Source organism: Noviherbaspirillum saxi (genome assembly GCF_003591035.1).
GTDB classification, from domain to species: Bacteria; Pseudomonadota; Gammaproteobacteria; order Burkholderiales; family Burkholderiaceae_D; genus Noviherbaspirillum; species Noviherbaspirillum saxi.
In genome coordinates, this window is the sequence record NZ_QYUO01000001.1 from 2,572,479 (window position 1) to 2,687,821 (window position 115,343).

Here is a 115,343-nt window from a genome sequence, read left to right on the forward strand (position 1 = left end):
CGATCTTGCCATTGTGATAAACCCGAATGACATCGTCCAGCAGGTTGATGGGCAGAATGCGGCTGCGGCGCAGGTACAATACGCGCTCGATGATCAATGCCAGTCCGATAACGGAAGCGATCAGCAGCGGCCAGATCGGCCAGCCGGCAGCTTGAATAATGGCGAGCAAAACAGGCTCCTTGGGTTCATTTCAGTCGGATGCAGAATGTATCGTGTTGAGCCGATGTGAGCAAGACCGGGACGCCTGTGCATCCTGGCGACTTGTTAAGCGTGCTTGTGGATAACTTTGTGGGCAACACGCCGAGAATGAAGAAAAGTGGTTGATTTTTAAGGCTTTTTGATTTCTGCCCGGAAAGTAAGCATCTTTTGGCATTTCATATAAATCAAGGGCTTACGCCACTTCAAAGTTGATTGTAACCAACTGTGACAGCCAAATGACTCTGTGGTGCGCCTGTGGACAGGTGCCCTTTAGGAACCTGCATGAACATTGATGCCTTGAATGAAGATACCCCTGCAGCGCCTCCAGTGCTGACCGTCTCGGCCCTGAACCAGGCAGTGGCGCGCATGCTCGAACGAAGCTTTCCGCTGGCCTGGATATCGGGTGAAATTTCGAACTTCACGCGCGCCGCGTCCGGTCATTGGTACTTCACCCTCAAGGATGAATCGGCCCAGGTACGCGCGGTCATGTTCCGTGGACGCGCCCAGTACGCGGGCTTTATGCCGCGCGAGGGCGACAAGGTCGAAGTGCGCGCATTGGTCACTTTGTATGCCCCGCGCGGCGATTACCAGCTGAACGTGGAAGCAATCCGTCGTGCCGGCGTGGGCAATCTCTATGAAGCCTTTTTACGTCTCAAGGAAAAGCTGAATGCAGAAGGCTTGTTCGATCCCGCCCGCAAGCGCCCGCTCGCCCTGTTTGCGCGCACGATAGGCATCGTGACCAGCCCGCAGGCTGCCGCCTTGCGCGACATTCTGACCACCTTCCGACGCCGGGCACCCCATGTCAGCGTTATTCTTTACCCAACCCCGGTCCAGGGTGAAGGAGCCGCGCAAAAGATTGCGCAGGCAATTGACACCGCTTCCGCGCGCGCCGAAGTCGATACCCTGCTGGTCTGCCGCGGCGGCGGCAGTATCGAGGATCTGTGGTCATTCAACGAGGAAGTCGTCGCCCGGGCGATCGCGAACTGCGCGATGCCGGTCATTGCGGGCGTCGGTCACGAAACCGATTTTACGATCGCCGATTTTGTCGCCGACCTGCGCGCGCCGACTCCGACCGCTGCGGCTGAAATGGCAGCCGCGCCGCGCGCCGACTGGCTGGCCGTGCTCGAAACACATGCCGACGACCTGACTCGCACGCTGCGGCGCCATCTCGCCGACACTTCGCAGACACTGGACTGGCTATCGCACCGGCTGATCAGTCCAGCCGCACATATTTCGCACGAACGGCTCAGATTGCAGGCTTTGCAAACCCGTCTTGCCCACGCGACCGACACGCCGCTGCGCCAGGCACGTTTCGCGGTTAGCCAGTTGCAAACTCGGTTGCATGCGCAATTGCCCAAGACCGCAAACCTGCGCGCGAAAATCGATGGCAATGCGCGGCGCCTGGCCACGCGCATGACCACCCTGTCCGCAAACAAGCGACAAACGCTTGCGGCGCAGCATGCACAGCTCGAGTTGCTTAATCCACAACGTACGCTGGAACGGGGTTATGCGATGGTGGTCGACCCGAAAGGCCGGATCATCCGGTCGCCCGACGACCTGCACCCACGCGAAACCGTCACCATCCGCCTGGCAAAAGGCGCGGCCGAAGTGGGAATCGCCAGCGTACAACCCACGCTCGATTGATACATTTGCCCAAGGCCGGCTGCAATACTTGGAATAGCATGGCGGGCATGCAGGCTCGCCACTTCCGACATACAATTGAGCTCTTTCAAAAACAACATCAACCGCCCGAAGAAAGAAAGGAAGCCAAATGGAACATACACTGCCACCTTTGCCCTATGCGATGGATGCACTGCAGCCGCACATCTCCAAGGAAACCCTGGAATATCACTATGGCAAGCATCATCAGACCTATGTGACCAACCTGAACAACCTGATCAAGGGCACTGAGTTTGAAAACGCTTCCCTCGAAGACATCGTCAAGAAGTCCTCGGGGGGCGTATTCAACAATTCCGCCCAGGTCTGGAACCACACCTTCTTCTGGAACTGCATGAAGCCAAACGGCGGCGGCGCTCCGAGCGGCGCGGTCGCGGACGCGATCAATGCCAAATGGGGTTCCTTCGACAAGTTCAAGGAAGAATTCACCAAGTCCTGCGTGACCAACTTCGGTTCCGGCTGGACATGGCTGGTCAAGAAAGCCGACGGCTCGGTCGACATCGTCAACACCTCGAATGCCGGCACACCGCTGACTACTTCCGACAAGCCGCTGCTGACCTGCGACGTGTGGGAACACGCGTATTACATCGATTACCGCAATGCCCGTCCGAAGTTCGTCGAGGCATTCTGGAATCTGGTGAACTGGGATTTTGTTGGAAAGAACTTTGCCTGATCCGGCATCGTTTTCCACACAGATCCGATAAAGCCCGCAATGCGGGCTTTATTTTTTTCATGATGCCCGTCAGATCGAGCCTTTCAACGATAGGCCGTAGCTCCCCCTTCACCCCATCCTGCAACCGGCTCCGCGGCATTCCTGTACCCGTATGGCAACGAATACCTCTGGAACGGATGTTGCAACATGCTTCAGCAAATTCCGCACTATGGGAACGGACGCTCTACCGTCGCGGCGTTGCGCCGCCCATCTCCAGGTTGACCGACTGCGGACGGTAAAAAATACAAGCGGCACAAGCCTGCAGGATCGTTTTTAAGGAGCATTACATATGACCATCGACAATCAAGAACCGAATCCCCCGCACTCTCCGCCCGAGATTCCAGTCACGCCAAATCCGGTTCCCGAAATTCCGCCCGTCACCCAGCCGGAACCGGAAGTCGCGCCTCCACTGGATCCGATCGCACCTCCCGGTCCGCAAGGTCCCGAGATCGTGCCCGATCCTTCGCCTCCGGAATTTCCATCAACCGTAGGGCAGGTTACCGCATTGTGGGAATAGCACGTTTACCAGAAACGCTTGCACGCAAATAGCTTGGCATGGGCTGTCGCTTCGTTGCCATAGGCACAAAGCCCCAACTTACTTGCTTTTACGCGCCCGGTTCAGTCTCGCCGCATCACGGTGAAATGCCTCCAGTTGCTGACGCACCACCTGCTGGCCGTTTTCGATCACAAAATCCTGGAATGCGGCGGCCACCGTGGGAATGGCCTTGTCGGTCAGGTGCATGACATACCAGTCCGCTTCCACCGGGTTCTCCGGCATCGGCAGCATGCGCGCGAGGCCTGCTTCGAATTCCAACGTACAGGCATGCACCGACAGGAAGGCGACGCCAAGCCCTGCCACCACCATACGCTTGATCGCTTCATTGCTCGACAATTCGGATCCGATGCGTAACGGATAAGCGGCCTCCTTGAACAGGCGCTCGACCGCGGTACGCGTGCCCGATCCGCGCTCGCGCACCAGCAGATTGGCGTCCATGATATCGGCCAGGGAGACACGCTTCTTTTTCATCAGCGGATGATCGGGACTGGCGATGAAGGCCATCGGATGACGCGCAAAGCGTGCAGCGTTCGTGCGCAACTCGCGCGGCGGCGTGCCCATGATTGCGAGATCGATTTCATGCTTGGTAAGCATGCTGACAATTTCATTGCGATTACCCACTTGCAGCTTGATACGCACGCCCGGCCGCGCCGTGGTGAACTGCACCAGCATCGGCGGCAACAGATATTCCGCGGTAGTGATCGCACCGATACGCAAGGTGCCGCTGATCACGCCTTTCAATGCGGCGACTTCATCGGCGGCTTCCTGCCACAGCCGCAATATCCTGTCGGCAAAATCCACCATGACTTCGCCAGCCGCCGTGAGCTGAATACCGCGTCCTACCTTGCGGGTCAGCGGCGTGCCGGCGGCTTCTTCCAGCATGCGCAACTGCAACGACACCGCCGGCTGTGTCACATGCAATGCCTCGGCCGCACGTGAAACGCTTTCGTGTCGCGAAACAAGTAGCAGTGCTTCGAGCTGTTTGAAGCTCGCTGGATTCATATCGTTTTCCTTATCAATTATCTATAAAAATTAATTTTTCTTTTCAATGGCTTACGCTTATATTAACAGCGTACACGATATATCCAACTAACCGATGCCCTTGCGGCAACTCATTCAGGCGATAACTCATGGGAATCGATTTACTCATTCTGACGCTCGACGGCGTCATGTTCGACACCGAAGATGCACATCTGCGCGCATGCAATGCCGCGTTCGTACAGTGCGGCCTCGACCTTCAATGGAACAATATCCAATATCGCGAAGCAGCCCGCGCACGCGGCGTCGCCAATGCGATTTCCGCAGTCAGCGAGCGCATTTCATCCATGCTGACCAGCCATCAGATGCAGGAACTCGCGGATGAAAAAAATCGATTCTTCCACGTCTATGCAGCCGAAGGGGTGGCCAAGCCGCATCAGGGCTGTGCGCGTCTGATCCAGGATGCGCAGTCGAATGGCTGCAAGCTTGCGGTAGTTACCGACATGCCGGCTCGCACCGCTGCCGCGTTGCTGGAACAGGCTTACGGAGATGCCGTGACCGACATTTTCGATGTCGTGATTACCGGAGCAAGATACAACGACGCATCGGGCAATGGCCCTTACCAGCTGGCGATGCGCACCGTCGGCATCGAGGCTGCGCGGAGCGCGGCGATCGAAGCAGCAGCACCTTCCTTGCATGCAGCGCAGGCGGCAGGCATCTGGACCATCGCGGCGTCTCCTTACGAAAAAGATGTGGCACGCATCGCCGGTGCGGACCTGTGGTGCCCTCATCTCCAGGAATTGCGCGACCTGATCGGCAAGAAGGAAACAGCGCGCGAACGCGGCAGGCGTTTCGTGACTTTCGATGCGCTGCGCGTCCTGAAGAAAACCCAGCTTGCAGGCACGCCGGTGTTACGACCAGTGATGCAGGTACGCCCGAGCGTTTGACTGCACGCAGCAGAATGCACAAGTTATCCCTAATCGAATCGTCAATCTGTCTGGAGGCACGTAATGCAAACCATCGTCATTGCAGGAGGAGGCGCCGGCGGGCTTGAGCTCGCCACACGCTTGGGCGACAGTCTTGGCAAAAGCGGACGCGCCCGCATCGTTTTGATCGACCGTTCACCCACGCATTTCTGGAAGCCCTTACTGCATACCGTAGCATCGGGCAAGCGCGATCCGCAGATGCACGAGGTCGAATATTCAGCGCAGGCCGCAGAGCACGGCTTCCAGTTCGTTTGCGGCGAAGTGCTCGGCGTCGATCGCGCCAGTCGCAAGATCGCCGTCGGTCCCTACCGCAGCGATGACGGCGCGGAGGTGCTTCCGGCACGCAGCCTGCCGTATGACAAGCTGGTGCTGGCATTTGGCGCGGTCACGAATTTCTTCAACATCGCCGGCGCCGCAGAACATTCACTGACGCTCGACAGCGTGTGGCAGGCCGAGCAGTTCCGCAAGCGCTTCCTTGCAAGCTGCATGCAGGCAAGCAGCCGCAGGACGGCGGGTGCGACCGAAGGCGCGGTAGTCAACATTGTCATCGTCGGCGGCGGCGCGACAGGCGTCGAGCTCGCCGCGGAGTTAAGCCACACGGTGCGCACGCTGGCACAGTACAACGTGCATACGCTGGACCCGGGACGCGATGTACGCGTCAGTATCATCGAACGCAGCGAGTTATTGCTGCCGCACCTGAATCCCAGACTTGCCAAGCGTGCGGCGCGTTATCTCGGATCGCTGGGCGTCGCAGTCTGTACCGGAACCACGGTGGCTCGCGTGGATGCCGATGCGGTACTGGACACCGATGGAATCCGCCATGCATCCGACATCACCCTATGGGCGGCGGGCGTCGAAGGACCGGCAGTGTGTACGACACTCGGCTTGCCGGTGAACCGGTTGAAGCAGATCGTCGTCAACGCCGGCCTCCAGTCGCCGGAAGATGCGGATGTGTTCGCGATCGGCGACTGTTCAAGCTACGTATGCCCGGAAAAAGGCGCGGCGGTACCGCCGCGCGCGCAGGTGGCCCATCAGCAGGCGATGTATCTTGCCGATGTACTGGCGCGCAAGCCGGATGAAGAGGTACCGGACTTCCAGTATCGCGACTATGGTTCGCTGGTGTCGCTCGGTCCGTTTGCCGCCGTAGGCAGTCTGCTCGGCAGCAGTTCCGGGCGCGAGATGCTGGTCGGCGGCGTGACAGCGCGTCTGCTGTACAGCCTGATGTACCAGAAGCATGTGATGGCGCTGCACGGCTTTATCCGCATGGCGGCGCAGACCGTCGTGCACTGGCTGCGCGGGAAGGTATCGCCGCCGGTAAAGCTGCATTAGCAATCGGGCCTGCGGAAGCAGGCCCGGTGACCATCAATCCCTTTCGCGGGCCAGCGAAAGAAACTCGGTACGCAGACCGAGGTTGGTCCGCATTTCGCCCAGCAGTGCCGAGGTTACGGTTTCCTCGCCCGGGGTCTGGATGCCGCGGCTTTCCATGCACATGTGGCGGCAGCGCACCACCACGCCGACCGACAGTGGTTGCACATGTTCCATCACCGCATCGGCGATCTGTATCGTCATGCGCTCCTGCACCTGCAGGCGCTTGGAAAAGCATTCGACCAGACGCGTAAATTTGGACAAGCCGACAATCTTGCCGTTGGGCGTATAGCCAACCGTGGCCGTGCCGAAAAACGGAGCCAGGTGGTGCTCGCAATGGCTGTAGACCGGAATCCCGCGCACCACGATCAATTCATTGTATTTCTCGGCGCCGTCTTCAAATACCTTCAGGATTTCTGCCGGGTCTTGCTGGTAGCCGGAGGTCCAGTGCCGCCATGCCTTGTCCACCCGCATCGGCGTTTCGTGCAAGCCCTGCCTGTCAGGATCCTCACCGATGTGTCGCAGCAGCCGGCGCCAGTCTTTGGCGGAAAAGTCGTTCTCATCCATCATTGGACTCCTTGTTCGTGAAGGTCGCATTGTATCGAACGTGCGGCACAACTGCTTGCCTGCGAGTATGGCATTTATGTCATGTCAGGTGCCTGCCTGACGGCGAAAATCCTTGGGCGACTGACCGACGCTGCGTTTAAAGAAGCGGGTGAAATAAGCAGGGTCCGAAAAGCCGATTGCATATGACACTTCGCTAATGGTCATTGACGTGTAAACCAGATTGCGCTTGGCTTCCAGCAGAACGCGTTCATGGATGAGGTCCAATGCTGATTTGTCAGCGTTCTGGCGGCATAGCAGATTGAGATGGGCGGCGGTAATGCCGAGCTGACTGGCGTAATACGCCACCGGATAATGCTGGCTGTAATGTTCTTCAAGCAACTCGCAGAACCGGGCGACATGCCGGCTACCGCGCGGCGCTTCCTTGTGCTGCATGAGCGGCGCTTGCATCGCATGCCGGGTCAACCAGACCAGAATTGCTCCCAGTAATGCTTCGATCAGAATATCGCGATGAGGTGCAGTAGCGCGGTATTCGGCATCTAAAGCCGCGAATGCCATGCGGATATGCGCGCTTTCCTCGTCTTCACCCAGGGTATGCAGACTGGGATGAGTCAACGCAACCAAACCGTCGCCCATCTGGCGCGTCAGCTTGCTGATCAACGGATAAGCCAGCGTGACGACATGGCCCACCGTATTCCGGTCGAATTCGAATCCATGGATGCAGATCTGCGGCACCATCAACACCTGCCCACCCTGCATCAGGCTTTGCTTGTCGTCGAGCTGGATGCGCGCACTGCCGCTGTGCAGGTAAAGGATCTGGAACAGGCCGTTGTGTTGATGCGGCTTGATATGCCAATTGTGCAACCGGCTGCGTGAAGCGATCGATTCGCAATGCACCATTTCCGGCGTCGGCCATGGGTCTTGCTCGCCGTATAGCTTGTAGACAGGGATGCTTCCTACGTTTGCCATGATTCGATTTTTTATGCGTCCGAAACCTCATGGTAGCAAAGCCGACGCACGATACGCCAAAAGTACAATTTTTTTCTAGAAAAATCCATTCCATCCGATCGCCTCGTGGACCAAGATACGACCATATAACGTACAGCGAGGAGATAATCATGAAAACCCAGGTCGCCATCATCGGAGCCGGTCCGTCGGGGTTGCTGTTGGGCCAGTTGCTGCACCGCCAGGGCATCGATACGGTCATTCTCGAAGCCAAGTCGCCGGAATATGTGCTGGGTCGCATACGGGCCGGCGTGCTGGAACAGGGGACGGTGGAACTGATCCGCGAGGCAGGAGCAGGCGCGCGTATGGATCGTGAGGGCCATGTGCACGAAGGCGTCACGCTGGCATTTCGCGGCAGGCGGGAACGTATCGATCTGAAAAACCTTACCGGTGGCAAGACCGTGATGGTATATGGCCAGACCGAGGTCACGCACGATCTGATGGACGCGCGGGCGGCGGCAGGCGGTATCAGCATTTACGAAGCGAAGGATGTGGCGGTGCACGACTTCGACAGCGAGCAGCCGCGCGTCACCTTCGTCAAGAACGGTGAGCAAGTCACGCTGGAATGCGATTACATTGCGGGTTGCGACGGTTTTCACGGTGTCTCGCGCCAATCCGCGCCCAGGGACAAGCTCAAGACGTTCGAACGCGTTTACCCGTTCGGCTGGCTCGGCGTGCTGTCGCGCACGCCGCCGGTCGCTCCGGAACTGATTTATGCCAATCACGAACGCGGCTTTGCGCTTTGCAGCCAGCGTTCCGATGTGCTCAGCCGCTACTATGTGCAATGCTCGCTGGACGACAAGGTGGAAGATTGGTCGGATCAGCGTTTCTGGGACGAACTAAAGGCCAGGCTGCCGGCCGATGTCGCTGCCTCGCTGGTGACCGGACCTTCGATTGAAAAGAGCATCGCTCCGCTGCGCAGCTTCGTGGCGGAACCAATGAAGTTCGGCCGCATGTTCCTGGTCGGTGACGCCGCGCATATCGTCCCGCCAACCGGCGCCAAGGGATTGAATCTGGCCGCGAGCGATGTCTATACCCTCTACCATGTGCTGCGCAAAACCTATCAGGAAGGTCGCACGGATCTGCTCGACAAGTATTCCGATATCTGCCTGCGGCGCATCTGGAAGGCTGAGCGTTTTTCGTGGTGGATGACCTCGGTGCTGCACAAGCTGTCGGATGACGAGTTCGGTCAGCGTATCCAGCTTGCCGACCTGGATTACTACACCGGCTCATTGGCCGGGCGCACGACCATCGCGGAAAATTATGTCGGCCTGCCTTACGAAAAGATCGAATGAAGAACGTTATCTGGACGGTCCGCCGGGCTCGGCAAAACCGTTCGGCAACCGAACCGTTTGCTGTTTAACGCACCACTAATCAGTTATGATCATCCGTGACAGTCGCTCCGCCCGGGGCGGCTGATACCAAGAGCTCACCCGGCCATACACAGGAGACACGCATGAAGTTCACCAGGATACTGGCATCCATTGCCGCCATCGGCACGATCGGCCTTACCTCTTTCAATGCATACGCGCAGGAAACCATCAAGGTCGGTCTGGTCGCCCCCTTCTCCGGTCCATTCGCCGACTACGGCAAGCAAATGGAAGGCGGTATCAAGGCTTACATGAAGCAGCACGGCGACAAAGTCGCCGGCAAGAAAATTGAAATCATCATCAAGGACACTACCGGCCCGGTGCCGGAAGTCGCCAAGCGCCTCGCGCAGGAGTTGGTCGTGCGCGACAAGGTGGATTTCCTGGCCGGCTTCGGCCTGACGCCGGAAGCGCTGGCAGTGGCTCCCATCGCCGAGCAGGCGAAGAAGCCGATGATCATCATGAACGCCGCGACTTCGATCATCACTACCAAGTCCAATTACATTGCGCGCGTATCGATGACCCTGCCCCAGGTCTCCGCGCCGATGGCAACCTGGGCCGTCAAGAACAATGTGAAGAAGGTAGTGACGCTGGTGGCCGACTACGGCCCGGGCATCGATGCGGAAACCGCATTCAAGACCAACTTCATCGGCGGCGGCGGACAAGTGCTTGAATCGATCCGCGTGCCCTTGCGCAATCCTGAATTCGCGCCTTACATCCAGCGCATCAAGGATGCGAAGCCGGAAGCGGTGTTCATCTTCGTGCCGGCCGGCGAGCAAGGCATTGCCTTCATGAAGGGTTATCGCGAGCGTGGTTTGGCCGAAGCCGGCATCAAGGTGATCGCCACCGGCGACTTGACCGACGATCATGTGTTGCCGGCGATGGGCGACGCGGTACTCGGCGTGATCACGAGCTTCCATTATTCCGCCGCGCATGACTCGGCCGAGAACAAGACTTTCCTGAAGAATTTCGCCGACTCCAATCCAGGCGGCGGACGCCCCAACTTCATGGCAGTGGCTGCCTATGACGGCATGCATGCGATTTATGAAGTGTCGAAAAAACTGAACGGCAAGATTGACGGCGACCAGGCGATGGCGGCGCTCAAGGGCATGAAGATTAACAGCCCGCGCGGGCCGATCATGATCGATCCGGCGACGCGCGATGTGGTGCAGACCGTCTATATCCGCAAGGTCGAGAAGCGCAACGGCGAGGTGTACAACATTGAATTCGACAAGTTTGTCGACATGAAGGATCCCGGTAAATAAACCGTTCACGCTGCAAGAAAATAATCTCTGCGCAGGTTTGATTTGATCGCTGCAGACGAAGGGCCAACCGTTTGGTTGGCCCTTTTTTCATTGCGCGTCTTAGCAGCTGTTAGAAGTTATAGCGCGCAGTGAGCTGAACAGAGCGCGGCGCGCCCGGCAGATTCAAGTTGGGTGCGGTACCGTGCCCCGACACGATATAAGCGCGATCAAACAGGTTGTTAATATTCAATTGCAAGTCAAGCTTGGCGATGCGATAACCGATCATTGCATCCACAGTGGTATAAGCTGGAAGAGTCACCGTGTTTCCCGGATTGGCAGCACGATCGTCAACATAGTTCACGCCCGCACCTGCCCGGTAACCGTTTCCAAGAGCCTTCGTCAACCACAGATTGGCACTATGCCGGGGTGTCAATGTGGCTCGCTTTCCTTGTACCCTCTGTCCGGCATCGATGGCGGTCGATGACCTTACCCGTGCATCGAGATAGGCATAGCCTGACCAGATTTGCCAGCCATGCGAGAGATCGCCGGTAAAGGTCAATTCCATACCGTCGGTTCGCTGCTCTCCAATGGGAACCAGACGGTTCAAAATCGGATCGGTGGTCTTGATATTGGTACGCTCAAGCCGGAACAGGGATGCCGTGACAGATGCCTGACCGCCGAGGAAGTCATATTTCGCCCCGATTTCCTGGTTTGTCGTTTCTTCCGGCGCAATCTGTGCATTGTTTGCAGCGAGTGGGAAACTCTCCGCCGACGGTTGGAACGATTTGCTGAAAGCCACGTAGTAAGACTGGTTCGATGTGGGCTGATACACCAGGCCGGCCCGAGGGCTCCATTCGGTATCTGTGCGTGCCAGGTTGGGTTGCCCTGGCCGCCTTTCATTCGTCTCTTGTTCAAACCGGTCGTAACGCACGCCGGCGAGCAATTTCCATTGCTTTGACAAGGTCACCAGGTCCTGCACATAGGCACTGGCGGTCGTCATGATTCCGAGATTGTCGCTTGAGGGCGACGCGACAGCCACCAGAGGCAGAACCGGGTTGACCGGATTGAACAGGGATACGGTGGCGACGTTGTTCTGGGTACGGAACAACTGATCCTTATTCTGCTTGCCGAGCTCGATACCGTACAGGATCTGATGGTCCATTCCGCCAAACTTCGCCTTCTGTACCAATTCTGTCTGGTTGAAATAACCATCCTCCAGGCGACGCACATTGCCGTGGTTGAACGAGGCAGTAAGCGCCGCCTCGTTGACCGACCCGACAAGCGTGTTGCTGCGATGAAGTTCGTAGTCATAACGGCGAAATGCATTGCGTAGAGAAAGCTGGTCGCTGAAGCGATGATTCAGCGTAAAACCGAATGCAGTCATGTCGGCCTTCGACGTGTCGACATCACGCGCATTGGCCGCGCCATAGTAGGTGCTTGCAGGTACATTAACAGGACGGCCGCGGTATGCAGGAATGCCAAAATCGGTCACGCGCTCGTCCGATAGATATTCGGCCTGAAGCAACAGGCTTGTATTGGCGCCGAGCTTGATCGAGAGTGACGGAGCGATCGCTTCGCGATCCAGGAATTGTTTATCACGATAGCTGTCCGCTCGCTCGACGGCGCCGGTGATGCGAAATGCCACGCCGCTGTCGTCGAAGTTTCGTGCAAGGTCGAATTCCCCCCGGCGCTGCCCCCAACTTCCAACCTGTGCCGTGAGTTCGCTTTTTTCAATGCCGGGCTTCTTTGTAATCCGGTTGATCAAGCCACCGGACGATCCACGACCGTACAGTACCGATGCCGGCCCTTTGATGACTTCGACCTGTTCAATATTGGACAGATCGCGAAAATACAATGCGTCGTCGCGCAAGCCGTCGATGAACTGATCGGCAATCGCGGTAAAACCGCGAATAGTCACCTGATCACGCTGTCCGTCGCCATGCGACAAACCAATCCCGGGAACGGATTTCAACACGCTTTCCATGGAGCGCACACCCTGGTCTTGCATGAGTTGCTGCGGCACGACGTTGACCGTTTGAGGAATGTCTCGAAGCGGCGCTTCTATCTTTGTTGCGCTAACGGCTGTAGGCGGATTGTAGGTGGGAGGCAAGTCACGCGAGACCTGCACGGTGACATTCGGCAGGACCTTATCTTGCTCGACTGGCGCATTGGTCTGTGCATAGACGCTGCATGTTACAGATTGGGTGGCCATCGCCACGAAGACGGCCAGTTTTTTCTTATGAATTGCCATGAAGCTCTCTCTAACTCTTTTAAAAAATAAAGCTGGCTAGGGTCCGAGAGACATTGGCTGGCAAATGAAATAAATGGCGAAAGCAAAACAATTTACCTGCGACGCTTCGCGTACCGACATCCAGAACACCTCAAGCGCTGGAGTGCGTACTAACGTTGTAAGAACGATTGATGCGTTTAGTCAAATCTTTATTGATAATGCGAATAATTCGCATTAAGATTATGTTCAAATGTAGACTTTTGTAAAGCTTTTTAAACATCGCGTGTTGGGCGGACCCGTGAAGTGATACATCGGTTCATGCAACAGCACGGCTCAACAATCCCCGAATCGGGACAAGGAAGAAGTAATGCAATTTCGTTTAACGCTCATGGCAAGCGCGGTCATGTTTGCCTTCGCCACGCCTCAGGCGGCCGCTCAAGATCCAAGCCAGGAAAAAACGGACAAAGAGCTTGGAACAATCACTGTCACCGCAGAACGTGCAGGAAGTTTTAAGTCCAACGCCGTACAGGTTGGCACCTTTCGGGACCTTGCCCCGTTAGACGTTCCCCAAACCAGCAATGTGATCACGCGCGAAGTGCTGGATGCACAAGCTGCCACCACCCTGTATGGCGCATTGCGGAATACCGCGGGGGTGACGCGATCCCAGCTGAGCGGATCAACGTACGACAACATTGCGATTCGCGGCATTCTGGTCGAAAACCGCGGCAACTACCGGCTCAATGGCTCACTGCCGATCATTAACCTGATCGACGTGCCTCTGGAGAACAAGGAGCGTGTCGAAGTCTTGAAGGGCGCATCGTCCCTCTACTACGGGTTTGTTCCTCCGTCAGGTATTGTGAACTTCGTCACCAAGCGCGCCGGAAAAGACCCGGTGACCAACTTTGCATTGTCGGCCAACGAACATGGCGCCGCCAGCATTCATGCAGACATCGGACGCCGCTTCGGCGAACAGCAGCAGATGGGTGCCCGCATCAACCTGGTGGGCGGCCGGGAAGACATCGGTATCGATAATTACTCCGGGGACCGCATGCTTGCTTCGGCGGCATTCGACCTGCGCGCGACGCGAGAGTTGTCCTTTAAACTGGATCTGGAACACTATCGCAAGAACGTATCCGAACAGGCGGCAATTGCCCTGCCCGCTGCGGTCAATGGACGTATCACTCTCCCGCCGGTACCCGATGCGACACGCAACCTCGCCGGCGAATGGCAAAAATACGATGCCAACGCGACGAACATCCTGTTTCGCACCGACTACCTGTTGAACGACCGATGGGCAGTTCTGTTCGAAGCCGGCAAGGCGCGTACCGGCCGCGATCGCAATTTCTCCCAGTTCCAGAACTACAACCTGGCTACCGGCCAAGGTACGCTGCGCATCTTCTTCAACCGGGACCAGGAGTGGGAAAACGAGAACTACCGCACGGAAGTGACAGGACATGTGCCGGGTACCTGGCTAACGCATGATCTTACCTTCGGCTATACCGGCAATAATCGCGATCAGGTATCCCGTGCGTCGGGAACGGTCGATGTCGCACAAAATTTATACAACCCGATTGCCATTGCTCCGCAATCGCCGACAGCACCCTCCGTGGCAAGCCCGTCCGCGATCAAGGACCGCGGGTGGTATTTGTCCGACCGGGTTTCTATAGGCGACAAGTGGCAGGCAATGGTCGGCGTGCGGGGTAGTCGATATGAAAGCGTGACGCCCACCGCACGTTATGAAGCAGACGATGTCAGCCCGAGCGTGTCATTGATGTACAAGCCCTTGTCGAACGTTTCCGTGTACGCAAGCTACATCGAAGGCGTCGAGGAAAGCGGCCAGGCCCCCGCCAATCGCGCGAATGGCGGTGAATTGCTTCCTCCGGCAGTATCGGAGCAAAAGGAAATCGGCGTCAAAGCTGAGGTTGCCCAAGGCGTATTGCTGCAGGCGGCCTACTTCGACATCAAGCGGCCGTCGACCACGGTCGATGCTGCGAACCGCTTCGTCTTGAACGGCTTGGCGCAATATAGGGGAATAGAACTGGCAGCATCCGGCGAAATCACCAAGCAATTGTCGGTGATCGGATCGGCGCTGTTTCTTGATGCCGAACAGTTAAACGCTGCCAACGCGACGACCTTTGGACGCACACCGGAAAATACGCCGAAGCGCACGGCCAGTTTGTTTGCGGAGTACCGGCTGGCCAGCGTGCCGGGGTTGGCACTCAGCGGCGGCGTGTTCTATGTTGGCGACCGTCCCGTCAATAACGAAAACCTGGCGACGCTGGGTGGCTATTCCACAGTATCCCTGGGCGCGCGCTACCTGACCAAAGTGGCCGGCAAACGTACGACCTTGCAGGCGGTAATGGATAACGTCACCGATAAAAGCTATTGGAGCACTGCCGGCAACGGCTTCGTCGGCGTTGGTGCACCGAGAACATTGAAGGTAACCGCAAAGATGGAGTTCTAAGCAGACGAAGCAAGTGTCAGTAATGTCAGTAATATTACCGGCGCTTGCTTCGGCTTATCCGGCTAGTGAAACGATCGAAACAATCGCAACAGTCGCGAAGAAAGGAAACGCTTCTATCTTGCCGCTGACTTTCATAGGTCTGATACAAGGTGCGAATGCATCTGGACTAACCATGTGGTTAGTCCTTTCTCTTGCGGTTCTTGCGAAATAGGACGTTCCGACCAATGGCGGCTTGTTGGGGTTACCGGTCAGAGGGGGAAATCACAGATTTTTCCGCGGTCGGTCAATGTAGTGGATGGTCGGCTAGCGGCCCCGATCGGCAAGGCGCAGCAGTTCGTCTGCCCCCCAATTATCATCTGCATGTTTGCCGTAATGAGAAGCGGTGATTGTTCCATCAGGCGCGATCAGGAAATCTGCTGGCAGGCCAAATACGCCGTTTTCTGCCTTATTGTAAAACTTCCCCGTAGCCAAAATACCTCTCAAGCCGCTCCATAGCACGGACGGATGCAGGGGAGCGAACCGCGAAGTTCCAACGCCAAACTCGCGGTAAAACTTCTTGGTGGGGTCAGCAACACAATCGAACGGCAACTGCGCCTGGTACTTGAGCATCTCCTCCCGCGAGGAATGAAAGACAACAATCTCATGGATGCCAGCAGCTTCAATCTCGCTATAACGCCGTCTCAAGCCAAGCAAATGGAAATTACAAACCGGACAGCCGGCAAAACGTCGAAACTGAAGATGTACGTAACGTGAAGCAGGGTCCGGAATTCCTACAGTCTTCCCGTGAATAGTAGTTGCCGAGACATTAGGCACCCTGTCACCTGAGTTAAGTTTCATGAGTCTGCTCCCTTGGATATTGGTCAAGTTCGGTTTGCCGCCTTCATAGTTCCTGGCTATAAACGTACACCGTACGTAAACATGCTAAGATACGCACGATAACCGGTCAAGGAAAATATCAATGGCACGACCAGCAAAGTTCTCACGTGATCAGCTTCAGTCCGCAGCCTTGGCTCTCGTGGACGAGCACGGACTCAATGGCTTATCCATGCGTGCGCTTGCAGGCGCGTTGGGAACGGGTGCAATGACGCTCTACAACTACGTCAACGAGCGTGAGGGCCTGGACCTGCTGGTTGTCGAAGCAGTGATCTCAGAAGCGCAGTGGTCGCTTAGTGATGACGAGGATTGGCAGGACCAGGTCCGGATCATTGCAACTGCGCTGTGGTGCGCTGTGAGGGCACATCCTAATGCGATTCCGCTGATTCTCACGCGTCGGAGCCGTTCACCTGCCGTTTTGAAAGCGGCTGAAGCATTGCTGACTGCACTGGCTGGTAGTGGACGAACGTCGCAATCACTGTTGGTGGCATTTCGGGCGATATCGGCGCTTGTCATGGGCTTTGCTCAGGCCGATCTCGCTGGGCCCCTCGCACTGAAAGCAGGCGAATCCTCAGAAGCTACGATTGCAAGATTCCAAGCGCTTCCGAGTGAACAGTATCCACGCCTCATAGAGATTGCAGCTGCGGCGATGACTAGTCATTCCGAGACCGAATTTCAGGCAGGCCTTGATCTTCTGCTGGCGGGCATACTGGCAAGTCAATAACCAATATAGTTTCGGGGACAACGGTTCCGGTCACGCCTTGGTAGTCATACTGAATGACAGCTTTTTGGAAAGCCGACTATCTATACACGTTTTCACTACAATTAAGGATGATCCAGATAAAGAGTTGGGTAAAGGTAAATAGATGGAACAGCAGAAGCTATGGGTTGAGCCGGTGGGAAGCATTATCATGGCGCGATTGCGGGGGGCATGCACTGCCGAAATGCTAAAGGAGTGCCAAGAACGGGTATTGGCTTTAGCTAAGGACACACAGCACGTAAAGGTGTTGTACGACTCCCTGGAACTGGACGCACCGGACATTGACCTCGTCCTTTTGCAACAACGGCTAGAAGCAGAAAAAAAGGTGAGTTTGGGTTCTGTGCCGCTACGGACGGCCATTCTTGTACCAAATACCCGCATCGCTTTCCTGGCTAGAATTGCATTTGGCCAGTTCGGTGAAGGGCAGTATCGCGTTTTCTATAACGATATGGTTCAAGCTATCCGATGGCTTGAAGAGTGACTCTCTACGAGTAGCGCTCACATCTTATTGGCTGGCTGGTCAATGTTCACCGCAACCGTCGCGGAAAGAACTAATGTCGACGGACAGTGTCTGTCTGTGGATCGCGGGCAATCGGTTTGGGGCACCGTCGTTTGCTTCCGGATATCCCATTCGAATCCCCTCGATTGCTCGCCCTATCGCCTTAATTAAAAAAAACTTATTGCGCAGTCATTGACAGCGGCCTACGCTTGAATTGACCATTGCCTACGCTTGTCTTTCTGCTGGTAGCAACCACTCCAAAGAAGTCCAACCTAACTGATGGAGGATTGATATGTCCGATGAGCAACAAACCCGAAGTGTGAGCGAAAGCGAGAGCCCTGCGATCCCCGCCCCAACTCCGAAGGCTGGCCGACCGCGGACCAACAAGGACTGGTGGCCGAATCAGCTGGACCTTTCAGTGCTTCACACTCACTCGCACCTGTCCCGCCCATTGGAAGAAGACTTCGACTATGCCGAACAGTTCAAGAGCCTTGACGTCGAGGCGCTGAAGCAGGATCTCATCGAGGTAATGACCACGTCCCAGGATTGGTGGCCGGCCGACTACGGCCACTACGGGCCGTTGTTCATCCGCATGGCCTGGCATGCCGCCGGCACGTATCGCATCGCCGATGGCCGCGGCGGTGGGGGCGAGGGCCAGCAACGGTTTGCTCCGCTTAACAGTTGGCCCGACAACGCGAATCTCGACAAGGCGCGCCGGCTGCTCTGGCCCATCAAGAGGAAGTACGGCCAGAAGATTTCGTGGGCCGATCTGGTGGTGTTGGCCGGCAACGTGGCTTATGAATCAATGGGCTTCAAGACACTCGGCTTCGGTTTCGGCCGGCCCGACGTCTGGGAACCCGAGGACCTCTTCTGGGGTCCCGAGGACACCTGGCTGGGAGACGCACGCTACAGCGGCGACCGGGAGCTCGCCAAACCACTCGCCAACGTGCAGATGGGCCTGATCTACGTCAATCCGGAAGGACCCGGCGGTAAGCCCGATCCTCTAGCTGCTGCACGGGATATTCGCGAAACGTTCGCCCGCATGGCGATGAACGACGAGGAGACGGTTGCGCTCATCGTCGGCGGCCATACGGTCGGCAAGACCCATGGTGCTGCGCCGGCGGGCGAGAACGTCGGTCCGGAACCCGAGGGCGCCCCCATCGAAGAGCAGGGTCTGGGTTGGAAGAACAAGCACGGCAGCGGCAAGGGCTCCCACGCGATCACCAGCGGCCTGGAAGGCGCATGGACCAACAATCCGACCAAGTGGGACAACGGGTTCCTGGAGAACCTGTTCAAGTATGAGTGGGAGCTGACGACGAGCCCCGCGGGTGCGAAGCAGTGGACACCGAAGAATCCCGAGGCGAAAGACACCGTGCCGGATGCGCACGACCCGTCCAGGAGGCATGCCCCGGCGATGCTGACGACAGACTTGTCGATGCGACTGGATCCGATCTACGGGCCGATTGCGAAGCGCTTCCACGACAACCCGGACCAGCTCGCGGACGCGTTTGCCAAAGCCTGGTTCAAGCTGCTTCACCGCGACATGGGTCCCAGCTCACGCTATCTGGGGCCCTGGGTTCCGGAGCCGCAGCTTTGGCAAGACCCGGTACCACCCGTCGATCACGAGCTGGTCAACGAGCAGGATATTGCTGCGCTCAAGCGCACGGTCCTCGATTCGGGGCTGTCCGTCGCTGAGCTGGCTTCCACAGCCTGGGGAGCCGCGGCCAGCTTCCGTGGCACCGATAAACGTGGCGGTGCGAACGGAGCACGGATCCGCCTGGCTCCGCAAAAGGATTGGGAATCCAACGAGCCGCCGCGGCTGGCAAAGGTCCTGACGACCTTCGAGCAGATCCAGAAGGACTTCAACGGCGCGCAATCCGGCGGCAAGAAGATTTCGCTTGCCGATCTGATCGTCCTCGGCGGGTGCGCTGCCGTCGAGGAAGCGGCCACAAAGGCGGGATACAAGCTTACCGTCCCGTTCGCGCCAGGTCGCACCGATGCGTCGCAGGAGCAGACGGATGAGAACATCTTTGATGTGCTCGAACCGATCGGCGACGGGTTCCGCAACTATTTCCGGGCGGAAGATGCGCTGTCGCCGGAGACCCGTCTCTTGGACCGGGCCAACCTTCTGAAGCTGACCGCGCCCCAGATGGCGGTTCTCGTGGGCGGCATGCGCGTGCTTGATGCGAACCATGGGCAATCGAAGCATGGCGTGTTAACCGACCGGCCGGGTACGTTGACCAACGACTTCTTCGTGAACCTGCTCGACATCGGCACGGCATGGAGACCTTCCGTCTCGGAGAAGAATGTGTACGAAGGTAGCGATCGCGATACGGGCAAGCCGAAGTGGACCGCGACCGCCGCTGATCTCGTCTTCGGCGCGCATTCTCAACTGCGCGCGCTGGCCGAGGTCTATGCAAGCGACGACGGGAAGGAGAAGTTCGTGCGTGATTTCGTGGCGGCGTGGAGCAAGGTCATGAACCTCGATCGCTACGACCTGCTCGCACGGGGCAACGTTCGACGCGCGGTTGCAGCCGCGCTTTAAACGAGCGTGACGACACGGCGGCGGCAAAGCAAGGCGCCCCTCCCGAGGCGCGCCTTGCACCTTGTTGCTCAGGCGCCTCGCTCAACATCGTCAGGCATGCCGATGGACAAGATACCGCGAATCTGAGTGCTCGCCTCAACTCGGTTGCTGACGGCCTGCGCCAGTACGAGGTTTTTCGAATGACCGAGGCATCGATGGATAAGCAAATCAAGGCATTGCCGCCCCTTGTACTTCCAACAGCCAACTTCGTCAATGGGCGAGCGTTTGCTGGCGATTTGTTCCAGCGAAAGCAACATGCCGAACGCTTGACTGGTTATCTTGACCGACTACGAGAAGGAGCCGTGTTAGCGATTGATGCGCCCTGGGGCGAAGGAAAAACATGGTTCGGCCGGAATTGGGCAGCCTATCTCCAAGAGGCAGGGCACAAGGTGGTGTTTATCGACGCGTTTGAGCAAGACTACGTCGAGGATCCATTCTTACTCATTGCGGCGGAAATTGCCGATGGTCTGGATGACAGCCAAGGTTCCGTGCGAGGGCTACGCGAGAAAGCGGCCAGTGTGATAAAGGCGATTTGTGCAGCTGACGACGCGAGCACATGGATCGAAAAGAAGCTGGAAGATCATGCGAAGGAAAAAGCATCATTTCAGGATTTCCGAAACGAGCTCTCAGCATTCGCTGCCATTCAGCCGAAATCGATAGTATTGTTCATCGACGAATTGGATCGGTGTCAGCCGACATTCGCGCTCAAGCTGATCGAGCGGCTGAAGCACTTTTTCGACGTGCCGAACCTGATTGTCGTGCTGTTGATCAATCGGGATCAACTGCACCAAGCGATCCGTGGCATGCATGGCCCCGATATCGACGCCGCAACTTACCTGGGTAAATTCGTTAGCTTTTTCGTTGCCCTGCCGAAGGGGACCCACGACGACTTCCTGGGCAGCAACCACGTTGCAGAATATGTGGAACATGTCTTCAATCGCTACGACTTTGACGATTCCGGCGGACCGGCGATTTTCAAGGCTTTCTTCAGTTGGACGGCCGCTTGGTTCAACTTGTCCGTGCGCGATATTGAACGAGCAGTCGCGTTGTACGCCTTCGCGTATCCGGTCGATCAGCACAACCACCTGCTGGCCTATGTGATCACGCTGAAAATCGGAAAACCAGACCTCTTTCGGCGTCTGCAAAATGGGGGAGATCTCAACGCGCATCGGGAAGCGCTGGATAACCTTAAACCGATACGCACAAGGACCACGGTTTCGCAGCCGCACCGTTATCTGGCGCTTTTAATGGAATGGCATGAAGCACATATCAATGGATTTCCAATGAACGGTGATGCGTTCGCTCTTCTGCTAAGGGAGCATAACCACAGGTCAGGAGAGCCACTCGCATGGCGTGACTTGCGTCATGACGAGTTGTGGGATGCACAGCGGAAATTGTTTCAATCGTTGGCCGAACGAATTGACGGAACGAATTGACCTGCCAATCAAGTTTGATCCTGCGTAAAATGGCGCGCTACGCGCGGGCGCATCAAACGCGCGCAAGGTACAAGTGATTATCCCATTGCATGCCAGGGAAATGAGCAAGCCGGGTCGCCGTGAGGCGCAGGAGATCGATCTGATAGACCTCGCCCAATTCGTTACTTGCGAAACCACGGCCATCATGGAAAGCGACCCCTGATACCTTCGGTACCGCGATGCTGCCAAGGTATTCGCCTGCGCTACTCCAGATACCCATCGTATCCCCCAAGGGACAAGTCAACGCAAAGCAGTCACTGAGAGGGTCGTAAGCCACGGATGCCGCATAGTGCCGCATCCGATTCCAGACGGTATCCGGGGCAGTTGCAAACTTCAGCGTCGACTCGCCATGATGGAACATCATGAGTGGGACATCAGGCGTCTTCTTATCTCCCTCGAACTGCAAGGCCGCAGCGACCCGACCATCGGGGGTTACCGCCAAATGCCGCAGGCTTTGCTGCGTTGAGGGCACCACATATTTACCGCGCAGCTGACCAGTGCGACTGTCGAGATAGACCAGGCTCGTTTCGATACGCCCGCGGTTCAGCTTTACGCGGCCTGTTTCCGGCAACGTCCGAATACCGCCATTGGCCACGGCGAGCGTAACGCCGTCAGGCATCATCATGAGTTCATGCGGTCCTATCCCATGGGTGTCGTATTCGGCCAGCACGCGAAAGCTGGTCGCGTCGCGCACTGAAACAATCCCGCGCCCGGAATCGGCATTATTTTCCGTCATGAATATTGTGTCGCCATCGCGACTAAAAACCGCATGACCGAGGAAATGGCGGTCTTCTGCCGCTGACCACTGCTGTATGAGCGTCCCCTTAGTCATGCTGACCTTGACAGCGATAGTGCCGGGGCGACGACCAATGATCAGTGCTTCGTCCGGATGGCGTGGATCAAGCGAAAGCCCGTGCCCCCGCATGGGCAAGCGCACCAAATGCGGTGCGTTCCGCGCTGTTGGCAATCCGGCGGCAAAATGCTCGCCATCCCGGCTGACGGGCGAAACCAGTTGCAGACCCGGTGCTATGGAAAACCCAGGCTTGGGGAGCACCAGCAAACCCGCAGCAGCAGCGAGAAAATTACGACGCGTCACCATCTCAGTCTCCGTCATTGGCATTGAAGCCAAGGTCAACCTTCAGGGCGTCGGCGATGTCGTTTTCCATTCGGCGCTGCAATTGCGTGACGGCCGTATGCAGCGATTCGACCTGTTTGCGCTGCTCTTTCAGCGCGCGTGGCATCGGTGACCGAATGGCAGCAAGCGCGTTCATTGCCGTATCCAGGTCTTCCCGCACAAGACGCGGCAAGACCGGTCGCCCGATGCCGGCGAGATAATCGTCCAGACCGACACCTTGCTGGCCGCGTCCAAAGAATACGGCTTCGAATCCGCGCAAATTGTTCCGGATGTTCTCAAGCGAGGAAGCGGACCGCCACGACTCGATGCGATCCGAATCGATGGCGTCACCGCTTTTTTCCAGCAGCTTGCCCAGTTTGCGCACCTTGACGCTATCCAGTCCGGCGATGAGCAAATTGGCGATGTCGCTGAGCGCCTGATCCGTTGTGGCGAAGACGCCTTCTTGCGAATGCTGCCCGGCTTCCTTGAGTTGCCTTGCAAAGCCGCCGTTGGGATCGCGCCAGTCGCTTGATAAGCCATGCGCCTCTTTGGCAACCTGCGCCGCCAATGCCTGGAGCACGGCGCAGCGATTTCCCTGCAAGGCAGTTGTCACTTCAGCCGACGATTTACCTTGAGGGAATAGCAAATACTCCAATGCCGGCAAACCTTTACCGGCCGCGCCAAGGTCTTCTACGCGAGCCGGATCTATCGGCCCTGCACTGTTCAGAATCGGATCGATGAGCGTGGGCCTGAGTGGCCATGCGTTGACCTGACGCTGCGTACGGCGATCGATGATCGGGCCTATTTGCAGCATTTCCAGCGGCTGCCACGCGGCCTGGGCCTGCCTCCAGGCCGTTCGCACGCTCTCTACATTAGCGCGCCCCGAGGCAGAACAGAAAGCCTGCGTTGAAGCACTCAAGGCGCGCGCCTTGGCCTCAAATTCGTCCGTCAACGGAAGCAATACCTCATCGGTCAGATGCTGGAACAGTGCGGCTTTCGGCAGCTTTTCTTCCAACTCGGTGCGGCTTTCCGCCGCATAGGCAAGCGGCAGCCACATGACTAGCAAGAGGGAGAAGCTTGTGCGTTGCATACGCCTTCCTACAGGGAATTCAAAAATGCCAACAGGGCAGTACGCTCGGCCTTGCTCATCTTTTCGAATGTCAGCTTGGCCGGTGTCGCCTCGCCTCCATGCCATAGGATGGCTTCGCTCAGGTTACGTGCTCGTCCGTCGTGCAAGTAGGTCGTGTGACCATTCACGGTCTCGATCAGACCGATGCCCCAGAGCGGTGGCGTACGCCATTCCCGTCCGTCAGCGAGAAAGTCGGGGCGGTTGTCTGCCAGTCCTTCGCCCATGTCATGCAGCAGCATGTCGGTATAGGGGCGGATGGTTTGTCGTGACAGCTCCGGAAAGCCTTTGACATTGCCTGTGACATGCTTGGGCGTATGGCAGCCCACGCATTGGGCTTGATGAAATAACTGCTTCCCGCGCAAGACCTGCGGATTGTCCACGTCGCGCCGCGCGGGAACGGCGGTCGTCGCAGTGTAAAAAATGAGCGAGGCCATGTTGCGTTCATTGATTTCCGGTTTACCGCCTCGCGCTGCCGTCTTGCAGTCTTTCTGCGCTGCCATGCATTCTTCATTCGGAAACTGTCGGGAAGTAATGCCCATATCGCCGTTGGCGGCACCCGCGGTCTGATGCGCGACCGTGGGCGTATTGGCTTTCCAGCCGAAACGGCCCAGCCGCGTGGCATTGGCAAATCCATCCCACACGCGATTTGCTCGGCCGGATATTCCATCGTGATTGCGATCTTCTGCATCTGCCCGCGCCAGGATATCCTTTTCGGGAATGGCTTCCAGCAATCCGAGCCCAATCATTTGGGGCGCAATGCGCGGAGATATCTGGGTGGTGGGGTGAAGAGGCCCGTAACCGAGACTGGTAAGCCGGTACGTTGGCTTGCGCAGGCTGTAGGGCGTCCCGTCGGCGAAACTGCCCGCTATTTCTGCGTAGGTGATTTCGACCGTACCTTCCGGCTTCACACCGTCATTCGCCTGATTATTGAACTGTCCGCCGTAGGTCGGTTCAGGCAGCGGTCCGCCATATTTGTCCTTGCCCGGAATCGACAGCCGCAACAGTAAGCCCATCGCCTGTTCCCCGTCTTCCGGAGGTGCTGCGCGTCCGTCGTGGGTATGGCAAGCGGTGCAGGATCGACCGATGAAATGAGGGCCTAAACCATCGCGCGCCCGGGTAGACGATGGCGCTTCCACCCAGGGCATATTGAAGAAAGAGTGGCCGACGGCAAACTGGCCGCGCCGCTCCATCGACATATTCGCCGCCGGCAAGGAAAAGGCACGCCGGTTGGTTTCAAATACCGTCGTGTCGCCCGCCGACTTCTCTTCGCCCGGCTCCGGCCGGCTCCAATCGAACTGCGATGCCACGCCGGCCGAACAAAGTGCAAGAGCCCCGACGAGTGCGATGGACAGTCGGGATCTGGAAAACAGCTTGTGCATATTTTTTGATGTATTGATCACCGCATTCGGAAGAATGCGGCGTAGGGCATGATCGCTTTTCTTGCTTGCGCCGGAATTCACTCGGACGGTGCCACCGACAATTTTTTAATACCCAGCGCGCGAGCGGCGTCGACTAGCGTCTGCGTCTGCTTTTTCAATGCCGTAATGACTGCCTGCACGCGCTTTACACCCGGCGCGCTCTTCTTGCCGATGATTTCCTGGTCGAATGGCGCCTGGATGGCCTCTGCGGCCGAGACACTTGCTGAAAAGTCCTCGACCAATTTCAATGCCAGTTTCGAATCCCGCTCCGCGACCAGATCCTTGATGCCGGCGCCTTTCACGGTGCTGCCATCGATCCGTTTGTATTCTCCCAGCAGCACATTGCGGATACCGAGTGCGTTCGTGACGATATCGCGATGCGTGTTATCCGAAAAGCAGCTGTGCTCGTCTTCCTGATCCTGATTGTCAAGCGCTACCTGAATGCGTTCGCCGGCCAATTCGGCGCTGGAAAGTACCGCCATGCCCGTCAGGATCTTGCGCAGGTTTGCTTCTGCATCCTCTTTCAGGAACTTCGCCCGGTAATTGGATTGACCCTCTGTCCATTGGTCCGTCAGGTATTGAAGATCCACCACGACTTGGTCCGTAACCAGCTTCAAATATTGGCGGCGGCGGTCGGCATTCTTGCCTTGTCCATCCAGGAAATCGGCATAAGGCCGGTCGCCTGGGCCATTCTTGTTGAAGTCCTGGCCCCACAGCAAGAACTCCATCGCGTGATATCCGGTCGCGACGTTCGCTTCTCCACCCCTGCCATTGAGCTTGATCAAGCGCTCCGTCTCCAACGCAGCCTTGGGATTATTAATGATTCCACCGGAAGGCTTGCCTTTGACATAGTCGATGTAGGCTTCGTCCAGCGGCCAGGCATTAAGGCGCCCTTCAATGTCTTTTTTGTCATCGATGGGCCCGCCATAAAAACGAAAAACTTCCGATTGGCCATACGGCTCGCGTGCCGCAATCCAGGCTTTGCGCGCTGCCCTCAATCCCTCCTCGGATGGCTGGGCGATAAAGTCGTGCACTGCTTTTTGCAAGGCCTTTGCGCTAACCAGAGAGTCGGCATAGGTGGCATGCACGATGTTGGCGTAATTGCCAACGACTGCGGATGCATCGGTGCCTGCGTACGCCGGCGGGATAAAGAAGCTTGCAGCCGCCAGCACCGACAGCGCCGAATGGACCAGAATATGTTTCGGCATGGAAACGGTTCCTTTTGTTTTCGTGGAGTGAGAGCAAGGATTAACAGGGATCAATTATAATGAGAATGATAGTTATTCTCAAATGAACGCTTGAGGTGGCAGCAAATGCCGCCTTTTTTCGGAAGGTATGGCATGCGGAAAGTGGTTGCCTGGATTCACCGCTACCTTGGTCTAAGCTTGGGTGGATTACTTTTGATCAGCGGTTTGACCGGCAGCATCATTGTCTTCAACAAGGATATTGACGCGACATTGAATGCCGGCCTGTTCCAGGTTCAGCCACGCGAAGCACGTCGTTCGATTGACGACATCCTGCAGAACGTACGCGCAGCGGTACCCTTCAAGGATGCCGGTTTTGTCTTTTTGCCACAGTCTCCGGACCTCGCTCTGGAAGTCTGGTTTCGCGATACCGACCTTCGCGCCTACGCTGATCCTTATACCGGCGAGCTGCTTGGCACACGGAACGCGAAGTCTTCGCTGATGGGATTCCTGGTCGATCTGCATATCCACCTGTTGTCGGGGGAAACCGGGGAACGGGTTGTCGGATGGGCCGGTTTGGGCGGTATTGTGGTGAGTGCCCTTGGGTTGTGGTTGTGGTGGCCGAAACGGGGACGCTGGAAGCAGGCACTGCAAATCAAATGGGAAGCGGCACCGGGCAGACTTTGGCTCGATGTGCACAAGCTCGTCGGCGCGCTTACCTTCGTGCTATTCGTGCTGACCGCCACCACTGGCGCTGCGCTGGCCTTGTACGAACTTATCACGGAGCCTGTCCTGATTGCACTCACCGGCGAAGGCGCACGCAAAAGTGCACCCAAATCGCGGTCTTCATCCGGAGCGGCGGCTCCTGTTTCGCCCATGCTCGATCAGGCAGCTTTACTCTTCCCGGGCGCGCAGATCACCAGAATCACATTGCCTGCAAAACCAAATGCTGCTGTGGCCGTACGCATGCGGCTGGAAGGCGAAATCCATCAGTTTGGCCGTACGTTTATCTGGTTCGATCAGTACGACGGTTCGGTATTGCGGGTTGACAATGCGCTATTGGCAAACCGCGCGACCCGCATCCAGAGCTGGCTTTACCCGTTGCATACCGGTGTATATGGCGGCTTGGCAACCCGCCTGCTGCAGGTCATGGTGGGACTGTCATTGAGCTTGCTTACGCTATCCGGCGCCTGGCTCTGGTATCGGTCATATAGCGCGCGTTCCAACGCAGCAAAGCGGCTTAAAGCACTGAAAACACTGCCGGAACGAATGTAATAAACCGTTTGCCTGCCAGCGCCAAGCCGCAATCGGCCTAGCGCATCTCGTCCACTTGAGCTTTAACATGCAAGCGCCGGCCTGCGCCCAATCCCATCAGCAGCGCAGCCACCGTCACGATCATGAAAAAACCTGCCGCCACATTCCAATTGCCGGTCACATCGCGCAAAAGGCCGGCAATGAAGGGGCCAGCCGCCGCCATGATGTAGCCCACCAGTTGCGTCATGCCCGACAACGCGGCGACCATCTGGGTGTTGGGCGAACGCAGCACGACCAGCATGGTGCCCACACTGAAACTGCCGCCCTGCCCCAGTCCCAGCAATACCGCCCACAACCAGATCTGGCCGGGCGGCGCATACATGCAGCCCATCAGGCCGACCCCGCTCAGGCACATCATCAGGACGATCACCAGCCGCTGATCCTTGCCGAGCGTGCCCAGCCACGGTCCGCTTAATGCCGTGATCAACTGTGCGGCGATCGAGATCGATAGCACCGCCCCCGCACGCAACGGTGGAAAGCCGCGGTCGATCAGGATAGTGGGAAGCCATCCGAACACGCAATACGCGAGCGCCGATTGCAAACCCATGAACAGCGCGACATGCCAGGCCAGCCGGCTCGACAGCAAGCCGCTTATCTTCATGCGCCTTTGCTCCGTCGCTGTGCCGCCATGGACGCCAAAGGCACCCCAGGCCAGCGCACCTATCAGCGCAGGCAAGGCCCAGAAGCCCAGCGCCGCCCGCCAGTCGCCATCGGCCAACTGCTGGATCGGTACGGCGATACCCGCCGCCAGCGCGGCACCGAGACACAACGCCATGGTATACAGCCCGGTGATGAAGCCGGTACTTTCGGAAAAATCGCGTTTGATGATGCTGGGCAGCAGCACCATGACGACACCGATGCTGGCGCCGGCCAGGAAGGTGCCGGCAAACAAGCCGGGTAATCCAAAGAAAATGCGCAGCACGATGCTGAACGCCAGCAGCAACATGCTGAACAGGATCGTGCGCTCAATAGAATAGCGCCGCGCGAGTATCGGTCCGAGCGGTGCGATAGCGCCGAAGCAGAGCACCGGCAATGTGGTGAGTCCCCCGGCGCCGGCAGCGGACAGGCCGGTCGACTCGCGTATCGCGGCAAGGACGGGAGCAACGCCGGCCAGGGCCGGACGCAGATTGATCGCAACAAGAACGAGCGTGAATGCCAGCAGGAGCGGCGACGCGGGACGACGCATCGCCGGGGAATCATCGAATGTAGTCATGAAGCTATTGTCCCGCACATCGGCAAGACGTGCAGCCGCACGCGGTTTGTCATGGCGGACGGGCAATCGCTTTCGCAGGCGCTCAAGCCACCGCGACCAACCGGTTCAATGTCTCCGCATCCTGCATCAGGCTTTCGCTGTCGGATTCATGCACGATATGACCCCGATCGAGCACGATAGCCCGCTTGGTCAGCGACAGCGCCAGCCGCGCATGCTGTTCCACCACGATCACCGACATGCCGCGCTCGACCACCAGCGACCGGATCACCCGCGTCAACTCCTGCACGATGATGGGCGCAAGGCCTTCCATCGGCTCATCCAGCAACAGCAATCTGGGATTGACCATCAACGCGCGTGCAATCGCCAGCATCTGCTGTTCGCCGCCCGACAACTGGTTGCCCATGTTGTTACGCCGTTCCTGCAGGCGCGGAAAGATCTCGTAGATCTTTTTGACATCCCATTCGCCCGGCCGCGCCACCACCGTCAGATGCTCTTCGACAGTCAACGAAGGGAACATGAAACGTTCCTGCGGCACCCATCCCAGTCCCGCCTGCGCACGCTGATGGGTCGGCATGCGACCGATATCGCTGCCCCGCCAGCGGATGTTCCCGCCATGCATGTGCGTCAGGCCCATCAGGGTCACCAGCAGGCTGGTCTTGCCCACGCCATTGCGGCCCAGCAGCGCGAGACTATCGCCCTCCTGCATCGCGAGTGAAATGCCTTCGAGCACCACCGATTCGCCATAACCGGCGGTCACATTATCCAGTGTCAGCAACTCAGCCATGTTCCGCTTCTCCCAGATAAACTTCCTTGACGCGCGGATCGGCCGCGATCTCGGCAGGCGTGCCTTCGGTCAGCACCTTGCCACCGACCAGCACCGTAATGCGTTCGGCAAAACGGAATACCAGGCCCATATCGTGTTCGATGAACAGGATGGTGACATCGCGCGGCAGCTTGGCAATCACGTCGAACAATTCCTTGCTTTCCGCCGACGGTATGCCGGCCGCCGGCTCATCCAGCAACAGTACTTTCGGTCTGGTCGCCAGCGCCAGTGCGATTTCGACCAGGCGCTGTTTGCCATAGGGAAGACTACGTGTGACCGTACCCGCATCGCGTTCGAGCTTGAGCATGGACAGCAGCGCCATCGCCTCGTCGATCTCGGTACGTTGTTGCGCGACCGTCTTGTACCAGACGAACTGCTTGCCTTCGCGTTCGCAGATCGCCAGCACCACCGATTCGAGCACCGTCAATCCGGCGAACAGCGTATTGATCTGAAAGGTGCGCGTCATGCCGCGCTTGACCCGCTTATGCTGCGGCAAGGCGGTAATGTCGTCGTCGCCGAAAAACACCTTGCCGCCGCTGGGCGCAAAGCTGCCGGTCAATAGATTGATGAAGGTCGTCTTGCCGGCACCGTTCGGTCCGATCAACGCATGGCGCGCGCCGGGGGTGAAGCTCAGGCTGATGTCGCTGTTGGCCTTGAAGGCGCCCCACTGTTTCGACAAGCCTTCGGTACGCAGGGTCGTGTTCATTGCTTGCCTCCCTTGGCCGAGGGCTTGATCATGTGTAGCAGACGTTCGCCGCCGCCGAGTATGCCGCCGCGCGCGAACAGCACGATCACAATCAGCAGCAGGCCGATCCAGAATTGCCAGTAGGCCGGATTGAGGCCGGCGATGTAATCCTGCGCCAGCATGAATACCAATGCGCCGATCAGCGCACCGTACAGCCTGCCGGTGCCGCCGAGCACCAGCATGATCAGCAATTCGGCAGAACGCGCAAAGCTCAGCGAATCCAGTCCCACGAATTGCGTGGTCTGCGCAAGCAAGGCTCCGGCGACACCTGCCACTGTCGCGCCGACCGTAAAGATCACGGTCAGCCGCTGGTTGACGTCTGCACCGATGGCGGGCATGCGGCGCCCTCCTTCGCGGATGCCGATCAGGCCCAGTCCGAATGGTGAATTCACCATGCGCCGCAACAGCACGAAGACCACCAGCAATACAGCGAAGCTATAAAAGAATGCCGTCTTGCCGAACAGATCGAATTCAAACACGCCGAGCAGCTTTCCCATCGTCACACCCGATAAGCCATCCACGCCACCGGTGATGAAGGCTGCCTTGTTGGCTGCCTCGAACAGCATCAAGCCGACGCCCAGTGTCACCATCAGGCGTGTCAGGTCTTGCCCGCGCACCACCAGGAAACTGGTGAGAAACCCGAGCAGGCCGGCGGCGACAGCGGCGATCAGCAAGCCGCTAATAGGTTCGGTCCAGCCATGCACCGACAGCAGGCCAGCGGTATAGGCGCCCAATCCGAAAAACGCCGCATGACCGAGCGAGACGATGCCGGCATAACCGAGAATGAGATCGAGCGACACTGCGAACAGGCCGACGATCATGATCTGGCTGGCCAGCACCAGATAACCGGGAAACAGGAAATACGCCACCAGCGGCATGATCCAGAACACGATTTCCAGCGGTTTCCAGCGGTCGTTCGGCAATGCATGCTGCAGCGGCTGCGGCTGGGTAAGCGGTTGCGGTTGCGGTTGCGATGGGCTTGCGTAGCTAATAGGTTTCATGAACGCCTCCCGATCAGACCCGCGGGGAACAGCAGCAGCAGGATCACCATCAATGCATAGATGACGAATGCGCCGACCGCTGGAACATAGTATTTGCCGGCGACATCGAAGACGCCAAGGATGATCGCCGCCAGCAGCGGCCCTTTAATGGTACCCGCGCCGCCGACGGCGACCACGAGCAGGAAGTACACCATGTACTTGATCGGAAAGGTCGGATCGAGTCCGAGCACATCGATGCCGAGCCCGCCGCCCAGGCCGGCAAGCCCCGAGCCCAGTGCAAAGGTCAGGCTGAATACGCGATTGACATTGATGCCCAGGCCCGCCGATGCCGCCTGGTTATCCACCGAAGCACGGATCTGCGCGCCGAAGCGGGTACGCTCGATCAGGTAACCCAGCGCCAGCGTGATCAACACGACGACTGCAATCATGAACAGCCGGTATGCACCCAGGTCAAGCCCGAAGACCGACACTTGTCCGCGCAGCCAGTCAGGCAGCTGCACCGGTTGCTGCTGCGGGCCGAACAGATAGGTCGCGCCCGCTACCGCCATGAAGGTCAGGCCGATCGAGAACAGCACCTGATCGAGATGGCTGGCCTTGTACAGCCGGCGATAGAGCGTGCGTTCAAGCACGAAACCGACCGCCGCGCTGGCGATGAAGGCCAGCGGCAGGGACAACAGGAAAGGCAGTCCCATGCGCATCATCATCGTGACGCAGACATACCCGCCGAGCATCGCGAATGCGCCATGCGCAAGATTGACGAAATTCATCAAGCCCATCGTCACCGACAGGCCGACACTGATAAGAAACAGCAGGCTGCCGTAGGCAATGCCATCGAACAGCACGCCGATGAAATTGCTCACCATGGCCGCCACCTTTGACCCGTGTGATACCGCATGATGTGTCTCCTTCTCTGTAGTGACCGGCTATTTTGTTATGTAGTTTGATCTGTTTTGTGCGATGAACACTTAAGCGCTGCTGTTGGCCTCATCGAGCTTGCTGAATACCTCCTGCGCCATATGGAAAGCCGAATTCGCCGCCGGCACGCCGCAATAAATTGCGGCCTGCAACAAGACTTCCTTGATTTCATCGCGCGTGACACCATTGTTGGCCGCGGCGCGCAAATGCAGTTTCAGTTCTTCTTCCCGGTTCAGCGCCACCATCGCCATGATGGTCAGCAGACTGCGGGTATGGCGCGGCAAACCGGGCCGGGTCCAGATCTCGCCCCATGCGTAACGGGTGATCAGGTCCTGGAATTCCGAATTCAATGCATTGGCATTGCCTTGCGCACGATCGACATGCGCGTCGCCCAATACCGCCCTGCGCACTTCCATGCCCTTGGCATGGCGTTCGCGTTCATCCATGTGCGACTCCTTGTCCTTTCCCGGTCAGAAAATCGACCAGCGTGGCGGTGAATTTGTCAGCCTGTTCCCAGTTCGACAGGTGCGCGGCATCCAGTTCGACATAACGCGCACCGGCAATGCGGTCGGCGACCAGTTTTCCATCCTTGGCCGGCGTGGCCTGATCATGCGTTCCGGCGATCACCAGCGTCGGCGCCTGAATGCGTGCCACTTCTTCGCGCTGGTCCATGTCACGCACCGCGGCGCAGTTGGCGGTATAGCCGGAAGCCTGTGTCTGCGCCAGCATCTCGCGCACCTGCGCCACCTGCTGGGGAGCGCGCTGCTGAAATGCCGGCGTGAACCAACGGTCGATCACGGCTGGCACGATTGCCGCCATGCCTTCGCTGTCGACCTTGGCAATCCGCGTATTCCATACCTCTGCGGGACCGATCAACGCAGAGGTATTGCACAATGCCAGACGCTCGATGCGCGGTGCGGCATGAATGCCCAGCCACATGCCTGTCATGCCGCCCATCGACAGGCCGCAGAAATGCGCGCGTTCGATATGCAGCGCATCCATCAAGGCAATCACGTCGCGGCCAAGCTGAGCGACGCTGTAGGGGCCGGTCGGTACGCCGGATGCGCCATGACCGCGCGTGTCGTAACGCAACACGCGGAATCGCTGCGCGAGATCCGGCATCTGCGGCTCCCACATCGCAAGCGTGGTACCGAGGGAATTGGACAGCACCAGCCAGGGCGCGTCTTCCTTGCCTTCCACCTGGTAATGCAGGCGCACGCCTTCGTTGTCGATTGTTGGCACGAATGGTTCTCCTTAGCTAACGAATACGAGTGCCCTGCGGGCACGGTGCAATACCCGGTCGACGAAGGATGTCGCCTGACCGAGATAGTGCGAGGGATCGAGCAGTTCATCGATGCGCTCAGGCGGCAGGATCGCACTGATCGCCGGATCAGCCAGCAAGGCATCGCGCAAATGCCGGCCCGATTTCAGTGCGTGATGACACGCCGCTTCGACGGCCTGATGCGCGGCGAGCCGGCCCATCGTCGCACCCAGCGCCAATGTCACCGCTTCGGCCATGATCAAGCCATGCGTCATGTCCAGGTTGTGGCGCATGCGTACCGCATCGACCGTCATGCCGGAGGCGATGTCGCGCATCTGGTGCAAGGCGCCGGCGGCAAGCTGCACGATATCGGGCAAGGTATCCCACTCGGCCTGCCACGCGCCGAGCGCGCGTTCATGTTCCTGCACCATTCCACTCAGCATGGTCGATACCAGCGCCGGCATCCTGGTGGCACAGGCAAGCACGGCGGCACAAGCGACCGGATTGCGCTTGTGCGGCATGGTGGAAGACCCGCCGCGCCCTTCGCCCGCAGGTTCCGCGACTTCCCCCACATCAGTTTGCATCATCAGTGAAATATCGCGTGCCATCTTGCCGAGCGAACCGGTCAGCATGCCGAGTACCGTCGCGCATTCGACCACCCGGTCGCGCTGGGTATGCCATGGCATATCGGGCAGCGTGAGCGCTAGTTCTTCCGCCAGCGCCTGCGCCACCTGTTCCCCCTTGTCGCCGAGACTGGCCAGTGTGCCGGCAGCTCCGCCGAACTGCAGTACGAGCAGACGCGGAGTCAATGCGGCAAGCCGCTCCCGATGCCGCAATGCGGCGTCGAGCCATCCCGCGGCCTTGAGCCCGAAGGTGACAGGCAGCGCATGCTGCATCCAGGTACGCCCGACCACGGTCGTGGTGCGATGCTGCTGCGCCTGCACGGCCAGCGCCTCGATGAGTGCATCGAGGTCTTGCGTGATCAATGCGAGCGCACGGCGCAGTTGCAAGATCAGGCCGGTATCGATGGCGTCCTGACTGGTCGCGCCCCAATGCACATACTTGGACGCTTCCTTGTCGGTCTGCGCGACCACGGCGGTAAGCTGCTTCACCAGAGGGATGGCAAGGTTGCCGGATGCGGCTGCATGCTGCGCGAGGCCCGCCAGATCGATACGCGATGCATCGCAGGCATGCACGATCGCTTCGACCGCCGATTGCGGAATTACGCCGACGCGCGCCTGAGCGCGTGCCAGCGCCGCTTCGAAATCAAGCATGCCTTGTACGCTGGCGCGCGCGCTGAACATCTGTCGCATCGCAGGTGTGGAAAACATCGACCTGGTCAGGCTGGAGAATGGCAGGTCAGGCAATTCATTCATGGTCGGGATCCAATGACTGATGATAAAAACAGAATACGCCTATACCCGCTCTATCACCATGGCAATGCCCTGGCCTACCCCTATGCACATCGTGCAGAGCGCGAAGCGGCCGCCGGTGCGATGCAGCTGATACATGGCGGTGGTCACCAGGCGCGCACCGCTCATGCCAAGAGGATGACCGAGCGCGATCGCGCCGCCGTTCGGATTGACGCGCGCATCGTCATCGGCAACGCCCAGTTCGCGCAACACCGCGAGACCCTGCGACGCAAAGGCTTCGTTCAGTTCGATCACATCCATCTGGTCGATGCTCATGTCGAGCTGCTTGAGCAGCTTCTGCGAAGCGGGCGCCGGTCCTATACCCATGATGCGCGGCGGAACGCCGGCCGTTGCCATGCCGACGATGCGGGCGCGCGGCATCAAGCCATACCGCGCCGCCGTCTTTTCGTTGGCGAGCAACAGTGCACAGGCGCCATCGTTGACGCCGGAAGCATTGCCTGCGGTAACCGTGCCATCGGGCCGCACCACGCCCTTGAGTTTGGCCAATGCCTCGATGCTGGTCGCACGCGGATGCTCGTCGTGCTCGACCACGATCGCATCGCCCTTTTTCTGGGGAATGATGACCGGCGTGATTTCCTGCGCGAGGATGCCGTTCTTTTGCGCGGCGGCGGCCTTGTTCTGGCTGGCGACGGCAAAGCGATCCTGATCTTCGCGGCTGATCTTGTAATCGGTCGCGACATTCTCAGCAGTCTCGGGCATGGAGTCGACGCCGTGCATTTCCTTCATCAGCTTGTTGACGAAACGCCAGCCTATCGTGGTGTCGAAAATCGCCGCATTGCGCGAGAACGCACTGTCGCCCTTGCCCATCACGAACGGCGCGCGCGTCATCGATTCGACGCCGCCGGCGATCATCAGGCTGGTTTCGCCGGACTTGATGGCACGTGCCGCGGTACCGAGCGCATCCATGCCTGAGCCGCACAAGCGGTTGATGGTGGCACCCGGCACATCCTGCGGCAAACCGGCCAGCAGCGCCGACATGCGCGCGACATTGCGGTTGTCTTCGCCGGCCTGGTTGGCGCAACCGTAGATCACATCCTGCACGGCCGCCCAATCGACACCCTGGTTGCGTTCCATCAGCGCGCGCAGCGGCACCGCGCCGAGGTCGTCGGCACGCACATCCTTGAGTGCGCCGGCATAGCGGCCAATGGGAGTACGGAGTGCATCGCAGATAAAGGCTTGAGTCATGATGGCATCCTTGGCAAGAAATTCAATTGGGGATATACGTCAGCGGCACACCAGTGATGCGCTGCAATTCATCGAACGACATGTCGTCGATCATTTCGCGCACGACCAGGCCTTGCGGCGTCACGTCGATCACGGCGAGGTCGGTAAAGATGCGGTTCACGCAGGCTATGCCAGTCAGGGGATAGGTGCATTCGGCGACGATCTTGCTTTCGCCGCTCTTGGTCTGGTGTTCCATCATCACGAATACCTGCTTGGCGCCGACCGCGAGATCCATCGCCCCGCCCACCGCGGGAATGGCATCCGGCGCGCCGGTATGCCAGTTCGCCAGATCGCCCCTGGCCGATACCTGAAAGGCACCGAGCACGCAGATATCGAGATGGCCTCCGCGCATCATCGCGAAGGAATCGGCATGATGAAAATAGGCGCCCCCGGTCAGCAGCGTCACCGGCTGCTTGCCGGCGTTGATCAGGTCTTCGTCTTCTTCGCCGGCGGCAGGCGCCGGCCCCATGCCCAACAAGCCGTTTTCACTGTGCAGGAAAATCTCTCGTTCTTTCGGCAAGTGATTGCCCACCATGGTCGGCAAGCCGATGCCGAGATTGACATAAGTGCCTTCGGGAATATCTTTCGCCACGCGCGCGGCGATCTGATCGCGGGTAAGTCGTTTCATGCGGTTTTTCCTTCCTGAACCACGCGTTGCACAAAGATGCCGGGGGTGATGATCGCTTCCGGATCGAGTTCGCCCAGTTCGACCACTTCGGCCACTTGGGCAATCGTGCACTTTGCAGCCATCGCCATGACAGGGCCGAAGTTGCGCGCAGCCTTGCGGTACACCAGATTGCCCCAGCGGTCGCCGCGCAGCGCCTTGATCAGTGCGAAGTCTGCATGGATCGGGGTTTCGAATACATAGTTGCGACCGTCGATGACGCGGGTTTCCTTGCCTTCGGCAAGCTGCGTCCCATAACCGGTGGGAGAAAAGAAACCGCCGATGCCGGCACCGGCCGCGCGGATGCGTTCGGCGAGATTGCCCTGCGGCGTCAATTCAAGTTCGATGTCGCCGGCACGATACAGCGCATCGAATACCTGCGAATCGACCTGGCGCGGGAAGGAGCAAATGATCTTGCGCACGCGTCGAGCCTTGAGCAAGGCAGCGAGGCCGGTTTCGCCGTTGCCTGCATTGTTGTTGACGATGGTCAGATCGCGCGCGCCCTGTTCCAGCAAGGCATCAATCAGCGCGGAGGGCATGCCTGCATTGCCGAAGCCGCCAATCATCACGGTGGCGCCGTCATGTATATCGCTGACGGCGGCTTGCAGGGAAGTGCAAATTTTATTGATCACGTTGGTTCTCTTGGGAACGGATGAAAGCACGGATGAAAACAAGGATAAGCGGCTTGCGTTGACTTTGTTCGATAAACGCACTAATGTCTGTTTATAGAACAATGATGCAGTTTATCTACCGCATTCCGGCATCGTCAAGGCAGCTTTGGCAAATGTGTTCGGTGGCCGAACGGTATCCGGCGACGTCTGCGGGCGTCGTCATGCAATTAAATTAATCCATTCAGCAAGCAAACGCATCCATATCGAAGGTACAGTGGCATGGCCAGATCCAATAGTGCAGCAGCCGAGGACGGCGCACCGGCAGTAAAGAAACCATTAACCATCGCGGAGGAAATCGACGCGCTGACCGATCCCAGCTTCATGACATCGCTGGCACGAGGCCTTGCCGTGATCCGTGCGTTCAGCGACCAGCGCCGCAGCCTGACCATTGCACAGATCAGTCATCGCACCGGGATTCCGCGCGCGGCAGTCAGGCGCTGCCTGCATACGTTGCGGCAGCTCGGCTACGTCGACTCGGAAGCGAATAATTTTTCGCTCAAGCCCAAGATCCTCACGCTCGGTTATTCCTATCTGTCATCGACGCCATTGACGGTATCGGCCCAGCCATGCCTGAATGCGATCAGCCGTACACTCAACGAATCCTGTTCGCTTGCGATGTTCGATGAAACCGAGGTGCTATACGTATCGCGCTCGGCCACGGCCCGCATCATGTCGGTCGCGCTGAATACCGGCAGCCGCCTGCCCGCCTATTGCACTTCGCTTGGCCGTGTGCTGCTTGCGCATTTATCCGACGATGCGTTGAATGCTTACTTTGCCCGCGTCGAGCTCAAGGCCTTCACCGACAAGACGGTAGTATCGGAAGCGCGCATCAGGGAGATTCTTGCCAAGGTCAAGCTCAGCGGTTATGCGCTGGTGGAAGAAGAACTGGAAATCGGCTTGCGGTCGATCGCCGTACCGGTGCACGGCGCCTCCGGCAACGTGATTGCCGCGCTAAACATCGGGGCGCAGGCGACTCGCGTCAGCGCCAAGAAAATGCGCGAAGAATTTCTTCCGGCATTGCTGCGCGGCGCGCAAGAGTTGTCGATACTGCTGCCATAAGGCATCCCTGCTCGACATAGGATCGCCGGATAAGGATGGATATGAACTGGCGCGACGACTGCGCACCGAAGAAGGCTATGGGGAAGCGGTGTTGATTGCACTGACCGGTTATGGTCAGTCAAGCCCACGAGGGCGCTGGAAATAACGGTGCTGCTTGCGTCGCGTGCCGGACGCGTATGGCCTTGGACTAGTGGGTCGGGAAGGATCGCCAGAGCTGAGGCTATCCTTCCCTGACGGATTAGCCGTTGACGGCATCCTTGAATGCTTTGCCTGCGGAGAACTTGACAGTCTTTGCTGCGGCGATCTTGATTTCTTCGCCGGTACGCGGATTACGGCCGGTGCGTTCTGCACGAGTGCCGCTGCCGAAGCTGCCGAAGCCAACCAGTTGCACGGTTTTGCCTTCTGCAACAGCCTTGACGATATTGCTGATGACCGAGTCCAGTGCGCGCTGCGCAGCGGTTTTCGAGAGATCGCATTCTGCTGCAATGGCATCTACCAGTTCAGTTTTGTTCATCACGTTCCTTTCAGAAAAGGAGCAGATTCTAACAAAAGAAATGGCTGCTGGCTGCGGGTTTGCGGGGAAAATTACTCTTTGGAACGATTTAGTGCTTTTATGCGGCGTTATTGTCCAGAATTGCGAGGCAATCCCGCCGATCATGCATGTATTGATTGGGACTACCTCCCTGTCGCAAAACGCCATTTCCGTACCGCATCGCAACGAAGCTTTAGAGTTGATATTTTTTTGGCCGTGGCGATCTTGCACTGAACAATAAGGAACAAACGCACTCACATCAAAACCGAACGTGGCTGCGGACGATATGGCTTGTTACGGTCTTTCAAGCTGCGCCGCGCATTCATCTCCACATGACGACAAACAATAACCGACAGGTCGGTCTTCGATGCTGCGTATTTCCCTGGTTTCCAATGAACTACCTCCGTACCGCGTGCCGTTCTTCCGTGCACTCGATCGTACGCCGGGCGTCACATTGCAGGTACTGTTTTGCACTCGCCGCGAGCCTAACCGGATGTGGGATATTCCTATGCTCGACTTCGGACACGAATTCCTGCACGAACACTTCATTACGGTGCGTGATCGCTATATTCATAACAATCCCGGTGTAGTGAAAGCCTTGCATAAATTTTTGCCCGATGTCGTCATCACCGGCGGCTTCAATCCCACCCATCTGTATGCATTCGCTTATGCGCTGGTGGCGCGCAGGCCGCATATCGCGATGACCGACGGTACAGACCGCTCGGAGCGCGACCTCGGCAGATGGCATAAGGCGGTGCGCCGCATCGTTTATTCGCGTACCGCCGCATTCGTTTCCGCCAGCCAGGGCGGCAAGCGCCTGCATCGCAGTTATGGTGCCGACGATGCCGCCTGTTTTCATTCCTGCCTATGCATCGATAACGCGGAATTCGCAGCATCGCCGGACACGCCGCGCGACCTGGATTTCCTGTTCTGCGGGCGCATCGAAGCAGTCAAGAATCCGCTGTTTGCCTTTGAGGTTGCCCTTGCCTGTGCGCGCAAACTGCAACGGCAGGTCAGCATTGTTTTCGTCGGCGCCGGATCGCAGGACGCGGAATTGCGTGCGCTTGCGCGTCAGCATGGCGACCTGGTCGATGCGCGATTCAGCGGTTTTGTCGCACACAAGGATTTGCCTGGCGTATACCAGTCGGCCAAGGTCTTTCTTTTTCCATCGAGCTGGGATCCATGGGGTGTAGTCGCCAATGAAGCCTGTGCCGCCGGCGTGCCGGTGCTGGTATCGCCGCATGCAGGTGTCGCGGGCGAGCTGGTGGTACATGGCCATAACGGCTATGTCGAGGAACTTGAACTGGAAACATGGAGCGACGCGGCGGCGAACCTGCTCTCGCAGGCTGCATTGTGGGCGCGCTTTTCACGCCAGAGTGTCGCCATGGCGAATGACTATAGCTATGCCAATGCGGCAAACGGCCTGCTGGCCGCCTGCCGTCATGCAATGGAACAGTCCGGGGGTACGCAAAGTGATGTGCGCGGCAATTACAACGCCGATTGATTGATGCGCGGATGGCAACCTAAGCTACGACGCACCTACTGACGGTATACCCGATCGTTCTCGACGCGTACGCGGCTGCCGACATACAGGTCCGCCGCACTGTCCTGCAAGATGGTGCGATAACTGCCGTTATCCATGCGCACCCCGATCTGAAATGCGTCACGGACCTGCTGGTTATTGCGTTCCATCTGGTTGCCGACCATCGCACCGCCAATCACGCCGGCGACAGTCGCAGCCTTGCGGCCAGTCCCGCCGCCGACCTGATTGCCGAGCATGCCGCCCACGACGCCGCCCACCACCGTACCGACACCAATGCCATTGCCGGAGGCCGCCGCGGCCTGACGCATCTGAATGGAGTCGACCACACCGTAGCTGTAGGCATACGAAGGCGAGCTTGCCGGATAGGTACCGGTGGGATAAGAACCGGTAGGATAAGAGCCTGCGGGCGCAGGGGCCGGATAAGGCTGCGAAGCGATTGGCGGATAACCGGGACTGGCGCAGCCGGCCAGCAGTCCGGCAGCGAGCGACAGGGCGATTAGTCTGGTGGAGTAGGCGTTCATGACATACCTTCATGGGGCAGGATTGGAATGAATCCATTAAACGCGAATGCGCGCCCCGACTCCAGTATCGGTAAGTAATCAATGCAACAAGTTGTATCGTGACCGGCCTGCGGGCGGGGCTTGGCATTAGTACCAATCATGTTCGGCGGATCATCCGCCGCGCGGCGTTGACGCATGGAATCACCCAGATCCACCGGAGCGACGAGAATTACTTCGTCTCGAAGGTCGTAACGCCATCCCAGCCCTCGCCGGGAGGGTGAACGCGGTAATGGGCAATCCGCTCCAGATACAGTTGATAGAGTCCGCGTTGCGGATGGCGCTCCTGTAACTGCTGCAGGCTGCGTTCGGCAACATCCCATTGCTGCAGACGCACCATGTCCAGCGCAGCGTGCCATTGCTGCAATTCCGCACGCTGCGCATCGTCAAGCTCGGCATCCAACGCGATCGGCTCGTAGATCGGCACCGGTTCATTCTTGCCCTTGACGCGTACGCGATCCAGTTCGCGATACGCATACGCCGGCGCAGCCGCGCGGGTCGCGGCGCCGACCGCGACGCCGACGCCATACACCTTGGTAATGCCTTCGAGCCGCGACGACAGGTTGACCGCGTCGCCCATCACCGTATAGGCGCGCCGGATTTTCGAGCCCATGTCGCCAACCCGCATTTCACCGCTGTTGAGGCCGATACCGATTTTCAATGGCGGCCAATTGCGCGCGATGAATTCCTGGTTCAGGCGCTGTGCGGTGCGCTGCATCTGCAATGAAGTGGCGACCGCGCGTTCGGCATGATCGGGCAGCAGCACCGGTGCGCCCCAGAACGCCATCACCGCATCGCCGATGTATTTGTCGAGTGTGCCGCGATTGCCGCGTATGTCTTCGGACATCGCAGTCAGGTAAAGGTTGATGTACTCGCGCAGTGCATTCGGATCGAGTCCTTCGGAAATCGTCGTGAAACCGCGCACGTCGCAGAACAGCACGGTCAGCTCGCGACTCTCGCCGTCCATGCTGTAGCTTTCCGGGTTGGCCGCCATTTCCGCCACCAGTTCAGGCGCGACATATTCGCCGAACAGGTTGACCATCGCCCTGCCCTTGCGATATTCGAACAGATAGCCCCATGCCAGATTGAATACGAACAAGGCACCTACCAGCAGCAGCGATACCGCGAACGGCACCACCCAGTGCAGGGTCTGGTACATCACGAAATTCAATGCCGCCACCGCGGCGGCCAGGCCGAGCGAGACCAGGATGGACATCGCCGGAGTCAGCACCGGCAGCAGCAGGCCGAGGACGAGCCCGATGACCGCCACATGCAGCAACTCGATCGCGAAGCTGAAATCCGGTCTTTGCTTGAAGTTACCATCCAGGATGGAGGCAATGATATTGGCGTGCAATTCCACACCAGGATAATCGATATTGACCGGCGCGGAACGCAGGTCCTTCAATCCCGCCGACGTCGTGCCGACCAGCACGATGGTATCGCCAAGATGGTCCATCGGCACCGTGCCGCGCAAGACATCGACCGCCGACACATAGCGATACTGCCCGCCCTGAGGACCGCCGGGACCGCGAAAATTCACCAGCGCGGTGAGATTGCGCTCCAGCGGCACGAAGGTCGTCTGCGGCTTGCTGTTCATCCGTATCGCCTTCAGCGCGCCGTACTGCTGGCTGATGTCGTCGGAGAACAGTGTGTCCATGCCGGAAAAGAACACCGGCCGGATGACGCTGGCGCCCAAACCCACGCGCGCGGTCGCCAAGGCCAGCGATTCATAGTAGTTGTCGCCGACGCGAGCAAGCAGCGGCAGGCGCCGTATCGTGCCGTCGGAATCCGGCGTCGGATTCATGAAGCCGCCGGCCTTCGCTGCGCGCTGCAATACCTCGAGGTTGCCGCTATAGGCGATATACGTCGGCGATTCGATTTCCCTGCCCTTCAGGTGCTGCGCGGTAAAGACTGGAGGCGGCAACAAACCCTTGCTAACTGCGCTGGACTCGTTTGACAGGTAATAGCCGAGTATGGTGGGCCGGTTCTGCAATGCATCGGCCATCTTGCCGTCATAATCGAAACGCGGCTTGAGCGCGCGGATGCGTTGGCTGAAACCGTCGACATCCTTGAGTTCGTTTTTCGCCAGCGCCTCCAGCGTGCCGTAACCGGAACTGGTATCGGGCTCGGAAAAGATCACGTCGAAGGCGATCGTGCGGGCGTGATACTTCTGGTCCAGCCGATCGATCAGCTTGGCGACGGTATCGCGGCTCCAGGGCCAGCGTCCGACTTCGGCCAGGCTCTTTTCATCGATATCAACGATCACGATGCGCGGGTCGAGTTCACCCTTTTGCAGGCGCAGCCGCATGTCGTAAGCGAACACATCCAAGCGATCGACCAGGGTCGTGGGCAGGTAGTGCAACACTTCTGCTGCGGCAAGCAGTGTAAGCCCAAGCGCCACTGCCCAGCGTATGCCGTACCGGAACAGATGCCGTCGCATGCCTAGGCTCCGCGTGCTTGCGACGGCATGCTACGCCCGCTGTTACGGCACATAACCGGGAATCCTGCTTTCGTCCACATGGTCGATCTGCGCCGGGTCCATGAAGCGTCGCGCATAATCGAGATACACCTTCTTGCGGATGAAAACATCGAACAAATCGGGATCGATGTGATTGCGCAGGCGGAAGCCGCCGAGAATGTGCAGCGATTCCGACAGGCTCTTGCCTTTCTTGTATGGCCTGTCCTTGGCGGTCAGTGCTTCGAAGATGTCGGCAATCGCCATCATGCGCGACTGCACCGACATCTGGTCGCCGCGTAAGCCGCGCGGATACCCCTGGCCATCCATGCGTTCATGATGGCCGCCCGCGTATTCCGGCACGTTCTGCAAATGCTTGGGCCATGGCAATGACTCCAGCATGCGGATCGTGACCCCGATGTGGTTGTTGATGATCTCGCGCTCCTGCGAATTCAGCGTACCGGCGCGGATGTTGAGATTGCCGACTTCTTCATCGTCGAGCAAATCGCGTTCCTCGCCATCGGGACCGCTCCAGGTATAGCGGCGCGCAATATCGATCACCCGCTTTTGATCGTCGGCGGACATGCTTTCCGTGCCGATATTGGCATGCCGCAAAAAGTTGCGGTCGTTATCGATCGTGGCCAGTTCGCTGCTCAAGCGGCGATTGATTTCATCGTGGTGGCGCGTGTCGCTGCCGTAGCTCAGCTTTTCCTTGAGCGCGCGGATTTCGGCATCGCGCTTGAGCACTTCGAAACGGGTATCGAGCAAATGGATACGATCGAAAATGGTTTCGAGTTTGGTGGCTTTTTCCACCACATGCACCGGCGTCGTGATCTTGCCGCAGTCGTGCAACAGGCCGGCAATCCATAACTGTTTGCGGTCGCGCTTCGTCATCTGGAAATCCGCGAATACACCTTGCTCGGTATTGTGCACGGCATCGGCCAGCATCATCGTCAGCGCGGGCACGTGCTCGCAATGACGGCCCGTATGCGGCGATTTCTCATCGATGCCGATGTTGATCAGTTTGACGAAGGATTCGAACAGGTTTTCCAGGCGTGCAATCAATTGCGAGTTGGTGATCGCAATGGCGGCCTGCGACGCCAATGCCTCGATGAAGCGCTGATCGGTATCGGTGAATGCGCGTGTCGCGCCGGTGGCAGGATCTTTCGCGTTGATCAGCTGCAGCACGCCGATCACCTCGTCCTCATGGTCGAGCATCGGCACCGTGAGAAAGGATTGCGAATGGTAGTTGTATTGCTGGTCGAATTTCCGCATACCGGAAAAATTGAACACATCGACCTGGTACACATCCTGGATGTTGACCGAGATGCCAGTGTTGGCGGCATAGGCTGCCACCGCGCCAAGGTTCTTGCTGCCGCTGGCGGTTAGCAAGGGTATGTCCGGAATGTCGACCTTGTGTCCGCTGGTGCCGCCCTGGTACATGCCAAGGGAATCGTTGATCGAGATATGGAAGCTCAGGCTTTTCCGGTCGGCGCTGGTGCGGTACAGCGTGCCACCGTCCGCATGGGTCATGCTCTTGGCCGCTTTCAGGATGCGTTCCTGCAGCAGTGCAATGTCGTGGTTCGTGCTCAACTCGACGCTCAGCTCGGTGAGCCGTTCTAGTCTGAGGGCGATGTCGGTATAGCTGGGGTCACTCATTGTCGGTTTGCTGCCGGTACGTTTGTTTCGCCTTGCCGTTGCTGCGCATGTGGTCGCGATGCGTGCGGCGCTTCAGAATTCGAACACGTCTCCGCACTTGAGTGCGCGGAACGGCCGCCCGCCGCCGCCGGCTTTCAGTTCCTGCATGATCAGGTCTTCCTGGCCGGGTTTGAGGTGATAGATCAGAAATTCGATGCGGTCATCCATCGCATGGAGGTCCTCGATCAGCGAACCGGGGCAAAAGTGCATCGACTTGGCCGCCAGTTCCCGATCGGCGTTGGCAAACGAACAATCCACGATGACTTTCGAGAGCTTGGTTTCCAGCCGCATCGCGGTCCAAAGCTCCGGGGTGGATGCCATGTCGCCGGTAAACAAAAAGCCTGAGCGGCCATTCTGTACGAGATAGGCCGCGGAACCCACGGTATGGTTGACCGGATGCGAAGTGAGGCGTCTTCCGTCGAGTTCGACGGTGGCGCCGTGCGCGACGGTCTTCCAGCGCAGCGCCGGATGTTCGGTATCGGGAATCGCCGCGAAATCGGGCCACAATACCCAGTTGAACAGATGCTGCTTGAGCGAGGAAATGATCTTTTCGGTCGCATGCACGGTGATCGGCGCGCTGCGCTTGCCCTGCACGGCATCGACCAGCAAGGCGAGGCCAGCCACATGATCGAGGTGGCAATGGGTGATGAATACGTGGTCGATGCGCGCCAGCTGTTCGACGCCAAGCCTGGTCAATCCCGTGCCGGCGTCCAGCAGGATGGTGTCGTCGACGAGCAGACTGGTGGTGAACCTTTCACGGCCACCGATGCCGCCTGCACATCCGAGTACTTGAAGCTTCATTGCGCAATGCCCGGCACGTCCGGGCGGAATGGTATGTGCGGTGTTTCCGCGGTCCAGGCGAATTCACCCGGACCCTTGCGCACCGCCGAAAGCATCCTCATGTACCGCCCCCTTTGCTTTTTTGAATGATTGTAGACTGAATCAGCGCGGTTGCGGCTTTTTCGTCGCACCGGACGAGGCGTGAAAAATTATGCTTGCTCCGCTGATACATTTACGCAACGTCATTCATAATGACGTGGATATCGGTCTGGCTGATGCACGCTTCGTCATCGGCACCCCGCACTACGTAGAGGCCTATCCCCTGTTTCGCCCACATGAACATGCCAAAACGCCAACATGTGCATGTCGCAAGACGCATGCGTCTTCGACGATAGGGAAATCCTTGTCCATTTTGAAACATATTTGAAGAACGGGACCACATGAGCGCGGTTCTAGGAACACCCAAAGCGGGACTGGCGGACGATGTCAATGTCCGCCTCCATTTTTTCAAGAAGCTGCAGGCAGTCACAAACAAGATCCATGCCACAAGTAACCTGGACGAGATCATGCTCGACCTGTCGCAGGATCTGTGCGATCTGTTCGATTGCGACCGGCTGACGCTGTATGCAATGAGTGATGACAAGACCTGCATCGTGTCGCGGGTCAAAACCGGCCTGAATTCGTTCAAGGATTTCCAGCTTCCGCTGTCGCCGCAAAGCATTGCCGGCTATGCCGCCCTCTCGCGACGCGTGATCAATCTGCGCGACGTCTATGACGACAGCGAACTGAAATCGCATTCGCCGGACCTGCATTTTCAACGCGGCGTCGACCAGCATACCGGCTACCGCACCAAGCAAATGCTAGTGGCCCCGCTGATCGACGAGCAGACCAATACGCTGCTAGGCGCAATACAGCTGATCAACAACCGTACCGGCGAAGCATTTTCGTCCGTCGCGGAAGAAGGCATCAAGGAACTGTGCAAAACCCTTGCCATCGCCTATACCCAGCGCCTGAAACCCGCCCCGCTGATCCGCTCCAAATACAGCGCGCTGGTATCCGAAGCCGTGCTGTCGGCGGCGGAGCTGGAACTGGCCACCCGTTCGGCACGCCGCAAGAGCGACGACATTGAAGAAATCCTGATCAAGGAATTCCAGGTCACGGGACCGATGATCGGTCAGGCGTTGGCAAAGTTCTTCGGCGTCGCCTATGAACCGTTCAAGGCGGACCGCACCAAGCCGGTGGAACTGCTCAAGAACCTCAAGCGCGAATTCGTCGAGCAAAGCCAATGGGTGCCGATCGAGGAAGGTGCCGAGGGCGTGGTCGTGCTCGCCATCGATCCCGAACATGTGCGCAATGCGCGCGTGATCAATAACGTATTTCCCAAGGCTCGCCTGAGCTATCGCGTGACGACCAATCGCGAATTCAGGCAGACGGCAGACCTGTTCTTCGACGCCGAAGGCGATCTCGCATCGGTCGGCGACCTGTTGTCCGGCATGGATGGCGGCGATGAAGATGATGGCGTCGAATTGTCGGAAGCCGACCTGTCGGCCGCCGCCGAAAACGAACTGGTCAAGCTGGTCAACAAGGTCATCGTCGACGCCTATCGCCAGGGCGCATCGGATATCCATATCGAGCCACGACCGGGCAAGGAAAAAACCGTGATCCGTTTTCGCAAGGACGGATCGCTGGAACCGTATATCGAAATTCCGTCCAGCTATCGCAATGCGATTTCGGCCCGTATCAAGATCATGTGCGATCTGGATATTTCCGAACGGCGCAAGCCGCAGGACGGCAAAATCAAGTTCAAGAAATTCGGCCCGCTCGATATCGAACTGCGGGTCGCGACCATTCCGTCGGCTGGCGGCGTCGAAGACATCGTGATGCGCATTCTTGCTGCCGGCGATCCGATTCCGCTCGACAAGCTGGGTGTGCTGCCGCACAACCTGGAGCGCCTGCGCGCCGCGGTCAGCAAGCCCTACGGCCTGTTTTTCGTCTGTGGGCCGACCGGCTCGGGCAAGACCACGACGCTGCACTCGGTGCTTCATCACCTGAATACACCGGAAACCAAGATCTGGACCGCGGAAGACCCGGTGGAGATTACCCAGAAAGGCTTGCGCCAGGTGCAGGTCAACCGCAAGAGCGGCCTCGACTTTGCCACCGCGATGCGCGCTTTCCTGCGCGCCGATCCGGATGTCATCATGGTCGGCGAAATGCGCGACAAGGAAACGGTCAGCATGGGTATTGAAGCCTCGCTGACCGGTCATCTGGTGTTTGCGACACTGCACACCAACAGCGCGCCCGAATCGATCGTCCGCCTGCTGGACATGGGCATGGATCCATTCAATTTTGCCGATGCGCTGCTCGGCGTGCTGGCCCAGCGTCTCGCCAAGCGCCTGTGTATCAACTGCAAGCAGGCATATGAGCCGAACGCGGAAGAACTGCAGCTGCTGCTGGCCGAGTATTGCGAAGAATTGCGCAATACCGACGCCTTCAAGGATGCCCAGGCCGGTCAGCAAGGCGTGCTGAAAAACTGGGCAAAGAACTATGCCGATACCAACGGCAAGTTCAAGCTATACAAGGCAACAGGCTGCGACCAATGCAGCAACGGTTACAAGGGGCGTGTCGGCCTGCATGAACTCATGATAGGCACCGATCGCCTCAAGCGGCTGATCCAGGAACACAGCCGCGTCGCGGTCATGCTGGCGACGGCGCTGGAAGACGGCATGCTGACGCTGAAGATGGATGGCATAGAAAAGGTCTTGTCGGGCATTACCGATATCAAGCAAGTGCGCGCGGTTTGCATCAAGTAATCCGCGCTAGTGTAGTGTTTCACGTAGATTGAGACTTATAAAAGTGATGGATTTCGCGGCGAATCGAGGCGCACACCGCAGCAATAGCGAGCTATTGCGAGGATTTGCAACGAAGAGTCGGCGTGAAGGACGTACTTTTATGTCTCAACATGAGTGAAACACTACACTAGGGTTGCGCCTGGATGCCATCCAGGCGCAACCCTAGCAAAATTCCACTTCATCTGACCTCGCAATCCACGTTGCTGCTATTGGTCAGATTGCCGCCACTGCCTGTCTGCGGCCCTGTCGATGAAGAGAATGCCGGCGGCGGCGAGAACCGGATGCCCGGGTTGTTGGGCAACAGCACCGGCGGAAGTAAACGGCTGGGGGAGAAACCGAACTGCCCCGCCGAAAAAGACTGACTGCCGCCGCGATTGCTCAAGTGGATCACGCCATCCAGTACCTGCACATACAATCCAGGCGCACGTCCGCCGTCCGGAGCCTGAGCCAGCAGCAGGGAACCGGTCTCACGCATCGGAAGAACCGCAAGCGGCAAACCGCCGGCCGGCGCGTCGCTGACCGGCAAGGCGTTCGAATAGCTGCCAACCGACGCCACGCTGGCGGCCGCATAGGCAGCAAGGTCGGGCTGCGCAGGCGGAATGTATTCCGCGACGAAGATCGTACCGCGGATGCCGATGGTCGCGGTCGGCGTATTCATGCCGAAACGTTCCTTGTTGCGTTTGCCCAGCGTGCCGGTAATCGCGCGCAGTCCGCCCTTGACCAGATTGAAGGTGGCGCTGTCGTTTTCAGGCTTTTCCTCGTCGAATGAAAAACTGTCGATTTTCATCTGCGTTCCGGGCCGCAGCGTGATCTCGCTGTTATCAACAAACTTGATCCGCGCGTAGGTATCTTTTTCGGTGATCAGCGTATCGCCCTCTTCCACCTGGGATTTGGCCGACAGCACCTTGACCGTGCCGTCCGGCTTCTTTGCCAGCAGCGGGCCGCTGAGATTCGTGACCGTGCCCGCGACCTGGGCCGCGTACGCAAAGGTCGCCGCGCACAGCGTGCCGAGGAAGACCAGGGACTTAGTTGCAGTAAAGCTTCTTTGCAATCTCATTTTTCTTTACTCCATTGTCTTGCTGGCTGCCGGTATTCTTCTTGTCGTCCTTGGCTTCATCCTTGCTCTCGGACTTGCTGCCACCCGAACCGGATCCTTTGACGGCCTGTGTCTGCGGCGCCGTGCTCGACGATTCGCTCGATGTCACCGTGTTCGATATGGTGGTCGACACGGTTGTGGTGACGATGGTGTTCGACGTCGATGCAATCGTCTCTGCCAGGGTATTGCGCTGGGTCGGTGGAACCATCGGTAAAACCGTACTGCATCCTTCGGCCGAAGGATTGGTCGTGCACTTGTTGGCGATCGGCACAACGGTCGAGCAGCCTTCCCGTGTCGGTGTGGCTGAGCACTGCGCGATGGTAGGCAGCACTGCACCGCAGCCTGAAAGATTCGGATCGCTGCTGCAGGCGGCCAGCGCCGGCAATACTACGGAGCAACCGGCGGTCGCCGGAGCGCTGGTGCACTGGCTTAGCGTCGGCAACACAACACTGCAGCCCTCCGCGGATGGCAAGCTGGTGCACGCCGCCACGGTCGGAAGTACAGCGCTGCAACCTGCAATGCCTGATGATGCGATGCACTGGCTTAGCGTCGGCAGTACGGCACTGCAACCGGCCGTCGTCGGCGCGGTGGTGCACCGGCTTAGCGTCGGCAACACGACGCTGCAACCCACAGTCGTCGGCGCAGCCGTGCACCGGCTTAGCGTCGGCAATACGACACTGCAACCGGCAGTCATCGGTGCAGCCGTGCATTGGCTTAGCGTCGGCAATACGACACTGCAACCGGCAGTCATCGGCGCGGTCGTGCATTGGCTTAACGTCGGCAGTACAACGCTGCAACCGGCAGTCGTCGGTGCAGCCGTGCATTGGCTTAGCGTCGGCAATACAACGCTGCAACCGGCAGTCGTCGGTGCAGCCGTGCATTGGCTTAGCGTCGGCAACACGACACTGCAGCCTGCTGTCGTCGGCGCGGTCGTGCATTGGCTTAGCGTCGGCAACACGACACTGCAGCCTGCTGTCGTCGGTGCAATCGTGCATTGGCTTAGCGTCGGCAGTACAACGCTGCAACCCGCAGTCATCGGCGCGGTCGTGCATTGGCTCAGCGTCGGCAGTACAACGCTGCAACCGGCAGTCATCGGCGCGGTCGTGCATTGGCTCAGCGTCGGCAGTACAACACTGCAACCGGCAGTCATCGGCGCGGTCGTGCATTGGCTCAGCGTCGGCAGTACAACGCTGCAACCGGCAGTCGTCGGTGCGGTCGTGCATTGACTTAGCGTCGGCAATACGGCACTGCAACCGGCTGTGGTCGGCGCAGTCGTACACTGACTTACCGTCGGTAAAACCACGCTGCATCCTGCGGTTGTCGGTGCAGTAGTACATTGGCTAAGCGTCGGCAATACCGTGTTGCAACCCGCCTGCGAAGGATTTGCCACGCACTGATCGAGCGTCGGATCGGGCGGTGGCGGTGGCGGTGCAGAGGGTGGATTGGTTGGTGTTTGCGTAGTCGTCAGTGTTCCAGGATTGCCGCCCGCCACGATTAGACTGGTGCCGGACACCGCAGCAGTTCCGCCCGATCCAGGCACACCGCCGGTGAAGAAGCCATTGTCGCCGGAGGTGGTCGTGCTGGCATGCGAGGTGCCGTAAAACACCTTGCCGGTGGCATTGTTGAAAGTCAGCTTGAGCGGTGCCGACGACAGCGATGCTGCATACGACTTGTAGCCGCCCGAGTTGTTGAACGTTAGATCGCCGCCTACCGTCAGCTCTGCGCCGCCAGTCGCCTTGACATAGGCATCCCCGGCACTGGCCGTAATGGTCATGTCGCCCGAGGCGCTCAGCTTTACCACGCCACCCGTCGAACTGACCTGCGCGTTGGCCGCAAGGATGCTTCCGCCGATGTTGCTGATGTCTATCCCGCCGGAACCCGCCGATATGGCACCCATCAGTTGCAGACTGGCGACGCTGGTCTTGACCTTGACAGAACTCGTCGTACCGGATGAATTGAACGACGACCCCAGCTTGCTGATGGCGTTCGTCTGGGTCAGGTCGATGTTGCCGGTAACGACGGCATGCAGATAGCCGGAGATGACCGTGAGCGCATCCTGTCCGATGGAACCGCCAAACATGTTGGTGTACATGCCACCGGGGCTGGCGTAATTCCCCTTGAACTGTATGGCGCCGCCGGATGCCGTGAAATTGATCGAGCCGGCGGTCACTCCGCTGGCAGCGGGGTTGATCGCGTTGAGATTTGCCTGGGTCAGACTCAATGCGCCGGGGTTCGCAGTCGCGCCGGCGATTTCCAGGGCACGACCGGAAGTATTGGTGTGCAGGTTGACTTGCCCTCCATTACCCACCGACCCGCCGATCATGGTGCCGCCAAAGTCCATCTTATCGGCAACCACCTTGAGGTTGGTGGAACCGGTCACGCTTCCGCCTGAGCCCTGGGTAACCGTGCCGGTGCCGTCGGTGCTGTTTGCCGTAAGCGACACTTCGCCTCCGGTGATATTGGTCGACGATGCAATCTCCAGGCTGGGCGCGGACAGCGTGACCGCGCCGGTACCGGCATTGATGGCGCCGCTGACCGTGGCGGTGCCGGCTGTCGAACTGATGGTCACCGCCTTGTTCTTGGTAGTGATCGCGCCGATTTCCCAACCGGCCGCCCGTCCGTTGGACATCGACAACCCGCCGGTACCATTGCCTAGCGGGTTAAGCGCAGCCACCACCTTCGTGACGCTATTGCCGGTTTCGTTGAGTGTGACGGGTCCCGGCGTTTCAAGATTCAGCTCGCCGCCGGTAATCTTCGCCAGGGCAGCCTGGCCGATGCCGGCCGTTGCATGCGTCGACTTCAGCTGGATAAGGTTTGCGCTCGGCGTGGTAATGCCGGTGACGCCGTCGATGGTATTGACGTTGATACCGTTATACGAGGTGTACTTGAAATCCCCGCTGTTTGCCACGCCCGCGATGACGCCGGTGCCATTCGATTCCATTAGCGTGACCGCTGCGCCGGTCGCCTGCACCGACGAGCCGCCTTCGATGGTAGCGCCGCCGTCCTGGGTGATTACCCCGCCGGATTTCAGGCTTAATGCCGTACTCACATTTTGCAATGCGCCGCCGGCTCCTCCCATCATCGCATTCTTGATGGTGAGCGAGCCGCTGGCCATATCGCCGATGAGCAAGGTGCCTGCGCTGACCTTGTTCAACTCAGCAATGCTCAGTTCAAGCTTCGCCGTTCCATCCGCAACATCCGATGAGGCGACATCGATGGCGGTGTCGCCGGTGACAGGAACAAGCTCGACGCGGCCTGCGCCGTTGGAAGCATTGACCGCCGCATTGATGGCCATCTTGTCGGCCGCCAATGCGATCGTGCCGGCATTGGTGGTCGAGACCGATGCCGAGACGGTCAGCAGTTTGCCCGCCGCGTTCTTGATCTTTACCTTGCCTCCGCTGGCGCCCTGCGCGATGCCATAGGTGGTTCCCTGCGCATCAATGGCAAGATCCTTGCTCAATGCGGTATTGCTGATATTGATGTCGCCACTGGCTGCGGTATTTCTTACGTTGAGAAACGCGACGCCGGTCTCCATCGCGCCGCCGCTGCCGTCTCCGATCGCGCCGGCGGACGACATTTTCAGGTTGCGCGCATAGATGTATTTACCAGCCTGCATGTTGATTGCGCCGCCGGACGTCAGCGTGACCGTGCCGTCCGTTCCCGGGCCGCCTGCGCGCGCGTCGATATGACCGCCTCCCAGTGTCATGAATCCGCCGGAGGTAATCGAAATGTCGCCCCCATTGCCGCTGGCCGGCGTCGTGGTTGCGGCGCGCAGGACCACGGAACCGGTGCCATTCAGCGAGATCGCGCCACCGCCCGTGGTGAGTTTTCCGACCGTAATGAGTGCAGACTGAGGTGACGTCCCGGTACCGGTTTGCATCGTGATCGTACCGGTGCCCTGGGTCTTGAATTCAAGGTTGGGACCGTCGGAACTGCCGACGAGGTCGATACCTATGCTGCCGGTACCGTCAGTCGATGCATTTCTGGTCCTCATCGTCAGATTGGCATTGCTCGGCAGTGTCACCAGGTTCGAGAAGCTGCCGGAGGTGGTGATCAAATCGCTGGCTTCGAGCACGATGTTCGTGCCCGGATTCAATCCTTGCAGTTCGGACTGGTAAATCGTGGTCGGCCCCGCGTCTGCAAAATTGATAGTTCCCGACGTGGTCGTTCCCTGGAATGTGCTGTTGCCATCGGCTGCGCCATCGTTGCTGCCGCCGGCGATGGTGATCACCGCCGGGTCCAGCAGCAATGTGCCGTTTCTGCCCGCTGGCGCGGCGACATCCACCTTGGCGCGGTATTCCAGATTCGTTTTGCCCGAGGTTTCGACCAATCCGCCGTCGCCGCCCTGCTGGCCGCCGCGCGCAGAGATGGAACCGTATGCGCGCGCCGTATCATCGGCCCACACAATGACTTTGCCGCCGTTGCCATTATCGAGCGCATCGGCTTTGATCTCGGCGCCCTGACCAAAAAACGTACGGCTAGCATTGCGAATGGACGTGTTCTTGCCCTGGTAGTCGCCTCCGACCAGGACCGTACCGCCACCGGTGCGGCCGCTCGCATCGATTTGCGCGCCGTCGGCCATCCCTACGCGTTCGCCCAGGACCAGCACCTCGCCGCCCTTGCCGGTGCCTGTCGCACTCGTGCGGCTGCCTGCTTCCAGTATGGCGTCGCCGCTGGCCTTGAACACTACCTTGCCGTTTTCACCGACCACCGCACTGTTGGCATTGACGACACCGCGCTGCCTGACCAGTGCGCCATAGATGCCGGTACGGCCGCCCTGCGCAATGACCTGCCCGAGGTTGAGCGCTTCATCCGACGGGGCCGACAGCACGACCTGCAGGTTCGGATCGAGCGAGTCAATCAGTTGCACCGTATGGCCCGCGGCCAGCAGCACTTCGCCTTGCGGGGAGGTGATGATGCCGCTGTTGTCGATATTCGGTGCGATCAGGTACACCTTTCCGCCAGCCGGTGTTGTGATTGCACCCTGGTTCTTCAGCGCGGCCGCCTTGTCGCCCGCCTTGAACTGCATGCGGCCCGCGATGAAATCCTCGTTGCTGATATTGAGCGTTGATGCCACCAGCCCGTTGACATCGACCTGCGCGCCCTGGCCGAACAGGATGCCGTTGGGATTGACCAGGAACACGCGTCCGTTCGATTGCAATGCGCCCAGGATTTGCGAAGGATCCTGGCCGACGATGCGATTGAGCACGCTGCTATTGGGGTTCTGCTGAAGGAAGCGGGTGACTTCGCCGGGATTGATGGAGAACGATTGCCAGTTGATGATCGCGCCCGGCGTGTTGGTAATCGACAGCACATTGCCTTGCGCCGCGAAGCTGGCCTGGCCATTGACGACCTGCGGACCGACCGGATTGGCAACAATGGAAGCCGGAGCGAAACAGCCTGCGACCAGCAGCGGCAGCAGCCTGCGCCGCAGTGCAGCCGATCGCGGTTCCCGTACCCGGTCATGGAAAGTGGCATTGTTCTTCATGGTTCTACCCTGCTTCCTTACTTGCTTAATACGTCAGCCCAAGCCGGATGTGCAACCGGCCATCGCCTTTTATCTGTGTCACGCCGCCATCGACCACATGGCCGTAATCCATCTGCATCGTGAGGTGCTTGCTCATGCCAAGGCGGAAGCCGAGCCCGATACTGCCAATCGACGCCTTGGCATCTTCTCCCGGCAGTGCATTGTTGCGGCTGAGGTGCGCCGCATCGTAAAAAGCGAGCGCACGGCATTGCGTTGCCACTGACTGGATGCTTCCGCACAAATTCGGCGTGTACAGTTCCGCGCTGATCAACCGGCCCTCATCATTGGAGACATCGCGCTCATGAAAGCCGCGCACGGTACCGGCGCCGCCCGCACCGAATTGTTCACCCGGCACCAGCGCATCCCTGGTGTACTGTCCCGACAGCGCTACCTTTACCTGCCAGTCGTTGCTCAGCGAACGGGCGTAGCCGGCGTTGTAACGCAGGATGGAATAGGCGGCCGGCGCACCCGCGCGCAGCCTTGCAAAATCCGCGCTGCCGCCGCGATCACCACCGGGAATATTACGCATGCCGGTAAGGCTGAAGACCATTTCGCTCCGACCGTCGCTCCAGTTGCCGCCATAGGCGATGCTCAACGGATGAACGGTGACATCGTTGCCCAGCTGTACGCCGCTCAATGCGACATTGTTCTTGTAATCCTTGTAATCCAGGCCATAGACGATGCGCGATTCATAGTTGCCCGCGCGTCGCAGATTCTGGTTGTAGCGCGCACCCATCACGGTGCCGCGGCCGCTGACCTGCAGATTGAAGATACCGGCCAGTACCGAGCCGGAATCGACATCGGAATAACTGGCAAACAGGTCGATGGAGTCGCCCAGCGCATACAGCGGAACGTGATAGCCGACGCCATACACGCTGACCTGGCTGGGACGTTCCAGCGTGGTGGTGTATTGCAGGCTCAGGACCTGATCGGTGCCGGCCACATTGGCATACTGAAACTGGGTTGCCAGCTGCGTTTCGCCGGTCGACTTGTTACCGCTATTGTCCAGCGTGGCAGCGATGCGCCAGGGTTTGTCATCCTCGACCTTGAGTACTGCATTGACTTCATCGTCACGATCGCCGCTTTGCAATTGCAGGGTGGTTTTCTTCGCCGGATTTTCGTTGGCCAGTTTCAGGCTGGACGAGATCTGAGCGATATTGGGCGATTCGCCTTCGCGCAGGCCGGGCACGCTGCGGCGGATATTGGCATCGTCAAATGCCTTGTTGCCTTCCACACGTACCTTGCCGAGCCTGGTCTGAATGACGTGCAAGCGCACCTCGCCTTGTTTCAGCACCTGTTCGGGCAAGGCGACCTGCACGACGTTATATCCCAGTGCGTGATAAGCCGCTTCCAATGTTTCCAGCGCGCGCTGCACATCGCCGAAATTGCGCGCCTTGCCGGTAAATGGGATTAACAACGTATCAATTGTCGAAGGATCGAGCAGCGTGTTGCCGGTGACTTCATAACGGGTGATTTCAAATCGCCCAATTGCATCCGACTCCTCGGCGGCGATGGCGGCAATTGCCAGAACCAGCAAGACACTGCCGGCGATTACCCGGCGGGGTAAGAATTTGTTCATATCGACAAAGGGACAAACAGTGCATTTTTGCTATCGAGATGCGTTGAATATCGATAACTTTTTCCAAGTAGAAACTATAACGCACGGGTTTGACCAATATCAAAATACTTGCCTTTTCTATATTACAAATTCTGCATCCCCGACAAAGCTGCAATCTCTGAGGCTCCATGAGGTTGCTGCAGCCCCCGGCTCGATGACTGTCCGCGACGGGACGCGCGGCGCCGATGCACTGGAACCGTGCGTCAGCAACGAAGTCCTATGTTCAATACGGGGGCCATTGGCTTGAGCAGTTTCAAAAAGCACCACTGCCGCGATGGCATAGTGGATGCATAGGATTCGTATTGGCATAAGTTGCAAGCTTATGCCAATACGAGTCCATAGCTGCTGCGCTCCCTGCTCAGCTGCACTCTTCATGGCTTCTCCACTGGAAGGCTTGAGATGGAGCTGATGAGCATTCTGAAAAATTACACGGGTAATCGGTCTCGCTGGAATCGATTGGCGGACGGCACGACCTATCTCGCCGCCTTCGGTTTGCTTACTGCTCTCTATTATCTGAGCTGTCAACTGTCAACCGGGCTTGGCATGCTGCCGGGTACGGTAAGTCCCTTATGGCCTCCTGCAGCCCTGGGTGTATTTGCGGTGCTCAAGCGCGGTCCCTGGATCGCACCAGCGATTTTTCTTGGAGCGCTGTTGAGTCTGCTCACTACCAGGCTGCCTTGGTATTCGGCGGCACTGATCGGCATGGGCAGCGTACTCGAGGCTTGTACGGCGGCTTGGCTTGTGCGGCGGTTCTATCAGGCCGAAGCGGGTTTGATCCTGCGCGGACCGGTCTTTCGCTTTGTCGGCATCGCCCTGGTCTGCGCAATGCTCGGTGCCGCGTTCGGCACGGCTGCGCTTGCGCTTGCCTACGGCCGCACGCCGAGTATGCCAGGCGTGCAGTGGGTGACGTGGTGGCTGGGCGACGCCACCGGCATGATTGTCGGCGTTCCGCTGCTACTGGCGTGGAATCCGTTTGCCGGTGTTCGATGGGCGCAAGCCAGAATCACTGAAGCGCTTGCTTTTTCCATCTCCTTGCTGGTCACGGCGCAGATTGCATTCGGCGGTACGCTGGGAACTCTGCCGATCGCCTATCTGCCGATTCCTTTTTTGTTGTGGGCCGCGTTCCGCTTCAATTTTTCCGCGGTCAACTGGACGACTGCCGTCATCTGCAGCATCGCGGTATGGAACACCGCCCGCGACACCGGTCCCTTTTCGTATGGAGACGGCAGCTTCCATACGTCGCTGACTTTGTTGATGGTGTATGTGGGTGTGCTGGGAACCACCGGGCTGGCGCTTGCGAGCCTGATCTATCGCAACCAGTTTGCACAGCGCGAATTGCGCAGCGAGCGCGACAAGCTGGAGCAACGGGTGGCCGAGCGTACCAAGGCGCTCGTCAAGGATATCGAGGCGCGCAAGCGGATAGAGCGGGCGCTCGCCGCACGGGAACGCGAACTAGCCGATGCACAGCATTTGGCGCAAGTGGGCAGCTGGAACTGGGAGATACAGACGAGCACGATTACCTGGTCCGACGAGCTGTATCGCATACTCGGCGTCGATAACACGTTATATCAGGCGAATCCCGAAAGCTTTCGGCAATTCGTGCACAAAGACGATCTTCCGGCTCTCACGATAGCAATGGACCAATGCCGCGAGCCCGGCCAGTCTTTCTTTCTGGAGCATCGCGTCGTACTGCCGAACGGAGAAATCCGAACAGTGGCCGCCCATATACGGTCTATCCTTGCGCCGGATGGAAAACTGCTGAGACTGTTGGGTACGGCGCAAGACATCACCGACGCCAAGGCTGCGGAACAATCGCTGCGCGAAGCGGAGGAGCGTTACCGTACCGTCGTGGAATTGTCACCCGATGCCATCCTGGCACAGCAGGACGGCACGCTGGTGCTTGCCAATCGCGCCGCAATCACGCTGGTTGGCGCCACGCGCATCGACGACATCGTCGGACATTCGCTGTTTCGCTTTATCGAACCGCAATTTCATGAACTGGTACGCGAACGGACACGATTGCTGGAACAAGGCGACGTGCTTCCCGCGCTGGAAAACACCGTTGTCCGGCTCGACGGCACAAAAGTCGATGTCGAGATCTGTTCTTCCGCCTTCATGCATCTCGGAAAATTCGCATCGATGTATGTCATTCGCGACATCACCGACCGCAAGCGCACCCAGGAACAGATGGCTTATCTCGCGCATTACGACTCGCTCACGGGTTTGCCGAACCGCGTGCTGTTTTACCAGCGGCTGGAGCATGCGCTGACCATCGCAGAGCGGCCCGGGCGCTCGCTGGAAGTGCTGTTCCTGGACCTGGACCGGTTCAAGATGATCAACGATACGCTGGGGCATGCCGTCGGCGACTTGGTGTTGAGGGAAGCCGCGCAACGATTGCAGGGCACCTTGCGTGAATCCGACACGGTCGCACGCCTGGGCGGCGATGAATTCGTCGTCCTGGTCGAAAACATCGACGAGCCGCATCGCGGCGGCATCATTGCCGAAAAAGTCCTTGCCGCATTCCGCCGGCCGTTCGACGGCGGGCGGGAACCCTTGCGCATCAGCACCAGCATCGGCATCAGCAGCTTTCCGACCGATGGCAGCAATGCCGATACCCTGATCAAGCATGCAGACAAGGCGATGTACCGTGCCAAGGAAGTCGGCCGCAACAGCTACCGCTATTATTCGCCCGCGATGAACCGGGATGCACAGGAAAGACTGGCACTGGAGTCTGCTCTCAGCGGCGCGATTGAAAACCATCAGCTCTCCATCCATTATCAGCCCAAGGTCGATATCCTGAGCAACCGCATCAGCGGTATGGAAGCCTTGTTGCGCTGGCGGCATCCCACCTTGGGTGACGTGCCGCCGCAGCGCTTCATTCCGCTGGCTGAAGATACCGGCCTGATTCATTCAATCGGTTATTGGGCGATGCGCACGGCCTGCGCCCAGAACCGCGCATGGCAGGTATCCGGTTCTGCACGTCTGAAGGTAGCCGTCAATCTGTCCGTGCGGCAATTGGTCGATGACAGGCTGATCGATAATATTTCGGCCATCCTGGAAGAGACCGGGCTGGAAGCGTGCTATCTCGAACTGGAAATTACCGAGACCGCCGTGATGGCCGAGCCCGACAAGGCTGTCCAAGTGCTAAAGAACTTGCAACAACTGGGCGTCAGCGTCGCGATCGACGACTTCGGCGCCGGCTATTCTTCACTCTCGTATCTCAAGCAGTTTCCAATACGCGCAGTCAAGATCGATCAGTCGTTTGTGCAGGCATTACCATCGAGCCACAGCGATTCGGCCATTACCAAGGCCATCATCAGCCTTGCACATAGCATGGAATGCAGCGTCATCGCAGAAGGCACGGAAACGCGGCAACAGTTCGAGTTTCTGCGCGAGCATGCCTGTGACAGCGTGCAGGGCTTCTATTTCAGCGAACCCATGCCGGCGGATAAGTTTGGCAAACTGCTGCGATCGGAAGAAAATCTGCGGCTGCATTAATCGCGATTCGGCAAAGGCAATCACTGCATCCTGCTTTGCCCACGCAGACACACGACAGCATCGGATTTATCTGTCCGCCACGCCGGCACTGCCCAGCATTTCCGCCACACGCTGACGCATGCGTACCACATGCGAGCCTTCCCAATACACGTGCGCGCAGCCCTGGCATTCATAGAACCGGTCGTACACCAGCCTGCTATGCAGCGGTACGCGATGCTCGACATCCCTTTTCGCGACGGTTTGCAAAATGCCATTGCAGTTCAGGCAGCGGCTGAAAGCCTGTGCAGAGCGCGCAAGATCGAAGCGGACGAGCACTTCCGACAATTGCTCGTCGCCATTGATGGCATGAAGGTAACAGCCATACACGATTTCCTTGCGAATCAACAGGTCGCGGTCGCGTGTCAGCACAATCCGTCCGTCATCCGCCGCGATGCGGGCCACCTCGGCATCGCTATAGTCGTTGCGGTACAGGACATCGAACCCCAGCATGCGCAGATTGCGCGCGAGCTGTCCGAGATGCGCATCGGCGATAAAGCGGTTGATGCCGGATTGTCGCGGCCGCAGTCGAACCAGCGGTGATATGTCTATCTCGTTGAAACAGGGATAGACACTGATCAATTCGCCGTCATCGACGCGGTATGAAAAATCGACGGATACGCCATCCACAAGAATCAGTTCGACCTCGGTATGCGGCACCCCCAGCGCCTCGATCATGTGTTTGACGCTAGCGTCGCGTGAACATGGATGGCTGCAAAGACGTTGCCTTTGCGATGGCACAAGAAAATTGTTCAGTTCTGCGTAGAAACGGAACGAGGCAGTGGTCACGACTAGCCACCGACCGATGAGGATGCCTGCAAATTGCAGGGCAGCATGGAAAGCAGCATGTTGATGGTATGCCGGCGGTGCATCACGGCTCCGAGTCTTTAAATGCCCAATTTTTTATTCTATGGCGCGGACGGACAGAATCAAGCAATTGTTGCATCGTGCTGCATGCCGCCGCATACGCTGCCCCTTTGAAACCACAACTTTGATGCTCGTCAAAGTGGAGATCATCGAAAGCGGTCATTGGAAAATTGCCCTGTCTAACTAGCGCATCACTTGGCAACAGGACATAAGACCGCAAGGGCAAAATGTCCGGAGAGATCATCATGTCATACAAGACCATACTCGTGCATGTGGACGAGTCAATACGTGCAGGCGAACGCATCAAGCTGGCGGCGGCAGTCGCAATGACGGAAAAAGCCCACTTGATCGGGACCGCAATGACAGGCGCGTCGCGCTATCTGGTACAGGCACGCATGCTGACGGAGCTCGATCCCAATCTGCGCACCCACCTGGACTTTCTGCGGCAACGCGCACGGCGCGGACTGGAAGACTTCGATGTCACGGCGCGCAAGCTCGGTCTGGACTCTTTCGAAAAACGCCTGGTGGATGACGAAGCCGGCGCTGGTATTTGCCTGCAGGCACGCTATGCTGATCTCGTCGTGATCGGGCAAAACGATCCAAATGAAATCTCACCGGTAGTCATGCCCGATTTTGCGCAGTATGTCGTGCTCAATTGCGCGCGGCCGGTGTTGCTGGTCCCGCACACGGGCCGATTCGACAATATCGGCAATCAGGTGCTGATCGCGTGGGATGCAAGCATGGAGGCCGCGCGCGCGGTCACTAGCGCGCTCCCTCTGCTGCAGCGTGCTCAGCAGGTCGATGTCGTCATCTTCAATGCTCGTGCTTCCGGATCGCCCGGCATGCCGCCCGGAACCGAGATCGTGCATTATCTGCGCCGCCATGAGATCAGGGCCGAACTGCTGCAGCGCCGTGCCGACGGTCCGGTCGGCGAAGCCGTCTGTGCGCTTGCTTCGGATACCGGGGCAGACCTGATCATCATGGGCGGATATGGCCACGCGCGTTTTCGCGAGCTGGTGCTTGGCGAAGTAACGCGCACCCTGCTGGCGTCCGCGACGATACCGGTGCTGATGTCGCACTGATGGCGTGTCAATGGCCGCAGAATTCTTCCCGATCGCTATTGCCCGCATGCGCCGGGCAGGCTGGCGGCATCAGACGAATGGCTTCACCGCCCGCGCGCGCAACGGTGTCGGTACCCGACAAGGTGAATAAGCTGACCACTTGTGACAGGCTGACCGCCTGGTCCTGCAAGGACGCTGCGGCGGCGGCCGCTTCTTCCACCAGGGCTGCATTCTGCTGCGTGACTTCATCCATCTGCGCAATGGCCTGATTGACCTGTTCGAGACCATCGGTCTGTTCCTTGCTCGCAGTGGATATCTCTCCCATGATATCGGTCACGCGACGCACGCTCGCGACGATATCGTGCATGGTCGCCCCCGCTTCATCGACCAGCTTGGCGCCGATATCGACTTTTTCCACCGAGTCGTCAATCAAGGCCTTGATTTGGCCTGCTGCGGCGGCAGAGCGTTGCGCGAGATGACGCACTTCCGTCGCGACCACGGCAAATCCCTTGCCCTGCTCTCCTGCACGCGCCGCCTCCACCGCAGCGTTGAGCGCGAGGATATTGGTCTGGAACGCGATGCTGTCGATCACGTCGATAATATCCACGATCTTGCGTGCCGATTCATTGATCGATCCCATCGTATCGACCACTTGCGACACCACGGCGCCACCCTTGACCGCCACCTGCGAAGCCGATACCGCAAGGCGATTCGCCTGTTGCGCGCTGTCCGCGTTTTGCCTGACAGTGGCAGTCAGTTCCTCCATCGATGACGCGGTCCGCTCCAGCGAACCCGCCTGCGCTTCGGTACGCGCCGACAGGTCAAGGTTGCCCGACGCGATCTGGCTCGACGCCGTAGCGATGGCTTCCGTGCCTGCCCTTACCTTGCTCACGATGCGCACCAGACTTTGATTCATTTCCTTCAATGCGTGCAACAGCTGCCCGGTTTCATCCGATGAGTCGACGACGATTTCCTTGGTCAGATCGCCGGAAGCTACGCGCCTGGCGACGTCGACCGCATCGGCCAGCGGACGTGCGATCGCACGCACCAGCCAGATACAAATGCCCGTACCCAGCAAGACGGCAAATGCCATGCCGGACAGGCAGCTATTGCGCACCCAGATATAGATTTCCTGATTCTTTTCATAGTCCTTGCGGGCGCTCTGTTCGTGGTACTGCATCAAGGCATTCGCGGCTTCGGCCACCGGCTGTATGTGCGTCGACAGCGGACCGCGCAGTATCTGCACTGCCTGCGCGGTATCGTTGGCGCGCAAGGCGCCAATCGCCGGAAACAAGCCTTGCGCAAGGTAAGCCTTGCGGCTTGAGGCGAATTGCTCGGTCAGCGCCTGCTCCTGCGGCGACACGGTGTTCTTCGTGTCCGCCAGGATGCCGCTCCAGGCCTTGTTGATTTCTTCCATGCGTTTTTCGATCGCGTCGAGTTCCATCGCGACTGCTGCCGGCTCGGCGTGCACAGCCTGCGCAAGCGCGAGCTGGTTTCGGTCGATCAGGCGCACCACGCGATCCAGCGCAGTCAGCGGCACCAGCCTGTGCTCATAATTGCTGCGCAAACCGGCATTGGCCATATACAGGCTGCCCAAGCCGATTACTGCACCGGCAATACACATGAGAGATAAAAACGCTACGACAAAAATGAGGCGTGATTTGATGGAGAGATTGCGTAGCATGACTTCCCTTGTATGGCGGATCCCGTACCGGCGTCGATAAGCCAGCCGACGTCGGATCGTTCCGGAGCGATATGACAAGGGGGAGAATAGGCAAGCGGACATTGAAAAACCTTGATCTCAATCAAGATTTCAGGAAAGCAAGCCATGAGGAAAGAAGGGAGCAGAACGCGCCTGCGCCGGCCCTGAAAAGGCACCGGCGATTGCGCATGCAGAACTATTGTCAAGGAAAGCAAACAAATGCAGCGCCCGGCCACCGGCTCCATGCCGGGCGCTACAGCCTTGCATCAGCCTGCGAGCTTCGTCACAGTGCTGGTGCAAGGCCGGATTGCGTCCTCTTGGCCTTAGTGGAAACTCGGCTGGTTTTGCTGCGGAGCGTCGGCGGCGGGCTTTGGCTTGCCCTGTGCGTCGCTCAAGCGGTATTTTGTGCGGCGGTCCCCCATCAGGTCGCGCAGTTCGCGAATGCTCATGCCGGTGCATTCATGCATACGGATCAGTAGCGAGGCGCCGATCGGCAGACGACGGTGGCGGATCTTGCTGATCACCGGAGGGGCCACTTCCAGCATGCGGGAGAGTGCGGCGTCGTTCTTCAGATTCATTTTTTCAAGCAGTGTATCGAGCAGCCGATTTGGATCGTAGCTTTCTTGCCCTGCCAGCGCGTGTTCAGTCATGATTTGCTCCTCTAGTCAACGTTGTAACCGATCGTACTCGGGTGTAACAAATGACAACTTGACCCTGATTAAGTTTCCTGCTGCGCCAGATTTTCTCGGAGATTTTTTCAATGCATGCGGGAACGCAAAAGTCCTTCAAAAAATTTCCGCGCAATGCTCTTTCTTCGAGCGACGCTTCGTGCTACCAGCTACGGAGTTTGAGAAGCAATATGTACGGCGATATATCAGAACATTGGCGAGAAACCCTTACCTGTATTGTTTTCAAATGCGCTTGGAACATTTACACGAGCAAATTGCCAAATCAGCCATAAATCAATTGATTCGCCCCTTTCCTCTACGGGCACAGGATTTGCACTAACTCCCTCAACACGTTTTATCACGGACTAACGGATCTGACCTTGGCAGAAGGAGGTCGCGATGAATCTGGGACTGCCGCGCGACGCCGAAACGGTGCGAGGCAAGGTGGTTGAGCAATGGCAATTCTGTCCCGACACAGTTTGTCCTCCATCACCGAGCCGCGCGACCTGCCGACGGGAAACTGCAGCTTGTGCGGGTCATCAGCCTCCATGAACATGCAGCGCAGGTCCGGCTGGACGGAGCGGCGGCATTGACGTTCGAACAGCACGAGGCTCTGGTCATTTGCGTATCGCCTGGTCTTCACGGCAAATGGGACATATCGGAACAAGGTTTGGATCGACCACTCACTCGCATCATTTGATAGAAAGGAGGACGCCTATGCGCATGCCGCGGCGTTAAGGAACGCCATACTGGGAGTCACGGTCCTGGTCGAGGACGACGAAGGTTTTTCGCCGCTACCGATGCAGGTCGATGCTCAAGGGCGCCTGGATGGGGCAAGCCGTCCGGGCGAGGGTACCGGTTGACTGTACGGCGTGGAAGCCTGCCGTAAGCAGATTCATGAAGACGCAGATGAGACTGCAGCGCACATTCATGGCATCCGGTAGCGCGGATCGCGTGCGCGCAAAGATTCTCGCATTACGGGAGTGATCACCACGTTTCGACGGTCTCTTGCAGTGGTTCCGAAGATCGCAACGCATCGCATCTGGATGACGCTGCGGGTACTGAAGGACAGCACCGATGCATGAACCATTTAACAGGCAGTTAGTCTATTGATGTAGCCAGTCTATCAACATACTTAGGAGGTAAAAATGAATTTTATTATCTGGATTGTTGTCGGTGGTATTCTCGGCTGGCTCGCCAGCCTGGTGATGAAGACAGACGCCAGCCAAGGCATGCTCCTCAACATCGTAGTTGGTATCGTTGGCGCACTGCTTGGCGGTTGGCTGCTTGCACCGCTGTTTGGCACAGGAACCATCAACCAGAATGACTTCAGCATCTCATCGCTGCTAGTGTCCTTCCTTGGCGCGGTGATCCTGCTAGCTATCGTGAACCTGCTACGCCGCGGGACGCCCCGCTAACAGAGCCTGTCAATACTTGCTCTGACCGTGATTCATGCAAAGCGAATCACGAGTAAACGGATCTCCTGGCTTGCACCCCTGCGTTGATCCGATGGTGCAGGATACTGAACTCCCGACAGTACCCTGCACCACCCTCCTTTCTCGTTTTCCTTCCCTTCGAACCCAGATATCCTGATTTCAGGATGTCGAACGCCTGCGCTCTTCTTCCTCGTAAAGCTCTTTTTTCGACAGCTTGCCGACCGGCGTCTTGGGCAATGCCTTGCGAATCTCGATTGCCTGCACCATTTCATGCCTTCCCAGCCTGCGCTTGAGGAAGGTTTTCAGTTCGTCGAGGGTGAAAGCCGGTGCGTCCTTCTTCAATGCGATAAAGGCTTTCGGAGATTGTCCGCGATAGGCATCGGGCACGCCGATCACGCTGACTTCCGCAACCGAAGGGTGTTCATAGATCGCTTCTTCGATGATGCGTGGATAGACGTTATACCCGCCGCACAGGATCATATCCTTGGTGCGATCGACAATGAACACAAAGCCGTCTTCATCCATGTAAGCCACATCGCCGGTCCGGAAATAGCCATCGGGCGTCATTGATGCGGCGGTCGCGTCCGGACGGTTCCAGTACCCCTTCATGACATTCGGCCCCTTGATGCACATTTCGCCGCGCTCGCCCGGCGCTGCTTCTAGCAATGGATTATCGACGTCGACAAACTTCAGCATCACGCCCACCGTCGGCATGCCGCATGAGCCCACTTTTTGCATGCCATATACCGGGGTAAAAGTGCCGGTAGGCGAAGTTTCGGTCATGCCCCAGCCTTCCACCAGGCAGCAACCGGTCAGACGCTGAAAACTCTGGTTCACCTCGATCGGCAGCGGAGCGCCGCCCGAGTTGCAAAATTTGAGCGAACCAAAATCGTAATCGCCGATCTGCGGATGATTGATGATGGCCGTGTACATGGTCGGCACGCCGGGAAAGACCGTCACCTTCTTTTCGGCCAGGTCGCGCATGACGGCCTCGAGATCAAACCTCGTATGAAGAATCACTTCGGCACCCATGCGGATGGCGAACAGCATGTTGACCGTTAATGCGTAGATATGGAACAACGGCAGCACCGCCAGTACTTTTTCCCGGCCTTCTTCCAGTACCCTGGGTTCGCCGCCGACGACCGCGGCGATCTGGCTGCACGCTGCGGTGAGGTTGGCATGCGTCAGCATCGCTCCCTTCGGCAAGCCGGTCGTGCCGCCGGTATATTGCAGCACGGCGATGGTATCGTTGACGTCGCCAACGGGATGCGGCTGATAGTCGCCTTCGTTGCGCAACAGCTCGGCAAAGCGCAGGTGCCTGTCGCCGTAATGCACCGGCACCAGCATGCCGGTCTGCTCCATCTGCCTATGTACCGCGTCGGGATGACCGGACATTTCGGCGATGCTGCCCACCACCAGTCTTTGCAGCCGCGTCGTGTCGAGCAGCTTGAGTATCTGCGGATACAGCGCCGCCAGATCCAGCGTGACAATGATATCGGTCTGGCTGTCGCCGACCTTGTGCGCAAGAACTTTTTCCGCATCCAGCGGCGAATAGTTGACCACCGTACCGCCTGCCTTCAGTACGCCGAAAAAGCTGATCACATAATGCGGCGTATTCGGCAGGAAAAATCCGACGTGCACGCCGGGCTTGACACCGAGGTCCTGGAAACCCTTCGCGGCCTGATCGACCAGCTGCTGCAATTCACGATAGGTGATCGAACGTCCCATGAAATGGAGAGCCGGGTGATGCGCCCATTTTTCGGCCGCGTCGTCCAGCAGTTGCTGCACCTGCATCGTGGGCAATGGCATATCCCAGCGCAATCCGGCGGGATAGGATTTAATCCAGGGAAAGGGAGCTGCTGTTGTTGTCATCCTGCTGTCTCCTATGAAATAAATGCGGACTTAGGGTCACTTTGTGCCAGGGAAAAAGACGGCAAGACGCCAACAGCGTGTTTACCGCTGTTGGCGTCTTGCCTGCTTCCGGAAAACTCAAATCGCAGTCAATCCTCCATCCACCGCAAGCTGATGCCCGGTCACGAACGATGCGCTGTCCGAGCATAACCACAGTGCTGCGTTGGCGATTTCCTGCGCCTCGCCGAGCCGGCCGATGGGATGAATCTTCTCGATCATCTTTTGCCGGCGCGGTTCGCGCTGGATCGCCTGATCCATCATCGGTGTGCGAATGACGCCGGGACATACCGCATTGATGCGGATGCCGGCACGTCCGTATTCGGCCGCAGCCGTTTTCGTCATGCCGACTACCGCATGCTTGCTGCCGGCATAGATCGGCTGGGTCGGCGCGCCAACCAGGCCGGCGACCGATGCGGTATTGACGATGGTGCCGCCGCCCTGCTTGAGCATTTGGGCGATTTCATGTTTCATGCAAAGCCAGACGCCTTTGACATTGACGTTCATGATGCGGTCAAACGTCTGTTCGTCGGATTCCGCCAATGGCTTGTGTTCGATTTCGATGCCGGCATTGTTGAATGCGCAATCGAGGCGCCCGAACCGGGCGACGACAGCCTCGACCAGCGCCTGCACCTGGGCCGACTGCGATACATCGGCCTGGATGAAGACCGCTTCTCCGCCCGCTTCGGCAATCATGGCGACCGTTTGTTCACCGCCCGTCGTGTCGACATCGGAGACCGCGACGCGCGCGCCTTGCGCCGCGAAGGACAAGGCCGCGGCACGCCCGATGCCGCTGGCCGCGCCGGTGACCAGCACCGACTTGCCTGCAAATGTGTTGCCAGTCATGGTGATCCTTATTTGTATTTCTTGAGTTCCATCTTGCCGATCTGGTTGCGATGCACTTCATCCGGCCCATCAGCCAGTCGCAAGGTGCGTGCCTGCGCATACGAATACGCGAGTCCGAAATCGCTGGTGACGCCGCCACCGCCATGCGCCTGGATCGCCCAGTCGATCACCTGGCATGCCATGTTCGGTGCCGCCACCTTGATCATCGCGATCTCTTTCGCGGCGACCTTGTTGCCGACCGTATCCATCATGTGTGCCGCATTCAGGACCAGGAAGCGTGCCTGGTCGATCAGGATACGGGCGTCGGCGATACGTTCCAGCGTCACGGTCTGTTCCGCGACGGGCTTACCGAAAGCCACCCGCTTGAGGGTGCGCTTGCACATGTCTTCAAGTGCACGTTCGGCCAGGCCGATCAAGCGCATGCAGTGGTGGATACGGCCAGGTCCGAGGCGTCCTTGTGCAATTTCGAATCCGCGTCCCTCGCCAAGCAGGATATTCGACGCAGGCACGCGCACGTTTTCAAACAGCACTTCGCCGTGGCCGTGCGGCGCATCGTCGTAGCCGAATACCGGCAGGTGGCGCAGAACCGTCACGCCGGGCGTGTCGCGCGGCACCACGATCATTGATTGCTGCAGATGGCGATTGGGATTGCTGGGATCAGTCTTGCCCATGAAGATGAAGACTTTGCAGCGCGGGTCGTTGGCGCCGGACGACCACCATTTGCGTCCGTTGATCACGTATGCATCGCCATCGCGCACGATGGACGATTCGATATTGGTGGCGTCCGAAGAAGCGACTGCTGGCTCGGTCATGGCAAAGCAGGAGCGGATCTTTCCTTCCAGCAGCGGCTGCAGCCATTGCTCCTTCAACCCCTCGCTGGCATAGCGCTCCAGGGTTTCCATGTTTCCGGTATCGGGCGCCGAACAGTTGAACACTTCCGGCGACCAGTAGGAGCGGCCCATGATTTCACACAAGGGCGCATATTCGAGATTGGTCAGTCCGGCGCCGCGATGCGACTCCGGAAGAAACAGGTTCCACAGATCTTGCGCGCGCGCCTTTTGCTTCAGCTCGTCAATGACCACCGTCGGCACCCAGGGATTGCCGTTGGCGCGGTTTGCCTGCACTTCTGCATAGTATTTGTCTTCGTTCGGATAGATATGCTCGTCCATGAAGGCGATCAGACGTTTTTGCAGTTCTTTGACTTTGGGGCTGTACTGGAAATCCATGGAATACTCCTTGAAATACTGCGCTTTGCGCACATAGTGGGACGGCGTGATTGCTGTGCCGTCAATGCTTCATTCGATAATGCGTGCGGTTCGGGACGTGCGAAACCGATCGGCCTGAAACCATGGCCGATGCCTGCAATACAAATCGGGAATTGCTGTCGAAAGAGGCCGGCTTTGCAGGACGGGATCACCCGCCCTGCCGCCGTTTTTATTGTGCTGCTTTGTCTCCTGCCACTCTCGCTTCCTACTGCAAAACCATTTCGCTATCCAAGCAGATAGCCGCCGTCAACGTTGAGCGCGGTGCCGGTGGTATAGCTTGCCGCGTTCGACACCAGATACAGCACCGCGCCGGCCATCTCGTCGGGATGGGCGACACGACGCATCGGTACGTGCGGCATCATCTTGTTGAGCACGTCCGGGTTATGCACCAGCGCTGCTGCGAACTTGGTATCGGTTGCGCCGGGCAGCAAGGCATTCACGCGCACGCCGGATGGCGCGCATTCCTTCGCAAACGCTTGTGTCATCGAGATCACGGCGGCCTTGGTGATCGAATAGATGCCTTGCATGTCGCCAGGAATGACGCCGTTGACCGATGCCACGTTGACGATGCTGCCGCCGCCGTTCTTGGTCATCAGCTTAATGCCGTTGACCGAACTGTAGAAATAGCCGCGGATGTTCACGTCCAGGGTTTTCTGGAACGAAGACAGGTCGGTATCGACGATGTGTCCGAAATACGGGTTGGTAGCCGCATTGTTGACCAGGATGTCGAGGCGGCCGTGCTTTTGCTCAATGGCGGCGAACGTGGCTTCGATCTGCGCCATCTCGCCGATATGGCAAGCCATGGCTTCGGCCGAGCCGCCGGCGTCGCGAATGGCGGCCACCACGGTTTCGCAGGATTCCGCCTTGCGGCTGGAGACGATCACATGCGCGCCGTACGCGGCGAGCGTTTTGGCGATCGATTCGCCGATACCGCGGCTGGCGCCGGTGACAAGGGCCACCTTGCCGGACAGGTCGAACAGGTTTGCGTTACTCATGCTGGTCCTAACGATAAGTGATGGTATGAGGTTTGCCCAGCCATTCCAGGTGGGCGTAATTGTTGAGCGTGCTGAGCGTGACGCGATCCGGCTGGAACAGCAGCTTGGTCACCGCGCAATTCACGAGTGTCCAGTTCAGTTCGGCGACCTGCTTGTCCTGCAGCCCCAGTACATGCTGGCAAATGGTGGAAATCGTGCCGCCGGACGTGAACACGATGATCGATTGCGACTTTTCCGTCCCGCTCATCACGCGCCGCAAGGCAGCGACGCAGCGGCTGCGAAATCGCGGCCAGGGTTCGCGGTATTCATGGTCGTACAAGCCGCTCATCCAGCGCGACATCGATGCCTGGAAAATATCCTGAAATGCGTATTTCGCTCTCGGGCTGGACGCGAGGAAGCGCTTCACTTCTTCCGGATCGTCAAACTCGGGACGATGGCGCACCAGCACTTCGTGGTGGTCGTATTCATTGAAATCCGCATCGGTCTGCCATTCGATATCGACGCGCTGCGCTTTCGGCAATGCGGCGATGCAGGCATCGGCGGTCTGGCGGTGACGCTTCATGCCGCCGGTGACGACACGATGAAACGTCTGGTGGGTGCTGGCAAACCATTCGCCCAGCAGCCGGGCCTGTTCCATGCCCAGCTCCGACAACTGGTCGTAGTTGGCGCTACCGAATGAAGCCTGTCCATGGCGGACGAGGTAGATCTGTCCCATTGCTGCTTCCCCCTGAATGACCACCTGACTGGCGGGTTGTGAGAAGCATATAGCCAGCGTTAGAATCGATCAAATGAATAGTTATTATCAAATTCCATAAATCTCATGCATATATCCCGCATCGATCTGAACCTGTTCATTGTCTTTGATGCCATCTATACCGAAGGCAGCGTTACTCGTGCCAGCCAGAAACTGAATCTCACCCAGCCGGCGATCAGCCATGCGCTTGGGCGGTTGCGCCAGATGTTCGATGACCCGCTGTTTGTGCGTCAGGGACATACGATGGTATCCACGCCTTTGGCCCGCACCATCATCGATCCGATCCGCCGTTCGCTGCGGGGCCTCGAAGTCACTTTGAACGGTGTCCATCGTTTCGATCCGGCAACGACGCAGAAGCGCTTCAACATTGCCTTGCGCGATGTGCTGGAAGCGACCATCCTGCCGCCGCTGATGCTGCGGATGCGGGACAATGCGCCGCTGGTCGACCTTGCGGCCGGCCAAGTCGAGCGGCGGGAATTGGAAACCGAACTGGCGGCGGGCACGCTCGATGGGGCAATCGATGTGTTGCTGCCCTTGTCGAGCGACATCATGCATACCCGTATTTACCAGGATTCGACCGTGGTGGTGGCGCGCAAGGGCCATCCGGACATCGATGGCGCGCTAGACCTCGATACCTATATGAAGCAGGACCATGTTCTTGCGAGTTCGCGCCGGCGCGGTCCGGGCCTGGAAGATTTCGAATTGAGCCGCATCGGACTGGAGCGTCATATCCGCTTGCGTTGCCAGCATTATTTCGCTGCATGCCGGGTGGTCAGCCGGACCGACATGCTGCTGACCATGCCGGGTCGTTATGCGCAGATCGCAAACCAGCAGTTCGGCAACCAGATCCTGCCCTTCCCGATCGAGGTGCCGGCCTTCGATGTCTTCCTTTATTGGCATGCGAATGTCGACAAGGATCCGGCGAATGTCTGGTTCCGTGAACAGGTGATGCAGTCGGTACACGACTAAGGGCCCGCGCAGGAATAAGTTGGGTGATTTGGCGGTCGTAGCGGGATGCAATGCAAGGCGGGAGGAGGAGTCATAGCGAGCTATGGCGACGACGAGCAACGCCGCAGTGCGCCGGGGGCGCCGAGCCCGCTACGGCCAGAAAAATTGCCCAACTTATTCCTGCGCGGGCCCTAAGCATGGCCTGCTAACGCGGTCCGACCATATCCTCCGCCCTGACCCACTTGTCGAAGTCGGCATCGCTGACGAAACCCAGCGCCTGCGCCGCTTCCTTCAGGGTGGTGCCGTCGTGGTGCGCGCGCTTGGCAATTTGCGCGGCCTTGTCGTAGCCGATGTGCGGCGCCAGTGCCGTCACCAGCATCAGCGAACGCGCGGTCAGTTCGGCGATCCGCTGGTGGTTGGCTTCGATCCCGCGCGCGCAGTGTTCATCGAAACTCTGCATGCCATCGGCGAGCAGACGCACGCTCTGGAGAAAATTGTGGGCGATCAGCGGCTTGAAGACATTGAGTTCGAAGTTGCCGGACGCGCCGCCAAAGTTGATTGCCACATCGTTGCCGAACACCTGGCAACACAGCATGGTCATCGCTTCGCACTGCGTGGGATTGACCTTGCCGGGCATGATGGAACTACCGGGTTCGTTTTCCGGGATGGTGATTTCGCCCAGCCCGGAACGCGGACCGGATGCCAGCCAGCGGACGTCATTGGCGATTTTCATCAATGCGGCTGCCAGCGTCTTCAGGGCGCCGTGCGCGCCTACCAGCGCGTCATGTCCGGCCAATGCGGCAAACTTGTTCGCGGCACTCTTGAATGGAAGGCCGGTGTCGCGTGACAACTCGGCTGCGACACGATCGCCGAATTCGCGATGCGTATTGAGTCCGGTCCCTACCGCCGTTCCGCCGACCGCAAGCTCGCACAGTGCAGGCAATGCCGCCGACACCAGGATGTGGGCATGATCGAGCTGGGCCACGTATCCGGAAAATTCCTGGCCCAGCGTCAATGGCGTCGCATCCTGCAAATGGGTGCGTCCTATCTTGACGATGCCGGCGAATGCCGCGGCTTTTTGCGCGAGCGTAGAGCGCAATTGTTCGATAGCCGGCAGCAGCGTATTGGCGAACGTCACCGCAGCGGCCACATGCATGGCAGTTGGAAAAATATCGTTCGATGACTGTCCCATGTTGACGTCGTCATTGGGATGCACCAGGCGTTCCATGCCGCGTTTGCCGCCCATCAACTCGGATGCGCGATTGGCAAGCACTTCATTCATGTTCATGTTGCTCTGCGTACCCGAACCGGTCTGCCATACCGAGAGCGGAAATTCGTTCTCATGCCGGCCGGCGATCACTTCATCGGCCGCATCGATGAGTGCGGCTGCTTTCTTTCCGTCCAGCAGATTGAGTTCGCGATTGACTACCGCACAGGCGCGCTTGACCTGTGCCAGCGCAAGCACCAGGCTGGCCGGCATGCGCTCGGAAGAAATATGGAAATGGTGCAGCGAGCGCTGCGTCTGCGCGCCCCAAAGCCGGTCGGCCGGCACATCGATCGGGCCAAAGGTATCGCGTTCAGTTCGGGTATCGTTCATGCATGCTCTCCATTCATGGTCCCGGTTCGATCCTTGCCCTGCCTCGCCGTTCCATCCGGACTGCGTGCTTTCCAGTCTGAAATGGCGTTAGCGGTTTCTGTCGAGACGAAACAGGACGATGACCAACCCTAGCGTGGCCAGCACCAGGAACACCGGCCCGAACAGCCAGAATACCAGTGGCACGGTAATGAAGAAAGCACGCATGCCGACGCTGTAATAGGCGCCGGCATGATTGAGCCGCTGCGCAACCTTGTCCGGCGCCAGCGCGCCATGCGCCTGTTCCGGCGGGATGCTCACCATGAACACCACATGGTTGAGCAGGCGGATCGACATCGAGAATGCAAAGAAGGCGACGATCAGCGCGGTCAGCAGGCACAGGATCTTGATGGTCCACCATTCGGGCGCCGGCGAACCGCCCAGGTTGAGCACATGCCAGCTCTTTGCCAGGTTCTCGGCTTGGCCGGACAGGGTCAGCGTGCCGATGATCAACAGAATCGCCGACGATGCCTTGAAAGTCGCAGCCATCGCATAATTGCGCAGCGTCTGCACCGCCATCACGTCGTGCCGGCTATCTTTCATCACCTCGGTGACCCACAGATGGCGCGCCTTCTGGTTGATCGCGTGAATCGTATAGTTCGGATCGCGCCGCGTCTGGCGCAGCAAGAAAAGGTAATACGAAACGAACAGCGACAGGCTGATGAGGATGGCGATCGTGTCGAGATGATTTGCTTGCAAGCGAGCCTCTACCAAAGTTGCGGAGCTGCCTATCATACCGGCAGCGCAAGCGCGCCGGACAACGGTTCAGGTATCGATGGTTTCCGGGTGAACCGCGGGCGCGTCGATGGAGCCGAGGACATGCGCCGATGCAACGCTGCCCAGCATCAGTTCAAACTCTGTCGTCGGCAAAGGACGGCTGAAGTAATAGCCCTGCATGTAATCGCAACCGTGCCGCTGCAGATAAGCCAGTTGCGCTTCGGTCTCCACACCCTCCGCGATGACCTGCAGCCGCAGGCTGTGGGCAAGCGAAATGATCGACAGCACAATCGCCGCATCATCCGGGTCGAGGGTGATATCGCGCACAAACGATTGATCGATCTTGAGCAGGTCAATCGGAAAACGCTTGAGATAGGACAGACTCGAATAGCCGGTGCCAAAATCGTCGATCGACAGTTGTACGCCGATCGCCTTCAGGTTGCGCAGGATGTCGACCGCGACTTCGACATCGTTCATCATCATGCTTTCCGTCAATTCCAGTTCCAGCAATTGCGGCTCGAGTCCGGTTTCGGCGAGGATGTCGCGGATCGTGGCGACCAGATCCTGCTGATAGAACTGGCGCGCAGAAAGATTGACCGCAATGCGCAAGGGTCCCATGCCCGCGCGTTGCCAGGCCATGCTCTGCCGGCATGCGGTGCGCAGCACCCACACCCCGATCGGCACGATCAATCCTATCTCTTCCGCCAGTTCGATGAAACGGCCCGGAGGCACGGTGCCAAGCACCGGGTGATGCCAGCGAATCAGCGCTTCGGCGCCGATCAGACGTCCTGTCTTCAGGTCGAGTTGAGGCTGATAGTGCAAAGCGAATTCATTGCGTTCCAGCGCATTGCGCAAATCGCTTTCAATGCGCAGCCGTTCCATCGCGCGCTCATTCATCGCCGATGTATAGAACTGAAAATTGTTGCGACCGGTTTCCTTGGCGCGGTACATCGCGATCCCTGCATGCTTGATCAGGGTCTCCGCGTCGCCACCATCGCTGGGGCACACCGCGATGCCGACGCTGGAACTCATCACGAACTCGTAGGATTCCATGACGATAGGTTCGGCCACGGAATCCATGATGCGCCGCACAACGGCAGGCGACAAATGCTCTTCGGTGCGCTCTGGAAGCACCAGGACGAACTCGTCCCCGCTCAGGCGTGCGATCGTGTCCGTCTCGCGCACCGCAGCACGCAACCGGTCGGCGACGACCTTGAGCAGCTGGTCGCCGGCGTGGTGCCCGAGCGTGTCGTTGACGAATTTGAAGCGATCGAGATTAAAGAACAATACCCATACCGGATGACCATAGCGCGCTGCATAGGCGCTTGCCTGGCGCAATCGATCTTGCAGCAGATTGCGGTTCGCCAGCCCGGTCAGCGTATCGCGATTGGCCTGGAATTCCAGCTCGGCCTGATAGCGCTTGGTGGCCGTAATGTCGTTCAGCGTGACGACATAGTGATTCACCACGCCGGTCTCTTCGCGCACCGGTGCCATGTAGGCGTCGGCCCAGAACATGCGGCCGTCCTTTCCGTAGGCGCGCAAGGTGAACCGCGCCTCGCGTTGTTCACGCACGGCGCCCATGACTTCCTGAATCGCCGGTTGATCGCGATCGCCCGCCCAGAGCAGGCTGCAGCTGCGGCCGGCGACATCATTGGAGGTAAAGCCTGTGATGCGTTCGAATGCCGGGTTGACGTACTCGATCGGATAAAGCGGCGCCTGGGCGCTGGTAATAATGATGGCGTTCGCGCTGGCCTCGATGGCACGTTGACGCAGGTTCAACGCATCCTCGGCGCGGCGGCGGGCGGCAATATCCTCGACCAGCATTTCATTCGCGTGCCGGAGTTCGGCCGTACGCTGCTCGACCAGACGTTGCACCCGGCGCGACCGCGAGGCCAACACCTGCACAAAGGCAGCGAACAGGAAACTGGCAGTGATACCGCCGATCAGCGTGGAAATGGCGCCGTTATGGCGGGCCGCAAACAGTTCTTCCTGACGCGATACGACAATCTTCCATGGCCGACCGGCGACGTCGAAATCGTAGACGATGGGTTCCGGATAATCATAGAAAAGCCAATGCGGCATTCCGGCGAAATTCTTGGGATAGCTGACGGCAACCGGATTGCCCTTGCGAAAAGCCAGATGACGGTGGTCGACTTCGCCGCTTGCATAAACGCCTATGTCCACTGACACATCATTGAGCATGCCGTTTTCGCCGAGGATTTTCTCGATCAGCGTGGCCGCATTGAAGACCGCTGCGGTGTCGCCGATCACGGCGGCACGGCGGGCCTCCACGCTGTCAAGCGCGACGCCGTGCCGGTAGACCGGCATCACCACCAGGAATCCCCGGACTCGGCCGCCGCCCTGGGCGAGCGTAAGCAGCGATGTGGCCGCTGGTTGCCCGGTATCGGTGGCCCACTGTACTGCTTCTGCAAGATAGGGATTGGGCGTCACATCGAGCCCGAGCGCTGCTTCGTTGCCGGCCATGGGCTCGATATAGTCGACGATGAGATGCCGGTCGGCGAATCGCGCCGGCACAAGCTTGCTGCCTTCCATCTGCATCATGCGGTAGCCGGGATAAATGCTGCGCATCCCGGCCTCATAGGCCTCGCGTTGGTCATCGGGTATCAGTCGATGAAAATTGAATGCCTGCACATAAGAGTGGCGTTGCAGCAGTGAAGCGGTAAAGCTGCGAAATTGCTCACGAGTGACGTGCTCAAAACTGGCGAACGTCTGGTTCAAGACCTTGACGACCTGGATCGTCTGATCCAACTGCTGCTGCACCGTCAGGATGCGGGTATTGGCGCGCTGGTGAAATTCAAGATCGACCTTGTCATGCTCCAGGCGGCGCATACCGACGAACAGCGCAATCGTGACCATCAGGCCGGCCACTAAGGCCAGCACGGCTGCCGAGGACAATGAAGCAGACGGGCGCTTATGGATCATACTGTTTCCGGTGGATCGTATATCGGCGTTTTGGCTGTTCGCTGGATAATGGTCGGGAGAAAAGATCATCCGGAAAACAACGTACGTGAGCGACGGTCAACGTGGCAAACCAAGATCGACCGGTACGTCATCATAAAAATTACTCTCGTGTCCGGAGCTGTTCTCGATTGTGTACACCGTGGATGATTCCGCTAGCATAGCCGCTTTATTGCCTTACGGAAAGCGTTTAGCAGCGCGGAGACGCTTCCGGGAAAAAGAAAGGCAACGAGCGTCGCAAAGCAGGGACACCATCGCGTCGTGCGTCCTAAGGAGAGCCGCTAGCGGTGTAGCGCTTATTGCCTTATTGCTTATTTGGATTTGGAATCAGGAAGCAGGCAAGCGTCAACGATCTGCAGATCGTTATCTTTTGCGAAGTTGACAACAAAGTGGTAGGCAAGTGGTTCGATCTCACGCAGTTGCTCATTGACCACAACCGATTTCACGCCATCCAGCAGCGTAGGACGAACATAGGGAGAGTAGCCGAGATGCGCATTCGGACCGCCCGAACCTTCAGGACGAAAGCATGACATGACGCCGCATAGGCGCTCTGCCCAATCGCTGGGGCGAAATTGCCGCCCATCGCTGGTCAAGCCCTGGATAAAGAATTCGCTTGCGACGGTCGTGTTTTTTGTGAATTCGGCCATGTGTGCGGCTTGCCTTCTCAGGAATTGCTGCCTGGTGCTACCTGCGCAATGGGTAAAGAGCGTAGGCAGCGATTGTCTGGATGCCATAATGCCGCATCAAGCTTTCAAAATTCTTGCATATTATATCTTATAGAAGACTTGTATTGAAACTATATTTCGCAATATGAAATATGCAAGCTTGGACTTCTCGTGTAGTAACGGTGTGCAAGCTGCTGGCAAATAAGACTGGCAACTGGAGTGAATACGGCTTTACGCTGGCTCATCTGTATAAGACGGCCTTGCGGGCTTACGGTTTCCATTGCCGCTGTCGCAAATGTCGTGAAGTGTGATGCGCTCTGCCGCTGACGCAGAGGGGCAGCCGTCTTGCGGCACGCGGCCTGCGGGACGCAAGAATTCAATACCGCCGTGAAATTGGCCTGCTTATCCCAGCCAAACAGCGAAGGACAGCAGCAGCAAAAGCAACATCCAGAGCAGCAATGCGCGCCATACCAATCCGACCGTACTCTGCAGCGCGCGCACGGTAGGCTCTTCGCCTGGCGCGATTTCCGGTTCGACGCTGATGGAATCGACCGTGGTCGCATCCGCAGTCGGCACGCTTGAAGCTGTTTCAACCGCCGTACCCAGCCTGAGCCCCATGGCGCCGCCGCCTGCCGAAAGGATGATGCCGATCGCCTCGTCCGGCCACCGGTGGGCAAAATTGCGCCATGCATAAATGGCATCTTCAAAATTGCCGACAATCGCAAAGGCGATAGCAGTGAGTCGGGCCGGAATCCAGTCGACGCAATAAAACGCCTTGGTCGCAAATCGCCCAAAAGCTTCGTTTTTCAAATGTTCCGGTTCATTCCACGCCCGCGCCAGATATTCCGAGACACGATACAGGACGGCGCCGGCCGGACCGAACGGCATGGCAAACCAGAAGAAAACGCCAAAAACATTCCGGTGGGTCGTTATCAGAGCTTTTTCGACCGCTATGCGCGAAATATCGGCCGTGGTCATCGCGGCAGTGTCCTGTTTGGTCCATTCTGCCAGCAGGCTTCGTGCAGTTGCTTCATCACCGCTGTTCAGTGCCAGTTGAATCGAGGTGAAGTAGTGGCTGTAGTGGCGAAATCCGAGCGTCAGATAAACAATGAGTATGTTCCAGAGTAACGCGGCCAGGGGATTGATTTTCAGGCACAGCCAGTACACCAGCATGGTCGGCACGACCAGAAGCAGCATGGTGACGATCCATGCCATGCGGCCGTGACCTTCCTGCCCGGCATTAAACGTGGCTTCCATGCGCGCTGCGAGTTGCTTGATCGCGGCATACATCGGGTTATCCGCGCGCAACGGTTTGAATTGTTCAAACAACAGCGCGAAAAGAATGGAGAGAAAGGTCATCGTCCTGCCTTGTTAGTCACACAACCGCTACGATAACGCAGCGCAACTCCTTTATCAAACCTGTCCGGAGGCCGAAGCAATCAGGCACGAATAAAGTGGAACAGGTTACGCAGCATTCCTGCCGTCGCTCCCCAGATAAAAAATCGCTCGTACGGCATGGTATAGAACGTACGGCGCCCTCCCCCTTCCGGTATCTGAACGGTACGCAACTGATGGTTGCGTCCATCCATCAGAAATGCAAGCGGCACTTCAAAGATTTCGGCGACTTCGAAGGGATCGGCGCGCAGTTCGAATGGCGGCTGGACCAACGCCACGACAGGGGTGACGCGAAAGCCGGTACCGGTGAAATAGTCAGGCAGGGTTCCTAGCACCTCAATGTGACGCCGGTGCACGCCGACTTCTTCCTCGGTCTCGCGCAACGCGGTTTCGATTGCCGAGGTATCGGTGTCGTCAACGCGGCCGCCCGGCAGGCTGACCTGACCGGCGTGATCGTGCAGATGCGCGGTGCGTTGGGTAAGCAGCATGGTAAGTCCGTCGGCATGCGCCACGAGGGGGATGAGCACCGAAGCCGGTGTGGGTTCGCCCGTCAGTTTGCGCATCCGGCGTTCGTCGAACTCTTCGCGTATCCATGTGGGAGGATGCGCGAAACGCTCACGTAGCCAATGAACACTCAGGCGCTCGGCCGCAACTGCCGGCTCTCCCGCCAACGAATCGACTGGCAATGCTTCAGGATCAAATGTCAGCTTGGCCAAATTAGTTTCCTTGAACGGGTATGAAAGAATACCCTCCTATATACATCTGCAATATGTGCAATCTTTGCAATTCGAATGCAAAGGACGGCGTGGTACGGTCGCACTTCAGAGCGTAGCAGGATTAGGAATATGCCGTTTGTCGCACGGTTTGTCGCACGTATGGTCACTGGTCCATACCACAAACAAAAAAGGGCACCGCAACGGTGCCCTTCGTTTGCATCCTCGCAGATTACTCCGCAGCCTGGCTGGCCGGACGGCGATTCGGCAGCTTTTCTTTGATACGTGCCGATTTACCGGAACGATCACGCAGGTAGTACAGCTTCGCACGACGCACATCGCCACGACGCTTCACTTCGATCGAAGCGATCAACGGGGAATACAGCTGGAAGGTACGTTCCACGCCTTCACCGGACGAAATCTTGCGCACGATGAAGTTGGAGTTCAGACCACGATTGCGACGTGCAATCACTACGCCTTCGTAAGCCTGTGCACGCTTGCGAGTGCCTTCAACCACGTTGACGTTGACGACGACGGTGTCACCCGGTGCGAAGTCAGGGATGTTTTTGCCCAGACGGGCGATTTCTTCTTGCTCGAGTTTCTGGATCAAGTCCATTTTTAGCTCCTGATGCCATCTTGCCGGCGCGAGTGGTTTGACACGAAAAATTGCCCGGTAGAGGATGGGGTTAAACATGCGGACAAATATCATCCGCGCGGCACTACGGTACTTCCACTACAAATTCTGCTGCTGCAAACTGCTCAAAAACTTTTCGTCGGCACGTGACAGCCTTCCGGCGTCGCGCGCTTTGGAAATCAGGTCAGGCCGCTTGGCCAGGGTTGCAAGCAAGGCCTGTTCACGCCGCCATTTTCCGATTTCGGCATGGTGTCCACCCATCAGCACCGGAGGAACCGCAACACCCTCGTACAGCTCCGGTCGTGTGTAGTGCGGACAATCCAGCAAACCGTTGACGAAACTGTCTTCGACGGCCGATATATCGTCGTTCAACACGCCTGGCAATTGGCGGATCACTGCATCCATCAAGGCCATTGCAGGCAATTCGCCACCTGACAAGACAAAATCGCCGAGGCTGATTTCTTCATCGACGCAACGGTCCAGCAAGCGCTGGTCAACTGCTTCGTAACGCCCGCACAACAGAACCAGACCTGGCTCCTGCCGCAGTTGCATTACTTTTTCATGGGTCAGCGCCCTGCCCTGCGGCGACATGTACACCACACGCGGATTTGGCAAACCCAGCGTGGTTTGCCGGCCTTTCGCTGCATCAATCGCAGCTTCAAGCGGCTTGGCCATCATCACCATGCCGGGACCGCCGCCATAGGGACGGTCATCGATCGTGCGATAGTTGTCCGTTGCGAAGTCGCGCGGATTCCAGAGCGACAATGCACATCTGTTTTGCTCGAACGCTCGCCGGGTAATGCCCGACTGCGTTATGGCAGCAAACATGTCGGGGAAGAGCGTGACGACATCAAATTGCATCCTGCTCACCCTCAACAAATTGCCGGAACAAAAACCGACGACCGCATAAGCACCGGCTAGCGACTAGAAGTCCAGGCCCCAGTCCACCGTGATCTTTCCTGCAGTCTGATCAACCGTCTTTACAAACTGATCAACAAAGGGAATCAGCCATTCCTTCGGCCTTTCGCCTTCCACAGCCGCAGGTGCAGGTGCAGTCACTCTCAGGATGGGATGCGCACCGTTGTCCATCAAATCGGCCACCTTGCCAAGGCTTTCGCCTTGCAGGTTCTCGACTTCCAAACCGATCAGATCAATCCAGTAGAACTCGCCATCCGACAGAGCCGGAAAATGGCTGCGACGCACCTGAATGGTTGCACCCTTGAGCGCTTCGGCCGCATTTCGGTCGGCCACACCCATCAACTGGGCAACCACATCATCACCGTGGGTCTTTGCCTGCATCATGTCGACATCACGCATGAATGGCTTGTCGATCCACCACGTCCGCGCATGCAGCAATGCGTCTGCGTCGGACGAGTAAGGCTTGATCTTGATCCAGCCTTGGATACCAAAGGCACCGGTCACATGAGCAACCAGCACCAGATCATCAGGGATTGCGATCCCCGAAGCGGTGTTCTCTGACAATTAAGCTGCGGCCTTGCTGCCAGCTTCTTTCACCAGGCGTGCAACGGTCGGGGACAGTTGTGCGCCAACGCCTTGCCAGTAAGCGAGACGATCTTGAGTGATGCGGAAACCTTCATCCTTGCCTGCGGCGACCGGATTGTAGAAGCCAAGACGCTCGATGAAACGGCCGTCACGACGGTTACGGGAATCGGTTGCAACGATATTGAAGAAGGGGCGCTTCTTGGCGCCGGCGCGGGATAAACGAATAACGACCATAATCTGCTTCCAAAAATTGTTCGAGGGCGGAAAAAGCCGGGAATTATAGCGTGTTTTTAAACACCCCAGCAAGCTCGGAAAGTGTTTTCCTTCGACGTTGCTTTGATGCCCGGCCTCATGCACACTACGCGTCGTCCGATATAACCCTATTCAATCGCATTCCACCACACAGTCATGGCCTGCAGGAAACGTAGACTGCTTGGCAGATGTGCAATGCTTTACCAGTTATGAACCAACACAAGAACAAGACGCTCGCCACCTTCCTCGCCACCTTTTTTGGCAGCTTCGGCGCGCACCGCTTTTATCTCCATGGCAAAAAAGACAAGTGGGCATGGCTTCACCTTGTACTGTTTCCGCTATCCATATTTGCCGGATTTATCGGGGCACTGATTATTGGCCTGACGCCAGACGAGAAATGGGATGCACAACATAATGCCAACTCCGGCCGTCAATCGAACTCGGGTTGGCTGGTAATCATTCTGGTTGTGTTGACTTTCGCCGGCGGGGCAACAGCCTTGATTGCAGCTATCGCCCGCACCTTCGATCTGCTGTTTACCGGCGGCGCTTATGGCTGACCTGCGCCATCAGGTCACTACGCTCCGTTCATAGCGCGTGGCTCAAAGGCCGGTCCACCGGCGGCGTTCCATCCTTGAACATCGATTTGATCTGCTGCCGGAATTCCGGTGTGTCTTCATGCTTGTGCACTGCAACGGCGTGCTGCACGGCAGCTTCCAGCAATTCCTGATCGGTGTCAGCAGCAATGGCAACCGAGCAAGATGTGTCGCTTGGAAATTCGCGGCAGTCGATAAATTTGCGTCCCATGGTATGCACCTCCTTGGAGATAGGTTGCTGGCATTCGAAGAAATGCCGGTGCGACGCTTCAACGGCTTTTGCGATATCGCTCGTCACACCGATCCGGCGTCACGCTTTGTTATAGGCAGGTCTACCGTCTGCATCAAGCACCGCAAAGGGCGTCTGCACGCGTCCTTCATGCTATGTTGAGGACGGTTGATCTGGATCGCATTATCCCTTTCGGGCGTCGGGTTATTGCCTGCCGTTTGCTTTGGTGCGCTTTGACAAGTCAGATGGAAATGCTGGTTGTTTCCAGCAACTGGCAGCCATCGATTTTCCAATGGCTGTTTTCGTCTTCCTGCATCCAGAAAACGGCCACCCACACCTTGCTGTAGCCATCGGTGATACGCACCATCTGGATCGCGTCGCCGTCGATTACTTCAGGAGTTGAGAAGATGACGCGCTGATAGCGGTAGATCGGATTGTACTGTTCCTTGATCAGCTTGAGAAACTTGTCTGGACTGCCGATCTGCATGCGCTTTTCAGATGTCGTCAACTGGAATGCGAGATCGGCATCATCGTTGGACAGCGCTTCCAGTTGCGATTGCACAGTTTCATGAATTGCAATCGCGTCCGCTGTTGTGATCGCATCGACCGCCACAGCGCTGATGCACCATGGACCAGCCAATCCGGCAAGTAGCATTAGTTTGGCCAACCACCGTTTCATGATCGCCTCCCGATCAGAAACACCATTGCACAATCGATTACCCGGCAAGAGCAAATTTCATCTACTGGCTCTCTCTGAGCAGATCGGCAAAAACGCCGGGAGTTCACTGACTGCAAACAATAAAGGCAACCCGCAGGCTGCCTTTTAGCGCTACATCAAGTGTTACGCTTCGATCAGAATTGCTCTTCCGCGATAGCCATGACACCGGCGCTGCCATCAACGATCGCGACGCGGTATCCGGAAGCCTGCGAGAGAATATGATCGGCGAAGAAGCGTGCGGTAGCGATCTTTGCCTGGAAAAACTTGACATCGCCGTCGCCGGCGTCGAGCTTGCGCTGTGCAACCAATGCCGCACGCGCCATCTGCCAGCCACCAAGAACCACGCCTGCCATCTTCAGGTAAAGCACGCTGCCAGCGAACACGCCCTTGATATCAGCCTTCATATTGCCGGCGACATAGTCGACGACTTCTTCCAGCGCACGGGAACCGGCCGCAAGCTGATTCCGGATTGCCGCCAGATCGCCCGAGGTGTAGGCAGCCAATTCTTCTTCGGTGCGACGCACCTGTGCCAGGACGCCCTTCGCGGTTGCACCGCCGTCGCGCACAGTCTTGCGTCCTACCAGGTCGTTGGCCTGGATCGCGGTCGTACCTTCGTAGATCGTCAGGATGCGTGCATCGCGGTAATGCTGCGCGGCGCCTGTCTCTTCGATGAAACCCATGCCACCATGCACCTGCACGCCGTCCGAGGCAACATTGATCGACATTTCCGTCGACCATCCCTTGACTACCGGAACCATGTACTCGTAAAACTCCTGATTGATCTTGCGGACGGCAGCGTCCGGATGGTGATGCGCCGCGTCGTGGGCCGCAGCGGTCACGTAGGACAATGCGCGCGCTGCCTCGGTATGCGCCCGCATCGACATCAGCATGCGCCGCACGTCCGGATGATGAATGATCGCCACCGGGCCGCTGGAGCCGGCCAGGTCACGCGATTGCACGCGGTCGCGTGCATACTGCACGGCCTTCTGATAGGCACGCTCCGCAACGCCGATACCTTGCATGCCGACCGCGAATCGGGCTGCGTTCATCATGATGAACATGTATTCGAGGCCACGATTTTCTTCGCCGACCAGCGTGCCGATAGCGCCGCCATGATCGCCGAATTGCAGGACCGCTGTAGGGCTGGCCTTGATCCCGAGCTTGTGTTCAATCGATACGCAATGCACGTCATTGCGCTCGCCCAGAGAACCATCGGCATTGACCAGGAATTTCGGCACGACGAACAGGGAAATTCCCTTTACGCCCTCCGGTGCATCCGGCGTACGCGCCAGCACCAGATGGACGATATTCTCGGCCATATCGTGTTCGCCATAGGTGATGAAAATCTTGGTACCCGAGATCTTGTAAGTGCCGTCGCCCTGCGGCACGGCACGGCTACGCACCAGCGCGAGATCCGATCCGGCTTGCGGCTCGGTCAGGTTCATGGTGCCGGTCCATTTGCCGGAAATCAGGTTTTCAAGGTAAATCTTTTTCTGCTCGTCGGTGCCTGCGGTCATCAAGGCTTCGATCGCGCCATCGGTGAGCAATGGGCACAAGGCAAACGAGAGATTGGCGGAATTCAGCATTTCGATACAGGGTGTCGCCACCAGCTTCGGCAAACCTTGTCCGCCGAACTCGACAGGGTGCTGCACGCCTTGCCAGCCTGCTTCACCAAACGCTTTGAAAGCTTCCTTGAAGCCTTTGGTCGTCGTGACCTTGCCTTCCTGCCAGAAACTGGGCTCCTTGTCGCCCGCAACGTTGAGTGGTGCAACCACCTCACTGCAGAATTTCGCGTTTTCTTCCAGAACCGCTTCAACGGTTTCCGGGCTCGCATCTTCACAGCCAGGCAAGGTATTCACTTCGGACAGGCCCGCGAGTTCGTTGATCACGAACAGCATGTCTTTCAACGGGGCGACGTAGCTCATTTCAGTCTCCAAAAAAGAAGGGCAGGATGGCGGGCAGTATGACGAAGCTTGGGAAATTTTCCTGTCAGCTTCGCGACAAACCCGGCATGCCTACCCGGTATTTTCATTTATTTCTTGGCAGAACCGAAGACGCACTAACGCCTCCCGCCCTGCAGTCTTGTGGCTTAACCCAGTTCGTTCACCAGTTGCGGCACCAGTTCGAACAGGTCGCCGACGATGCCGTAGTCCGCCACCGAGAAAATCGGCGCTTCCGGATCCTTGTTGATGGCCACGATGGTCTTCGAATCCTTCATGCCGGCCAGATGCTGGATCGCACCGGAAATACCGACCGCGATATACAGCTGCGGTGCCACGATCTTGCCGGTCTGGCCGACCTGCCAGTCGTTCGGCACAAAGCCCGCATCGACCGCTGCGCGCGACGCACCCATGGCGGCACCCAGCTTGTCGGCCAGCGGCTCCAGGATCTTGAAGTTGTCGCTTGAACCCATGCCGCGCCCGCCGGACACGATCACCTTGGCAGCGGTCAGTTCCGGACGGTCGGACTTGGCCACTTCGCGCGACACGAAGGCCGACTTGCCGGCATCAGCGGCTGCAGTGAGGGTTTCCACCGCCGCGTTACCGCCGGTGGCTGCCGCATCGAAGCCGGTGGTACGTACGGTGATGACCTTGACCGGATCCGCCGACTGCACGGTGGCAATGGCATTACCCGCATAGAAAGGGCGCTCGAAGGTGTCGGCGGAGATCACCTTGGTGATTTCCGACACTTGCCCAACGTCCAGTTTGGCCGCTACGCGCGGCAGGATGTTCTTGCCATACGCGGTAGCCGGAGCCAGGATGTGCGAATACGCGGAAGCGATCGCGAGCGCCTGTTCGGCGACATTCTCGGCCAGGCCTTCGGCGAAATGCGCGGCATCGGCGACCAGGACCTTGGCCACGCCGGCGATCTTGGAAGCGGCTTCGGCGGCGCCGCCGCAGTTGGCACCGGCGATGAGGACATGGACCTCGCCGCCGCACTGGGCGGCCGCGGTGATGGTGTGGAGGGTGCTTCCCTTGAGCGAAGCGTTATCGTGTTCAGCAATGACGAGTGCGGTCATGATGGTTTCCTGATCTGAATAGGGTGAAGGCGCGCGCGCTTAAATGACTTTGGCTTCGTTCTTGAGCTTGGACACCAGCTCTTCGACGCTCTTGACCATGATGCCGGCCGAGCGCTTGGGCGGTTCCGCGACCTTCAAGGTCTTCAGGCGCGGCGTCACATCCACCCCCAGATCGGCGGGCTTGAACGTATCGAGCTGCTTCTTCTTGGCCTTCATGATGTTGGGCAGCGTCACATAGCGCGGCTCGTTCAGGCGCAGGTCGGTCGTCACGATCGCCGGCAACTGCAGCGCCACCGTTTCCAGGCCGCCGTCCACTTCGCGCGTCACTGTCGCCTTGCCATCTTCCAGCGTGACCTTGGAGGCGAACGTGGCTTGGCCCCAGCCCAGCAGCGCCGCCAGCATCTGGCCGGTCTGGTTGCAGTCGTCGTCGATGGCTTGCTTGCCCAGGATGATCAACTGCGGCTGTTCCTTGTCGGCCACCGCTTTCAGCAGCTTGGCCACCGCCAGCGGCTGCAATTCGACATCGGTCTCGACCAGGATGCCGCGGTCGGCGCCGATCGCCATCGCGGTACGCAGGGTTTCCTGGCATTGCGTCACGCCGCACGACACCGCGATGACTTCGGTGACCTTGCCACCTTCTTTCAGACGGGTCGCTTCTTCGACCGCGATTTCATCGAACGGATTCATCGACATCTTGACGTTGGCGATATCGACGCCGCTGCCGTCGGACTTCACGCGGACTTTGACGTTGTAGTCCACCACGCGCTTGACTGGAACCAAAACTTTCATAGCTTTGCCTTTGAAAATAAACAATTGACGTTAACGTAAACCAAACCGTGATTATAAAGAGAACTGGACTCGATGCAGAATTTAGCACGACCGTTCTTTTAATTGGTAGAGAGTATGCACTAAATCACAGTAAAAATCCAAAAAACCAAGGGAAAACGCGGCTAAATTACTTCAAGGAAAGTAAAGCCGCGCGATGTGACAAGATGAGAATAATGCAATGCTTACGAGACGGTATGCGCCGCATCAGCATTATTTGCGCTTCATGAAAAACGTGAATTCTTTGTTGTTTTCGCTATGCTCGACCAGCTCGTTGCCGGTCTGGCGGGAAAACGCCTGAAAGTCGCGGACGGAGCCGGGATCTGTTGCCACTACACGCAAAATTTCGCCGCTGTTCATTTCCGCCAAGGCTTTTTTGGCCTTCAGGATAGGCAGCGGGCAATTTAGTCCGCGAGCATCAAGCTCTTTTTGGAATTCCATGTCGCTTTCTCAGGAAAGACTGAATTGGGTAATGCCAAAAATTCTACCCTAAATATGGGATGGTTGGTGCGTCGCAGCAAGCCGGCAAGAAACTTTACTTTTATGTGGATGGCCAATCCAGAAATTCCACCGGTAAGCCGCGCGCGCGCATCCAGTCGGCCATCGCATAGCCGGTACCGGCGCGCCATGGGCGCAGCTTTTCCGGCACTACCAGCCGATAATCGACCAGTTCTTCCGACAAGCGAATGTCACCGGAAGCCTTTACATGATAGGCAATGATGAGTTCGTTCTTGCGCATGAACTCATAGACGCCGATCAGAGTGACCTGGTCGGCGTCCAGATTGGTTTCTTCTTTCAGTTCGCGCGCGACTCCCTGCTCGGGCGTTTCGCCACGTTCCATGAAACCGGTGATCAGCGCAAATACCTTTTCCGGCCAGGCTGCATTGCGCGCCAAAAGAATTCGGCCTTCGACTTCGACCAGCGCGGCCACCACCGGAAGCGGATTGTCCCAATGCGTCCAGTGGCCGTCGGGGCAAGCCAGCCGGAGCTTGCCGGCTTCGCCTGTATCCGCCCGCTGAACCAGCAGTGCGGCGCACATCGGACAGTATCGGTAATCCACGCTGGCTCCTCTTATCAGGCGCGTTCGCGCACCCAGGCACTGACGCCGTCAAGCGCCTTCGACAAGCCGCTCGGATCGGTGCCGCCTGCCTGCGCCATGTCGGCACGACCGCCGCCCTTGCCGCCCACCTGCTGAGCGACAAAATTGACCAGTTCGCCTGCCTTGACCTTGGATGTCGCGTCCTGCGTGACACCCGCAATCAGGCTGACCTTGCCGTCATTGACTGCGGCCAGCACGATGGCAGCGGTTTTCAGCTTGTCCTTCAGCTTGTCCATGGTTTCGCGCAATGCCGGCACATCTGCGCCATTGAGCGTCGCCGCCAGCACCTTGATGCCGTTGATATCGACCGCCTTGCTCACCAGTTCATCGCCCTGGCTGGACGCCAGCTTGCCCTTGAGCGCTGCCAGTTCCTTCTCCAGTGTCCTGACCTGGTCGAGCACGCTGCCGACGCGGGCATTGATTTCAGCCGGCGTCGCTTTCAGGGTGCCCGCGACGCTGTTCACCGTGGATTCCAGCGACTGCAGGTAAGCCAGTGCGTTTTCACCGGTGACCGCCTCAATACGGCGCACGCCGGCCGCAACGCCGCCTTCGGCCACAACCTTGAACAAACCGATATCGCCGGTGCGCTGCACATGGGTGCCGCCGCACAATTCGCGGCTAGAACCGATTTCGAGCACACGGACCTCGTCACCGTACTTTTCGCCGAACAACATCATGGCGCCGGATTTTTGCGCTTCATCGATAGCCATCACGCGCGCCTGGGTTGCATGGTTCTGCAGGATTTCGGCATTGACGATGGCTTCGACCTTGCGAATCTGTTCCTGGGTCATCGGACCGTTGTGCGCGAAGTCGAAGCGCGTGCGTTCGGCATTGACCAGCGAGCCTTTCTGCTGCACGTGTGCGCCCAGCACTTCGCGCAGTGCCTTGTGCATCAGGTGGGTGGCGCTGTGATTCCGCACGGTACGCGCCCGTTTTTCGGCATCGACCTTGGCATTGACGGTGTCGCCAACCTTGATCGTGCCTTCGACGATGCGTCCGTGATGACCGAACACATCGGCCTGGATCTTCAGCGTGTCGTCGACCAGGAAACGCGCGGCCGCATTGCGAAGTTCGCCAGTGTCGCCGACCTGGCCGCCGCTCTCCGCGTAAAACGGTGTGTGATCCAGCACCACCACCGCATCGTCGCCGGAGTTGGCTTCGGTCCTGGATGTGCCGTCGACATAGATCGCCGTAACGCGCGCGGTGTCGTGGATCAGCTTTTCATAACCGTGGAAAGTGGTCGGATCGCCGGTGTACTCCAATCCCTGCGCCATCTTGAACTTGCCGGCTTCACGCGCACGCTGGCGCTGTTCGTCGAGCAAGGCATTGAAGCGGTCTTCATCGACCGTGACGCCGCGCTCACGGCAGACGTCAGCGGTAAGATCGACCGGGAAGCCATAGGTATCGTGCAGCTTGAATGCGGTATCGCCGTCGATCTGCTGCGCACCGGAACCGAGCGCGCGCTCCAGGATTTCCATGCCGTTGGCGATGGTGCGGAAAAAGGATTCCTCTTCCTGCTTGAGCACATCGGTTGCGCGCTTTTCGTTCTGGCGCAATTCGGGATAGGCTTCGCCCATGTCGGCGACCAGGGCCGCAACCAGCGAATGGAAAAACGGCTTGCGCGCGCCCAGCTTGTAGCCGTGACGGATCGCGCGGCGCGCAATGCGCCGCAATACGTAGCCGCGGCCCGCATTGCTTGGAATGACGCCGTCGACAACGGTGAAGGTGCACGCGCGGATATGGTCAGCGATGACCTTGAGCGACGGGGAATCCTTGTCGCAATCGCCGCCGCCAGCGGCGTCGACCGCCTGTTTCGCGGCCGCCAGCAGGTTGGCGAAGGTATCGATCTCGTAATTGCTGTGCACATGCTGCAGCACCGCCGTAATGCGCTCCAGGCCCATGCCGGTATCGACGCTAGGCTTGGGCAGCTTGTGCATCACGCCCGCTTCGTCGCGGTTGAACTGCATGAACACGTTGTTCCAGATTTCGATATAGCGATCGCCGTCTTCGTCAGGCGATCCGGGCGGTCCGCCGGCCACATCGGGACCATGGTCGTAAAAAATCTCGGTGCACGGACCGCAAGGCCCGGTGTCGCCCATCATCCAGAAATTGTCGGATGCATAACGCGCACCCTTGTTGTCGCCAATGCGCACGATACGCTCGGCCGGCACACCGACGGTCTTGTTCCAGATCTCGTAGGCTTCGTCATCCTCGGCATACACGGTGACCCACAGCTTGTCCTTCGGCAGCTTGAAGACGCCGGTCAGCAATTCCCATGCGTACTGGATCGCATCGTGCTTGAAGTAGTCGCCGAAGCTGAAGTTACCCAGCATTTCAAAGAAGGTATGGTGGCGTGCGGTATAACCGACGTTTTCCAGGTCGTTATGCTTGCCGCCGGCGCGTATGCACTTTTGGGAAGTGGTGGCGCGAGTATAGGGACGCTTGTCGAAACCCAGGAATACGTCCTTGAACTGGTTCATGCCGGCGTTGGTGAACAGCAGTGTCGGGTCGTCGCCCGGCACGACCGGGCTCGATGCCACGATGGTGTGGCCCTTGGATTCGAAATACTTCAGGAATTTTTCGCGGATTTCAGACGATTTCATGTTCGGCGGCGACTAGGGTTAAGCTTGCAAACCGTTGATTATACGTGATAACCCTAGCTGAAAGCCGGGCGCATCAGAAGGACAAATGTGGGCCACGAAGTCCCTGATCAGGCGGCAAAATCCGGTCCGATCAGGTCGATGCGGTCGGTGCAAAACGCGTCTACGCCCCATGACAGCAACTCGCGCGCACGTTGCGGTTCGTTGACGGTATAGCAAAACAGGCCGTATCCGGCTTGCTTGATGGCGCCGGCGAGTTCGGGGGTCAGCTTTTTGTGGTTGGTATGCAAAGCCACGGCATCCAGCTCACGCAATTGTGCCAGCCAGTCAGCCGGAATTTCATCGAGCAAAAAGCCGCGTGGGATCCCAGGCGCCACCATTTTTGCTTCGGCCAGGGCATCAAAAGAAAATGAAGAGAATAAGGGTAGTGCTGCAGGCCTCGCTTCTCTGCCGGGTTCGGACGCAAACAGGCGACTTGTCGTTTCGGCAACCACTTGCGCGGTGATCGCTTCAAATCCGGGTGCCGGTTTGATTTCCACGTTCATCCAGATGCCGTTTTCCTTGCAGAAAGCCACGACGTCTTCGTATAACGGTACGGTTTCGCCGGCGAATGCCGGGTTAAACCATGCTCCCGCGTCCATTGACGTCAGTTCAGCGGCCTGCGTCAGCGCCACCTGCCCGCTGCCCTTTACGGTGCGGCCAAACTGCGGATCATGTATCAGCACCGGAATGTTGTCCGCAGATAACATGACATCGAACTCTACCGCACGAAAACCGTGCTCCAGGCCGCAACGCAAACCGGCAAAGGTGTTCTCGGGAGCAAGGGTGCCTCCGCCCCGATGAGCAATGATTTTCGGATAAAACCACATGGATTGATCTATGTCTTGGAATGATCTCTAACCAGTCGTAGTCTAATGCCAATCGTTAATCTATCGGCGATCCCGTTTTCTGCCGTCTGCGAAGCGGTTATCCGACCACCGACATGCCTTCTGACAGTTCCTACAACACGCCGTTCGACACATCCACCTTCATCATTCCGGAGGAATGGCATGCCTTCTCCGACCTGCTGGGCGGCGCTGATACCGGCCTGCTGTTCCTGCGGGAAGGCGTCATTGTGCACGCCAATGCGACATTGACGGGTCAGCTCGGCTTCACGGAAGATGAATTGGCGGGCCAGCCGGTCGAAACACTGGTCGCCCATACGGCAGGAACGCCGCATACCGAAACCGAAGACGGCAGCCGGCTGCTTCTGCAGACAAAAGGCGGCATGCCGAAGCATTACCTGCTCATTGCCAACCGCATCGATACCTTGAGCGATGCCGGTTGCGTGATTTGGGTATTGCAGCCGGTCGCGCCGACGACGCAGGAAGAAATGGAGGAAACCGCGCAAGGCTTGAGCGACATGCCGCACCTGGCCGACCATCTGCCGGACCTGGTCGCGGTCTGCACGCCCGACTTCGCGGTACGTTACGCCAACCGCTCCTACCGCGAACTGGTCGGCGAGCAGAGCGCAGACCTGGGCCGTCTGATCCATGACGACGATCGTCCAAGAGCGCTTGAGGCGCTCAGGCAGTCCACTCCCGACGGACACGCCTTGTCGGTTTCCTTCAGACTGCGCAGGCACGACGGCATCTATCGCCATGTAGTCGGCGAAGTGCGCAATCTGCAGACGCAGGAAGAGATTGGCGGGTTCTTGCTTAATGTACGCGACGTCACCGACGATGTGCACCGCCAGCATGATCTGGAGTCGGAAAAAAAACGCCAGCTGCATTACCTGAACCGGTTGTTGCGCATCGCGCAGCATCCGCACGCCAATTTTTCGTCCGCGCTGAAAGTGATCCTGAAGTCGGCCGTCAAGGCGCTGAGCACGCATCGCTGCGCCTATTGGGATGTTCACGCCGATCCGGAAAAAACGCGCTGCATGCTGGCCTACGACGAGACGCGGCAAAACTATGTCGAGGAACAGCTGAATACCGCATCCGGCGCCTCCCTGCATCCGTTGCTGCAGCGCGTTCAGAGCAGCGAACATCAGCTGGTGGTCACAGATGTCGACCAGGATCCGCGGGTGGCTGTCTACTGCGAATACTTCCATGCCAATGCCGTCAAGGCGCTGATCGCCATGCCCGTGCAGCATGGCGATGGCGATTCCGGCGTGCTCGTGATTTCACATGTCGGCGAGGCGCGCGCATGGCGCCGTGACGAATCCGAATTTGCCGAAGCCGTGGCTGGCGTCATTGCGCTCATCCTCAAGGAAGTCGAGCGAGTGCGGATCGAAGCCCAGGCCAAGCATTTTGCCCGGCACGACCGGCTGACCGGACTGCCCAACCGGGATTCCCTGCTCGACCAGGCCAAGGACATCTTCCCCAAGATGACCACCAAGGCCAACACGCTGGCCGCTTTCTTCATCGACCTCGACGGCTTCAAGGAAGTCAACGACACGCTCGGCAAGGACATCGGCGACGAATTGTTGAAAGCCTCGGCCATGCGCCTGCGCAATGTCGTGCGCAAGAACGACATCATCGCGCGGCTCGGCGGTGACGAATTCGTCCTGCTGGCGATCAATCTCAGCGACATGCGCATCGCCGACGACATCGCAACCCAACTGGTCGACACCATGCGCGGCGCCTTTTCGGTAGGTGGCCAAAAGGTGCAGATCTCGGCCAGCGTCGGCATCGCCCTGTATCCCTTCGACGGCACCGACCTCGAAACGCTGATGAAAAAGGCCGATATTGCGCTGGTCGAAGCCAAGCGCTCCGGACGCGACCAGTACCGGATGTTCCGGCCCCAGCTCAACGACAGCATACCGCCGGCGCCGCGCAGCGGACGCAACTGACGTACGCTATCTGCCGGCGGGCTGGCTTGCATGCGGTTAGAATCGATCGCAGCATCGGTGCATTCGAGCGCTGCCGCACGGCTCGCAATGCTACGATGCATGAGGCTGTAGTATCGCCATCCGATTCACCGAGCGCCCGCCTTGACGCTTACCCGACCTCACAGCGAACATGACTGCATTGCCTGGCAAGAAAGCACTTGGACATATCCGCGTACTCGACCTGACCCGCGTGCTTGCGGGCCCCTGGTGTGCGCAAAACCTGGCCGATCTGGGGGCCGACGTGATCAAGGTGGAACGCCCCGGTGCCGGCGACGACACCCGTTCCTGGGGACCACCCTATTTGCGCGATGCAGACGGAAACGACACCAGCGAAGCGGCGTATTACCTGGCCGCCAATCGCGGCAAGCGCTCCATCACACTCGATATCGCCTCGCCCGAAGGGCAGCAGATCGTGCGCGAACTGGCGCGGCAATCGGATGTCGTGCTTGAAAACTACAAGGTGGGCCAGCTGAAAAAGTACGGCCTCGACTATGCATCGCTGAAGCAGGAAAAGCCCGACCTTGTCTATTGCTCGATCACCGGCTTCGGACAGACCGGCCCCTATGCGCAGCGCGCCGGATACGACTTCATCATCCAGGGCATGGGCGGCTTCATGTCGATTACCGGCGAACGCGACGATTTGCCCGGCGGCGGTCCGCAAAAGGCCGGCGTCGCCATTTCTGACCTGATGACCGGCATGTACGCCACGATCGCGGTCATGGCCGCCCTGACCCACCGCGACCGCACCGGCGAAGGCCAGTACATTGACATGGCCTTGCTCGACGTGCAGGTGGCAATGCTGGCCAACATGAATACCAATTACCTTGCCAGCGGCAATCCGCCGCGGCGCTGGGGCAATGCGCATCCCAACATCGTCCCGTATCAAACCTTTGCCACGTCCGACGGACATATCATCGTAGCGGTCGGCAACGACGGCCAGTACCGGCGCTTCGTCGAAGCCGGCGGGCGGCCGGATCTGGTAGCGGACGAACGTTTCGCGACCAATCCGATGCGCGTGCGCCATCGCGATACGCTGGTGCCCTTGCTGGCCGACATGGTGGCGACCAAGACCAAGCAGCAATGGATCGATGCGCTGGAAGCCGCCGGTGTGCCCTGCGGGCCGATCAACAATCTGGATGAAGTGTTCGACAATCCCCAGGTCGTCGCGCGCGGAATGCGCGTGGACCTGCCGCATCCGACCGGCGCCATCGTCAAGCTGGTCGGCAGCCCGATGAAAATGTCGGCCACCCCGCCCCAGCACGACATGTCGCCGCCTCTGCTCGGGCAGCATACCGACGATGTGCTGCGCGACGTGCTGGGCCGCAACGATCAGCAGATTGAAGCATTACGCAGCAAGCGCGTGGTCTGAGCCACACGGTATCCGATCCACCATGAGGCAATAACAAGAGCATGCAAGCCCGCGCCGCAAGATCTTAAACAGGGAGCAACGATGGTCGACTTCAACTGGAGCAACCCTTATTCGGGTACGCGCAGTCCGCTGTTCGCGCGCAACGTGGTGTCGACTTCCCATCCGCTCGCAGCGCAGGCGGGATTGCGCATGATGCTGCGCGGCGGCAACGCGGTGGATGCGGCGATTGCAGCCGCGGCGATGCTGACGGTAGTCGAGCCCGTATCTTGCGGACTGGGCGGCGATGCATTCGCCCTGTTGTGGGACGGCCAGCAGCTGCGCGGGCTGAATGCCTCGGGACCGGCTCCGCAGGGATGGACCCCGGAATATTTTCATCGGCGCCACGCTGGCCGCATTCCCTCTTACGGCTGGGACACCGTCACCGTGCCGGGCATGGTTGCAGGCTGGGTCGAACTGTCCGAACGATTCGGCAAGCTGCCATTCGCAGAGTTGTTCGAACCCGCGATTGACGTGGCCGAGCGCGGCCACATGATTGCTCCCGTCGTGCAGTCGAAATGGGAGCGCGCGATTCCCCAGTTGAAGGACCAGCCGGGATTTGCACGCGCCTTCATGCCGGGAGGCATGGCTCCCCGAACCGGCGAAAACTTTGTCTTCGGCGCCGCCGCGCATACCCTGACCCGCATCGCCGAAACCCATGGCGAAGTGTTTTACCGCGGCGAACTGGCCGAAGCCATGGCCTGGCATGCCCGTCAGCATGATGCGGCACTGACCGTGGAAGACCTCGCCACCTTTTCGCCCGAATGGATGACGCCGATTTCTCGCGATTACGGTGGTTACACCGTGCATGAAATTCCGCCCAACGGCCAGGGCATCACCGCCCTGATTGCGCTCGGCATCGTCGAGCAACTTGAAATAGGCCGCTACAGGCTGGACTCGGCCGACTTTCACCATCTGCAGATCGAGGCGATCAAGCTTGCCTTTGCCGATACCTACCGCTGGGTCGCCGACCAGCGGGCGATGACCGAGGTCAGGCCCGCCGATCTGCTGGACGACAATTACCTGGCAGAACGCGCGCGCCGGATCGACCTGCGGCGCGCCGGTACTCCCGCGCATGGCAAGCCGCCGCAGGGCGGAACCGTCTACCTGAGCGCCGCCGATGAAAGCGGCATGATGATCAGTTTCATCCAGTCCAATTTCCATGGCTTCGGTTCCGGCGTGGTGGTGCCCGAAACCGGCATCAGCCTGCATAACCGCGGACGCGGGTTTTCACTCGAACCGGGCCATCCGAACTGCGTGGCGCCGGGCAAGCGGCCTTTCCACACCATCATTCCCGGCTTTCTGACCCGGGATGGCCAGGCCCAGCTCAGCTTCGGGGTAATGGGTGCGAACATGCAACCGCAGGGGCATCTGCAGACGCTGGTCCGCATGCTGACGTACGGGCAGCAACCGCAGGCCGCCTGCGATGCGCCGCGCTGGAAAGTCAATAGCGGACTGGATGTCGATATCGAATCCACCATGCCGCCGGACGTCACCGCGGAACTGGCGGTGCGCGGCCATCGCGTCAATACGCACACGGACAGCCGTCATGATTTCGGTGCCGGCCAGTTCGTCTGGAAGACCGCCGACGGCTATTTGGCGGCCAGCGACAGCCGGCGCGACGGTCAGGCGGTAGGGTTTTAGCTGTCGCCCCATCCGGTCCATCGCTTTACTCCGGCGCTTTACTCCGAATTTATGGTGTTTTACCCCCTGCTTCGGCATTTCGTCGCATACAGGTTCCAACCAGCCCGGCAACTGCCGACAATGGCTCCATCGAAACGGTTTTTGTGGAGCGCATCATGGCACTTACCCCCATCGTCCTGACCCATGCCATCGCCGCCGGAAGCGCGGTCGTCGTCGGCGGCACCGCGCTGGCCGCCAGAAAGGGAACCTCCCTGCACCGCCTGCTCGGCCGCACCTGGGTCGTGCTGATGCTGATTGCCGTCATCACCTCGTTCGCCATCAAGACGCATGGTCACTATTCCTGGATTCACATTCTGTCGATCGTCGCGCTGACCGGACTGGCCGCATCAATTTTCGCCGTGATGCGAGGCAATATCCGCGCGCACCAGCGCGGCATGCGCTCGCTCTATATCAGCCTGGTCGTGGCCGGCACCTTTACGCTGCTGCCCGGCCGCCAACTCGGCTACCTGGTATGGCATGCGGTCGGCCTGGTCTGATCCTTAATCATTCATCGTGTTGAAAAATGGAGATTTACCATGCATGACAACCACGCATATCGGACCGCAAAACGCGATGTCGAGCGCAAGATGGGCCTGGCTATCCATGCCACCATTTATGTGGCGGTGAATACCGGCCTTATGCTGTTCAATTTTCTGATCGTGCCGCACAAGCTTTGGGCGGGCTGGCCGTTGCTCGGCTGGGGAATCGGGTTACTATTCCACGCCCTGGCCGTTTTCCTGCATGGCCCGGGTGCCGCCTGGAAGCAGCGGCTGATCGAAAAGGAAATGAGAAAACACCGGCCGTGACCTGAATGAAGACTGCCCTGTTACCCGCGATGAGCACCTACCCGCGTCTGCGCCGCTTTGTCATCGATGTGGCGATCACGTGGGTGTTCAACACCGTGATCGCCCTGCTCATCACCTTCGTGATGCGGATACATAGTTCGTTCTATATCAACTTTGTGATCTCGATGTGCATAGGCACACTGATGGTCACCATCATCGACGGTGGACGGCTGCTGCTGTGGGGATTGGAGAAGCCGCCCCGCATACCGTTTCTGGTCCTGTTCGCTGCCTCGCTCCCCGCTTCCCAATACCTGGGCAATGGCATTGCAAGCTGGCTGCTCGATATTCCGCGCGAAAACTTCGAAGCCGTGCGCGCCAACAATGTCGTCGGCTTCCTGGTGCTGTTTGTGATCGTTTGCGGCGGCATCACCTGGTTTTTCTGGAACCGCAGCCTGGTCGAGCATTTCAAGGCCGAAGCGGCAGGAGAAAAGGCCCGCGCCGCCGCCATCGAGAAACAAGCCTTGCAGGCGCAGCTGCAAATGCTGCAGGCGCAGATCGAGCCGCACATGCTGTTCAATACACTGGCCAACCTGCAGGGGCTGATCGCGGTCGATGCCGCGCGTGCACAGCACATGCTGGATCAGTTGATCCAATACCTGCGGGCGACGCTGGCTTCGTCGCGCTCGGAACAAACCTCGCTTGCGCACGAGTTTTCGCTGATGGACGCCTATCTTGGCCTGATGCAGGTACGCATGGGCAGCCGCCTGTCCTATCATTTGCAACTGCCGGACGAAATGCACGGCCTGAACATTCCGCCGATGCTGCTGCAGCCCTTGGTGGAAAACGCGATCAAGCACGGAGTCGAACCCAAGGTGGGCGGCGGCCGTATCGAAGTGGAAGCCTTGCGCGAGCAGAACATGCTAGTTCTGCGCGTACGCGATACCGGACTGGGACTCGGGGCGACGCCGGCCGACCAGCGAAGCACCCGTCTCGGCGTCGCCAATACCCGCGAGCGCCTGCGCGCGCTGTACGGCGAGGCGGCAACATTTTTCCTTGGCCCCAACGTCCCGTGCGGGGCGATTGCCGAATTGAGGATCCCCTTATGACACCGTTACGCGCATTGATTGCCGAAGACGAACCCATCCTTGCCTACACCTTGCAGCAAACCTTGCAGCGCCTGTGGCCGGAACTGCAGGTATGCGGGGTGGTCGACAACGGGGCAAGCGCGGTGCAGGAAGCGCTGGCGCAAAAGCCGGATGTACTCTTTCTCGACATCAAGATGCCCGGCAAGACAGGCCTGGAAGCCGCGCACGAGCTTGCCGAAGACTGGTCGGATGAAGGCCACTTTCCATTGGTCGTATTCGTCACCGCCTATGATGAATACGCATTGCAGGCATTTGAACAGGCGGCCGCCGACTACGTCCTCAAGCCGATCAGCGATGCGCGGCTGGGCAAGACGGTGGAGCGCCTGAAAGCACGGTTGCAGCAGCATGCTGAACGCGACGCGGAACTGGAACGCATCGTCGGCCAGTTGCGTTCGCTGGTGCCCGGCATGCCGGTCGCGAGCGAACGCCTGAGCATGATCCGCGCGGCGGTCGGCAACCAGATTCGCTTGATTCCGGTAAACGAGGTCCTCTATTTCGAAGCGACCGACAAATACGTCAATGTCGTCACTGCGGAGAGCGAATCGCTGATCCGCACCAGTCTGAAGGAATTGCTGCCTCAACTGGACGGCAGCCAGTTCTGGCAGGTGCATCGCGGCACTGTGGTCAATGCACACTGCATCCAGTCGGCAATACGCGACGAAAGCGGAAAGCTGTCGCTCAAGCTGAAGAACCACGAACAGATGCTGCCGGTCAGCCGCGTGTATGCGCATCTCTTCAAACAGATGTAATGCAGCTATAAGGCAGATTTGTTAATACCGTCCTAACCTACAGGCACAAGTCCGCCGCAAGCACCTGCAACACGGTTCCGCGCGCATCCTGCACGAAGGCGGCTATACCCAGTTTGGCTGGCACCGCGCCATCGGGTATGACCGGCATACGCGGCATCGCCAGCCTGCCCTCGGCATTGATCGCAAGCGGGCCTATCCAGTCACGCACCACATAGTCATGCTTCAGCGTCACGCCCCGGTTTTCGCCAGCCTTCACTTCGCTGGTCAAGCCATTTTCATAGAGCGCCACGAACAGCTTGCTGTCGCGCGGCGCCTGTGCGTCGATCACCAGCGGCAGAGTGTTGGCCGAGACACGGCCTATCGTCATGCTGATACGTGCCTGCGCCGGCTGCGCATTGGTGCGCCGGACTTGGTTCGACACACCGCCGCGCCATCCGCGCTGCTCCGCGCCGCCCACAAAGATCTGCGGCGTATAGACGGTCCGGCTGCCGGCCAATCCCGTCAACCAGCGTTGCCGCTCGGTGAAAGCAGGCTTGGCATAGACATCCTTCCAGCCGATGTAATCCCAGTAATCGACATGCAGCGATAAGGGAACGAGCTTGTCGCGCCCCATGCTACCGAGATTGCTGACAAACCGATCGGCCGGCGGACAGCTATTGCAGCCTTCAGAGGTATAGAGTTCCAGCAGCGCCACGGTGTGGGCAGGACTTTCGGCGCGGCAGCTCATCGCGGCCTGTGCCGCGCCGGCGGCAAGCAGACAGCTCGCAGTCAAGGGAAGTAGCAGAACCAGGCGGGACATGGCAGCTCCGGGTGAAGTGACATGCCCCTTTGTCTGGCGGGATTGGCAATCCTTACATATGCCTGATTCAGACCTGCTGCAACGCGAACACCGCGAGAGGCGCCGCGGTAAACAGCACCGTGAGCGAGGCACGGGTACGGCCGCCCAGTCCGTAGCGCTTGAACCATGCCGACACGCCGACACCGCCCAGCGCATAAAACAGCGTAATGAAGAAGAGTGCGCCTACACCCATCGACTGCACGGCGCTCGTCGTGAACAGGGTCGCAAGCAAGGCCGCTGTCATCAGTGCAAGCCCGATCACGGTCCACGGCAGCATCATGTGCGCGCGACCCGAGCGCAGTGCGTGTGCACTGGCGGCAAGCGCAAGCCGCTTCTTGTGCACATCGCGTTGCAGCAGGAAAACCAGCAGCGGATCGATCTGCCTGTATTGCAGCAAGCCTAGAGCGGCCGCGGCCACCAGGTCCTCGCGTCGAATCGTCATTCTCGCTCCTTCGATATTCCCACCGGCATTATGGGTGGCGTGGTGCGGTCGACGTCCGCTGCATGGCGTGCAACATCCGCGCATGAGACCTGGCAATCAAGAAGGCTTAGCGATGCCAAGGCGGACAAAATCGATCAGGCGGCATGTCGTGCATAGACATTACCAATATGTTTACATCATGTATTTAAACGAGTTTCCTGCAGCATCAAATAGATATAAATCAAGCGCTTACCAGCGAATTTCAGTTGATTTACGCGCCGTCAAATCCGAGCGACCGATAGTTAAAAAGCCAATGGATCCGGCTGTGTCGATTCGCTGGATGTGGGCGCATTGACATCCGATGAATAGCACACTTCACGCCCGGCGCGCTTCGATCAGCTCACGCAGATCGCGTGGCAGGAAGCCGCGCAAACGCGCCGAGATACGCGCCTCATGCTTGCTCCACCACACTCCCAAACCGATCAAGCCGAAGCCGAGCAGGGTCAGCACCAGCACAAAGGCCAGACTGTCCTTGAACATGCGCCAAGAAAGATCCCCCAGCACCAAGGCAATGCCGATACCGCCGAATACTGCAAACATGCGGCGTCCAAGCAGTGCGCCGATGAACACCAGCACGAAATTGATGCACAGGTAAACCAGCTTGCCTGCGAGTTGGCCGGAACCCATCAGCGACAGCGCACCCCAAAACGTCAGCAAGCCGAACAAATAGAGCCAGTACGCGTAATCCTGATGGCGCCGCGTACGCAAATCGACCGCAAAGGCCAGCAGCAGCATGAGCGCACCGAATGCGAGCGACACCACCTTGCGCAATTCCCATGCGGCACCACTGAACCAGTCGCTTTCATTGCCGCCGCTCTGCAGAATCAGGGCCGGCACGATGTCCATGCCCATATACCAGAGCGTTACCGCAATCGGCATCATCAGGAAGGGATAGCGGAATCGCCACAGCATGACGGCGCCCGCCGCCAGCGTCGACAATTCCATGACGAGCCAGCGCCAGTCGATATAGCGGTGATAGTCGCGGTAATGCTGTGCGCGCTCGCCGTCGGCCCAGAAACCGAGCAGATGCTGAAGGGCAAAGACGGCCAGCGGCACCAGTGCCAGCGAGAGCGTCGCGAGGATGCCTGCGGGAATGACAAATCCGTTTTTCTCAAGTCTGACGGCCAGCCACAATGCGCCGGCCGCGTACAGCAGCGACAGCACCAGCAATGCACCCATGCCGGCCGCTTCGATCGCCAGCGTTGCAAACAGCGAGGCTGCACCGATAGCCAGCATCCCGCCGAGGTAATACAAAACATGGGTACCGGAAAAGCGCGCCGAAGATGCTTGCGGCGACTTTGCATAATGCTGGTTGAAAAATGCCAGCAAGCCATCGATCTCGAGTGGGTTGAGCACGCCGGCATCGGCGGCTGCCTGCAGGTCTTCGCGTCTGATTTTCATGGATTGCTCCCGGGTTATGATGCGCAGGTAATGTAATACCAATCCCCGGCTCGCGCATTCTTTGCTACGCGCTGCCGCACCAATGAGGAACCGATGCTTGCCGCAAAGACCCTGTTTCTTTTTATCCTGACCGCGCTCGCGGAAATCCTTGGCTGCTATCTGCCCTATCTGTGGCTCAAGCAAGGTGCGACACCATGGCTGTTGTTGCCGGCCGCATTGAGCCTTGCGCTATTTGCCTGGCTGCTGACGCTGCATCCAAACGCCGCCGGACGCGTGTATGCGGCTTATGGCGGCGTCTACATCAGCGTCGCACTCGCCTGGTTATGGGCAGTCGACGGCATACGCCCGACCGGGTGGGATATCGCGGGTGTATCGGTGTCGCTGGCAGGCATGGCGATCATCATGTTTGCGCCGCGTGGCGCGTAGGCGGTCGCGATGCAGAAAGATCAGTGGCTGGAACGATGGATACCCTTGCTTGCGGCGTCGGCGCAGCCGCCGCTGCTGCTGGAGCTTGGTTGCGGCTCCGGTGGTGATACCGCCTTTTTGATAAAGCAAGGCTTTGCCAACGTAATCTGTACCGAGCTTTCCACCCAGGCATTGGCGCAATGTGTGCAAGCCGCACCGGCAGCGCTACACGTTCGCCATGATTTGCGGAAATCTTTGCCCTTTGCCGGACAGCGCTTCGACGCAGTCATTGCCTCGTTGTGCCTACACTACTTTGCATGGGCCCACACCGAGCACATCCTGCATGAAATTGCGCGTTGCATGAAGCCGGGCGCCTTGCTGCTATGCCGACTGAATTCCACTGCCGATGTCCACTACGGCGCGAGCGGTCACCCTGCACTTGCGCCGAATTATTATCTGGTCGATGGCATGCCGAAGCGCTTCTTCGACCGGGAAGCGATCGATCATCTGTTTTGTTCCGGCTGGGAGCGTATTTCCATTCAAGAGATGATCATCGACCGCTATGAGAAACCCAAGGCGGTCTGGGAAGTGATTGCGCGCGTTGCCCGCTCAGCAACAGCGGGCAACGCCGACGGCTGACAGCGCCGCTATCCTTTTACGTCAGCCATTGATGCACCGTAATTGATGTGAAAAACGTTGCCATCGATGACAAGCGCGGGTACCGATTTGACGCCGAGACGTTCGGCTTCGGCAATCCGGTCGCGTTGAGTACCGAAATGCACGACTTCGACGCTGTACCGGTTTCGGTCCAGCGCATCGACAAACTGTTGTTCCGCTTCGATGCAAACCGAGCAGCCGGCGTGGTAGAAAATCGCTTTGCTGGTCATAATGCCATTACTCCTTTTCATTAGTGCAGGTTGAGGGGTCGGGGTACTGGAGTGGTCGCCAAACTTTTCCAATACCCCGTTTATTCGGCTTTGCCGGGCAGAGAAAAAAGATCGCCCGACGCCACATCGAATACATTGACGACACAGAGCAGCGGCGCATGCGCGCTATCATTGCGCGCGCAGTCAGCGGGTTGCCCGAGAACTTGGGTGCGTAACCGGAACTGTTGATCAGCAGAGGGACGCCGGGCCAGGTTTTCGGCAATTTTCATCGTGTGCCCTCGGGAATATCCTTGACTTTCAATGCTCGCCACCGCATTCAAGGGTCTGCCTATTTTCCAATTCATATTAGGACTCCTAAACATATAAGCCAAATAAAACTCAGCTTGCAGCAAAGGTGGCCCAATTCCTGAACTGAACAGTTTTCTCGGCTTCTTCATGCTCCGGGCAATCCAGGCGGAGATGTTGATTACCGAAGGGTGCTTTCACGAAGTGACAATAGTGCGGCGTAAGAGCAGTGTCGCCCTCGTTCGGACCGAAGTACTTGCAAGTCGCGCACATCCGGTTGACAGGAATTTCGCCCCGTTCCTGCAACTCGCGAATCATCTTGACGATCAACTTCAGCAGCACGGCCTGTTCTTCGCTCGCCAGTGTTTGCGCGGCTGTGCCAAGAAAACTGCTCCAGTCCGCCACAGTGACGGCGAGCCGCGCGCCGGACTTGGTCAGCTTCAACGCGATGGCGCGTCCATCGTCGGCCGCGCGCGTCTTTTCGACCAAACCTTTGGTCACCAGCGCGCTGACCGCATCGCTAGCGGTAGCCGCGGTGATCGCGAGCTGCTCGGCAACGGACGACAGACGCAACAAGGCCGTGCGCGAAGCCAGCAGGTTCAGGATATCGGCCTGTGTCGGCGTAAGCCCGTTCGCTGCGGCTTGCGACCATGCCCTGGATCGCATGGCCGTGTTGATCCGTGCAAAGCCGTTGGCAATGCGCGATTCGATTGGCGTACTGATGCGGTCAAATATTGGCATGTCCGAATTATAAGCAAATTTACTTCGTTGTCCTAATTATTTAGATTGTATGTTTATTGCATGGGGGAAGAGCAGGAATTCATCTTCAGCCTGAACATCTTTCCTTTTAAACCATTGCGCTCCCGCCCCGCTCTATCCCGCTACGGTAAAATGCCCATCAATCCATTCATTTCAACGCATTTCGCGAAGCACATGAGCAACGATCCCAAGAACACCAGCAAACCCGCCGCCGCGACCGAGCATGCGCCAGCATCCAATTTCCTGCGCGGCATCATTGAAGCTGATAATGCTTCTGGCAAGTATGCCAACCGCAGCGATGCCCTGGGCCGTCCTTTGCCCGCCGTAGTCACCCGTTTCCCGCCGGAACCCAATGGTTACCTGCATATCGGCCATGCCAAGGCGATCTGCGTCGACTTCGGCATCGCGCGCGATTTCGGCGGGCGCTGCCATATGCGTTTCGACGATACCAACCCGACCAAGGAAGAGCAGGAATACGTCGACACCATCCTCGATTCCGTCAAGTGGCTGGGCTTCGACTGGAAGGATAAAAGCGGGGAACATTTGTATTTCGCCAGCGATTATTTTGACAAGTTCTATGAAATCGCCGAATACCTGATCACCGCTGGACATGCTTACGTCGACAGCCAGAGCGCCGACGACATGGCGAAAAATCGCGGCAACTTCGGCGAACCCGGCAAGAATTCGCCGTTCCGCGACCGTCCGGCGACAGAGTCGCTGGACCTGTTCCGTCGCATGAAGGCAGGCGAATTCAAGGATGGCGAACATATCGTGCGCGCCAAGATCGACATGGCTTCGCCCAACATGAACATGCGCGATCCGGCCATCTACCGTATCCGCCATGCGCACCATCACCGCACCGGCGACAAATGGTGCATCTATCCGATGTACGACTATGCGCATCCTCTGGAAGATGCGATTGAGAACATCAGTCATTCATTCTGCACACTAGAATTCCAGGATCATCGGCCGTTCTATGACTGGGTGCTTGAACGCGCGGCGGAAGGCGGCTTCTTCAAGCGTCCGCTGCCCGACCAAACGGAATTCGCCCGCCTGAACCTGACGTATGCCATCACCAGCAAGCGCAAGCTGCGCCAGCTGATCGATGAAAACATCGTCGACGGCTGGGACGATCCGCGCATGCCCACCATCGTCGGCATCCGCCGCCGCGGCTTTACGCCGGAATCGGTACAACTGTTCTGCGAGCGCGTCGGCGTCGCCAAGTCCGACAGCTGGATCGACATGAGCACGCTGGAAGGCGCGCTGCGCGACGACCTCGATGAGAAAGCGCCGCGCGCGACTGCGGTGCTGCGCCCCTTGAAGCTCATCATTGACAATTTCCCCGACAACCTGGTCGACGAATGCAGCGCCCCGGTTCATCCGCATCATCCGGACCGTGGGCATCGCCACTTCCCGATCACCAAGGAATTGTGGATCGAAGCCGAAGACTTCATGGAAACCCCGAGCAAGGGATATTTCCGGCTCTTCCCTGGCAACAAGGTACGTCTGCGCTATGGCTATGTGGTCGAATGCACCGGTTGCGACAAGGATGCCGACGGCAAGGTGATCGCGGTCCATTGCAATTACTTCGCCGACAGCAAGAGCGGCACCGAAGGCGCGAACAATTACAAGGTCAAGGGCAATATCCACTGGGTCAGTGCGACGCATGCGCTGGAAGCCCAGGTGCGCCTGTACGACCGGCTGTTCACCGATCCGCATCCGGATGCAGGTGGAAAAGACTTCAAGCTGGCATTGAATCCGAATGCGAAGGAAGTGATCACCGCGTATCTGGAACACGGAATGAAAGCCGCGCTGCCGGACCAGAAGTTCCAGTTTGAACGGCATGGCTATTTCGTTGCGGATCGCGTGGATTCACAACCCGGCAAACCGGTATTCAACCGCGTCGTGACATTGAAGGATTCTTGGGGTAAGTAACAGCGACTTCGAGTTTCTTTGCGACTGAGGCAAATCGGCAGCGCAAGACGCCGTAGAGAAATCGGGCACCGCGATGGTGCCCTTTTTTGTATCGGTACGTAAGCACAGCCCCCAAACGTATAAACGAATATTCTTGCAAAGGACCCCGCAATGGACGACAGCTTGACCAAAGACGAATATGAAGCACTCTTCCAGATCACCAAGCTAAAAAGAGGCGAACGGCCGAACGCATGCGTGGCCAGAAACACCAAACGTCTTATCGGACTGAAATACGCAACGCACCAGAAGGATGGGCAACTCGTCCTGACCGAAAAAGGTCAGCAGACTTTATTTATCAAGCGCTGCATCGATGGCCTGCGCGCGGTCGCAAACGACCCGCTCGCCAAGCTCGACCCGGGGGTCGTCACCTTCCTGTCCAAGAAGGGGCACATTACACCGCGCCCTTCTTCCGATGGCCATGACCTCACGCCGCGGGGGCGTGAATCGCTGGCGGATATTGACTCCAAGGATGATTAGAGCAATCAGATTGAAAGCAGTCAGATGGATGAAGCCGTAAGCAACTCGAGCGCACTCACCAGGCGCGAAAAATTTACCGGCTTGGCCATATGCTTATCAAAGCCGGCGTCCAGAGCGCGCTGAACATCTTCCTGCCCGCTGTATCCGGTTAGCGCAATGAGACGCATGTCCCGCGAGTGAATGTCGGCACGCAGGCGCTTTGCAACCTCGTAGCCAGTCAAATCCGGCAAGCCAATGTCAATGACGGCGACATCGGGACAATACATGGCGGCCAGTTCAAGGCCCCGCATTCCGTTTTCGGCCTGGATTACATGGTAATCGGATAGCTGCAACATGGTGGAAGTCATCTCGCGCGCATCCGGGTTATCCTCGATCAGCAGTACTTTTGCTCGTCGCTTGTCTGCCAATGTGGAGAGCGTTGATTCAGTATGTGACGCCAAGATTGCACACATCGGCAAATGAACGGTTGCGGTACTTCCATGGCCCATGCCCAAACTCGTCAGGCTGATGCTTCCGCCATGTAACTCGACGAGCTTCCGCACCAGCGTAAGGCCGATGCCCAAGCCACCCTGCGACCGGTCAAGAGAGCGCTCTCCCTGCACGAAGGGCTCAAACACGCGATCGATCAGACTGGCTGACATGCCGATGCCGTTATCGGATACGGTGAGAACGGCTTCTCCTGCCTTGACCTCTACCGAGATCGAAATTACGCCTCTGCTCGGGGTGTACCTGAGTGCATTGGTAAGGAGATTACTGATAATCTGTTCGAGTCGCGTCGGGTCGGCGTCCACCAGAACCTGCTCAAGCGACACGGCGATGAAGTGGTCTGCGGTCCGACCCGCAGTTTCAAGGGCAGCAAGACACGTCTTCACCGCATCGGCCAAGTCGATCTGCTGTTTTTGAAGCGAGATCTTTCCCGCCAACATGCGCGCAGCGTCAAGCAGGTCATCCACGATGCGGTTCAAATGTACGGTTTGACGACTAATGATGTCGTAGGCATTCGTTGCCTTTTCCGACGTCGGGCCAACTAATTGCACTACTTTTACGCCCGCGCTGATTGCACTGAGCGGATTGCGCAGTTCATGGCCGAGCATCGCCAGGAAATCGTCTTTCGACCGGTTCTGTTCTTCCGCAAGCTGTCGCGCGCTTCGTTCGCTGTCAAGGAGCCTGGAACGCTCCGCAGCGGCGGCCTGGGATGCTTCGTACAGGCGGGCATTGTCGACTGCAACGGCGGCCTGCGCGGCAATACCGACCAGGATACGCTCGGTGCGCTCGGTGAATATCCCAGGCTCGGGATGCCCGAAAAAGAGTCCTCCTATGACTTCCCCGGAACGCGACACCACGGGAACCGCGAGGTAGCTGCGCACCGGCAGGTGACCTGGCGGCATGCCATGATGAGGAGGCCATTTACCGTAGCGAGGATCATGCACGATATCGTCGCTACGGATGGGCGGTTCGCCTCGAAAGGTAGGGCCAAACAATGCGGTGACGCGTGGATGACCGAGTTGTTCAAAGGCTTCCCGCGACGCCCCGGAAAGCGTGTACAGCATCAGCACTTCGCCGCCGTCTCCTTTGCTGTTATGAAAAAAGGCGCCGAATTTTGCACCGCTGAGTTCCGTCGCGGCATCCGTGATTTCCTGCAGCAGCGATTCCAGCTTCAAATGCGACGCGATCGCGGTGCCGGTCTTGTTGAGCAATTCCAGGATACGGCCCTCTTCGCGTAGCGCGAACTCGACGCGACGCTGCTGGGTAACATCCCGGAAGGTCCAGACCCGACCTACGCTGGCGCCGTCGACGACCTGAAGCCGTGAATACCGCTCGCAAATCCTGCCGTCGGAAAGCGGCAAAATGTCGACGCTTTCGGTCGGAGAATGGGAATGAATGCTCTCTTCTTTCGCCAGAAAGCTATACGGGTCCAGACACTGCGCCGCCATGGAGTCCTGGAGCAATCGATACAGCTTCTGTTGAAGAATCACGGGTGAGATCCGCCAGAAGGCAACGAATTTCTCATTGAAGTCGATCACCGTACCAGCATTGTCGGTAACGAGAATGCCATCTGTCGTTGCTTCGAGCGTAGCCCGCACCATTGCAAGCGAATGAGCTAGTTCGCTGGTCTTTTTTTCCAGCGCTGCCTTTGCCTGCAGCAATTCTTCTTCGGCGCGCTGGCGTGCGGCGAGAATCGTCTGCGCATTCTGCAGCGCGACTGAACGCAGCAAATTCTCTTCGTTATCATTGTTTTCCATTACTTCGCGCTCAATATCTCCGAAGCAAGGCGCGTTCCGGCCACCCGTGCCGCAATCTTTGCAAAAGCCGTATCGCGACTGGTCGAGGTATCGTCGCAAAACGGGGAAAAGCCGCAGTCATCCGTGGTACCCAGCTGTGAAAGCGGAATATATTTCGCGGCCTCAAGAACGCGATCGCACACTTCCTGTGCGGTTTCAATGCGCGGATCAAGGGGATCAATCACGCCGACGAAGATGTGCTGGTCCGGCTTCATGTAACGCTGGATGATGCGAAGCACCCGTTCGCGATCCGCTTCTCTTGCCAGCGCGATGTAGAAATTTCCCGCTTTAAGCTCGAACAGGCTAGGAAGGAGCTCGGCGTAATCGACATCAGCGCTATGCGTTGAATCGCGATCGCCACCCGGGCAGGTATGCACGCCGATGCGTCTGCGGTCTTCCGGCGAAAAGCGCGACAACGCCAGATTGTTCAAATCAATAAAGCTGTTGAGAAGATTTCCAGATGGATCAATCTTCATTGCCAGCCGACCTTCGGTGAAATCGATTTGCACACGATACGCGCCTTTTCCCAGGCAACGCCTGACTTCCATTTCATGTTCGTGCAGCAATTCGTCGATAAATTGCTCGCGCGGATAATCAGGAATACCTTCGGCCGGATACATCAGGCTCAGCGCAGAAGGCGAAATGACAGCTTGCTTCAGGGGGGTCTTGGTATATCGCATCGCAGCTTCGACATAGTCGTCCGCGTACTGCTTGTAGCGGAATGGTCCTGCGGTCAGGCGTGGCATACGCCGGGTATGTCCAGCCGTGAAAGGTATGCGAAACCCGTCGGGAGCGGTATTCGGCAAACCATGAACGCAGTACGTCCAGAAGTTATGGAATTTCTTTTGCTCCCCGTCAGTGATGACAGGCGAACCGGTTTCTTCGAAGCGTGCAATGGTTTCCCGTATGGCAGTTTCATAGGCGTCGTCAAGCAATACCGATGTCCCTTCCTGTCGTTCAAGCGCTTCGATCAGCCATAAAGGCCGTGGGATGCTGCCAATCGGTTCGGTAGGGATGATCATGTCTGCCTTCAAGTATTCAGCTGGCAAATTATACCGATCTCGCTTCTATGGTGTATTTAACAAGCATTCGGCTTTTGCCGTCTTGAATGAGGGAAATGCAATTTTATGCACCACAGGAAAATACCTGCTCCGGATCATGCATGGCAATGATGGCAACCCTATAAAGCTTGCTGAAATGAGCGCCCGCTTGCCAGGCGCGCATGCCTCAATGCAATGCCGATTGTGGCCAGAACTCCTGGTTGTTGTCCTGGCCGTGAATTCCTGAGTCAGCGTCGCGCCAACATCCAGTTGTGAAAGTCATGTGCCGACAGCGGCGGACTGTAATAATACCCTTGTACCACGTCGCAGTGCTGCGCATGCAAAAAACTGAGTTGATCCTGATTTTCGACGCCTTCGGCCACGACCGTCAGATGCAGCGCGCGACCAATATTGATCACTGCGGATGCCAATTCCCGATCGTCCTTATTGCTCGCCAGATGATGCACAAAACTCTGGTCCAGTTTCAGTTCATGTACGGGAAAACGTTTCAGGTAACTGAGGCTCGAATAGCCGGTGCCGAAATCGTCCACCGCAAGCTTGACGCCGAGTTCGTGTATTGCCTTGAGAGGCTGCGCATCGTCCTGGATCATGCTGCTTTCGGTAATTTCGAGGATCAGTGACGAGGGTTCCAGCGCGTAACACTGCAGGATTTGCGCAATGGTCTCAGGCAAGTCTTTCTGGACCAGCTGCCGTGCCGATACATTCACTGCGACGGAAGGCACGTCCAGCCCGTCGGCACGCCATTGCGCCAGCTGACGGCAGGCTTCATCCAGCACCCAGTTGCCGAGTTCGCCAATCAAACCGCAATCTTCCGCGACCGGAATGAAACGCACCGGCGATACCACGCCCAGTTCCGGGTCATACCAGCGCGCCAGCGCTTCGACGCCATATACCGTGCCGTGCCGCAGATCGATCTTGGGCTGGTAGTAGACACTCAACCGATGGTCCGCGATTGCTCTACGCAGTGCATGCTCCAGCACCACAGACTGCTGAATCGAGGCATTCAGTTCGCGACTGAAGAATCGATAGTTGCTTCGGCCGGCACTCTTGGACTGATGCATTGCCATATCCGCATAGCGCAACAGGGATTCGAAGTCGGTCGCGTCGTCCGGGTACAGACTGATGCCGATACTGGCTGAACTGGTAAACGTGCGGTCCTCGATCCGTACCGGCCGGGCGGCAATCTCGAGCAGCCGTTGTGCCAGATGCGCGGCCTGCAGACTGTCGCACAGCGGCAGTACCAGCACGAATTCATCGCTGCCGAGCCGGCTCATGGTATCGGCCTGCCGCACCACGTTATTGAACTGCTCTGCCATCATCCTCAGGAACTGATCGCCGCCGCTATGGCCGAGCGCATCGTTGATGACTTTAAACCGGTCCAGGTCGACAAACAGGATTGCAAGCTGGGTGCCGGTATGCGCGGCATTGGCAAGCGCCACCGCCGCACGGTCGCGCAGCAGTTTTCTGTTCGGCAGGCCCGTCAGCGAATCGTAAAATGCAAGGTCGTGCAACTTCTTGTCTGCTTCATTGCGCTCGATCGCGATGCCAGTCAGATGGGTGCAGACGGCGACCAACTGCTTGTGGAATTCCGATGGCTCGCGCGGTTCGCGAAAGTACACCGCGAACGTGCCGAGCACGCCGCCATCACGCGATTTGATCGGGCTCGACCAGGAGGCGACCAGTCCAATCGGCAAAACCATGTCGCGGTAATTTTTCCATAGCGGATCGGTCGCGATATCGCTGACTTCCACCGGCTGGTTGAAGTAAAGCGCAGTTCCGCAGGAACCGGCATCGGGGCCGATCTGCGCCCCCTCGAGCGCTTGCGCATAGCTTTGCGGAATACTGGGAGCCGCGACCACATGCACACGGTCCTGCTCATCGAGCAGCATGATGGAACAGAGCAGTTCCGGAGCAATTTTTTCCACATCTCGGCAGAGCTGGTTGAGGAGCTTGTCAAGCGACTCGCCGCGCGCAACGGCAACTAGCAGATTGTGCTGGAGCAGGAACAATTCCTCGGTTCTTACGCGCGTTACAATTCCTTGCAAGAACACGGCGAACCTCGTCGATCCGCCAACGTCGATGAGTTGGAAATGTGCCTCTGCCGAGGCGCTTCCCCGATTGTCCATCCGGATCGTGACTTGTAACTGCTTTGATTTTTCTGCTGTGACGGATTTGCTGAGTTCCTTCCACGCCGTGGAATCCAGTTCGACGATGTAAGCCCAGATCGGTTTTCCGATCATTGCCTCTACGGTAGCCCCGGTCAGGTGCATGGATGCGTCATTGGCATGCGTAATGATGCCGTCTGCACCAAGCCACAGAATGCCAAGCGCACATTGTTCGACCGGCAGCTGAAATGAGTCTTGCATCCTGTCGTCCCTCGGCTTCAGGTAACGGAGGTCATGACGCCTGTGTGATAACTGGGGCCGAACAGCGGCGCAACAAGCATTCAAGCAGGCCCTTGATGCATGCTTCAGCCAAGGAAGCGCCGTGGGCGCGTGGTGTCATAACGCGATACCAAGTTTATGACCGCACCCGAAAATCTATGTTCCAACCGGCACCGTGAAAATACCAATAACGCGTTGGGAGACATCTCCACCTTTCTCTATTCTCTCCAGTCGGAAAATGGTTTCCATGTGTAAACGGTGACGCCGGTTTCACGCGAGATGATTTACCCGTCAAAAACCAGGACTTGCCGGTACTATCGGATGTAGCGCAAATGCATCGTGAAAAATGTCTGTCAATAACACTCTCTTTACTCATAAGCAGCCAGCCGCAATTGCTCTTCCGGCGTAAAGCCGCTCTGGCGCAACTGTTCAAGTGCCGTGGCGCGGTTCGCCTCCGACAATGGCATCGCAGCATTCAATATGCACTGACGTTGCGAGCGGTAATCGGCGATCCTCTTGTTCCAGCTTTCCTCGTCCCGATCAAGCTCCGAT

Annotated in this window: 99 protein-coding genes (2 of these 99 cut by a window edge); 33 read left to right on the forward strand and 66 right to left on the reverse strand. The window is 58.4% G+C overall.

Features of this window, described 5'->3' with window-relative positions; all coding sequences use genetic code 11:
* Positions 1–169, reverse strand: partial view of a MotA/TolQ/ExbB proton channel family protein gene (locus D3871_RS12145; RefSeq protein WP_119769123.1) — the 5' portion only. 437 nt of this gene lie to the left of the window's left edge; only the first 169 of its 606 coding nucleotides appear in the window; it begins with the start codon at positions 167–169; the stop codon falls past the left edge of the window.
* A gap of 311 nt (positions 170–480) precedes the next feature.
* Between D3871_RS12145 and xseA the strand changes: the two genes are divergently transcribed.
* The 3 genes from xseA (at position 481) to D3871_RS12160 (ending at position 3,104) form a co-directional block, all read left to right on the forward strand.
* Positions 481–1,842, forward strand: a complete 1,362-nt coding sequence (xseA, locus tag D3871_RS12150; RefSeq protein WP_119769124.1) for an exodeoxyribonuclease VII large subunit — start codon at positions 481–483, stop codon at positions 1,840–1,842.
* Between the two features lie 127 nt (positions 1,843–1,969).
* Positions 1,970–2,548 carry a superoxide dismutase [Fe] gene (sodB, locus tag D3871_RS12155; RefSeq protein ID WP_119769125.1) on the forward strand — a complete coding sequence of 193 codons (579 nt, stop codon included), beginning with the start codon at positions 1,970–1,972 and terminating at the stop codon, positions 2,546–2,548.
* A gap of 328 nt (positions 2,549–2,876) precedes the next feature.
* Positions 2,877–3,104, forward strand: a complete 228-nt coding sequence (locus tag D3871_RS12160) for a hypothetical protein (RefSeq protein WP_119769126.1) — start codon at positions 2,877–2,879, stop codon at positions 3,102–3,104.
* A 78-nt stretch (positions 3,105–3,182) separates the two neighbouring features.
* Here the strand turns inward: D3871_RS12160 and D3871_RS12165 are convergent, their stop codons facing one another.
* Complete coding sequence (locus tag D3871_RS12165) at positions 3,183–4,145, reverse strand: LysR family transcriptional regulator (RefSeq protein WP_119769127.1); 963 nt, start codon at positions 4,143–4,145, stop codon at positions 3,183–3,185.
* A 128-nt stretch (positions 4,146–4,273) separates the two neighbouring features.
* Here D3871_RS12165 and D3871_RS12170 point away from each other — a divergent pair, with 128 nt between their 5' ends.
* Together D3871_RS12170 and D3871_RS12175 are read left to right on the forward strand one after the other, a co-directional pair.
* Positions 4,274–5,068 carry an HAD family hydrolase gene (locus tag D3871_RS12170; protein ID WP_119769128.1) on the forward strand — a complete coding sequence of 265 codons (795 nt, stop codon included), beginning with the start codon at positions 4,274–4,276 and terminating at the stop codon, positions 5,066–5,068.
* Positions 5,069–5,131: 63 nt separating this feature from the next.
* Positions 5,132–6,436, forward strand: a complete 1,305-nt coding sequence (locus tag D3871_RS12175) for an NAD(P)/FAD-dependent oxidoreductase (RefSeq protein WP_119769129.1) — start codon at positions 5,132–5,134, stop codon at positions 6,434–6,436.
* Positions 6,437–6,469: 33 nt separating this feature from the next.
* Here D3871_RS12175 and folE read toward each other — a convergent pair whose 3' ends face one another.
* Both folE and D3871_RS12185 read right to left on the reverse strand, forming a co-directional pair.
* A complete protein-coding gene (gene folE, locus D3871_RS12180) occupies positions 6,470–7,042 on the reverse strand; it encodes a GTP cyclohydrolase I FolE (RefSeq protein WP_199724761.1) in 573 nt (190 codons plus the stop codon).
* Positions 7,043–7,123: 81 nt separating this feature from the next.
* A complete protein-coding gene (locus D3871_RS12185; RefSeq protein ID WP_119769131.1) occupies positions 7,124–8,005 on the reverse strand; it encodes a helix-turn-helix domain-containing protein in 882 nt (293 codons plus the stop codon).
* Between the two features lie 149 nt (positions 8,006–8,154).
* On the opposite strand from D3871_RS12185, the gene pobA reads away from it, so the two are divergent.
* A complete protein-coding gene (pobA, locus tag D3871_RS12190) occupies positions 8,155–9,336 on the forward strand; it encodes a 4-hydroxybenzoate 3-monooxygenase (protein ID WP_119769132.1) in 1,182 nt (393 codons plus the stop codon).
* A gap of 161 nt (positions 9,337–9,497) precedes the next feature.
* Positions 9,498–10,673, forward strand: coding sequence for an ABC transporter substrate-binding protein (locus tag D3871_RS12195; protein WP_119769133.1), 1,176 nt, complete (start codon positions 9,498–9,500; stop codon positions 10,671–10,673).
* A 109-nt stretch (positions 10,674–10,782) separates the two neighbouring features.
* On the opposite strand, the gene D3871_RS12200 is transcribed toward D3871_RS12195, so the two are convergent.
* Positions 10,783–12,903, reverse strand: a complete 2,121-nt coding sequence (locus tag D3871_RS12200; protein WP_119769134.1) for a TonB-dependent receptor — start codon at positions 12,901–12,903, stop codon at positions 10,783–10,785.
* Positions 12,904–13,249: 346 nt separating this feature from the next.
* Here D3871_RS12200 and D3871_RS12205 point away from each other — a divergent pair, with 346 nt between their 5' ends.
* Positions 13,250–15,346 carry a TonB-dependent siderophore receptor gene (locus D3871_RS12205; RefSeq protein ID WP_119769135.1) on the forward strand — a complete coding sequence of 699 codons (2,097 nt, stop codon included), beginning with the start codon at positions 13,250–13,252 and terminating at the stop codon, positions 15,344–15,346.
* 303 nt (positions 15,347–15,649) lie between these two features.
* Here D3871_RS12205 and D3871_RS12210 read toward each other — a convergent pair whose 3' ends face one another.
* Entirely contained in the window at positions 15,650–16,183 is a 534-nt protein-coding gene (locus D3871_RS12210) for a peroxiredoxin-like family protein (RefSeq protein WP_119769136.1), read from the reverse strand.
* Between the two features lie 121 nt (positions 16,184–16,304).
* On the opposite strand from D3871_RS12210, the gene D3871_RS12215 reads away from it, so the two are divergent.
* The 4 genes from D3871_RS12215 (at position 16,305) to D3871_RS12230 (ending at position 21,498) form a co-directional block, all read left to right on the forward strand.
* Complete coding sequence (locus D3871_RS12215) at positions 16,305–16,943, forward strand: TetR/AcrR family transcriptional regulator (protein WP_119769137.1); 639 nt, start codon at positions 16,305–16,307, stop codon at positions 16,941–16,943.
* Between the two features lie 142 nt (positions 16,944–17,085).
* Positions 17,086–17,460: a hypothetical protein gene (locus D3871_RS12220; protein WP_119769138.1), complete on the forward strand. Its 375-nt coding sequence runs from the start codon at positions 17,086–17,088 to the stop codon at positions 17,458–17,460.
* Positions 17,461–17,770: 310 nt separating this feature from the next.
* Complete coding sequence (gene katG / locus D3871_RS12225; RefSeq protein WP_119769139.1) at positions 17,771–20,023, forward strand: catalase/peroxidase HPI; 2,253 nt, start codon at positions 17,771–17,773, stop codon at positions 20,021–20,023.
* 194 nt (positions 20,024–20,217) lie between these two features.
* A complete protein-coding gene (locus tag D3871_RS12230) occupies positions 20,218–21,498 on the forward strand; it encodes a KAP family P-loop NTPase fold protein (RefSeq protein ID WP_158597923.1) in 1,281 nt (426 codons plus the stop codon).
* A gap of 52 nt (positions 21,499–21,550) precedes the next feature.
* Here the strand turns inward: D3871_RS12230 and D3871_RS12235 are convergent, their stop codons facing one another.
* The 4 genes from D3871_RS12235 to D3871_RS12250 all read right to left on the reverse strand — a co-directional run bounded on the left by D3871_RS12235 (position 21,551) and on the right by D3871_RS12250 (position 26,406).
* Entirely contained in the window at positions 21,551–22,636 is a 1,086-nt protein-coding gene (locus tag D3871_RS12235) for a DUF1513 domain-containing protein (protein ID WP_158597924.1), read from the reverse strand.
* A gap of 1 nt (position 22,637) precedes the next feature.
* Positions 22,638–23,741: an imelysin family protein gene (locus D3871_RS12240; protein ID WP_158597925.1), complete on the reverse strand. Its 1,104-nt coding sequence runs from the start codon at positions 23,739–23,741 to the stop codon at positions 22,638–22,640.
* Between the two features lie 8 nt (positions 23,742–23,749).
* Entirely contained in the window at positions 23,750–25,159 is a 1,410-nt protein-coding gene (locus D3871_RS12245) for a di-heme oxidoreductase family protein (RefSeq protein WP_119770043.1), read from the reverse strand.
* Between the two features lie 77 nt (positions 25,160–25,236).
* Positions 25,237–26,406, reverse strand: a complete 1,170-nt coding sequence (locus tag D3871_RS12250) for an imelysin family protein (protein WP_119769143.1) — start codon at positions 26,404–26,406, stop codon at positions 25,237–25,239.
* Between the two features lie 132 nt (positions 26,407–26,538).
* Here D3871_RS12250 and D3871_RS12255 point away from each other — a divergent pair, with 132 nt between their 5' ends.
* Positions 26,539–27,657, forward strand: a complete 1,119-nt coding sequence (locus D3871_RS12255) for a PepSY-associated TM helix domain-containing protein (protein ID WP_158597926.1) — start codon at positions 26,539–26,541, stop codon at positions 27,655–27,657.
* 37 nt (positions 27,658–27,694) lie between these two features.
* On the opposite strand, the gene D3871_RS12260 is transcribed toward D3871_RS12255, so the two are convergent.
* The 11 genes from D3871_RS12260 to D3871_RS12310 form a co-directional block, all read right to left on the reverse strand.
* On the reverse strand, positions 27,695–28,909 hold the full coding sequence (locus D3871_RS12260; RefSeq protein WP_119770044.1) for a CynX/NimT family MFS transporter: 1,215 nt from the start codon (positions 28,907–28,909) through the stop codon (positions 27,695–27,697).
* Positions 28,910–28,991: 82 nt separating this feature from the next.
* Positions 28,992–29,693 (reverse strand): ABC transporter ATP-binding protein, encoded by a 702-nt coding sequence (locus tag D3871_RS12265; protein WP_119769145.1) that lies wholly within the window; start codon positions 29,691–29,693, stop codon positions 28,992–28,994.
* Positions 29,686–30,438 carry an ABC transporter ATP-binding protein gene (locus D3871_RS12270; protein ID WP_119769146.1) on the reverse strand — a complete coding sequence of 251 codons (753 nt, stop codon included), beginning with the start codon at positions 30,436–30,438 and terminating at the stop codon, positions 29,686–29,688. Before D3871_RS12270 ends, D3871_RS12265 begins: the two co-directional genes overlap by 8 nt.
* On the reverse strand, positions 30,435–31,478 hold the full coding sequence (locus D3871_RS12275) for a branched-chain amino acid ABC transporter permease (RefSeq protein ID WP_119769147.1): 1,044 nt from the start codon (positions 31,476–31,478) through the stop codon (positions 30,435–30,437). Before D3871_RS12275 ends, D3871_RS12270 begins: the two co-directional genes overlap by 4 nt.
* The gene (locus D3871_RS12280; protein ID WP_119770045.1) at positions 31,475–32,341 is read right to left on the reverse strand and encodes a branched-chain amino acid ABC transporter permease; all 867 of its coding nucleotides are present in this window, start codon (positions 32,339–32,341) and stop codon (positions 31,475–31,477) included. The genes D3871_RS12275 and D3871_RS12280 overlap by 4 nt, the downstream gene beginning before the upstream one ends.
* A 102-nt stretch (positions 32,342–32,443) precedes the next feature.
* Positions 32,444–32,839: a 4-carboxymuconolactone decarboxylase gene (gene pcaC, locus D3871_RS12285; protein ID WP_119769148.1), complete on the reverse strand. Its 396-nt coding sequence runs from the start codon at positions 32,837–32,839 to the stop codon at positions 32,444–32,446.
* Positions 32,832–33,635 (reverse strand): 3-oxoadipate enol-lactonase, encoded by an 804-nt coding sequence (gene pcaD / locus D3871_RS12290; protein WP_119769149.1) that lies wholly within the window; start codon positions 33,633–33,635, stop codon positions 32,832–32,834. The genes pcaC and pcaD overlap by 8 nt, the downstream gene beginning before the upstream one ends.
* Before the next feature lie 12 nt (positions 33,636–33,647).
* Positions 33,648–35,030, reverse strand: coding sequence for a 3-carboxy-cis,cis-muconate cycloisomerase (locus tag D3871_RS12295; protein WP_119769150.1), 1,383 nt, complete (start codon positions 35,028–35,030; stop codon positions 33,648–33,650).
* Between the two features lie 39 nt (positions 35,031–35,069).
* A complete protein-coding gene (pcaF, locus tag D3871_RS12300) occupies positions 35,070–36,272 on the reverse strand; it encodes a 3-oxoadipyl-CoA thiolase (protein WP_119769151.1) in 1,203 nt (400 codons plus the stop codon).
* A 22-nt stretch (positions 36,273–36,294) separates the two neighbouring features.
* Complete coding sequence (locus tag D3871_RS12305; RefSeq protein ID WP_119769152.1) at positions 36,295–36,939, reverse strand: CoA transferase subunit B; 645 nt, start codon at positions 36,937–36,939, stop codon at positions 36,295–36,297.
* Entirely contained in the window at positions 36,936–37,607 is a 672-nt protein-coding gene (locus D3871_RS12310; protein WP_119769153.1) for a 3-oxoacid CoA-transferase subunit A, read from the reverse strand. The genes D3871_RS12305 and D3871_RS12310 overlap by 4 nt, the downstream gene beginning before the upstream one ends.
* Before the next feature lie 258 nt (positions 37,608–37,865).
* Here D3871_RS12310 and D3871_RS12315 point away from each other — a divergent pair, with 258 nt between their 5' ends.
* Positions 37,866–38,705, forward strand: a complete 840-nt coding sequence (locus D3871_RS12315; protein ID WP_119769154.1) for an IclR family transcriptional regulator domain-containing protein — start codon at positions 37,866–37,868, stop codon at positions 38,703–38,705.
* A gap of 238 nt (positions 38,706–38,943) precedes the next feature.
* Here D3871_RS12315 and D3871_RS12320 read toward each other — a convergent pair whose 3' ends face one another.
* Complete coding sequence (locus tag D3871_RS12320; protein ID WP_119769155.1) at positions 38,944–39,219, reverse strand: HU family DNA-binding protein; 276 nt, start codon at positions 39,217–39,219, stop codon at positions 38,944–38,946.
* 385 nt (positions 39,220–39,604) lie between these two features.
* Between D3871_RS12320 and D3871_RS12325 the strand changes: the two genes are divergently transcribed.
* On the forward strand, positions 39,605–40,741 hold the full coding sequence (locus D3871_RS12325; protein WP_119769156.1) for a glycosyltransferase family 4 protein: 1,137 nt from the start codon (positions 39,605–39,607) through the stop codon (positions 40,739–40,741).
* Between the two features lie 35 nt (positions 40,742–40,776).
* Here the strand turns inward: D3871_RS12325 and D3871_RS12330 are convergent, their stop codons facing one another.
* The 4 genes from D3871_RS12330 to D3871_RS12345 form a co-directional block, all read right to left on the reverse strand.
* Entirely contained in the window at positions 40,777–41,301 is a 525-nt protein-coding gene (locus D3871_RS12330; protein ID WP_119769157.1) for an outer membrane lipoprotein, read from the reverse strand.
* 208 nt (positions 41,302–41,509) lie between these two features.
* A complete protein-coding gene (locus D3871_RS12335) occupies positions 41,510–43,777 on the reverse strand; it encodes a CHASE2 domain-containing protein (protein WP_119769158.1) in 2,268 nt (755 codons plus the stop codon).
* 42 nt (positions 43,778–43,819) lie between these two features.
* Positions 43,820–45,451 carry a GAF and HD-GYP domain-containing protein gene (locus tag D3871_RS12340; protein ID WP_119769159.1) on the reverse strand — a complete coding sequence of 544 codons (1,632 nt, stop codon included), beginning with the start codon at positions 45,449–45,451 and terminating at the stop codon, positions 43,820–43,822.
* A 72-nt stretch (positions 45,452–45,523) separates the two neighbouring features.
* Positions 45,524–46,291 (reverse strand): 3',5'-cyclic-nucleotide phosphodiesterase, encoded by a 768-nt coding sequence (locus tag D3871_RS12345; RefSeq protein ID WP_119769160.1) that lies wholly within the window; start codon positions 46,289–46,291, stop codon positions 45,524–45,526.
* A 419-nt stretch (positions 46,292–46,710) separates the two neighbouring features.
* Between D3871_RS12345 and D3871_RS12350 the strand changes: the two genes are divergently transcribed.
* Positions 46,711–49,080 carry a GspE/PulE family protein gene (locus D3871_RS12350; RefSeq protein WP_119769161.1) on the forward strand — a complete coding sequence of 790 codons (2,370 nt, stop codon included), beginning with the start codon at positions 46,711–46,713 and terminating at the stop codon, positions 49,078–49,080.
* A gap of 217 nt (positions 49,081–49,297) precedes the next feature.
* On the opposite strand, the gene D3871_RS12355 is transcribed toward D3871_RS12350, so the two are convergent.
* The 3 genes from D3871_RS12355 to D3871_RS12365 are packed head-to-tail and all read right to left on the reverse strand — an operon-like array spanning position 49,298 to position 57,321.
* A complete protein-coding gene (locus tag D3871_RS12355; protein ID WP_119769162.1) occupies positions 49,298–50,176 on the reverse strand; it encodes a FecR family protein in 879 nt (292 codons plus the stop codon).
* A complete protein-coding gene (locus D3871_RS12360; RefSeq protein ID WP_119769163.1) occupies positions 50,145–55,703 on the reverse strand; it encodes a two-partner secretion domain-containing protein in 5,559 nt (1,852 codons plus the stop codon). Before D3871_RS12360 ends, D3871_RS12355 begins: the two co-directional genes overlap by 32 nt.
* Positions 55,704–55,728: 25 nt before the next feature.
* The gene (locus tag D3871_RS12365) at positions 55,729–57,321 is read right to left on the reverse strand and encodes a ShlB/FhaC/HecB family hemolysin secretion/activation protein (protein WP_119769164.1); all 1,593 of its coding nucleotides are present in this window, start codon (positions 57,319–57,321) and stop codon (positions 55,729–55,731) included.
* Between the two features lie 447 nt (positions 57,322–57,768).
* Here D3871_RS12365 and D3871_RS12375 point away from each other — a divergent pair, with 447 nt between their 5' ends.
* Positions 57,769–60,858 carry a bifunctional diguanylate cyclase/phosphodiesterase gene (locus D3871_RS12375; protein WP_158597927.1) on the forward strand — a complete coding sequence of 1,030 codons (3,090 nt, stop codon included), beginning with the start codon at positions 57,769–57,771 and terminating at the stop codon, positions 60,856–60,858.
* A gap of 66 nt (positions 60,859–60,924) precedes the next feature.
* Here the strand turns inward: D3871_RS12375 and D3871_RS12380 are convergent, their stop codons facing one another.
* Entirely contained in the window at positions 60,925–61,683 is a 759-nt protein-coding gene (locus D3871_RS12380) for a Mut7-C RNAse domain-containing protein (protein ID WP_119769167.1), read from the reverse strand.
* 323 nt (positions 61,684–62,006) lie between these two features.
* Here D3871_RS12380 and D3871_RS12385 point away from each other — a divergent pair, with 323 nt between their 5' ends.
* Positions 62,007–62,843: a universal stress protein gene (locus D3871_RS12385; RefSeq protein ID WP_119770046.1), complete on the forward strand. Its 837-nt coding sequence runs from the start codon at positions 62,007–62,009 to the stop codon at positions 62,841–62,843.
* A 7-nt stretch (positions 62,844–62,850) separates the two neighbouring features.
* Here D3871_RS12385 and D3871_RS31340 read toward each other — a convergent pair whose 3' ends face one another.
* Positions 62,851–64,506 (reverse strand): methyl-accepting chemotaxis protein, encoded by a 1,656-nt coding sequence (locus D3871_RS31340; protein WP_119769168.1) that lies wholly within the window; start codon positions 64,504–64,506, stop codon positions 62,851–62,853.
* A gap of 341 nt (positions 64,507–64,847) precedes the next feature.
* Positions 64,848–65,174: a hypothetical protein gene (locus D3871_RS12395; protein ID WP_119769169.1), complete on the reverse strand. Its 327-nt coding sequence runs from the start codon at positions 65,172–65,174 to the stop codon at positions 64,848–64,850.
* A 1,166-nt stretch (positions 65,175–66,340) separates the two neighbouring features.
* Here D3871_RS12395 and D3871_RS12405 point away from each other — a divergent pair.
* Positions 66,341–66,610 (forward strand): GlsB/YeaQ/YmgE family stress response membrane protein, encoded by a 270-nt coding sequence (locus D3871_RS12405; protein ID WP_119769171.1) that lies wholly within the window; start codon positions 66,341–66,343, stop codon positions 66,608–66,610.
* A gap of 177 nt (positions 66,611–66,787) precedes the next feature.
* Here the strand turns inward: D3871_RS12405 and D3871_RS12410 are convergent, their stop codons facing one another.
* From D3871_RS12410 to D3871_RS12430, 5 genes are all read right to left on the reverse strand, one after another.
* Positions 66,788–68,500, reverse strand: coding sequence for a long-chain-fatty-acid--CoA ligase (locus D3871_RS12410; RefSeq protein ID WP_119769172.1), 1,713 nt, complete (start codon positions 68,498–68,500; stop codon positions 66,788–66,790).
* Positions 68,501–68,617: 117 nt separating this feature from the next.
* The gene (locus D3871_RS12415) at positions 68,618–69,382 is read right to left on the reverse strand and encodes an SDR family oxidoreductase (RefSeq protein WP_119769173.1); all 765 of its coding nucleotides are present in this window, start codon (positions 69,380–69,382) and stop codon (positions 68,618–68,620) included.
* An 8-nt stretch (positions 69,383–69,390) separates the two neighbouring features.
* Entirely contained in the window at positions 69,391–70,608 is a 1,218-nt protein-coding gene (locus D3871_RS12420) for an acyl-CoA dehydrogenase family protein (protein WP_119769174.1), read from the reverse strand.
* A 263-nt stretch (positions 70,609–70,871) separates the two neighbouring features.
* On the reverse strand, positions 70,872–71,642 hold the full coding sequence (locus tag D3871_RS12425) for an SDR family oxidoreductase (RefSeq protein WP_119769175.1): 771 nt from the start codon (positions 71,640–71,642) through the stop codon (positions 70,872–70,874).
* Positions 71,643–71,649: 7 nt separating this feature from the next.
* Positions 71,650–72,357, reverse strand: coding sequence for a histidine phosphatase family protein (locus D3871_RS12430; RefSeq protein ID WP_119769176.1), 708 nt, complete (start codon positions 72,355–72,357; stop codon positions 71,650–71,652).
* Positions 72,358–72,462: 105 nt separating this feature from the next.
* On the opposite strand from D3871_RS12430, the gene D3871_RS12435 reads away from it, so the two are divergent.
* Positions 72,463–73,365, forward strand: coding sequence for a LysR family transcriptional regulator (locus D3871_RS12435; RefSeq protein WP_119769177.1), 903 nt, complete (start codon positions 72,463–72,465; stop codon positions 73,363–73,365).
* Between the two features lie 184 nt (positions 73,366–73,549).
* On the opposite strand, the gene fumC is transcribed toward D3871_RS12435, so the two are convergent.
* The 10 genes from fumC to rpsP all read right to left on the reverse strand — a co-directional run bounded on the left by fumC (position 73,550) and on the right by rpsP (position 83,817).
* The gene (gene fumC, locus D3871_RS12440; protein ID WP_119769178.1) at positions 73,550–74,941 is read right to left on the reverse strand and encodes a class II fumarate hydratase; all 1,392 of its coding nucleotides are present in this window, start codon (positions 74,939–74,941) and stop codon (positions 73,550–73,552) included.
* An 87-nt stretch (positions 74,942–75,028) separates the two neighbouring features.
* The gene (locus D3871_RS12445; RefSeq protein WP_233575592.1) at positions 75,029–75,676 is read right to left on the reverse strand and encodes a DUF599 domain-containing protein; all 648 of its coding nucleotides are present in this window, start codon (positions 75,674–75,676) and stop codon (positions 75,029–75,031) included.
* A gap of 66 nt (positions 75,677–75,742) precedes the next feature.
* Complete coding sequence (locus D3871_RS12450; RefSeq protein WP_119769180.1) at positions 75,743–78,637, reverse strand: bifunctional diguanylate cyclase/phosphodiesterase; 2,895 nt, start codon at positions 78,635–78,637, stop codon at positions 75,743–75,745.
* A 347-nt stretch (positions 78,638–78,984) separates the two neighbouring features.
* Positions 78,985–79,320 carry a DUF3579 domain-containing protein gene (locus D3871_RS12455; protein ID WP_119769181.1) on the reverse strand — a complete coding sequence of 112 codons (336 nt, stop codon included), beginning with the start codon at positions 79,318–79,320 and terminating at the stop codon, positions 78,985–78,987.
* Positions 79,321–79,740: 420 nt separating this feature from the next.
* Complete coding sequence (locus tag D3871_RS12460; protein ID WP_119769182.1) at positions 79,741–80,697, reverse strand: CobD/CbiB family protein; 957 nt, start codon at positions 80,695–80,697, stop codon at positions 79,741–79,743.
* A gap of 80 nt (positions 80,698–80,777) precedes the next feature.
* Positions 80,778–81,449: a CoA pyrophosphatase gene (locus D3871_RS12465; RefSeq protein WP_119769183.1), complete on the reverse strand. Its 672-nt coding sequence runs from the start codon at positions 81,447–81,449 to the stop codon at positions 80,778–80,780.
* Positions 81,450–81,678: 229 nt separating this feature from the next.
* Positions 81,679–82,062 carry a 50S ribosomal protein L19 gene (rplS, locus tag D3871_RS12470; RefSeq protein WP_119769184.1) on the reverse strand — a complete coding sequence of 128 codons (384 nt, stop codon included), beginning with the start codon at positions 82,060–82,062 and terminating at the stop codon, positions 81,679–81,681.
* Positions 82,063–82,179: 117 nt separating this feature from the next.
* The gene (gene trmD / locus D3871_RS12475) at positions 82,180–82,941 is read right to left on the reverse strand and encodes a tRNA (guanosine(37)-N1)-methyltransferase TrmD (RefSeq protein ID WP_119769185.1); all 762 of its coding nucleotides are present in this window, start codon (positions 82,939–82,941) and stop codon (positions 82,180–82,182) included.
* A gap of 63 nt (positions 82,942–83,004) precedes the next feature.
* On the reverse strand, positions 83,005–83,562 hold the full coding sequence (rimM, locus tag D3871_RS12480; protein WP_420799642.1) for a ribosome maturation factor RimM: 558 nt from the start codon (positions 83,560–83,562) through the stop codon (positions 83,005–83,007).
* On the reverse strand, positions 83,563–83,817 hold the full coding sequence (gene rpsP / locus D3871_RS12485) for a 30S ribosomal protein S16 (RefSeq protein ID WP_119769186.1): 255 nt from the start codon (positions 83,815–83,817) through the stop codon (positions 83,563–83,565). It lies immediately after the preceding gene.
* Positions 83,818–84,023: 206 nt separating this feature from the next.
* On the opposite strand from rpsP, the gene D3871_RS12490 reads away from it, so the two are divergent.
* Entirely contained in the window at positions 84,024–84,392 is a 369-nt protein-coding gene (locus tag D3871_RS12490) for a TM2 domain-containing protein (protein ID WP_119769187.1), read from the forward strand.
* A gap of 28 nt (positions 84,393–84,420) precedes the next feature.
* On the opposite strand, the gene D3871_RS12495 is transcribed toward D3871_RS12490, so the two are convergent.
* The 9 genes from D3871_RS12495 to ugpQ all read right to left on the reverse strand — a co-directional run bounded on the left by D3871_RS12495 (position 84,421) and on the right by ugpQ (position 93,787).
* On the reverse strand, positions 84,421–84,639 hold the full coding sequence (locus tag D3871_RS12495; protein WP_119770048.1) for a DUF1059 domain-containing protein: 219 nt from the start codon (positions 84,637–84,639) through the stop codon (positions 84,421–84,423).
* A gap of 259 nt (positions 84,640–84,898) precedes the next feature.
* The gene (locus D3871_RS12500; protein ID WP_119769188.1) at positions 84,899–85,336 is read right to left on the reverse strand and encodes a DUF4864 domain-containing protein; all 438 of its coding nucleotides are present in this window, start codon (positions 85,334–85,336) and stop codon (positions 84,899–84,901) included.
* Positions 85,337–85,509: 173 nt separating this feature from the next.
* A complete protein-coding gene (locus D3871_RS12505; protein WP_119769189.1) occupies positions 85,510–87,300 on the reverse strand; it encodes an acyl-CoA dehydrogenase in 1,791 nt (596 codons plus the stop codon).
* Positions 87,301–87,464: 164 nt separating this feature from the next.
* The gene (locus D3871_RS12510; protein ID WP_119769190.1) at positions 87,465–88,394 is read right to left on the reverse strand and encodes an electron transfer flavoprotein subunit alpha/FixB family protein; all 930 of its coding nucleotides are present in this window, start codon (positions 88,392–88,394) and stop codon (positions 87,465–87,467) included.
* Positions 88,395–88,433: 39 nt separating this feature from the next.
* Positions 88,434–89,183, reverse strand: a complete 750-nt coding sequence (locus D3871_RS12515) for an electron transfer flavoprotein subunit beta/FixA family protein (RefSeq protein ID WP_119769191.1) — start codon at positions 89,181–89,183, stop codon at positions 88,434–88,436.
* 249 nt (positions 89,184–89,432) lie between these two features.
* Positions 89,433–89,660 (reverse strand): sulfurtransferase TusA family protein, encoded by a 228-nt coding sequence (locus D3871_RS12520; RefSeq protein ID WP_119769192.1) that lies wholly within the window; start codon positions 89,658–89,660, stop codon positions 89,433–89,435.
* Between the two features lie 100 nt (positions 89,661–89,760).
* On the reverse strand, positions 89,761–90,258 hold the full coding sequence (locus D3871_RS12525; RefSeq protein WP_119769193.1) for an NUDIX domain-containing protein: 498 nt from the start codon (positions 90,256–90,258) through the stop codon (positions 89,761–89,763).
* Positions 90,259–90,293: 35 nt separating this feature from the next.
* Positions 90,294–92,921, reverse strand: coding sequence for an alanine--tRNA ligase (gene alaS, locus D3871_RS12530; RefSeq protein ID WP_119769194.1), 2,628 nt, complete (start codon positions 92,919–92,921; stop codon positions 90,294–90,296).
* Between the two features lie 107 nt (positions 92,922–93,028).
* A complete protein-coding gene (ugpQ, locus tag D3871_RS12535) occupies positions 93,029–93,787 on the reverse strand; it encodes a glycerophosphodiester phosphodiesterase (protein ID WP_119769195.1) in 759 nt (252 codons plus the stop codon).
* A 113-nt stretch (positions 93,788–93,900) separates the two neighbouring features.
* Between ugpQ and D3871_RS12540 the strand changes: the two genes are divergently transcribed.
* The 7 genes from D3871_RS12540 to D3871_RS12570 all read left to right on the forward strand — a co-directional run bounded on the left by D3871_RS12540 (position 93,901) and on the right by D3871_RS12570 (position 101,557).
* Positions 93,901–95,751, forward strand: a complete 1,851-nt coding sequence (locus tag D3871_RS12540; protein ID WP_119769196.1) for a diguanylate cyclase domain-containing protein — start codon at positions 93,901–93,903, stop codon at positions 95,749–95,751.
* A gap of 169 nt (positions 95,752–95,920) precedes the next feature.
* On the forward strand, positions 95,921–97,159 hold the full coding sequence (locus D3871_RS12545; RefSeq protein ID WP_119769197.1) for a CaiB/BaiF CoA transferase family protein: 1,239 nt from the start codon (positions 95,921–95,923) through the stop codon (positions 97,157–97,159).
* Positions 97,160–97,240: 81 nt separating this feature from the next.
* Complete coding sequence (locus D3871_RS12550; protein WP_119769198.1) at positions 97,241–98,839, forward strand: gamma-glutamyltransferase family protein; 1,599 nt, start codon at positions 97,241–97,243, stop codon at positions 98,837–98,839.
* A gap of 155 nt (positions 98,840–98,994) precedes the next feature.
* Entirely contained in the window at positions 98,995–99,375 is a 381-nt protein-coding gene (locus D3871_RS12555; protein WP_119769199.1) for a DUF2306 domain-containing protein, read from the forward strand.
* 39 nt (positions 99,376–99,414) lie between these two features.
* Positions 99,415–99,684, forward strand: coding sequence for a 2TM domain-containing protein (locus tag D3871_RS12560; protein WP_119769200.1), 270 nt, complete (start codon positions 99,415–99,417; stop codon positions 99,682–99,684).
* Between the two features lie 5 nt (positions 99,685–99,689).
* Positions 99,690–100,769 carry a sensor histidine kinase gene (locus tag D3871_RS12565; RefSeq protein WP_233575593.1) on the forward strand — a complete coding sequence of 360 codons (1,080 nt, stop codon included), beginning with the start codon at positions 99,690–99,692 and terminating at the stop codon, positions 100,767–100,769.
* Positions 100,766–101,557 carry a LytR/AlgR family response regulator transcription factor gene (locus tag D3871_RS12570; RefSeq protein WP_119769201.1) on the forward strand — a complete coding sequence of 264 codons (792 nt, stop codon included), beginning with the start codon at positions 100,766–100,768 and terminating at the stop codon, positions 101,555–101,557. The genes D3871_RS12565 and D3871_RS12570 overlap by 4 nt, the downstream gene beginning before the upstream one ends.
* A 37-nt stretch (positions 101,558–101,594) precedes the next feature.
* Here D3871_RS12570 and D3871_RS12575 read toward each other — a convergent pair whose 3' ends face one another.
* The 3 genes from D3871_RS12575 to D3871_RS12580 form a co-directional block, all read right to left on the reverse strand.
* On the reverse strand, positions 101,595–102,356 hold the full coding sequence (locus tag D3871_RS12575; protein WP_158597928.1) for a DUF1223 domain-containing protein: 762 nt from the start codon (positions 102,354–102,356) through the stop codon (positions 101,595–101,597).
* A gap of 67 nt (positions 102,357–102,423) precedes the next feature.
* Positions 102,424–102,837 (reverse strand): hypothetical protein, encoded by a 414-nt coding sequence (locus D3871_RS30215; protein ID WP_158597929.1) that lies wholly within the window; start codon positions 102,835–102,837, stop codon positions 102,424–102,426.
* A gap of 354 nt (positions 102,838–103,191) precedes the next feature.
* Entirely contained in the window at positions 103,192–104,277 is a 1,086-nt protein-coding gene (locus D3871_RS12580; RefSeq protein WP_119769203.1) for a V-type ATP synthase subunit I domain-containing protein, read from the reverse strand.
* Between the two features lie 93 nt (positions 104,278–104,370).
* Here D3871_RS12580 and D3871_RS12585 point away from each other — a divergent pair, with 93 nt between their 5' ends.
* Both D3871_RS12585 and D3871_RS12590 read left to right on the forward strand, forming a co-directional pair.
* Positions 104,371–104,703, forward strand: coding sequence for a YnfA family protein (locus tag D3871_RS12585; RefSeq protein ID WP_119769204.1), 333 nt, complete (start codon positions 104,371–104,373; stop codon positions 104,701–104,703).
* Between the two features lie 9 nt (positions 104,704–104,712).
* The gene (locus D3871_RS12590) at positions 104,713–105,321 is read left to right on the forward strand and encodes a class I SAM-dependent methyltransferase (RefSeq protein ID WP_119769205.1); all 609 of its coding nucleotides are present in this window, start codon (positions 104,713–104,715) and stop codon (positions 105,319–105,321) included.
* 8 nt (positions 105,322–105,329) lie between these two features.
* Here D3871_RS12590 and D3871_RS12595 read toward each other — a convergent pair whose 3' ends face one another.
* The 3 genes from D3871_RS12595 to D3871_RS12605 form a co-directional block, all read right to left on the reverse strand.
* Entirely contained in the window at positions 105,330–105,569 is a 240-nt protein-coding gene (locus D3871_RS12595; RefSeq protein ID WP_119769206.1) for a thioredoxin family protein, read from the reverse strand.
* 80 nt (positions 105,570–105,649) lie between these two features.
* Positions 105,650–105,838 (reverse strand): hypothetical protein, encoded by a 189-nt coding sequence (locus D3871_RS12600; RefSeq protein ID WP_119769207.1) that lies wholly within the window; start codon positions 105,836–105,838, stop codon positions 105,650–105,652.
* Between the two features lie 109 nt (positions 105,839–105,947).
* Positions 105,948–106,595: a MarR family winged helix-turn-helix transcriptional regulator gene (locus D3871_RS12605; protein WP_119769208.1), complete on the reverse strand. Its 648-nt coding sequence runs from the start codon at positions 106,593–106,595 to the stop codon at positions 105,948–105,950.
* Between the two features lie 192 nt (positions 106,596–106,787).
* Between D3871_RS12605 and D3871_RS12610 the strand changes: the two genes are divergently transcribed.
* Together D3871_RS12610 and D3871_RS12615 are read left to right on the forward strand one after the other, a co-directional pair.
* Complete coding sequence (locus D3871_RS12610) at positions 106,788–108,548, forward strand: glutamine--tRNA ligase/YqeY domain fusion protein (RefSeq protein WP_119770050.1); 1,761 nt, start codon at positions 106,788–106,790, stop codon at positions 108,546–108,548.
* 150 nt (positions 108,549–108,698) lie between these two features.
* Positions 108,699–109,064, forward strand: coding sequence for a hypothetical protein (locus tag D3871_RS12615; RefSeq protein ID WP_119769209.1), 366 nt, complete (start codon positions 108,699–108,701; stop codon positions 109,062–109,064).
* A gap of 20 nt (positions 109,065–109,084) precedes the next feature.
* Here D3871_RS12615 and D3871_RS12620 read toward each other — a convergent pair whose 3' ends face one another.
* The gene (locus tag D3871_RS12620) at positions 109,085–111,307 is read right to left on the reverse strand and encodes a PAS domain-containing hybrid sensor histidine kinase/response regulator (RefSeq protein ID WP_119769210.1); all 2,223 of its coding nucleotides are present in this window, start codon (positions 111,305–111,307) and stop codon (positions 109,085–109,087) included.
* On the reverse strand, positions 111,307–112,368 hold the full coding sequence (locus D3871_RS12625) for a uroporphyrinogen decarboxylase/cobalamine-independent methonine synthase family protein (protein WP_119769211.1): 1,062 nt from the start codon (positions 112,366–112,368) through the stop codon (positions 111,307–111,309). Before D3871_RS12625 ends, D3871_RS12620 begins: the two co-directional genes overlap by 1 nt.
* Here D3871_RS12625 and D3871_RS12630 point away from each other — a divergent pair.
* Positions 112,367–112,633 carry a hypothetical protein gene (locus D3871_RS12630; protein ID WP_147376803.1) on the forward strand — a complete coding sequence of 89 codons (267 nt, stop codon included), beginning with the start codon at positions 112,367–112,369 and terminating at the stop codon, positions 112,631–112,633. The genes D3871_RS12625 and D3871_RS12630 overlap by 2 nt on opposite strands.
* A 1-nt stretch (position 112,634) precedes the next feature.
* Here D3871_RS12630 and D3871_RS12635 read toward each other — a convergent pair whose 3' ends face one another.
* The gene (locus tag D3871_RS12635; RefSeq protein WP_119769213.1) at positions 112,635–114,773 is read right to left on the reverse strand and encodes a sensor domain-containing protein; all 2,139 of its coding nucleotides are present in this window, start codon (positions 114,771–114,773) and stop codon (positions 112,635–112,637) included.
* Positions 114,774–115,159: 386 nt separating this feature from the next.
* A protein-coding gene (locus D3871_RS12640; protein ID WP_119769214.1) for a lipase secretion chaperone crosses the window boundary here: on the reverse strand, positions 115,160–115,343 show its 3' end. Its footprint extends 758 nt past the window's final position; the window shows 184 of its 942 coding nt (coding positions 759–942); its start codon lies beyond the right edge, outside the window — the gene reads right to left on this strand; the stop codon is at positions 115,160–115,162.

What these genes read in the sequence shown, in the direction of transcription:
- xseA (WP_119769124.1), top strand. Translation starts at nt 481, where the DNA reads ATGAACATTGATGCCTTGAATGAAGATACCCCTGCAGCGCCTCCAGTG.
- sodB (WP_119769125.1), top strand. Translation starts at nt 1,970, where the DNA reads ATGGAACATACACTGCCACCTTTGCCCTATGCGATGGATGCACTGCAG.
- D3871_RS12160 (WP_119769126.1), top strand. Translation starts at nt 2,877, where the DNA reads ATGACCATCGACAATCAAGAACCGAATCCCCCGCACTCTCCGCCCGAG.
- D3871_RS12165 (WP_119769127.1), bottom strand. Translation starts at nt 4,145, where the DNA reads ATGAATCCAGCGAGCTTCAAACAGCTCGAAGCACTGCTACTTGTTTCG.
- D3871_RS12170 (WP_119769128.1), top strand. Translation starts at nt 4,274, where the DNA reads ATGGGAATCGATTTACTCATTCTGACGCTCGACGGCGTCATGTTCGAC.
- D3871_RS12175 (WP_119769129.1), top strand. Translation starts at nt 5,132, where the DNA reads ATGCAAACCATCGTCATTGCAGGAGGAGGCGCCGGCGGGCTTGAGCTC.
- folE (WP_199724761.1), bottom strand. Translation starts at nt 7,042, where the DNA reads ATGATGGATGAGAACGACTTTTCCGCCAAAGACTGGCGCCGGCTGCTG.
- D3871_RS12185 (WP_119769131.1), bottom strand. Translation starts at nt 8,005, where the DNA reads ATGGCAAACGTAGGAAGCATCCCTGTCTACAAGCTATACGGCGAGCAA.
- pobA (WP_119769132.1), top strand. Translation starts at nt 8,155, where the DNA reads ATGAAAACCCAGGTCGCCATCATCGGAGCCGGTCCGTCGGGGTTGCTG.
- D3871_RS12195 (WP_119769133.1), top strand. Translation starts at nt 9,498, where the DNA reads ATGAAGTTCACCAGGATACTGGCATCCATTGCCGCCATCGGCACGATC.
- D3871_RS12200 (WP_119769134.1), bottom strand. Translation starts at nt 12,903, where the DNA reads ATGGCAATTCATAAGAAAAAACTGGCCGTCTTCGTGGCGATGGCCACC.
- D3871_RS12205 (WP_119769135.1), top strand. Translation starts at nt 13,250, where the DNA reads ATGCAATTTCGTTTAACGCTCATGGCAAGCGCGGTCATGTTTGCCTTC.
- D3871_RS12210 (WP_119769136.1), bottom strand. Translation starts at nt 16,183, where the DNA reads ATGAAACTTAACTCAGGTGACAGGGTGCCTAATGTCTCGGCAACTACT.
- D3871_RS12215 (WP_119769137.1), top strand. Translation starts at nt 16,305, where the DNA reads ATGGCACGACCAGCAAAGTTCTCACGTGATCAGCTTCAGTCCGCAGCC.
- D3871_RS12220 (WP_119769138.1), top strand. Translation starts at nt 17,086, where the DNA reads ATGGAACAGCAGAAGCTATGGGTTGAGCCGGTGGGAAGCATTATCATG.
- katG (WP_119769139.1), top strand. Translation starts at nt 17,771, where the DNA reads ATGTCCGATGAGCAACAAACCCGAAGTGTGAGCGAAAGCGAGAGCCCT.
- D3871_RS12230 (WP_158597923.1), top strand. Translation starts at nt 20,218, where the DNA reads ATGGATAAGCAAATCAAGGCATTGCCGCCCCTTGTACTTCCAACAGCC.
- D3871_RS12235 (WP_158597924.1), bottom strand. Translation starts at nt 22,636, where the DNA reads ATGGTGACGCGTCGTAATTTTCTCGCTGCTGCTGCGGGTTTGCTGGTG.
- D3871_RS12240 (WP_158597925.1), bottom strand. Translation starts at nt 23,741, where the DNA reads ATGCAACGCACAAGCTTCTCCCTCTTGCTAGTCATGTGGCTGCCGCTT.
- D3871_RS12245 (WP_119770043.1), bottom strand. Translation starts at nt 25,159, where the DNA reads ATGCACAAGCTGTTTTCCAGATCCCGACTGTCCATCGCACTCGTCGGG.
- D3871_RS12250 (WP_119769143.1), bottom strand. Translation starts at nt 26,406, where the DNA reads ATGCCGAAACATATTCTGGTCCATTCGGCGCTGTCGGTGCTGGCGGCT.
- D3871_RS12255 (WP_158597926.1), top strand. Translation starts at nt 26,539, where the DNA reads ATGCGGAAAGTGGTTGCCTGGATTCACCGCTACCTTGGTCTAAGCTTG.
- D3871_RS12260 (WP_119770044.1), bottom strand. Translation starts at nt 28,909, where the DNA reads ATGACTACATTCGATGATTCCCCGGCGATGCGTCGTCCCGCGTCGCCG.
- D3871_RS12265 (WP_119769145.1), bottom strand. Translation starts at nt 29,693, where the DNA reads ATGGCTGAGTTGCTGACACTGGATAATGTGACCGCCGGTTATGGCGAA.
- D3871_RS12270 (WP_119769146.1), bottom strand. Translation starts at nt 30,438, where the DNA reads ATGAACACGACCCTGCGTACCGAAGGCTTGTCGAAACAGTGGGGCGCC.
- D3871_RS12275 (WP_119769147.1), bottom strand. Translation starts at nt 31,478, where the DNA reads ATGAAACCTATTAGCTACGCAAGCCCATCGCAACCGCAACCGCAACCG.
- D3871_RS12280 (WP_119770045.1), bottom strand. Translation starts at nt 32,341, where the DNA reads ATGGTGAGCAATTTCATCGGCGTGCTGTTCGATGGCATTGCCTACGGC.
- pcaC (WP_119769148.1), bottom strand. Translation starts at nt 32,839, where the DNA reads ATGGATGAACGCGAACGCCATGCCAAGGGCATGGAAGTGCGCAGGGCG.
- D3871_RS12295 (WP_119769150.1), bottom strand. Translation starts at nt 35,030, where the DNA reads ATGAATGAATTGCCTGACCTGCCATTCTCCAGCCTGACCAGGTCGATG.
- pcaF (WP_119769151.1), bottom strand. Translation starts at nt 36,272, where the DNA reads ATGACTCAAGCCTTTATCTGCGATGCACTCCGTACTCCCATTGGCCGC.
- D3871_RS12305 (WP_119769152.1), bottom strand. Translation starts at nt 36,939, where the DNA reads ATGAAACGACTTACCCGCGATCAGATCGCCGCGCGCGTGGCGAAAGAT.
- D3871_RS12315 (WP_119769154.1), top strand. Translation starts at nt 37,866, where the DNA reads ATGGCCAGATCCAATAGTGCAGCAGCCGAGGACGGCGCACCGGCAGTA.
- D3871_RS12320 (WP_119769155.1), bottom strand. Translation starts at nt 39,219, where the DNA reads ATGAACAAAACTGAACTGGTAGATGCCATTGCAGCAGAATGCGATCTC.
- D3871_RS12325 (WP_119769156.1), top strand. Translation starts at nt 39,605, where the DNA reads ATGCTGCGTATTTCCCTGGTTTCCAATGAACTACCTCCGTACCGCGTG.
- D3871_RS12330 (WP_119769157.1), bottom strand. Translation starts at nt 41,301, where the DNA reads ATGAACGCCTACTCCACCAGACTAATCGCCCTGTCGCTCGCTGCCGGA.
- D3871_RS12335 (WP_119769158.1), bottom strand. Translation starts at nt 43,777, where the DNA reads ATGCGACGGCATCTGTTCCGGTACGGCATACGCTGGGCAGTGGCGCTT.
- D3871_RS12340 (WP_119769159.1), bottom strand. Translation starts at nt 45,451, where the DNA reads ATGAGTGACCCCAGCTATACCGACATCGCCCTCAGACTAGAACGGCTC.
- D3871_RS12345 (WP_119769160.1), bottom strand. Translation starts at nt 46,291, where the DNA reads ATGAAGCTTCAAGTACTCGGATGTGCAGGCGGCATCGGTGGCCGTGAA.
- D3871_RS12350 (WP_119769161.1), top strand. Translation starts at nt 46,711, where the DNA reads ATGAGCGCGGTTCTAGGAACACCCAAAGCGGGACTGGCGGACGATGTC.
- D3871_RS12355 (WP_119769162.1), bottom strand. Translation starts at nt 50,176, where the DNA reads ATGAGATTGCAAAGAAGCTTTACTGCAACTAAGTCCCTGGTCTTCCTC.
- D3871_RS12360 (WP_119769163.1), bottom strand. Translation starts at nt 55,703, where the DNA reads ATGAAGAACAATGCCACTTTCCATGACCGGGTACGGGAACCGCGATCG.
- D3871_RS12365 (WP_119769164.1), bottom strand. Translation starts at nt 57,321, where the DNA reads ATGAACAAATTCTTACCCCGCCGGGTAATCGCCGGCAGTGTCTTGCTG.
- D3871_RS12375 (WP_158597927.1), top strand. Translation starts at nt 57,769, where the DNA reads ATGAGCATTCTGAAAAATTACACGGGTAATCGGTCTCGCTGGAATCGA.
- D3871_RS12385 (WP_119770046.1), top strand. Translation starts at nt 62,007, where the DNA reads ATGTCATACAAGACCATACTCGTGCATGTGGACGAGTCAATACGTGCA.
- D3871_RS31340 (WP_119769168.1), bottom strand. Translation starts at nt 64,506, where the DNA reads ATGCTACGCAATCTCTCCATCAAATCACGCCTCATTTTTGTCGTAGCG.
- D3871_RS12395 (WP_119769169.1), bottom strand. Translation starts at nt 65,174, where the DNA reads ATGACTGAACACGCGCTGGCAGGGCAAGAAAGCTACGATCCAAATCGG.
- D3871_RS12405 (WP_119769171.1), top strand. Translation starts at nt 66,341, where the DNA reads ATGAATTTTATTATCTGGATTGTTGTCGGTGGTATTCTCGGCTGGCTC.
- D3871_RS12410 (WP_119769172.1), bottom strand. Translation starts at nt 68,500, where the DNA reads ATGACAACAACAGCAGCTCCCTTTCCCTGGATTAAATCCTATCCCGCC.
- D3871_RS12415 (WP_119769173.1), bottom strand. Translation starts at nt 69,382, where the DNA reads ATGACTGGCAACACATTTGCAGGCAAGTCGGTGCTGGTCACCGGCGCG.
- D3871_RS12420 (WP_119769174.1), bottom strand. Translation starts at nt 70,608, where the DNA reads ATGGATTTCCAGTACAGCCCCAAAGTCAAAGAACTGCAAAAACGTCTG.
- D3871_RS12425 (WP_119769175.1), bottom strand. Translation starts at nt 71,642, where the DNA reads ATGAGTAACGCAAACCTGTTCGACCTGTCCGGCAAGGTGGCCCTTGTC.
- D3871_RS12430 (WP_119769176.1), bottom strand. Translation starts at nt 72,357, where the DNA reads ATGGGACAGATCTACCTCGTCCGCCATGGACAGGCTTCATTCGGTAGC.
- D3871_RS12435 (WP_119769177.1), top strand. Translation starts at nt 72,463, where the DNA reads ATGCATATATCCCGCATCGATCTGAACCTGTTCATTGTCTTTGATGCC.
- fumC (WP_119769178.1), bottom strand. Translation starts at nt 74,941, where the DNA reads ATGAACGATACCCGAACTGAACGCGATACCTTTGGCCCGATCGATGTG.
- D3871_RS12450 (WP_119769180.1), bottom strand. Translation starts at nt 78,637, where the DNA reads ATGATCCATAAGCGCCCGTCTGCTTCATTGTCCTCGGCAGCCGTGCTG.
- D3871_RS12455 (WP_119769181.1), bottom strand. Translation starts at nt 79,320, where the DNA reads ATGGCCGAATTCACAAAAAACACGACCGTCGCAAGCGAATTCTTTATC.
- D3871_RS12460 (WP_119769182.1), bottom strand. Translation starts at nt 80,697, where the DNA reads ATGACCTTTCTCTCCATTCTTTTCGCGCTGTTGTTTGAACAATTCAAA.
- rplS (WP_119769184.1), bottom strand. Translation starts at nt 82,062, where the DNA reads ATGGACTTGATCCAGAAACTCGAGCAAGAAGAAATCGCCCGTCTGGGC.
- trmD (WP_119769185.1), bottom strand. Translation starts at nt 82,941, where the DNA reads ATGCAATTTGATGTCGTCACGCTCTTCCCCGACATGTTTGCTGCCATA.
- rpsP (WP_119769186.1), bottom strand. Translation starts at nt 83,817, where the DNA reads ATGGTCGTTATTCGTTTATCCCGCGCCGGCGCCAAGAAGCGCCCCTTC.
- D3871_RS12490 (WP_119769187.1), top strand. Translation starts at nt 84,024, where the DNA reads ATGTGCAATGCTTTACCAGTTATGAACCAACACAAGAACAAGACGCTC.
- D3871_RS12495 (WP_119770048.1), bottom strand. Translation starts at nt 84,639, where the DNA reads ATGGGACGCAAATTTATCGACTGCCGCGAATTTCCAAGCGACACATCT.
- D3871_RS12500 (WP_119769188.1), bottom strand. Translation starts at nt 85,336, where the DNA reads ATGAAACGGTGGTTGGCCAAACTAATGCTACTTGCCGGATTGGCTGGT.
- D3871_RS12505 (WP_119769189.1), bottom strand. Translation starts at nt 87,300, where the DNA reads ATGAGCTACGTCGCCCCGTTGAAAGACATGCTGTTCGTGATCAACGAA.
- D3871_RS12510 (WP_119769190.1), bottom strand. Translation starts at nt 88,394, where the DNA reads ATGACCGCACTCGTCATTGCTGAACACGATAACGCTTCGCTCAAGGGA.
- D3871_RS12515 (WP_119769191.1), bottom strand. Translation starts at nt 89,183, where the DNA reads ATGAAAGTTTTGGTTCCAGTCAAGCGCGTGGTGGACTACAACGTCAAA.
- D3871_RS12520 (WP_119769192.1), bottom strand. Translation starts at nt 89,660, where the DNA reads ATGGAATTCCAAAAAGAGCTTGATGCTCGCGGACTAAATTGCCCGCTG.
- D3871_RS12525 (WP_119769193.1), bottom strand. Translation starts at nt 90,258, where the DNA reads ATGTGCGCCGCACTGCTGGTTCAGCGGGCGGATACAGGCGAAGCCGGC.
- alaS (WP_119769194.1), bottom strand. Translation starts at nt 92,921, where the DNA reads ATGAAATCGTCTGAAATCCGCGAAAAATTCCTGAAGTATTTCGAATCC.
- ugpQ (WP_119769195.1), bottom strand. Translation starts at nt 93,787, where the DNA reads ATGTGGTTTTATCCGAAAATCATTGCTCATCGGGGCGGAGGCACCCTT.
- D3871_RS12540 (WP_119769196.1), top strand. Translation starts at nt 93,901, where the DNA reads ATGCCTTCTGACAGTTCCTACAACACGCCGTTCGACACATCCACCTTC.
- D3871_RS12545 (WP_119769197.1), top strand. Translation starts at nt 95,921, where the DNA reads ATGACTGCATTGCCTGGCAAGAAAGCACTTGGACATATCCGCGTACTC.
- D3871_RS12550 (WP_119769198.1), top strand. Translation starts at nt 97,241, where the DNA reads ATGGTCGACTTCAACTGGAGCAACCCTTATTCGGGTACGCGCAGTCCG.
- D3871_RS12555 (WP_119769199.1), top strand. Translation starts at nt 98,995, where the DNA reads ATGGCACTTACCCCCATCGTCCTGACCCATGCCATCGCCGCCGGAAGC.
- D3871_RS12560 (WP_119769200.1), top strand. Translation starts at nt 99,415, where the DNA reads ATGCATGACAACCACGCATATCGGACCGCAAAACGCGATGTCGAGCGC.
- D3871_RS12565 (WP_233575593.1), top strand. Translation starts at nt 99,690, where the DNA reads ATGAAGACTGCCCTGTTACCCGCGATGAGCACCTACCCGCGTCTGCGC.
- D3871_RS12570 (WP_119769201.1), top strand. Translation starts at nt 100,766, where the DNA reads ATGACACCGTTACGCGCATTGATTGCCGAAGACGAACCCATCCTTGCC.
- D3871_RS12575 (WP_158597928.1), bottom strand. Translation starts at nt 102,356, where the DNA reads ATGTCCCGCCTGGTTCTGCTACTTCCCTTGACTGCGAGCTGTCTGCTT.
- D3871_RS30215 (WP_158597929.1), bottom strand. Translation starts at nt 102,837, where the DNA reads ATGACGATTCGACGCGAGGACCTGGTGGCCGCGGCCGCTCTAGGCTTG.
- D3871_RS12580 (WP_119769203.1), bottom strand. Translation starts at nt 104,277, where the DNA reads ATGAAAATCAGACGCGAAGACCTGCAGGCAGCCGCCGATGCCGGCGTG.
- D3871_RS12585 (WP_119769204.1), top strand. Translation starts at nt 104,371, where the DNA reads ATGCTTGCCGCAAAGACCCTGTTTCTTTTTATCCTGACCGCGCTCGCG.
- D3871_RS12590 (WP_119769205.1), top strand. Translation starts at nt 104,713, where the DNA reads ATGCAGAAAGATCAGTGGCTGGAACGATGGATACCCTTGCTTGCGGCG.
- D3871_RS12595 (WP_119769206.1), bottom strand. Translation starts at nt 105,569, where the DNA reads ATGACCAGCAAAGCGATTTTCTACCACGCCGGCTGCTCGGTTTGCATC.
- D3871_RS12600 (WP_119769207.1), bottom strand. Translation starts at nt 105,838, where the DNA reads ATGAAAATTGCCGAAAACCTGGCCCGGCGTCCCTCTGCTGATCAACAG.
- D3871_RS12605 (WP_119769208.1), bottom strand. Translation starts at nt 106,595, where the DNA reads ATGCCAATATTTGACCGCATCAGTACGCCAATCGAATCGCGCATTGCC.
- D3871_RS12610 (WP_119770050.1), top strand. Translation starts at nt 106,788, where the DNA reads ATGAGCAACGATCCCAAGAACACCAGCAAACCCGCCGCCGCGACCGAG.
- D3871_RS12615 (WP_119769209.1), top strand. Translation starts at nt 108,699, where the DNA reads ATGGACGACAGCTTGACCAAAGACGAATATGAAGCACTCTTCCAGATC.
- D3871_RS12620 (WP_119769210.1), bottom strand. Translation starts at nt 111,307, where the DNA reads ATGGAAAACAATGATAACGAAGAGAATTTGCTGCGTTCAGTCGCGCTG.
- D3871_RS12630 (WP_147376803.1), top strand. Translation starts at nt 112,367, where the DNA reads ATGTCTGCCTTCAAGTATTCAGCTGGCAAATTATACCGATCTCGCTTC.
- D3871_RS12625 (WP_119769211.1), bottom strand. Translation starts at nt 112,368, where the DNA reads ATGATCATCCCTACCGAACCGATTGGCAGCATCCCACGGCCTTTATGG.
- D3871_RS12635 (WP_119769213.1), bottom strand. Translation starts at nt 114,773, where the DNA reads ATGCAAGACTCATTTCAGCTGCCGGTCGAACAATGTGCGCTTGGCATT.